The organism is Roseovarius sp. ZX-A-9, assembly GCF_028369135.1.
Lineage (GTDB): Bacteria > Pseudomonadota > Alphaproteobacteria > Rhodobacterales > Rhodobacteraceae > Roseovarius.
Genome location: NZ_JAPWHW010000008.1, coordinates 57672 through 171064, shown reverse-complemented (window position 1 = coordinate 171064; position 113393 = coordinate 57672). Strand labels below are relative to the sequence as shown.

The following is a 113393-nucleotide window of genomic DNA, read 5'->3' as shown; positions in this document are numbered from 1 at the left end:
TTTCGGCAAGGTGACTCTCAAGGCGCTCCCTGCGCTGTCGCTGCCCATCATCATCCTTGGCGGCATCTATGGCGGCGTCTTCACCCCGACCGAAGCGGCTGCCGTCGCAGCGGTCGCCGCCTTGATTGTCGGTGGGCTGATCTATCGCGAGTTCACATGGCGCAGCCTGGCACGCAGCGTGGTGCAGGCGACCGAGACGACCGGCACGATCATTCTGATCCTGCTCTTTTCCTTCATGATCTCGCGCATCATGGCCTTCGAGCGCGTACCGCAGGACCTGACCGAGGCGATCCAGTCTGTCGTAACCAGCCCCATCGGCGCGCTGTTGATCGTCAATCTGGTTCTGATCGTGGCTGGCGCGTTGATGGACGATATTTCCGTCACGGTCGTCATTGCTCCGTTGTTCCTGCCGCTGATGATCGCAAATGGCGTTGATCCAGTGCATTTTGCCGCGATTGTCGGGTGCTCGGTGGTCATCGGTGCGAATAGCCCGCCGGTGGCGCCAACGCTGTTCCTGTCCTGCAAGATCACGCGCGCACCCATCATGCAGGCCGTTATGCCCGCACTGGGCCTGATGACCTTCGTCGCATTTCCTGTGATGTTGATTACGACCTTCTGGCCTGCCTTGTCGCTGGCGATCCCGCGGGCGCTGGATCTGATGTAAGAGAGGCGCCGAAAGTTGCGTCTGGTGTCGTGTGAATTGCCAGCGCAGCGCGGCGAATATCTGCTTGAAACTTCTCTCGCCAAGCGGCGCTGCCTGACCGGATCGAAAGCGGCCTGTACCTGATATCGGGCCCAATCAGCCTTTTTGCGGGTCTCGGCTAGGCCGACCTAATATCCGTTTCCAGTAGACGGCCCTACAGTGGAAAGGACGAGGTCCAGCGGGCGTCGCCATCCGCGCACTTATGCAGTCACAGACCCTATCCAAAGCAATGTTTTCCAACAGGTGGGATTCGAGTTGGGCGACTCTAAATGCGTTCGATGCGCATTGAGGTTTCTCTCGCCATCTAGGGGCTCAAGTGGTGCTACCCGCATCAAAGTGATGTAATAAACAACAGATTTCTAAAGAAACTTTAAGGTCTGGGAGGCATCGTGATCAAATGGCACCAAGAAAATGCCTCCCAGAGAGAATATTTTCAGCCAGAAGATAGGCCGTGGGCCTTTCATCTTTCCCAAAATACCTGAATCCCCTGCTTAGAGGTCAATCGCCTCCATTACCTGTGGTTCGATGACATCGACGCCGGGCAACGCCTCTGCCAGTGCGGCGGCCGATTGTTCGAGGATCGGGAACGTTCTGTAGTGGCAGGGGATCACCGTTTTGAAATCAAAGAAGGTTCTGGCGGCATAGGCGGCGCGGCGCATGTCCATGGTGAAATGCCCACCGGCGCACAGAATGCCAATCTCGGGCGCGTGCAGATCGTTGAAAACCTTCATGTCCGCCATCACGTCGGTGTCGCCGCTGACATAGATCGTGCGCCCGGCATGCTCGATCATGTAGCCGCACTCGGTGCCCGGCACATTGGGGCCACCGGGGCTGCTGAAGCTGCTGGAATGCACCGCATGCACCATCGTGACGTTCACACCGCCAATATCGACGGTACCGCCCTTGTTGAAGCCCACCGTCGCGATCTTCTCGTGCTCTTCCCAATGGGCCATGAGGTCGTATTGGCCGACGACGGGAATCTCCAGCTTGCGTGCCAGGGCGAGCGTGTCGGCGACGTGATCGAAATGCGCATGGGTCTGCAGAATATGCGTGGCGCCCGCTACGGCCACGTCGTGCTGGTCCTCGGCCAACATCGGGTTGCCGTTGAGCCAGGGATCGATCAGCAGGATCTGCCCGCCGATTTCGATGCGGAACGAGCTATGTCCGAGCCAGGTGATTTTCATGTCGGTCTCCTTTTTTTTGGATTTTTCGTCAATGTAGCGGAACCGGGATGGGAGAACAGCATCCAAGCGTGCGGGCAGTCAATTTGCCCTTTGCCGGGCGCGTGCAGCGCCTTCGGCCGGGCAGGTGAGGGAATAGCGCACGCAGATGGTTGCGCGTCGCGGCGGCGAGGGATAAATGCAAAAGCCAGCAACGACCGGAGATTTGTCATGTCCATCGACCTGGAAACCGCGGCCAAGGTGGCCAAGCTCGCACGCATTCGCGTGGAACCGGACGCGCTGCCAGCGCTGGCGGATGAGTTCAACACGATCCTCGGCTTCATCGAGCAGCTGAACGAAGTGGACGTGGACGGCATCGAACCGATGGTGAGCGTCTCGCCGATGCGTCTTGCGCGCCGGGCCGATGTCGTGACGGATGGCGACCAGCAGGCCGCGATCCTGTCGAATGCGCCCGATGCGCGCGAAGGATTCTTTGCAGTTCCGAAAGTGGTGGAATGATGTCTGATCTGAATACGCTGACCATTTCTGAGGCGCGCGACAAGTTGCGTGCGGGGGAAATTACCAGCACCGAACTGACCGAAGCTTGCCTTGATCAGATCGAGGGCGCGGGGGCGCTGGGGGCGTTCGTGCACGACACACCCGATCTGGCGCGCGCACAGGCCGCCCGCGCCGATGAGCGCCTGCAAGGGGGCGAAGAAGCGCCTGCGATGTGCGGCATTCCATTGGGGATCAAGGATCTTTTCTGCACCAAAGGGGTCGCCAGCCAGGCGGGCAGCGCGATACTGAAAGGTTTCAAGCCGGAATACGAATCCACCGTCACGCAGAACCTCTTTGATGCGGGGTCCGTCATGCTGGGCAAGCTCAATATGGATGAGTTTGCCATGGGGTCGAGCAACGAAACCAGCACCTACGGCAATGCGGTGAACCCATGGCGGCGCGGCAATGACGATGCCGCACTGACGCCCGGCGGCTCTTCGGGGGGCTCGGCCAGTGCTGTCGCCGCCGATCTCTGCCTCGGGGCCACGGGCACCGATACAGGCGGGTCGATCCGGCAACCCGCGGCCTTCACCGGCATCACCGGGATCAAGCCTACCTACGGGCGGTGCTCGCGCTGGGGAATTGTCGCCTTTGCGTCGTCTCTGGATCAGGCGGGGCCGATGACCAAATCCGTACGCGATGCCGCCATCATGCTTGAGGCGATGAGCGGGTATGACCCCAAGGACAGCACCAGCGCCAATCTGCCGGTGCCGAATTTCGAGGCTATGCTGACCGGCGATATCAAGGGCAAGGTCATTGGTATTCCGCGTGAATACCGGATGGATGGCATGTCCGACGAAATCGAGAAGCTCTGGGCTGATGGCACGGAAATGCTGAAGGACGCAGGAGCGATTATCCGCGATATCAGCCTGCCACATACCAAATACGCATTGCCGACCTATTACGTGATCGCGCCCGCCGAGGCATCGAGCAACCTGGCGCGGTATGACGGCGTGCGCTACGGCTATCGGGCCAAACTGGCGCAGGGCGATGGCATCACCGAGATGTACGAGAAAACCCGCGCCGAAGGGTTCGGCCCGGAGGTGCAGCGCCGTGTGATGGTCGGCACCTATGTGCTGTCCGCAGGATTTTACGACGCCTATTACAACCGTGCCCGCAAGGTACGCGCGCTGATCAAGCGCGATTTCGACGAGGTCTTCGCCGACGGTGTCGATGCAATCCTGACCCCGGCAACGCCCTCGGCGGCGTTCGGACTGGGCGAGATGGCGCAGGCAGACCCGGTGGCGATGTATCTCAACGATGTGTTTACCGTCACGGTGAACCTGGCTGGGTTGCCGGGGATCTCGATACCGGCGGGGCTGGACCGTCAGGGCCTACCGCTGGGGCTGCAATTGATCGGTCGTCCGTGGGAAGAGGGTGACTTGCTAAATTGCGCCTACGCACTGGAAGCTGCCGCCGGATTTGTAGCCAAGCCCGGGAAATGGTGGTAGACCGCCGACAAACAGGATGTTGCAGGACAAATGATGCGTAAATTCATGACAGGCGTCGCTCTCTTGGCGCTGACGGCGTGCGGCACTTCCATTCCTGACAGCGCGCCGAACTCCGGCGCCGGCGTCGGCTTTGGCGATTACGCCGAATATCAGGCCCGGCGCGATGCTGAACTGGCGGGCAACCCCGTTCCACCACCGGCTGCGGTCAGCACCACCAGCCTGAACAACAACACGTCGGAAAGCGCGCAGATCGCGGCACAAACCCGCGCGGCTCTTGGTGGCGATGATCAGGCCGAGGAACGCGCGGCCAATTCAGGTGAGCGCGTCGTGCAGGCCAGCCCGGACAACCCGCCGCCTGCAGTGGTCAACAGCGCCGGAATCTCGAACGAGAACAATTTCGATGCGGTGGGCCATCAACGCTCGATCGAGGATGACGCGGCGCGGATTGCCGCCAACCGCCAGCAATACCAGGTTGCCGCCGTCGAGGCACTACCCAGCCGCACGGGCGCGGAGGGAGCCAATATCGTGGCCTACGCTCTGAGCACCCGTCACCCGATCGGCACCAAGGTCTATCGCCGCACGGGCATAAACAAGAGCGGGCGCTACGCCAAGAATTGCGCGAAATATACCGGACCTGATCTGGCGCAGATCGATTTCCTCGAGAAGGGCGGCCCCGAGAGGGATCGGCTCGGTCTCGATCCGGATGGTGATGGCTATGCATGCGGCTGGGACCCGCGCCCGTTCCGCAAGGCGCAGGGCGGCTGATCCGGCGTGCGCGCCGATTTCCCCGAGATCGTCGAGAGACGTTCGCCCAACATGAATGACCGGCGGGGGGGCGTGCGCCCAGACATCCTGCTGCTGCATTTCACCAACATGACGACGGCCGAGGCGGCGGTGGAGCGTCTTTGCGACCCCGCCGTGATTCCGCCGGTGTCGTGTCACTACGTGATCGCCGAGGATGGCCGCCTGTGGCAACTGGTGCCCGAGGACAAGCGCGCCTGGCACGCGGGCCTTGGACGTTGGGGGGCGGTGGACGAGGTCAACTCGCGCTCGATCGGTATCGAGCTGGCCAATCAGGGCGCACACCCGTTTCCCGAGCCGCAAATGCGGGTGCTGGAGCGCCTTGTGCGCGGTATCATGGACCGTTGGGCGATCCCGCCCGAGCGTGTCATCGGCCATTCCGACATGGCGCCGAACCGCAAGGATGATCCGGGTCCGCGCTTTGACTGGCGGCGTCTGGCGCGTCAGGGGCTGGCGATCTGGCCCATGCCGGGGGCACGGGCCTCGTTGTCGGATTTTCGCAAGTTGACCGCGCTTGTGGGCTATGGGCCGGAGTTCGACGACGCCGATGTCCTTAAGGCCGTGCGGCTGCGCTACCGGCCATGGGCACGTGGGCCGCTTGATGCGGCAGACATGGCGGTCCTGGCAGATATTGCGGCGCGCTTTCCCGTTGACCGGCAGGGCAAGCGCGCTTAACTGAACCCTGCGCGGAGGGCCGGATGGCCGCTTGGACAGGTTTCGGCCTGTCGGGGAGGAAAGTCCGGACTCCACAGGACAACGGTGCCGGGTAATGCCCGGCCGGGGTAACCCGAGGGAAAGCGCCACAGAAAACAGACCGCGCCAGAGCAATCCGGCGTAAGGGTGAAACGGTGGGGTAAGAGCCCACCGCGGGGCTGGCAACAGCACCGGCACGGCAAGCCCCACCGGGAGCAATGCCAAATAGGGACCGCGCGCAGGGCTGGTCGGGCAACCGAAACCGCTTGCAGGCATGTCTTGGCCCGGCGGTCCGGGTTGGCAGCTAGAGGGGCATCGGTAACGGTGCCTTCAGATGAATGGTCATCCATGGGGGCTCGCCCCCGGGACAGAATCCGGCTTACAGGCTCTCCGCGCATTTTATGGGCGTCTTACCGCTGGCGGTGTGCAGCAGAGCGGTGATCGGCCCATGAGTTTTTCTGCAAAGAAGAAAACCGGGAGATCCCCGGGCGTCATTTGTACAATCGCGGTTGACTCGGGCACGCTGGCAGGTAAAAGGCAGGCTTGTAACGAATTCACGGGGCGGCAAGGCCTCCCGGCGCAGGAGAAAACCAATGGCGAAGCCTACCACCATCAAGATCCGCTTGAACTCGACCGCGGGCACGGGCCATTTCTACGTGACCAAGAAAAATGCTCGTACCATGACCGAGAAAATGACGGTTCGTAAATACGACCCCGTTGTGCGCAAGCATGTCGAATACAAGGAAGGCAAGATCAAGTAACGATCTGCCTGACTGTAGAGTTTGAAAAAGCCGCGCTGGAATAGCGCGGCTTTTTGCGTTCCCGGATTTGCAGAAGATATTCAACTTCCGAAACGCGTGGGCCATCCTGTTCTACGAGGGCGGTGGTAAACGTCAAATTTTTCAGTTGCCAAAACGCCCGGCATCCGCGCCGCGAGAATCGAGAAATGCAGATCGAGGATCATGGTGGGGAAGGGGCTGAATGAGTGGTGAGGCTGCGATCCCCATCAAGTAGTGCGGGTATTGCGCATCTGGACCAACAAAAAAAGGCCGACCCGAAGGTCGGCCTTGTCTTGGTTTTCAGGTTCTCGCGAAGTTATTCGCGGTTGCCCAGCAGTTGCAGCAGGAACATGAACATGTTGATGAAATCGAGATAGAGACGCAGCGCGCCCATGATCGCCGATTTGCCCAGCCATTCACTGTCGCCGTGATGGGCGTGCGCGAGGTACTCGTTCTTGATCGACTGCGTGTCATAAGCCGTGAGACCGGCAAAGATCAGCACACCGATGATCGAGATCGCGAACATGACAGCCGGGCTGCCGATGAAGATGTTTATGATCGAGGCCACGATGATACCGATCAGGCCCATGATCAGGAAGCTGCCCCAACCAGAGATATCTTTTTTGGTGGTGTAGCCCCAAAGCGAAAGACCTGCGAAGGCGATCGAGGTGGTCAGGAAGATCTGCGCGATCGAGTAGTCGGTGAAGACCACGAAAATATAACTGATCGACACGCCCATAACGGTCGCGAAAGCGTAAAAGAACAGCTGCGCAGCGGCTGCCGACAGCTTGTTGATCACGGCGCCAAAGGCAAAAACCATGATCAGCGGCGCGAACATGACGACCCAACGCGTCATGCCGGTAAAGAGCGTCTGCATCATATACGCGTTGTTGCCAACGGCCCAAGCCGCCAGGAATGTGAGTAGCATGCCCACGGACATGGTCCCGTAGACCTTGTTCATATGGGTCCGCAGTCCCTGGTCAATCTGGGCCGCGCGGGTACCCGTCGCCGTCCGGATTGTATCAAATTCAGCCATCAGTGCCTCCGCCTAAAGTGTTGGTTGGCGTCCATCGTGGACGCATCGCTCTCAATATCGGTTGAGTGTGTGGGTAATTCAAGGGCTCATGTCACCGAAAAGTCCGGAGTTTTTCTGGGCGAGGGGGCAGCTTGGGCCGCCTCAGCGTGCCCAGCAGCGCGGCAGGTCCCAGACGGCGCGGCGCGCTTCGCGCAGGGCGGTTTTGCGGTCGATGCCGATGTCTCGCAGCGCGTATTCATCCAGCCCGGCGAGCGCACGGCGTGACCGGTAGAGAGAAGCGAGCGCGGAAATGGTCCATCCTTGCGCGTGTGCGGAATGATTAGGAGCGCGGGTACGGGATAGGTAGGTCATGATATAGTCCACTTCCAATCGTGATGCGTTGATGCGTTTTCATTTGCGATGTTGATATAAGTGCCTGAGTGTGATTGATATTGAAAATGAATGTTTATGGCCCACAGCATCAAGGAGCGTGATGAATGCGCAATTTGGACATGACGACGCTCCGATCTTTCGTGGCCGTTACGGATCACGGCGGTGTCACCCGCGCCGCGGCCGCCCTCAACCTGACGCAATCGGCGGTGTCGATGCAGCTCAAACGGCTGGAGGATTTGCTGGGGATCGAACTGCTGGACCGTTCGAACCGCAAGATCGCGCTGACCGGCGCGGGCGACCAGCTACTGACCTACGCGCGGCGGTTGGTGGCGCTGAATGACGAAGTTGTGGGCCGTCTGACCGATCAGGTCTGGGAGGGCGAAATCAGCCTCGGTGTCCCACATGACATCATCTACCCGGCGATCCCGCGGGTACTCAAACAGTTCAACGCCGCTTTTCCTCGGGTGCGCGTGCACCTGAACTCTTCATATTCCAGCAATCTGATCGAGCTGTATGAGCGCGGTGAAGTAGACCTGATCCTGACCACCGAAACCGTGGTCGGGCCGGGTGGCGAGACCCTGACCGAGATGCCGCTGAAATGGTTCGGCGCGCCGGGCGGCGAAGTGTGGAAGCAGCGCCCGCTGCCGATCGCGCATTGCCGCAATTGCCTGTTCCGCCCGGGGGTGATCCGGCAACTGGATGCCGCTGGAATAGACTGGGAGCAGGCGATCGATTCCGACTCGGATGGCGCGATCGAGGCGACGGTGAGTGCCGATCTGGCGGTAACGGCGGTGCTGGAAGGCAGTGCACCCCGGCATTTCGAACTGGTGCCGCATCAGGGCGCTCTGCCCGATCTCGGCAAACAGAAGATCAACCTTTATGGCGCGCGTGCGCCGAAGAACGCGCTGGTAGAGCAATTGGCCATCATGGTGCGGTCGGGCTTTGCCATCCCTGCGGTGCGGGCCGTGAGCAGCAGGTGACGGCTCAGGGAACCGTCACCACGACCTTGCCGGTGGATTTGCGCGCCCGCAACAGCGCCAACGCGTCAGCGGCCCGGTCGAGCGGAAAGCTGTGGCTGACATGGGGCGTGATACGGCCGTCGCGATGCCATTCCAGTATCTTTGCCAGAGAGTTGGTCACCAGCTCGGGCCGGAAGGCCAGATAGCCGCCCCAGTAGAACCCCAACACGCTGATATTCTTGACCAGCAGATGGTTGGCGGGGATTTGCGGCACCTCGCCACTGGCAAAGCCGATCGACAGGATACGTGCTTCGGGACGGCAGGCGCGGAAAGCGGCCTTGAACTGATCGCCACCCACCGGGTCATAGACCACATCGACGCCCCCAAGGGCGCGGCACGCGGCGCGGATATCGCCGGCCTCGGCGTCGATCAAATGATCTGCCCCGGCCGCCCGGGCGATTTCAAGCTTGTCCGCCCCCCGGGCGCAGGCGATCACCCGCGCGCCCATCATTTTGCCTAGTTCGACCGCCGTCAGGCCGACTCCGCCTGCCGCGCCGAGCACCAGCAGCGTTTCGCTCGGTTGCAGACGCGCCCTGTGCTCCAGCGCCACATGGCTGGTGCCATATGCGATCTGGAAGGCGGCGGCGGTGACATCGTCCATCGTATCAGGCAGCACGACCGCACGGGCCGCATCGAAGCAGCCATATTCGGCCAGCCCGCCCTGACCGCCGAACACCGCGACGCGCGTGCCGGGGGCGGGCGCGTCGGTGTCCGGGCCGATGGCGTCAACGGTGCCCGCGACCTCCATGCCCAACGTAAAGGGCAGGGCAGGGGTGTCCTGATAGGTGCCGGTCATCATCAACAGGTCGGCGAAGTTCAGACCGCAAGCATGAATGCGCAGACGTATCTGCCCCGGTCCGGGCTCTGGCAGCGGCAGTTCGGCGATCTGCGGCGCGCGATCGAAGGCTTGGATTTGAAAGGCACGCATGTGCGATCCTCCGGAATATTTGGTGTCGGCGTGGGGGCGGTTGATTCGGCGTAGTCGCGCCAGGCGGGACTGTCAAACCGGTGGCAATCGTGAAAGATGAATACGCTAACGTATGTTTTGCTCGCTAAAATTGTTAAGAACATGATCAAATAACTCGCCACTTGCGAAAATTCTTGTATATTTTGGCTAGGCTGATACGATCACACAACTGGTAAACAGGTCGTGCGGATTTGACATTTGAGTAATAGTACACCTGCCTCCTTTGAGGGCCGCACTAGGCAGGTTTCAGTAAGAAGGATATCGTAATGCCCCATCCCGTGGACGTACACGTAGGAAAACGCATTCGGCACCGCCGGTGGCTGGTCGGAATGACGCAACAGCAGCTGGCTGAAAGTGTTGGGATCAAATTTCAACAAATTCAGAAATACGAAACCGGCGCAAACCGTGTCAGCGCATCGCGCTTGTGGGATATTGCGGCATCCATGGATGTTGATGTGAGCTTTTTCTTCGAGGGGATCGAAGCTCAGCAGACCGGGGCTGATGCAGTCACAGCAGGGCCGTCGGATCTCTTGGGTGATAAGGAAGCACTGGATCTGGTGCGTTCTTACTACGCCATTCCCGAAAACCAGCGTCGGCGTCTTTTCGATCTGGCTCGGGTTCTGAGCGACGTCGCTTGATCTGACGTGGCGGGCAGTCTACGCGTGTCGCATTCTGCGGCACGGGAGGACTGGACATGGATATTTGCGCTATTTCTGAAACGGCGCATGCGCTGGCTGATGCTGCGCGAGGGGCAATTTTGCCCCATTTCCGTGTCGGCGGATTGGTTGCAGAAAACAAGGATGCCACTGGATTCGATCCGGTCACGGTGGCAGACCGCGCTGCCGAGGCCGTGATGCGCGACATTCTGGCGGTGCGCCGCCCGGATGATGCCATCCTGGGCGAGGAATACGGCGCGAAATCCGGCAGCAGCGGCCTGAAATGGGTGCTCGACCCGATTGATGGCACCCGTGCCTTTGTTTCGGGGGCGCCGACCTGGGGGGTGCTGATCGCCGTCTCGGATGATACCGGCCCGATCTACGGGCTGATTGATCAACCCTATATCGGCGAACGGTTCGAGGGCGGGTTCGGTCGCGCCCAACTGAACGGCCCGCAGGGAATGAGGCCGCTTGCGGTTTGCGGCAATCGCCCCCTGAGTCAGGCAACCCTGATGACCACCTTTCCCGAAGTCGGCACCGCAGAAGAAGGTGCAGCCTTTGCCGAAGTGGCCAAAGCCGTGCAATTGACCCGCTACGGCATGGATTGCTACGCCTACGCGCTGCTGGCAGCCGGACAGATCGATCTGGTGATCGAGGCGGGGTTGAACGCCTACGACATTCAGGCCCCCATCGCGGTGATCGAGGCGGCCGGGGGCATCGTCACCGACTGGCAGGGCGGTCCCGCCCATGAGGGCGGGCGTGCGCTGGCGGCGGCAGGGCGCGAACAACACGCGGCTGCGCTGGCGATCCTGAGAGAGTTTGCATGAATGACCTGTTGGTCAGGGGGGCCGCCCTGGCGGTGACGATGGACGATGCCCGTCGTGAAATCTCTAACGCGGATATTTTGATCAAAAAGGGCCGAATTGTCGAGATCGGTCAGAACCTTACCACGCCCGGCACGGTCATTGACGCGACGGGCTGCGTGGTGACGCCGGGGTTGGTCAACACCCATCACCACCTCTACCAGACCCTCACACGTGCAGTGCCGGGTGCGCAGGATGCGCTTCTCTTTGGCTGGCTTCGGACGCTCTACCCGATCTGGGCGAAGTTTGGACCGGACGAAATGTTTGCCTCGGCGCAGGCCGGGCTGGCGGAGCTGGCGCTGAGCGGCTGTAGCCTGAGTGCCGATCACCTCTATCTGTTTCCGAATGGCGCGCGACTGGAGGATACCATTCATGCCGCCGCCGAAATCGGCCTGCGATTTCATCCCACGCGCGGCGCGATGAGCATTGGCGAGAGCATGGGCGGCCTGCCGCCCGATGCGCTGGTCGAGGATGAGGCGGCCATCCTTGAGGATTGCATTCGCGTGGTGGACGCCTTTCACGATCCCGCCGAAGGTGCGATGTGTCGTGTCGGCATTGCACCCTGTTCGCCCTTTTCAGTCAGCCGCGATCTGATGCGCGAGGCGGCGTTGCTGGCGCGTGACAAGGGCGTGATGCTGCACACCCATCTGGCGGAGAATGCCGAAGATATCGCCTATTCCGAAGCGCAGTTCGGCTGCCGCCCCGGGCAATATGCCGAAGACCTCGGCTGGACCGGCCCTGACGTCTGGCATGCGCATTGCGTGAAACTGGATAAACCCGAGATCAACCTTTTTGCCCGTACGCGCACCGGTGTCGCGCATTGCCCGTGCTCCAACTGCCGTCTGGGCAGTGGCATCGCCCCGGTGCGTGCCATGCGCGATGCGGGCGTGCCGGTGGGGCTGGGCGTCGATGGATCGGCCAGCAACGATGCGGGCAATCTGGTGGCAGAAGCGCGACAAGCCATGTTGCTGCAACGTGTGGCCAATGGCGCCGACGCGATGAGTGCCCGCGAGGCGCTGGAAATCGCAACGCGCGGTGGCGCGGATGTGTTGGGGCGGCCCGATTGCGGGCGGCTAGCGCCGGGCAAATGTGCCGATATTGCGATCTGGGACATCTCGGGGATCGAAAGCGCGGGCAGCTGGGACCCGGCGGCGCTGTTACTGGCGGGCCCGATGCGCGTGCGCGATTTGCTTGTGAACGGGCGGGAGGTTGTACGCGGCGGGCGGCTGGTAACTGTCGACATGGAGCGGATAGTTGTCCGGCAAAGAGAGTTGGCGCTGGGGCTCATGCAGGGCTAGGGCCCGAATTTCGCCTTTACCAAGCTGACACCCATCGTCAGCTACGGGGCGATGTTGCGATACGTGAACCGTGCACCCAGACTTCGCGGATGGCGCGGTCATCGCCCATCATGATGGTCGGAAAGACCGCCTCCCAGATATCATCGGCACGGGCGTGGCGCTGTGCGATGGCCGGGGTCGAGGTCAGGTCCAGAACCACAAGATCGGCCTCCATCCCCGGGGCGAGGTTGCCGATCTTGTCACCCAGATACAGCGTTTCGGCTGATCCGGCGGTGGCCAGCCACAATAGCTGCGCCGGGTGCAGGGCCGTGCCGCTCAGCTGACCGATCTCGTAGGCGGCCGCCATGGTCCGCAGCATCGAGAAACTGGAGCCGCCGCCTGTATCGGTGGCCAACCCGACGCGCAGCCCGTCGGCCTTGCGCGCAGCCATGTCGAACAGGCCCGACCCGATGAAGGTATTTGATGTCGGGCAGTGCACCAGCGCGCCGCCTGCCTCGCGTAGCCGGTCAATTTCGCGCGGCTCCAGATGGATGGCGTGGCCATAGAGGCCGCGCGCACCCAACAGGCCGTGAGCTTCGTAGGTGTCGAGATAATCGCGCGCCTGCGGGTAGAGGCTGCGCACCCAGGCGATTTCGTCCAGCTGCTCGCTCAGATGGGTCTGCATCAGGCAATCGGGATGCTCGGCCCAGAGCGAGCCGAGCGCATCAAGCTGCTCGGGCGTTGAGGTGGGCGAGAAACGCGGCGTGATGATGTAGTCCAGCCGCCCGCGCCCGTGCCATGTCTGCAATAGCGCGCGGCTGTCGTCATAGGCTGATTGCGCCGTGTCCAGCAGCCCCTCGGGCGCGTTGCGGTCCATGCAGGTCTTGCCCGCCAGCGCGCGCATGCCGCGCGCCTCTGCCGCCTCGAAGAAGGCGGTGACGCTGGCGGGGTGGATGGTGCAGTAGCTGGCCATCGTGGTGGTGCCATTGGCCAGCGCCAGTTCCATGTATCGATCCGCGATTTCGGCTGCATAGGCCGGATCGGCAAAGCGCATTTCCTCGGGAAATGTATAGGTGTTCAGCCAGTCGATCAGGCGTTTTCCCCAACTGGCGATGATCGCGGTCTGCGGATAGTGCATATGCGCATCGACGAACCCGGCGGTGATGAGCGCGTCGGGGTGGTGGATCACCTTCGCTTGCGGCGCCGTTTTGCGAAGTGTGTCCAGCGTTCCCAACCCGGCGATATGACCGTCGCTGATATGCACCGCCTCGTGCAGTTGCGCGGCACCGGCTGGATCACCCGCGAACGGGCTGCGGGCAAAAGTCAGGACCTGACCTGTCAGAATTGTGCTGGAAGGCATCGGGCATTTCCGTGTTGTTGACCGGGCCGAGGATACGGGGGCGGGGGCGGCTGGTAAATCACCCTATTTTCGTTGTGATCCGTCAGAGGCTTCTTTACTCCTGCAGCAGCAACACCGCGCGAACGGGGGCAATATGGCACAAGAGACCGACCAGACCGACCGGGACGATCAAGACCACGAGCGCGTCGAAGACGATTTCTACGGGCTCGACCCGGTGGCGGTGGCGCGGATCATCTACGCGGTGGATATAGGCGACCGCGATCGCCTTGTGCAGGAGATGGAGCCGCTGCACGCGGCGGACATCGCCGACCTGCTTGAGCAGTCCACCTCGTTCGACCGGCGACGAATCATCGAGCTTTACGGGCGCGAGTTTGACGGTGAAATCCTGTCGGAACTGGATGACTCGATTCGTGAAGAGGTGATCGGCCTGCTGCATCCCGAGGTTCTGGCCGAGGCGGTGCGCGAGCTCGAAAGCGACGACGTGGTGGACCTCGTCGAGGATCTGGAAGGCCACCAGCAAGAAGCCATCCTGGAAGTGCTCGAGGACAGCGATCGTGTGGCGGTGCGCCAGTCGCTGACCTATCCGGAATATTCTGCCGGGCGACTGATGCAGCGCGAAGTGGTGATGGCGCCCGAGCACTGGAACGTCGGCGAGGCGATTGATTATCTGCGCAATCAAGAAGAACTGCCCGAGCAGTTCTACCACGTCATTCTGGTCGATCCGCGCCTGCATCCGGTGGGCAACGTCACCTTGGGCAAGCTGATGGGCTCTCGCCGTGAAGTCATGCTGAAATCGCTGGTCGAAGAGACGTTCCACACGATCCCGGTTACCCGCGACGAAGGCGACGTGGCCTACGTGTTTAACCAGTATCACCTGATCTCTGCCCCGGTTGTGGATGAAAATGATCGGCTTGTGGGCGTGATCACCATCGACGACGCGATGGCGGTGTTGGACGAAGAGCATGAAGAAGACATCATGCGCCTTGCCGGGGTCGGCGAGAGCGGCATTAACGACAGGGTCTACGAGACGACCAAGGCGCGGTTTCCCTGGCTGGCGGTCAACCTGGTGACGGCGATCCTGGCGTCATTGGTGATCGCGCAGTTCGAGGCGACGATTGCGCAGTTCGTCGCCTTGGCGGTGCTGATGCCCATCGTCGCGTCGATGGGCGGCAATGCCGGCACACAAAGCCTCACGGTGGCAGTGCGCGCGATCGCAACCAAGGACCTGACCAGCAGCAACGTCTGGCGGGTGATCCGGCGCGAAGTGCTGGTGGGCTTGATCAACGGTCTCATCTTCGCGGTGGTGATGGGCGTGGTGGGCACGCTGTGGTTTGGCGGGCCTGTGCTGGGATACGTCATCGCGGCGGCGATGGTGATCAATCTGGTGATCGCTGGCCTTGCCGGAACGGTCATCCCGGTGATGCTGGAGCGGTTCGGCGTTGACCCGGCGCTGGCGTCTGGCGCGTTCGTAACAACGGTGACGGATGTAGTCGGGTTCTTTGCCTTTCTCGGGCTGGCGGCGCTGGTGTTGCTGTGACCGATCTGGTGCAAATCAAGGCGGCGGCGCGCAGTGCAGCCTTTGCCCGGCGCCGCGTGGCGCATGGTACGGCCGGGCCTGGTTCTGCCGCTTTGCTGTCGGGCGTGTTGGCCGGGTACCGCGGTGTGCCGCTGGCCGGATACATGCCGATCCGAACCGAGATCGACCCGCTGCCCGCGATGGAAGAAGCCGCAGCCCATGGCCCTGTCGGCGTGCCGGTGATCGTAGGCGAGGGCCTGCCGCTGAAATTTTCTCGCTGGGAGCCGGGATGCGCGATGAAGGATGGCCCGTTCGGGGCCCGTATTCCAGAGGTGGATGATTTTTTCGAACCCGAGATCCTGATCGTGCCGCTGGTTGCGTTCGACCGCAGCGGCGGACGATTGGGCTATGGCGGTGGCTTCTATGACCGCACGCTGGAGCTGTTGCGCGCGCGGCGCGCGACGCTGGCCATCGGGTTTGCTTATGCCGGCCAAGAGGCCGACGGTTTGCCGTTGGAGCCAACGGATCAGCCGCTTGATATGCTGGTGACGGAAACCGAAGTGATCACGTTTTAGGCGGGGCTGCTCATTCGTCTTTGCGGGCGGCTTCGCGATATCCAGAGAGGAGGCAGCATGGCAGAGCATGACTATACCGCACGGGTGGTCTGGACCGGCAATCGTGGCGATGGCACCAGCACCTATGGAGGTTACGACCGCAGTTGGAGCGTCGAAACCGCGGGTAAGCCGGTTATCTATGGGTCGAATGATCCGCTTCTGGGCGGTGATCCTTCGCTGCACAATCCCGAGGAAATGCTGGTTGCGGCCCTCTCGGCCTGCCATATGCTGTGGTTCCTGCATCTGGCGAGCGATGCAAATATCACGGTGCTGAGCTATTCCGATGATCCGCTGGCGGTCGGTGAAACCGACGAGAACGGGGCGAGCCGGTTCCTGCGCGCCACGTTGCGCCCGTTTATCGTGCTGGCCGAGGATGGCGACGAGGCGCGTGCAGATGCGGTGCACCGGCAAATCCACAAGGTGTGCTTCATCGCCCGGTCAGTGAACTTCCCGGTAGAGATCGACGCACGCTACCGGATCGGCGAATGAGGCGCTGTGGCAGGCCGAAGGGGTGACTTTGGCGGGTATCCGTGGCGTTGCATCCATCTTTTGGGCGGAAATGACCGGCCTGTCACAGGGGTAATCTCCACGGGTTATGCGCGAAACGCGTCTTGCTCTTGCGCGCGCTGCGGCCTAACACCTGTGTATGAAACTCTTATTTCTGGGCGATGTTGTTGGCCGGTCCGGCCGTAAGGCGATCAGCGAAAACCTGCCGCGTTTGCGCGCGGACTGGGCGCTCGATTTTGTCGTGGTGAACGGTGAAAATGCAACGGGCGGCATGGGGCTCAGCCCTGATCATGCCAAGACGCTGCTGGAGGCGGGGGCCGATTGTCTGACGCTGGGCGACCATGCGTTCGACCAGAAAGGCATGCTGCAATTCATCGAGTCCGAGCCGCGTATCGTGCGGCCGCTGAATTTCGCCAAGAATGCGCCGGGGCGCGGGCACCGGGTCTTCTCGGATGCACGCGGGCGCAAGGTGCTGGTGACGCAGGCGCTGGGGCAGGTGTTCATGAAGCGCGCCTTTGATGATCCGTTTTCAGCGCTCGATTCAGTGCTGACCACACACGCACTGGGCGGTGCGGTGCAGGCAACGATTGTCGATTTCCATTGCGAGGCGACAAGCGAGAAAATGGCGGCAGGCCTGTTCTGCGACGGGCGCGCCAGCATGGTCGCGGGGACCCATACCCACGTGCCGACAGGTGACGCACAGATCCTGCCCGGTGGCACTGGCTATCTGAGCGATGCGGGCATGTGCGGCGACTATCTGAGCGTCATCGGCATGGATCGTGCCGAGCCGATGCGCCGCTTTGTTACCGGCATGTCCAAGGGCCGGTTCGAACCAGCGCAGGGCGAAGCGACACTGAGCGGTGTCTACGTGGAAACCGATGATCGCACCGGCAAGGCGCTGCGCATCGAGATGATCCGTCAGGGCGGGCGACTGGCGCAGGCCGGACCATGAGCGGCACGCCCTTTCTCTACGGTATCCTTTTCGTGATGGGGATCGGCTGGGGACTGACTGTGCCGCTGGCCAAGATCGCGGTCAGCACCGGGCACCAGCCGATGGGCCTGATTTTCTGGCAACTGGTGGTGGTTGTGGTGTTTCTGGGCGCAGTAACCTTGGTGCGCGGCAGGCGTCTGGTGTTGGGACGGCAATATCTGCGGTTGTTCCTGATGGTGGCGCTTTGTGGGGCGGTGTTGCCGGATATCTTCTTTTACCTTGCCGCGGCGCGGTTGCCGGGCGGCGTGATGTCCATCGTGGTATCGACGGTTGCGATGTTCTCGCTGCCGATTGCGCTCTTGCTGGGCAACGAGCGGTTCGAGCCGCGCCGCCTGGTCGGGGTTTTCGTCGGGCTGATGGGCATCGTTTTGCTGATCGGCCCGGAAGCAAGCCTGCCTGCGGGGACCTCGGCGGCGTTTGTGCTGGTCGCACTCTGCGCGCCGGCCCTTTATGCCACCGAAGGCAATCTGGTGATGAAATGGGGCACGCAAGGCCTTGATTCCACTCAGGTGATTTTCGGCGCATCACTGCTGGGCATGGCAATCTCTGCACCGATCGCGCTGGCCACCGGACAGTGGATCAATCCAATGCAGGGTCTTGGAATTGCCGAGGCGGCACTGGTGGCCGGCGCGGTCATTCACGCCGTTGTCTATGCCTGTTATGTCTGGCTGGTGGGGCGTGCGGGTTCGGTCTTTACCGCGCAGACCAGCTATGTTGTGACCGGCTGCGGCGTGCTGTGGTCGATGGCGCTGCTGAACGAGAGCTACTCGTTCTGGGTCTGGATGGCCCTGGGCGTGATGTTGCTGGGCATGTTCCTGGTGCAGCCGCGCGCTGCGCGCGTGCTCGTCCCTGCGCGTGTCGTGGAAACCACCGAAACGGCTACGACTCGCCGGTCAATCAAAGGAAAGCCGCCAAGGTGATCGCATATTTCGATCTGTCCCAGACAACGCAAGCGGTGATGACATTGGGGGTCGTGGCGCTGATGTTCGCGCTCTTTGTGCGCGAAACCTATCCGACCGAGGTCGTGGCGCTGGCGGGGGCCAGTTTGATGCTGATCCTCGGGCTGCTGCCCTATGATGCCGCGCTGGCCGTGCTGTCAAACCCGGCCCCCTGGACCATCGCCGTGATGTTCGTGATCATGGGGGCGCTGGTGCGCACCGGCGCGCTGGAGGCGTTCACCTCGCTCGCGGACCGGCAGGCCAGGACCAACCCGAAACTGGCCATCGCGATGCTGCTGGCTTTGGTCGTCTTCGGGTCGGCGGTGATGAACAACACGCCGGTGGTCGTGGTGATGATCCCGGTTTTCGTGCAACTGGCACGCACCATGCGCATACCGGCCTCTCGTTTGCTCATCCCGCTCAGCTACGCAGCGATCCTGGGCGGCACCCTGACGCTGATCGGGACATCGACAAACCTGCTGGTGGACGGTGTGGCGCGGGCGCAGGGCATGGAGGCTTTCTCGATTTTCGAGATCACGCCACTGGCGGCGGTGTTAGTGGCCTGGGGCATGATCTACCTGCGCTTTATCGGGCCGATGCTGTTGCCGGACCGCGACAGCATGGCTGACATGCTGTCTGATCGCAGCCGGATGAAGTTCTTTACCGAGGCCGTGATTCCACCAGATAGCAACCTGATCGGCCGCGAAGTTTCGGGTGTGCAGCTGTTCAAGCGCGAAGGCGTGCGGCTGATCGACGTGGTGCGCGGCGACCAGTCATTGCGTCGCAATCTGTCCGATGTGGTTCTGGAAGTAGGGGATCGCGTGGTGCTGCGCACGCAAATGACCGAGCTTTTGAGCCTGCAACGCAACAAGAGCCTAAGGCGTGTTGATCAGGTCTCGGCGGTCGAAACATCGACGGTTGAGGTGCTGATCACGCCGGGCTGCAAGATGGTGGGCCGGTCGCTGGGAGCGATGCGCCTGCGGCGGCGTTACGGGGTCTATCCGCTGGCGGTACATCGCCGGAATCAGAATATCGGCCGTCAACTGGACGATCTGATCGTTCGGGTGGGCGATACTCTGTTGCTGGAGGGCGCGCCTGCAGACATCCAGCGGCTGGCAAGTGATATGGACATGGTCGAGGTCTCGCACCCGTCGGCGCGGGGATTTCGGCGCGGCCATGCGCCGTTGGCGATCGTGGCGCTGATGTCGATCGTGGTGCTGGCCGGGTTTGGCGTCGCGCCGATCCTTCTTCTGGCCGTGGTAGCGATGGCTGCGGTCCTGCTCTTGCGCTGCATCGACGCGGACGAGGCATTTTCCTTCGTCGACGGGCGGCTGCTGGCTCTGATCTTTTCGATGCTGGCGGTGGGGGCGGCTCTGCAGGAAAGTGGCGCCATCTCACTGATCGTCGGCAGCGTGGCACCGATGCTGTCGTTGCTGCCGGGGATCGTTGTGATTTGGGCGGTCTATCTGCTGACATCCTTGCTGACCGAGCTTGTCAGCAACAACGCGGTGGCAGTGGTGGTCACGCCCATCGCCATCGGGCTGGCCGAGGCCATGGGCATCGACCCGCGCCCGCTGGTGGTGGCCGTGATGGTGGCTGCAAGTGCGAGTTTCGCCACGCCCATCGGCTACCAGACCAATACGCTGGTCTACGGGCCGGGGGGGTACCGGTTTACCGATTTTCTGCGGATCGGCGTGCCGCTGAACCTGAGCGTGGGGCTTCTGGCTTCGGTGCTCATCCCGTTTTTCTGGCCGCTTTGACCTGACGTCGCGCGCCGCTCAGAGCGGCCAGAAGACGAGGATGGCGGGGATCGAGACCGCGATGACAATGACCTCCAACGGCAGGCCCATGCGCCAGTAATCGCCGAACCGGTAGCCCCCAGGGCCGAGGATGAGCGTGTTGTTCTTGTGGCCAATGGGCGTGAGATAGGCCGAAGAGGCTGCGATGGCCACCGCCATCAGGAACGGATCTGGAGAGACGTTGAGCGACTGGGCCATCTGGATGCCGACCGGCGCGGCAACGATTGTAGTGGCGGTGTTGTTGAGCACGTCCGACAGGCTCATCGTGACCACCATCAGGACTGTCAGGATCGCCCAGGCGGGCATGCCCGCCGTCAGGTCGATGAGCGCGCCTGCGATCAACTCGGTCCCGCCCGCAGTCTGAAGTGCTGCGCCAAGCGGGATCATCGAACCCAGCAACACTACCACGGGCCATTCGATGTGATTGTAAAGCTCGCCCAGGGGTACGATTCGGGTCAGCACATAGGCCGTGACCACCAGGCCGAGTGCGACCGGCAGGTAGACCAGCCCAAAGCTGGCGGCGGCGACGGCGATCCCAAAAAGCCCGATGGCCAGCCATGTTTTGCTGTCCTGCGTGACATTGAGCCCGCGCGCCGCCAGCGGCAGCGCGCCCAGCCATTCGGCCACGTCATCGCCGCGGTCCTTGGGCACCAGCAGCAACAGGATATCGCCGGGCTGGATTTGGGTATTGCGCACCTGCTCGGTGATGCGTTTGCCGCGGCGCGACAGACCCATCAAAACCGCGCTCCGGCGCCAGTGCAGGCCGATGGATTGCGCTGATTTCCCTGCGATGCGCGCGCCTTGCGGCACAACCAGTTCGAGGATGTCGAGCCCTTCGCCGGCGGCCTCCAGCCGCTCGGTGCGTTCCGCATCCGAAAAGGCAAGAGAAAGTGCTGCGCGAAATTCGTCCAGCGCGTCGGGCTGTGCCTCCAGCACCAGGACATCGCCGGCTTGAAGGACGGTGTTGCGTGCCGTGCCATAGCGGCGTTTGCCGTCGCGGATGAGGCCGATAAGCGCCACGTCAGTCTTTTGCGCTGTTTCTTCCAGTTCGGCCAGACGTTTGCCTATCTGGTCCGACCCGTCGGGGACGGTCAGTTCTGCAATGTAGCTGCCGAAATCAGAAGCGACGAGCACATCGCCTTCGCGCTGAGGAATGAGCCGCCAGCCGATCAAAGCGACAAATGCCAGGCCTGCGATGGCCGCGACGCCGCCTACGGGGGCAAAATCGAACATCTTGAATGGCGCGCCAAGTTCCTCTTCGCGGATCGCGGCGATGATGATGTTGGGGGGCGTGCCGATCAGCGTAACCATGCCGCCCAGGATGGTGGCAAAGCTGAGCGGCATCAGGCTGAGCCCCGGCGCACGACCGGCCTTGCGCGCGGTCTGCACGTCCACCGGCATCAGCAGGGCCAGGGCTGCGACGTTGTTCATGAAGGCCGAGAGCACACCACCGATCCCGCCCATCAGCGCGATATGTGTCCCCAGCGAGCGGCTGCTGTCGACCATAGTGCGGGTGATCAGGAACACCGCGCCCGAGCGCACCAGCCCGGCCGAGACCACCAGCACCAGCGCCACCACCAGCGTGGCGGGGTGGCCAAAGCCCGAGAAGGCGTCCTTGGTCGGCACCACGCCCAGCACGACGCCGGTCATGAGGGCTGCAAAGGCGACAATGTCGTAACGCCAGCGGCCCCAGAGCAGCAGGGCAAAGACGGCACCGAAAAGCGCGAAGAGGATGATCTGGTCTTGGGTCATGGCGGTGAGACTAGACCGCGCCAGAGGGCGCGTCACCCGGACAATTTCGATTGTTTGTCGGGGGATCGGGGGCGCAAAGACGGATTGTGGTGCGCTCAGGCGTTGCCCCCCGCGAAAGGAGCGGATAAGAAAACGGGAAAATCGGACGACGGGAGCTTTTCATGGCCGGCCACTCCAAATGGGCGAATATTCAACACCGCAAGGGGCGCCAGGATGCTGTGCGCTCCAAACTCTTCTCGAAATTCTCCAAGGAGATCACGATCGCCGCAAAGATGGGCGACCCGGATCCTGACAAGAACCCGCGTTTGCGGCTGGCGATCAAATCGGCCAAGTCGCAATCCATGCCGAACGACAATATCGAGCGTGCGATCAAGAAATCGCAGGCCGGTGACGCCGAGGATTACGAGGAAATCCGGTACGAGGGCTACGGCCCGGGCGGTGTGGCGGTGATCGTCGAGGCGATGACCGACAATCGCAACCGCACTGCCAGTAACGTGCGGAGTACATTCACAAAATACGGTGGCAACCTGGGCGAGACCGGCAGTGTCGGCTTCATGTTCGAGCGCAAGGGCCAGGTCACCTATCCGGCGGATGTGGGTGATGCGGATACCGTGATGATGGCCGCGATCGAGGCTGGTGCGGAGGATGTGGAAAGCTCTGAGGACGGGCATGTGATCTGGTGTGCCGATACCGATCTGAACGAGGTTTCGGTGGCGCTGGAGGCCGAGCTGGGCGAGAGCGAGGAGACCCAGCTGGTCTGGCGTCCGACGACATCCACCGAGCTGGATCTGGAAGGCATGCAGAAGCTGATGAAGCTGATCGATGCGCTGGAAGATGACGATGACGTGCAGCGCGTCACTGCCAATTTCGAAGCCTCCGACGAGGTGATGGAGCAACTCTGAGAACGGTCCGAAACCGGCGTCGGCATCATGTCGGTATGACGTCGGTATTGCATCGGTGCCGGGCTGAGGCCCGGCCTGCCGGTCCAAGGGGCGCGTTCTTGATTCTGCGAACCTGATCCTCGCGGCTTCGCTGCGCCTTTTCTCATTCCGGAAATGGCCTGCGCTGTACCGTGGGGCGAGAAGACGCGGAGGCGTTCGGGCAGGGCACCGCGCCGCGCCGCAGGTCCAAATTCCGCGTGTCTACCGGACCTCTGTGCAGCCTGAACGTGCGAACGGCCCTTGTGGCCGTCGCTGCCGGGGGCAACACAGGCCCCGGATTACATCCCGAAATCACGGGGTTGTCAGAGAACGATCAGGATATATAGTAATTTCACGACAGGCCGTATCAGGCGGGAGCCGCAGCCGACGATGGAAGGTGATTTCAGAACCGAATTTGTCCGCACTCCGGGGGCGCTGAAGCAGAACCCGGCGCTGGTGCTCAATGCTGATTATCGCCCGCTGAGCTATTATCCACTATCGCTGTGGTCTTGGCAGGATGCGGTCAAGGCGGCCTATCTGAACCGGGTGGATATCGTTGCGGAATATGACCACTCCGTGCATAGTCCAAGCCTTCAGATCAGGGTGCCGTCGGTCATCGTTCTCAAGGATTTTGTCCAACCGCAAAGGCGCGTGGCCTTTACCCGGTTCAACCTGTTCTTGCGCGATGAATTCCGTTGCCAGTATTGCGGCGCGCGGGGCGATCTGACCTTTGACCATGTGGTGCCGCGCGCCAGTGGCGGGGTTACCAGCTGGGAAAACGTCGTGGCGGCGTGCAGCCGGTGCAACCTGAAAAAGGGGGCCAAGAGCCTGCACCGGGCGGGCATGGCGCTGCGCAAGCCGCCCAGAGCGCCGGGTGCTGAGCAGTTGCGCAATATGGGGCGCAAGTTTCCACCGGGGCATCTGCACGAGAGTTGGATGGATTTCCTCTATTGGGATGCCGAGCTGGAAGCCTGATTGTGGGCTGCCGGTGCGGCTGAATATTTCCGGAACTTTGAGTGCTGAGCCTTTGGGGGGCAGGCGTGCGTCGGCCCCGTGTTGGCGGTTGGTGAAACGAAAATCGCCCCGCGCGGAAGGTCCGGCGCGGGGCGTTTGTGGCATCAGCCATGTCATCTTTGTTGCCGGGGCGCCGCTTCGGGCGCGCGAGCCTTAGCTTTTGGACGAGGCGGGCGCCTGAGGGGCGGCCTGCGACGCGGCAGGTGCCGGGCTGGCACCGGGTGTCGCAGTTCTCGACTTGCCGTTCAGCGGGTCGTCCTGGCGTTGCACCGAGCCTTCGAAATGGGCGCCGCTCTCGATCGCGATCGTCTTGTGGATGATGTCACCCTCAACGCGCGCGGTCGATGTCAGGCGGACCTTGAGGCCGCGCACACGGCCGACGATCCGGCCGTTGATCACCACGTCGTCGGCGATGACTTCGCCCTTGATCGTGGCGGTCTCGCCGATGGTCAGCAGATGGGCGCGAATGTCGCCCTCCACAGTGCCTTCGACCTGGATATCGCCGGTGGTTTTCATGTTGCCGGTCACATGCAGGTCGGAAGACAGCACTGACGCAGGGGGCTTGGCCTTGGGGGCGGCAGCCTTGAACTCGCCGCTTCCGGGTGCGGCGGGTTTCGGCGCATCCAGCGATTTGTCCATGCCCGAGGGTTTCGACGCATCGCCTGTCCGGTGGCTCGGGTCGTTGATTTTGCTTTTAGAAAACATCTCTCGCAGCCTTGATATATATCATTGGGTTGATGGCTTTTCCGCCCACACGAACCTCGTAGTGTAGGTGGGTGCCGGTCGAACGTCCAGTGCTCCCCATATCACCTATACGTTCCCCGCGCGAGACCCTTTGGCCCTTCTGAACGCGGATTTTGGACAAATGGGCATAGCGGGTTTCAATCCCGAACGCATGCTGGATCTTGATCAGGCGTCCATAACCCGATTGCCAGCCCGCGTGAATCACGACTCCGTCAGCGGTGGAATAGATCGGCGTGCCGTGCGGCGCGGCCAGATCGGTGCCGCTGTGCATCCGGCCCCAGCGCGCGCCAAAACCCGAGGTGTGGCGGAATGCGCTTTTGACGGGCAGGGCGAAGGGCACCTTGTGGGCTGCGATACGGTAGAGGTTCAGCCGGTCCATCTGGTTGAGGATCTGGTTGGCGCGCAGCGTATCTGCTGACGGTTCCTCGCCCCGTGTCGAGAAGCTGAGCGGTGTCAGCGGGCCGCCCTGGCCGGAATAGCCGTCGCGTACCGTGTCCAGCAGGGTCTTGGTGTTGAGCCCGGCATTGCGGAACATCTTGTCGAGCGGTTCGACCGAGATGGTCATCGCGTCTTCGAGTTGCCGGAATATCTGGTCGTTCTGATCCTGCATCAGGCGGATCTGGTGGCTCATCTCCTCGGCGTAGAGGAGGGCATCCTGGGCGTCGGCGGTCACCTTGTCACGCTCCAGCGCGGTGTCGGCCAATGCGTCTGCGAGGAAATCGAGGGTCGATGCGCCCGCGGCGTCATCCGTGGCCAGGGCCGTGCTGCCCCCGCCGTTCCGGTTCATCTCGTCCGTGAGGCTTGCCAGTTGCTGGCGCGCGCTGTCGCGTTCCTTCATGGCGCGGCGCAGGGTATTCTGGATGACTTCGATCCCGGTTTCCATCTCGCGACGGCGGGTTTCGGAGGCCAGGAGCTCGGACTGCATGATCGAGATCTGCGCCAGAGCCGAGTTGAACCGTTCCTGTGCGTCAATCGCTTCTTGCGCGCGGATGTCGCGTTCGGATGACAGCGCGTTGAGCCGGTTTTCATAGGTGCGTTGATCGCGCTTGGCCTGATCGCGGAAATTGCCTGCTCCGATACTGTCCATCAGCAGGATGGCGGTGGCGATGATGGCCCAGGCGACGATGGCCGTGGCCCCGGTAAAGGCGATCAGTTGTGTGCCAGGGCGCAACCGGATGAAGCGCGTATCGGTATCCGAGCGCAGAAAAACCCGGCGTTCAGGAAAATACCGCTCGAGCAGCGAATGAATTTTGATTGCCGCGCGTGTCCGCAAATTGCCGTGTCCCTACTTGTCCCTTTGACCTGGCGCTCTGATTTCCGGAAACATGGTGTTGCCCCGAACCGTCGCCTTGGCCGACCCCTACCAAAGACCTTTACAATCGGGCAACTCTTTTGACCAGTCTTATGGAAAAATCGCGGCTTGATCCCGCCGAGCGGCAAAAAATCGCCGATATGCAACGGGTTAAATTGGGCTATTCACGTTTGAGCTGCGCCAGAATGTCGCAGGTGGCGGGGGTGTGCTTCGGCAGGTCCACGGCGCCGCGCCCGGCAGAGGGCGGACGCGGCGGCAATACTCAGAGTGCCTTGGCGGCTTCCAGCACGGCCTCGGCATGGCCGGGCACCTTGACCTTGCGCCAGATCTGGGCGATGCGCCCGTCGCGGCCGATCAGGAATGTGCTGCGCTCGATGCCGAGGAAGGTCTTGCCGTACATTTTCTTCTCTTTCCAGACACCATAGGCTTCGCAGGTGTCCGAGGCTTCGTCTGACAGCAGCGGCATGCCGAGCGCATGTTTGTCGCGGAACTTGTCATGTTTGGCGACGCTGTCCTTGGATATGCCCAGGACGGTCACGCCGGCTGCCTGGAACTCTGGCAGGAGGGCGGTGAATTCGCGCGCCTCGCGGGTGCAGCCGGAGGTGTCGTCGCGCGGATAGAAGAAGAGAACCACCGGGGCCGGGCGCAGCGCGCTAAGCTGAATTTCGCCACCTCCGTCGCGGGGCAGAGAAAAATCGGGTGCAATGTCAGAGATTTGTGGCATGTGCTGTCCTTGGTCCGGGAGATATGCGTGTTATATTAGACCAGAGCCACGAGGATTAAAGAGAGCATGTGCGACGGGCCCCGCCTTTCGCCCCGACAGGTCCAAAGATTGACCGCCCGTTAGGATGTGATGAGCACGCAAGAGACCAACAGCCCCGGCGCGGAGGACGCCCGGCATCTGCGCCGCCAGCGCCGCCGCAGACGCCGGCGCAAGGCGGGGTTGTGGTCGCTGATCAGCATGGCGGCCATGGCAGGGGCGGCGACGTTGCTGTTGCTGTCCTACTTAGGCACGCCGATCACGGTGCCGGACTGGCTGCGCACCCGGCTGACCGAGCGGATCAACCAGAACACCGGCGAGATCCGGGTCGATCTGGGCGAAATGGTCGTGGTGATCGAGGAGGGATGGATCCCGCGCTTGTCGCTGCGCGACGTGGTGCTGCGCGGCCCCGATGGCATGCGTCTGGCCAATTTGTCCGAACTGGGCGGCAGGCTTGCCATGCGGCCTCTGTTGCGCGGCGAAGTGCAGCCGGGAAGCATTCGTGTCTCGGGCGTGCAACTGATCCTGCGCCGCGATCGCAGCGGTGCGGTGGACGTGGCGCTGGTTGGTGCAGAGACGGCAGCGGATGATCCGCGCGGTGCCACAGGCATCACGGCGATCATCCAGCGGATTGACGACGCGCTGCAACGTCCGGAGCTTTCGGCGCTGGAACGGATCACGGCGGATAATCTGACATTGCGCTACGAAGATGCCCGCGCGGGCCGGGCGTGGAACGTCGATGGCGGGCAGCTTTCCCTCACGCGAGAGGACGATGATCTGCGCATTCGCGGCAATTTCGCGCTGTTGGGCGCGCGCGACTATGCGACCTCGCTGGAGATGAACTATGCCAGCCGTATCGGTGAGGTGGGCGCCGAATTCGGCGTCAATATCCAGGATGTGCCGGCGGATGACATATCCGGGCAATCCCCGGCGCTGGCATGGTTGGCGGCGCTCGATGCGCCGATTTCGGGTGCGCTGCGGGTGCAGATCGAGGATGACGGCACGCTTGGCCCGCTGAATGCGACGTTGCAGATCGGCGCAGGGGTGCTGCAACCGACCGAGGCGACCAAGCCAATCGCGTTCTCGTCGGTGCGCAGCTATTTCACCTACACGCCGAAGTCCCAGATGATCCGGTTCGAGAGCCTGTCGATCAGCAGTAGCTGGGTCACGGCGCGGGCCGAGGGCACGGCATTCCTCGTCGGGGTGCAGGATGGCTGGCCCAGCGAATTGCAGGCCCAGATGCGCGTGACCGGCATCACCGCCGATCCCGCCGATCTTTACCCCGAGCCGATACAGATCGATGTGGCGACGATGGATATGCGGCTGCAACTGGAGCCGTTCCACCTGAGCCTGGGGCAGATGAGCCTTTCGGATCAGGGCAGGCAGTTGATCCTCAGCGGTGATCTGAAGGCCGAGGAGACGGGCTGGGATCTGGCGCTGGATGGGCGGATGGACGGGCTGAGCCATGACCGCCTGCTGGCGTTGTGGCCCGAAGCGGCGGCGGTGAATACCCGCAAATGGATTGCCGAGAACGTTCAGGCCGCCAGCCTGAGCAACCTGCAGCTTGCGGTGCGGTCGCGGCCCAAGCACCGGCCCGATCTGTTCCTGGGGTTCGATTATGAAGACCTGAACACCCGCTTCATGAAGGAAATGCCGCATATCGAAGGCGCAGTGGGGCATGCATCGCTTTATGACGGGCGGTTCGTGATCCGTGCAGAAGAAGGCCGCATCAAATCCGCGCAGGGCGGGTATATCGACATCGCGGGCACCAGCTTTGTCGTGCCGGATGTCTGGCAGAAACATGCGGTGGCCACGGTCGATCTGGAAACCGAAAGCACGATCACCGCCGCGCTGGCGCTGCTGGACGAGAAACCCTTCGAGTTTCTCAGCAAGCAGGGCAGGCCGGTTACGCTGGCTGATGGGCGGGCGCGGTTGAGCGGGCATCTGGGGTTTCCGTTGGCCAAGAAGGTCGGTCCGGACGATGTCGTCTTTGACGTGACCGGCGATCTGAGCGAGGTCCGCAGTGCGGCACTGGTGCCGGGCCGGGTTCTGAGTGCCGCGGCAATGTCGGTGCGCGCGGACAATGAAACCCTTGAGGTGAGTGGGGACGGTCTGCTGGGGCAGGTGCCCTTCAAAGGGCGTTGGCAGTCACCGCTTGGACCGGAGGGCAACGGCAAGAGTCGCCTGACCGGCTGGATCGAGCTGTCGGCGCGTTTCGCGGACGAGTTCGGCATCGGGCTGCCGCCGGGCAGCATGAGCGGCAAGGGGCGCGGCGACATCACCGTCGATCTGAACCGCGATGGCACGGGCGAGTTTGCGCTCAGTTCGGATATGGCCGGTGTCGGGCTGCGTCTGGCGCAGCTTGACTGGGCGTTGGCGCAGGCGGCGCGCGGACAGTTGCAGGTGCGGGGGCGGCTGAGCACGCCGCCGCAGATTGATCTGGTGGAACTGGACGCCCCCGGCCTGCGGGCGCGCGGCAGCATCCAATTGCAGCCGGGCGGCGCGCTGGAACGGGCGCTGTTCAGCCGGGTCGAGGTGGGCAACTGGCTGGATGCGCCGGTCGAACTGGTGGGGCGCGGCGCAGAGTTGGCACCGGCGGTGGTGGTGAACGGCGGCACGGTCGATCTGCGTCATACCAATCTGAGCGGTGGCCGCGACGCCAGCCAGAAGAAGGGTGCGCCGATCACCCTGAAACTGGATCGGCTGGAGATTTCCGACGGCCTGGCGCTGACCGATTTCACCGCAAAGCTGGACACGACGCGGGGCACCGAGGGCACCTTTGCGGGCCGGGTGAATGGCAGCACCGCGATCACCGGAAGCATCGTGCCGCAGCGCGGGCGCAGCGCGTTTCGCATCCGGTCGGACAATGCGGGCGGGGTTCTGGGCGCGGCGGGGCTGCTGAAGAAGGCGAATGGCGGCGACCTGGACCTGATCCTTGCGCCCGCGGAAGAGGCGGGCACCTATGACGGGCAACTGGAGGCTGACAATGTCTGGCTGGCCGATGCGCCGGCGCTGGCGGCGCTGCTCAGCTCGCTGAGTGTCGTCGGCCTGCTGGAGCAGATGTCGGGCAACGGCATCCTGTTCAACAAGGTGAATGCGCGGTTCCAACTGTCGCCTGACCGGGTGACCTTGCTCAGCAGCAGTGCGGTCGGGGCCTCGATGGGGATTTCGATGGACGGGTACTACTTCATGAAAGACGGCCGGATGGATATGCAGGGCGTGGTGTCGCCGCTTTACCTGGTCAATCAGGTGGGCGGCATTTTCACCCGTCAGGGCGAGGGGCTGGTGGGGGTCAACTACAAGCTCAAGGGACCGGCGAAATCGCCCCGCGTGCAGGTCAATCCGCTGTCGATCTTGACGCCGGGCATGTTCCGCGAGATTTTCCGCCGTTCGCCACCGTCGGTGGCGCGCAACGCGACCGGGGACGTGACCGGGGCGCCCGCGCCGGAACCCGATACCCGCGAGGCACCAAACCCCATCAAGCGCCGCGACCGCTGAAGGCACAAGGCACGGACGTGCAAGGATACGGATTCTGATGAAACTGAGCGATTTCGATTTTGATCTGCCCGAGGCCCTGATCGCCACACGGCCCGCGCGCCCGCGCAGCGCGGCACGGATGCTGGTGGCGGCGGGCGACCAGATGACGGATGCCCATGTCCACGCTCTGCCGGACTGGCTGCGCCCGGGGGATCGGCTGGTGCTGAATGACACGCGGGTGATCCCCGCACGGCTGACCGGGACGCGCCGCCGCAGCGGGCCGCAGGGGGAGAGTGTTGCAAAGATCGAGGTGACCTTGCTGGAGCCGGGCGCGGATGGCGACTGGACGGCGCTTGTCAAACACCTCAAGAAGCTGCGCGAAGGCGAGCAGGTGGAGTTCGGCGCGGACCTGTCTGCCACGCTGACGGCCAAGACCGACGGGCAGGCGCGGCTGCGCTTCAACCTGACGGGCGATGATTTCGACGCGGCTCTGGCAAGCGCCGGGGCCATGCCGCTGCCGCCTTACATCGCCGCCAAGCGTCCTGCGGATGCGCAGGACAAAACCGATTACCAGACCGTCTGGGCGCGCCATGCGGGGGCGGTTGCCGCGCCGACCGCATCGCTGCATTTCGATGAAGCGCTCTTGGCGGAGTTGCGCGCCAAGGGGGTCGATTTCACCCATGTCACGCTGCATGTGGGCGCGGGCACTTTCCTTCCGGTCAAGGTGGAGGATGTGACGACGCACAAGATGCATGCCGAATGGGGCGAGGTGACCGAGACAGCCGCCGCCGAGATCGCCGCGACGCGGCGGGCAGGTGGGCGGGTGATCCCGGTGGGCACCACCGCGCTGCGCCTGATCGAAAGTGCCGCGCGCGAAACCGGGGAAATCGCGCCCTGGCGGGGCGAGACGGATATTTTCATCTATCCGGGTTTCCGCTTTTGCGTGACCGACGCGCTGATGACCAATTTCCACCTGCCGAAATCGACGCTGCTGATGCTGGTCTCGGCATTCATGGGGCAGGGGCGCATGAAGCGGGTTTACGCCCATGCGGTGGCCCAGGGGTACAGGTTTTTTTCCTATGGTGACGCTTCGCTGTTGATCCCCGAGCAAATCACTGCGACGGGGGCGCAATCGACACGCGTGAGTCGCAAAGGGGCCTGACAGGCCCGAGTCTGCCCACTAGGCCGGGTAGATGAAAGTGGGAGAACTGCGATGATCAAGGTCCTGTCCAGCGCATGGGCGCTACTGTTGGGGATGATGCTGTTGCAGGTCGGAAACGGCATGCAAGGCACATTGCTGGGCATACGTGGCCAGATCGAAGGCTTCAGCACGCTTGAGATATCGCTGGTGATGTCGGGGTATTTCGTGGGCTTCCTGTTCGGGTCGCGGATGGCGCCCGAGATGATCCGCCGGGTTGGCCATGTGCGGGTTTTCGCAGCACTTGCGTCGATGATTTCGGCAGTGATGATCCTTTACCCGACCTGGACCGATCCTTGGGTCTGGGGCGCGGGGCGTATCCTGATCGGGTTCTGTTTCTCGGGCGTTTACGTGACAGCCGAGTCGTGGCTGAACAACGCGGCCAGCAACGAGAACCGGGGCAAGGCGCTGTCGCTCTACATGATCGTGCAGATGATCGGAATCGTGTCAGCGCAGGGTCTGATGGTGGTGGCCGATCCCGGCGGCTTCGTTCTGTTCATCATCCCTTCGGTGCTGATTTCGCTGTCTTTCGCGCCGATCCTGCTGTCAATCAGCCCGGTACCTGCCTTTGATACGACCAAGCCGATGACGCTGCGCCAGATCATGAAGACCTCGCCGCTGGGCTGTGTGGGGATGTTCCTGCTGGGTGGCATCTTTTCGGCGCAGTTCGGCATGGCGGCGGTTTACGGCGCCGAGGCCGGGCTGCGGATCGGGCAGATCTCGATGTTCGTTTCGGCCTTCTATATAGGCGCGCTGATCATCCAGTATCCGCTGGGCTGGTTGTCGGACCGGATGGATCGCCGCCTGTTGATCGGCGTTGCCTCGGCCATGATGGGCGTGGGCGCCGTGTTCGGCATGCTGTTTGGCAGCTTTTTCCCGATGCTGCTGGTCTCGGCGTTCTTTGTCGGGGGGCTGTCCAATCCGCTTTATTCGCTGCTGATCGCCTACACCAATGACTTTCTGCAGCACGAGGACATGGCCGCCGCGTCGGGGGGGATGGTGTTCATCAACGGTCTGGGGGCTGTGGCCGGACCGGTGATCACCGGCTGGATGATGGGGGTTCTCGGCCCCAGGGGGTTCTTTGTCTATATCGCCTTTCTCGGGTTCGCCATGGCGATTTACGCGGCCTACCGGATGACCCAGCGGGCGTCGCCGTCGGTCGAAGATACCGACCGCTATGCGCTTGTCACGGCCTCGTCTTCGCCGGTGGCGGTCACATGGGCGCAGGAATACGCCATCGATATTGCGCAGGAAGATGCTGAAGAGGGCAAAAGCTGAATGATTGTGACGGCTGTGTAGCATTACGTTACTGTCAATGCGGCCGAAATTGTCATTAATCTGTACTGGTAAGGCATGGAATGGACCGGACAAACAAGGAGTGGACCAGTGGTAACGCCTGACGATGTATTGAGTTTCTGGTTGGATGAGGTCGGACCGAAAGACTGGTATGCAGTTTCCGATGAGTTGGATACGACGATCCGCGAGCGGTTCGCCGATACCTGGCAGGGTGCACGAGAAGGGGCGAACGGCCTGTGGCTGACCTACCCGAACGGCACGTTGGCCTATATCATCCTGGTGGATCAGTTTCCGCGCAACATGTTCCGCGGCAAGGCCGAGGCATTTGCCACCGACAAGCAAGCCGTGGCCGCCGCCAAGGTCGCGATCCATCGCAAATGGGATCTGCGCGTGGCAGAGCCTGCGCGCCAGTTCTTCTATTTGCCGCTGATGCATGCCGAGAACCTGTGCGATCAGGATCGCTGCGTGCGGATGATCTGCGAGCGTATGCCCGAGACCGGGGACAGCACGCTTTTGCATGCGCGCGCGCATCGCGAAGTGATCCGCATGTTTGGACGTTTCCCCTATCGCAACGAGGCGTTGGGCCGGGCCAGCACCCTGCCTGAACGCAGCTACCTGGAAGCGGGCGGCTATGCCAGCACGCTGCGCCAGTTGCAGCAAAAAGACGCGGCCTGAGAGAACTGACCCGGCGCTGATGCCTTGTTGCGCCGGGCTTTGCCGTGGCCGGATTGCACGGCGCGTGACCCTTTCTGTTCCTGTTTCCAGAAGTAGACCGTCCGCCGCCGTCTCCCACGGGCGCGGCAAGGCACGCTGTGCTTTGCGAACGAGACGCCAAAAGCGTTTCCCCTTGATCTCGGGGCAGGGTTAAGTGGCAACGCAGTGCTACAATTCAATGTTGTGGAGGTTTCGGGAAAAACTCGTGTTTCAAGTTTCTCTCGAAACGCTTTAGTATCAAACCAAATTTCCGAGGGAGAGACAGATGGCCGCGAAATCCTTTGACATGATCGTGATCGGCGCAGGCCCGGGTGGCTATGTAGCGGCCATTCGGGGGGCGCAGCTGGGCCTGAATGTGGCGGTGGTCGAGCGCGAACATATGGGCGGTATCTGCCTCAACTGGGGGTGCATTCCCACCAAGGCGCTGTTGCGCTCTTCCGAAGTATTTCACCTGATGCACCGGGCCAAGGAATTCGGGCTGAAGGCCGATGGCATCGGGTACGATCTGGACGCGGTGGTCAAGCGCAGCCGCGCGGTGGCCAAGCAACTGAATGGTGGTGTCGGGCATCTGCTGAAGAAGAACAAGGTCACGGCGATCATGGGCGAGGCCACATTGGCCGCCAAGGGCAAGGTTTCGGTCAAGACCGACAAGGGGACCGAAGAGCTGAGCGCGCCGCATATCGTGCTGGCCACCGGCGCACGGGCGCGCGAGTTGCCCGGGCTGGAAGCGGATGGCGATCTGGTCTGGACCTACAAGCATGCCCTTCAGCCGCCACGCATGCCCAAGCGGCTTCTGGTCATCGGGTCGGGCGCTATCGGGATAGAATTTGCGAGCTTCTACAACACGTTGGGGACCGACACGACCGTGGTTGAAGTGATGGACCGCATCCTGCCGGTAGAGGATGCCGAGATCAGCGGCATGGCGAAAAAAGCGTTTACCAAGCAGGGCATGACCATTCTGGAAAAGGCCGGGGTCAAGCAGCTTGACCGCGCCAAGGGAAAGGTCACCGCGCATATCGAGCAGGGCGGCAAGGTGACGAAACAGGAGTTCGACACTGTGATTTCAGCCGTCGGCATCGTCGGAAATACCGAAGGCCTGGGGCTGGAGGCGCTGGGGGTTACGGTGGACCGGACCCATATCGTCACGGATGAGTTCTGCCGCACCGGAGTCGAAGGGCTTTATGCCATCGGCGATATCGCGGGCGCGCCCTGGTTGGCGCACAAGGCCAGCCACGAGGGCGTGATGGTGGCCGAGCTGATCGCGGGGGGCAAGCCGCATCCAGTCAAGCCGGGCAGCATCGCGGGCTGCACCTATTGCCATCCGCAGATCGCCAGTGTCGGCCTGACCGAGGCAAAGGCCAAGGAGGCCGGGTACAAGATCCGCGTGGGCCGGTTTCCCTTCATCGGCAACGGCAAGGCCATCGCACTGGGTGAACCGGAGGGCATGATCAAGACCGTGTTCGATGCCAAGACCGGCGAATTGCTGGGCGCGCATATGATCGGTGCCGAAGTGACCGAGCTGATCCAGGGCTACGTGGTGGGCCGCCAGTTGGAAACCACTGAAGAAGACCTGATGAATACCGTGTTCCCGCATCCCACGCTGAGCGAGATGATGCATGAAAGCGTGCTGGATGCCTACGGGCGGGTGATCCACATCTGAAGATTGCCCCGAGCCGGGGCCTGACGCGGAAATTTGCTCGAATCGGTGCATGGTGTATGCTGGTCCCCGAAGCCCTCTGCTGACGGGAGCGATCAATGTTGCGACGAATGAGCCTTGCATGTGCCGTTGCGGCCTTGTTTGCCGCTGGTTCGGCTGCTGCGCAATCTGCCTCGCAGGACTGGAGCGGGCCCTATGCCGGGTTCCATTTGGGCGGGGCCTATGGCGGGTTCACCAACAACGTGCCGGCGCAGCCGGGCCCGACAGAGGATGCCGGGACATTCCTCGGCGGTGTGCAACTGGGCTATAACTGGCAACAGGGTAACACTGTTTATGGGGCTGAGATCGATTATTCCCTGATGGAGTTGCGCGGCAGTTCTGCCGGTGGAAGTTTCGAAGAGAACGGCATGGGATCATTACGTTTTCGCGCCGGGCAAATCTTGGGCGAGACGTTGTTTTATGGCTCTCTGGGGGTTGCCTGGACCCAAAAGAAGACCAGCCTGACCGGCATTGGTTCGTCCACCGATTTCGAACCGGGGCTGATGGTCGGCGGTGGCGCCGAACGCTGGCTCGGGGATAACCTGTCCGGGCGGATCGAGGCCTATTACGTCGATGTGCCCAAATCGCAGCAGAGTGTCGGCGGGGTTGCGACTTCGGGCGGCTCGCAGAACGGTGTCTTTCGGGCCGGGCTGAACCTGCATTTCTGATCCGCGTCCTGACGACGCACGGCAAGGAGAGAACGACCATGAGATTGATGCATATCTGGATCGCGCTGGCGGCGTTCATGACCCTGTCGGCCGGTAGCTGCGGCGGTGGTTTTTTCTGACCCGAGCGGCAATCGGCAGTTGCGACATCACCCGTATATGACATTCTGACGCGCGCACGGCCCGCTTGGGGCAGTGTCAGTAAAGGTGCCGCGTAGACTTATGAAAAGCCTCAATCGAATCGTGATGCAGCGCACCTCGCGGAAGTGGCTGGAAGAATTGCCATTGGCCGAAATGCAGGCAGCTGAAATCTCGGGCAAGTCGGGGCGGCGCTATAATTTTCAGACATACGAGCGTTTCCGCTATCCCAAACATGATATCTGCGAAGGCCCGTTCGAGGATCACGACGGGCTGGTCCGGAAATTCGACATCGTGCTGGCCAACCAGGTGTGGGAACATCTGGATCGCCCCTATGCCGCCACCCGCAACGTGCTGCGGATGCTGCGGGTGGGCGGGTATTTCTGGATCGCGGTGCCGTTTCTCGTCCGCTACCACAACGCGCCGGTGGATTGTTCGCGCTGGACGGCGCGGGGGCTGACCAACCTGCTGATCGAGGCCGGTTTCGAGGCGGACAAGATCCGCTCTGCGCAATGGGGCAACCGCCACGCGGCGCTGCGCAATCTGGAGCCGGACTGGCCCCCGGTCTATGACCCGGCGCGAGACGACCTGACCAACGATCCCGATTGCCCGATCTGCGCTTGGGCGCTGGCGCAGAAATGAGCGGGCGGGGCGCTATGCCTTGTCCTTGAGGTAGTCACGCAAGGCGACCGCATTGTTGTGTGCTTCGTCCTTGGCGCCATAGACAAGGGTGACGCGCCCGTCGCGGACCTGGCCCAGCAGATCGTAGAGCGCCTCTCCGCATCCTTCCAGTTCGGCAAAATAACGTTTGCGGAAGTCCTGCCACTTGTCGGGGTCGTGATCGAACCATTTGCGCAGGTCGTCGCTTGGGGCGAGTTCCTTGCACCATTGGTCAAGCTGCGCGGCCTCTTTCGAGACGCCGCGCGGCCAGAGCTTGTCGACCAGCACGCGGTAGCCGTCATTCGCGGCCGGATCGTCATAGGCGCGTTTCGTGCGAATATCCATGTTTCGGCCCTCCTGACGAGGGAACGCAGTGCCGTGCCGTTGCGTTCCCGCCTTGGTGTTCCATTTTCGTTCCCGATTCCACCTTGGAGACTCGGAGACGATACACTATCTGTTAACCTCGCAGGTCCGGAGGCATCATGGCTGAGCAGAAACACATCGAAGTGCGTGGCGCGCGCGAGCATAACCTGAAATCGATCGATGTGGATATTCCGCGCGATCAACTGGTGGTGATCACCGGCCTCAGCGGGTCGGGGAAATCCTCACTGGCGTTCGATACGATCTATGCCGAAGGGCAGCGGCGCTATGTCGAATCGCTGTCGGCCTATGCGCGGCAGTTCCTTGACATGATGCAAAAGCCCGATGTGGATCACATCAGCGGCCTCAGCCCGGCGATCAGCATCGAGCAGAAAACCACGTCGAAGAACCCGCGCTCGACCGTCGGCACCGTGACCGAAATCTACGATTATCTGCGTCTGCTCTTTGCCCGCGCGGGCACGCCCTATTCGCCCGCCACGGGCAAGCCGATCGAGGCGCAGCAGGTGCAGGACATGGTGGACCGGATCATGGGCATGGAGGAGGGCACGCGCGCCTATCTGCTGGCCCCCATCGTGCGTGACCGCAAGGGTGAGTACCGCAAGGAGTTCCTGGAGCTTCGCAAGACCGGCTTTCAACGGGTCAAGGTTGACGGGGCCTTTTACGAATTGGACGAACCTCCGACGCTGGACAAGAAGTTCCGCCACGATATCGATGTGGTCGTTGACCGGATCGTGGTGCGCGAAGGGCTGGAGACGCGGCTGGCCGACAGTTTGCGCACCGCGCTGGATCTGGCCGATGGCATCGCGATCCTGGAAACCGCGCCCAGCGAGGGAGAGCCGGAGCGGATCACCTTTTCCGAGAATTTCGCTTGCCCGGTCAGTGGTTTCACGATCCCCGAGATCGAACCGCGGCTGTTTTCCTTCAACGCGCCTTTCGGGGCGTGCCCGGTCTGTGACGGGCTGGGGATGGAGTTGTTCTTTGACGAGCGGCTGGTGGTGCCGGACCAAAGCCTGAAAATCTATGACGGCGCGCTGGCGCCTTGGCGCAAGGGCAAGAGCCCGTATTTCCTGCAAACCATCGAAGCCATCGCCAAGCATTACGAGTTTGACCAGAACACCCGCTGGAAGGATCTTGATCCGCATGTGCAGCAGGTCTTTCTGTATGGGTCCGGCGACGAGGAAATCCCGTTTCGCTATGATGAAGGGGGCCGGGTCTATCAGGTCACGCGTGTGTTCGAGGGGGTCATCCCGAACATGGAGCGCCGGTATCGCGAGACCGACAGCAACTGGGTGCGCGAAGAATTTGAACGCTACCAGAATAACCGCCCTTGCGGCGCCTGCGAGGGCTATCGCCTGCGTGAAGAGGCGCTGGCGGTCAAGATCGGGCCCGCTGATGGCGCGCCGGAGGAGCGGATGCATGTGGGGCAGGTGGTGCAACTGTCCATCCGCGAGGCGCTGGCCTGGATTGAGGCTGCGCCGAGCCACCTGAGCCCGCAAAAGAATGAGATCGCCCGCGCGATCCTGAAGGAAATTCGCGAACGGCTGGGATTTCTCAACAATGTCGGGCTGGAATATCTGACGCTGAGCCGCAATGCCGGTACGCTGTCGGGTGGGGAAAGCCAGCGCATCCGGCTGGCCAGCCAGATCGGCAGCGGTCTGACCGGGGTGCTTTATGTGTTGGACGAGCCGAGCATCGGCCTGCATCAGCGCGATAATGACCGGCTGCTGGATACGCTCAAGAACCTGCGCGATCAGGGCAATACCGTGATCGTGGTGGAGCATGACGAAGAGGCGATCCGCGAGGCTGATTACGTTTTCGATATCGGTCCCGGCGCGGGCGTGCATGGCGGCCGCGTGGTCAGTCACGGCGTGCCTGCGGTGGTGGCGGCCGATCCGGGGTCGATCACCGGGCAATACCTGTCCGGGACGCGCGAGATACCGGTGCCCGCAAAGCGGCGTACAGGGAACAAGAAAAAACTGAAGGTTGTCAAAGCGTCAGGCAACAATCTTAAAGACGTGACGGCGGAATTTCCCCTGGGCAAATTCGTGTGCGTCACGGGGGTGTCGGGGGGCGGGAAATCCACCCTGACGATCGAGACATTGTTCAAGACCGCCTCGATGCGGCTGAACGGTGCGCGCCAGACGCCAGCCCCCTGCGAGACGATCAAGGGGTTGGAGCATCTGGACAAGGTGATCGACATCGACCAGCGGCCCATCGGGCGTACTCCGCGGTCGAACCCGGCCACGTATACCGGGGCGTTCACGCCGATCCGCGACTGGTTTGCCGGACTGCCCGAGTCCAAGGCGCGCGGATACAAGCCGGGGCGGTTTTCCTTCAACGTCAAGGGCGGGCGCTGCGAGGCGTGTCAGGGTGATGGCGTGATCAAGATCGAGATGCATTTCCTGCCCGATGTCTACGTCACCTGCGAGACCTGCCAAGGCAAGAGATACAATCGTGAAACTCTGGAAATACGGTTTAAAGGCAGAAGCATAGCCGACGTTCTTGATATGACGGTTGAAGATGCGCAAAGCTTCTTTCAGGCGGTGCCGAGCATCCGTGAAAAGATGGATGCGCTGGTGCGCGTCGGGCTTGGCTATATCAAGGTGGGCCAGCAGGCCACGACCCTGTCGGGTGGCGAGGCGCAGCGGGTGAAGCTGAGCAAGGAACTGGCCAAGCGGTCGACGGGGCGCACGCTTTATATCCTCGACGAGCCGACCACGGGGCTGCATTTCGAGGATGTGAAGAAGCTGCTCGAAGTGCTGCACGAACTGGTGGATAGCGGCAATACGGTGATCGTGATCGAGCATAACCTCGACGTGATCAAGACCGCCGACTGGATCATCGATATCGGCCCCGAGGGGGGCGATGGTGGCGGCGAGATCGTGGCCGTGGGAACGCCGGAAAAGATCGCCGAGGAGGTGCGCAGCCACACGGGCCGCTACCTCAAGCCGCTGTTGAAAGCGCGGCGCACGGTTGCAGCGGCGGAGTAACCGCCACCGCGCGCCGCTGGCATGATCTGCGGCCAGCATCCGATCACTCACGTGGCTCGGATGCTGATTTGTCTCAGCGTTTCATCGGGCAGGTGGATATGCCCAACAGCGAATAGGCCGGGCAACTGCCCATCAATCCGGTGATCAGGGGCACGATTCCGATCAGCAGGACCCAGCGATATCCGGCTTCTGGCATCATGAAAAAGGCCACCAAAAGCGCTGCGCCAACGACAACCCGCACAAAGCGGTCGATACTTCCGACATTCTTGGACATTTGTCTGATCCTTTCAGCAAAAGACCGGGACAATGTAGCACATATAACGTTTGTTGAATATGATTTGAATCAAACCCGCGACCGCAGCAGTTTCGGCGGTCGCGGTGTTCTACCGGGCATACAGGCCCGTTCTGGTGCGTGCGGGCTGGCGTCTCACGTCAGAGGCGAAACGGTTTAGCCGCGCCCGCGCTTTTCGAACCGGGGGAGCATCGCGCTGAAGTCGCGACCCCGGCCATCCTCGTCTTCGACGAACTGGCGATAGAGGGCGAGAGCGGCGGCCCCCATCGGCGTGTCGGCATCCGATGCCTCGGCTGCGTTTTGGGCCAACCCGAGATCCTTCAACATCAGCTCGGCGGCAAAACCAGGTTTGTAGTCGTTATCGGCCGGGCTCTGCGGGCCGATGCCCGGTGCGGGGCAATAGGCGTTCATCGACCAGCTATACCCCGAGGACGTGCTGACCACATCGAACATCGCCTGCCGGTCCAGACCCAGCTTGTCTGCCAGCGCGAAGGCCTCGCAGGTGGCGATCATGGTGACGCCGAGGATCATGTTGTTGCAGATCTTGGCCGCCTGACCGTTGCCGGAGGGGCCGCAATGCACCGATTTGCCGCCCATGATGTCAAAGAGCGGCTGCGCCTTGGCCAGTCCCGCCTCGTCGCCGCCGATCATGAAGGTAAGCGTGCCGGCGGTGGCGCCACCGATGCCACCGGATACGGGCGCATCAAGAGCGGACAGGCCCGCGGCCTGCGCGTCGGCGGCCACGGCGCGGGCGCTTTCGACATCGACGGTCGAGCAATCGAGGAATACCGCGCCCGGCGTCATGGCGGGGATGATTTCGGCGGCCACACTGCGCAGGATCGCGCCATTGGGCAGCATGGTGATCACCACATCCGCGCCGGTTGCGGCCTCGGCGGCGGTGCTGGCGGTGCCGGCGCCTTCGACGGTGACACCAGCCACGTCAAAGCCCGTGACGCTGTGCCCGGCCTTGGCTAGGTTCGCGGCCATTGGCGCGCCCATGTTGCCCAGTCCGATAAATCCGATTTTCATGGCTTAGCCTTTCTTTTCAAACGAGAGTTTGTTCGCCCCGAGGGGCATCAGCATGTTGCTGACGGCGACGGCGGGCAGCGCGTCCAGTTCGTGCTGCCAGTTCGGGTTGCGGTCCTTGTCGATGATCGCGGCGCGAATACCCTCGACGAAATCGCTGTGCTCCAACGCGCGATAGGTAAAGCGATATTCCAGATCGAGCGCCTTGCGGATGGTGAGCGTTTCGCCGCGCAGCCGGTGCATCATCTCGACGGTGCAGGCCATCGACAGGGGCGAGTTGCGGCCGATTGCCTTGAGCGCGCTCGCGGCAAAATCCGCGTCGTCGGGGCCTGCGGCCTGCAGGGAGCGCAGGATATCGCCCAGCGTCTCGCCGCCAAAATGCCGGTCCACCGCATCCTGCAGAACGGGCAGGGTGGTTTCCGGGTTGTTGACGGCATTTCGTGCAAGGATCTCGACATCTCCGTCGGCAACGAGCTCTGTCTTTAGCCGATCCCACTGGTCCGCGGGGATCAGCATATCTGCAAAGCCCGCATAGATCGCATCCGCGCCTTTCATCCGCGCGGTGGTCAGGCCCAGATATTCGCCCATCCGCCCCGGTGCCAGCGCCAGCATCATGGAGCCGCCCACATCAGGCACCAGACCGATGCTGCATTCGGGCATCGAGATGGCCGAGTCGTGATCGACGATCCGGTGGGTGCCGTGGCAGCCCACGCCGACGCCGCCGCCCATGGTGAAGCCCTGAAGGAACGACACGATCGGTTTTGGATACTCGAAAATTCGGGCGTTCAGGCGGTATTCATCCGCCCAAAACCGTTGACCATATTCGTAATCCCCGGCCTTGCCGCGTGCGTAAAGCTCCTGAATGTCGCCGCCAGCACAGAATGCCTTGTCGCCGACCGCGTCAATCAGGATCAGTTTCACGGTGCTGTCATCTGCCCAGGCGTCGAGCGCGGCCTCGATGGCGAGGCACATGTCATAGGTCAGCGCATTCAGCGCTTTGGGGCGGTCAAGCGTGATGCGGCCGGCACAGCCTTCGGCGCGGATATAGATATCAGGCATGGTTGTTCATTCCCGTGCTCTAGCGTTCGTTCAGCATGTGGCGGGCAACGATCAGCCGCATGATCTCGTTGGTGCCTTCGAGGATTTCGTGCACCCGCAGGTCGCGCACCAGTTTTTCGATCCCGTAATCGGCAAGGTAGCCGTAGCCGCCATGCAGTTGCAGACACTGGTTGACGATCCGCGATCCGGCCTCGGTCACGAACTTCTTGGCCATGGCGCAATACTTGCTGGCATCAGGGGCGCCGGTGTCGAGCTTCCACGCGGCCTGACGCAGGAAGACGCGGGCGGCGGAGAGTTCTATCTCCATCTCGGCGAGGCGGAATTGCAGCGCCTGAAACTGGTCGATGGATTTGCCGAAAGCCTTGCGATCGGCCATGTAATCGCGGGTCAGGTTCATGGCGGTCTGGGCCGCGCCCAGCGAGCAGGCGGAAATGTTCAATCGGCCGCCATCAAGGCCGGACATCGCATATTTGAAACCTTTTCCTTCTTCACCCACCAGATTTTCCGCAGGAATATTGCAATTGTCGAACTGCACCTGGCGTGTTGGCTGGCTGCGCCAACCCATCTTGTCCTCCAATCCGCCAAAGCTGAGGCCCTCTGTGCCGTCATTGACCAGCACAGTCGAGATGCCCTTGGGCCCGTCCTCGCCGGTGCGGACCATCACCACGTAGGCGTCGGAATAGCCGCCGCCGGAAATGAACGCCTTCGTGCCGTTGAGGGTGTAACCCTCGTTTGAGCGTTCGGCGCGGGTCTTGAGTGCGGCGGCGTCGCTGCCCGATCCGGGTTCGGTCAGGCAATAGCTGAGGATGCATTTCATGCTGAGGATATCGGGCATCACCCGCGCCTTCATCTCGGCGCTGGCGTAGGTGTCGATCATCTTGGCGCACATGTTGTGGATCGAGAGAAATGCCGCCACCGACGGGCAGGCCATGCTGAGTGCTTCGAACACCAGCGTCGCATCCAGCCGGGTGAGGCCGGAGCCGCCGCTGTCCTCCGAGACGTAGAGCCCGCCGAATCCCAGTTCGGCAATCTGCGGCCACAGCGTCTTGGGGATGTCGCCGTCGGCCTCCCATTTGCGGGCATGGGGGGCGATATTGTCTTGCCCAAAGGCGTGGGCCATGTCGAAAATCGCCGATTGTTCTTCACTGAGCGCGAAATCCATCACTATGTCCTCGGATGCATGGAATTGAACGTATGTTTATTTTTCAAATCTAACAGGAGTATTGCAAGGCGGACAGGGGGGGGGCGGCCACCTGTTAGAGGTCGGCGTGAAATTCGTCGATGAGATGCTGCACGACGGCGCGCAGGGCGGTGTCCTTGTCATCGCCCTGATCCATTTTGTTCTTGTAGACGCGGCGCTGGCGGTCGGCGCTGGTACCGTTCTGGGCGATGTTGTGCGCGCGCGCCACTTCGTCGAGCGAGTTGAAATAGGCCAGATCCTCTCCGGTCAGCTCCATCAACTCGTCCATGAGTGTTGTCATCGGCACCACTTCGCCAAGGCCGAAATCCAGCAGACCCTCGCGCACGCCGTAGCGCTGCGCACGCCAGCGGTTTTCCGCGATCAGGAAGGTATCGTAGATGCGCCAGCGCTGGTTCTTGATCGCCAGCCGCCAGAGCATGCGCGCCCAGGCCTGGGTGATGGCAGCGAGGCAGAGCGTGTCTTCGAGCCGGGGCTGTACGTCGCAGATGCGCGATTCGATGGTCGGGAATTTTGACGAGGGACGCAGATCCCACCAGATTTTGGAGCTGTCCTCGATCACGCCGATGTCGACGAGGATCTGCACCGAGCGCTCGAATTCGCCAAAGCTGGTCATGCGGGGCGGCAGGCCGGTGCGGGGCAGGTTGTCAAAGACGGTCAACCGGTAGCTGTCCAAACCGGTATCCTGCCCCTGCCAGAACGGTGAAGAGCAACTGAGCGCCAACAGATGCGGCAGGAAATAGCTCATCTGGTTCATCAGATCGATGCGGCGGTCGGGGTCTTCGATTCCGACATGCACATGCATGCCGCAGATCAACATGCGCTGCACCACGCCGGCCAGATCGTTGGACAGGGTGTTGTAGCGCTGTTTGTCGGTGTGTTTCTGGTCGCGCCAGTCGGAAAACGGGTGGCAGGATGCGGCGATGGGGGCGAGGTTGAATTTAGCCGCCTCGCGCGACACGCAACTGCGCAGGCGTTTGAGGTCGGCGCGCGCTTCGTGCACGTCGCGGCAGACCTTGGTGCCGATCTCGATCTGGCAATTGAGAAATTCGGGGCTGACCTGATCCTGCAACTCGGCGCTGCAGGCGTCCATCATCGACTGGGGCGCCTCGGCCAGCGCCAGACTGTCGCGGTCCACCAACAGGTATTCTTCCTCGATTCCGATGGAAAAGGCGGGCTCGATCATGGCCATCGCATGTACCTTCCTGTTTGTGCGGTCCAGAAGAGCATGCATGCGCCCGTCGAGGCAAGCCTGTCAGCGTTTGGTCCGGGCCACAGGGCAGTGGCCCAAGAAACGAAAAAGGGCCGCGGTATGAACCGCGACCCCTGATTTCCGGCGTCTCTTTCGAGATCACTCCATCGGCTTGAAGTTGAACTCGCCGCCTTCCTTGATGCCCGACGGCCAGCGCGAAGTGACCGTTTTCGTGCGGGTGTAGAACTTGAACGCGTCCGGCCCGTGCTGGTTGAGGTCGCCGAAGACCGATTTCTTCCACCCGCCGAAGGTGTGATAGGCGAGCGGGACAGGGATCGGCACGTTGATGCCGATCATGCCCACGTTGACACGCGATGCGAAATCGCGCGCGGCGTCGCCGTCACGGGTGAAGATCGCGGTGCCGTTGCCCATCTCGTGGTCCATCGCCAGTTTCAGCGCCTCTTCGTAGCTTGCTGCGCGCACGGTGCTGAGAACGGGGCCGAAAATCTCTTTCTGGTAGATTTCCATGTCTGGTGTCACCCGGTCGAAAAGGTGCGGCCCGACGAAGAACCCGTCTTCGTAGCCCTGAAGCGAGAAGCCGCGCCCGTCAACGACAAGCTCTGCGCCCGCGTCAATGCCCGACTGCACCAACCGTTCGATGTTGGCTTTGGCAGCGGCGGTCACGACGGGGCCGTAATCAACGTCGTCGCCCGAGGTGTAGGGGCCGACCTTCAGTGCTTCGATGCGCGGGACCAGCTTTTCGATCAGCTTATCGGCGGTTTCTTCGCCCACCGGGACGGCCACGGAAATCGCCATGCAGCGTTCGCCAGCAGCGCCGTAGCCTGCGCCGATCAGCGCGTCGGCAGCCTGATCGAGATCGGCGTCGGGCATGATGATCATGTGGTTTTTCGCGCCGCCGAAGCATTGCACGCGTTTGCCCTGCGAACAGCCCGTGCCGTAGATATATTCGGCAATCGGTGTGGAGCCGACAAATCCGATCGACTGGATCACGTCATGGTAGAGGATCGCGTCGACCGCTTCCTTGTCGCCGTTGACCACTTGCAGGATGCCCTTGGGCAGGCCCGCTTCTTCCATCAGCTCGGCGAGCATCAGGGGTACGGACGGATCGCGCTCGGACGGTTTGAGGATGAAGGCGTTGCCACAGGCAATGGCGGGCGCGAACATCCACATCGGGATCATGGCGGGGAAGTTGAAGGGCGTGATGCCCGCTGTCACGCCAAGCGGCTGGCGCATCGAATACATGTCGATGCCAGGGCCGGCGCCGTCGGTGTATTCGCCCTTGAGCAGTTCGGGCGCGCCGATGCAGTACTCAACCACTTCGAGGCCGCGCTGCACGTCGCCCTTGGCGTCGGGGAAGGTCTTGCCGTGTTCGGCGCTCAGCGCCTCGGCCAGCTTGTCCATGTCGCGGTTCAGCAGGCCGACGAATTTCATCATCACCCGTGCGCGGCGTTGCGGGTTGGTGGCGGCCCATTTGGGCTGTGCGGCCTGTGCGGCCTGTACGGCGGCCTCCAGTTCCTCGGCGTTTGCCAGCGGGCACTTGGCCTGCACTTCGCCGGTGGCGGGATTGTAGACATCAGAAAAGCGGCCCGACGTGCCTTTGACATGGGCGCCGTTGATGTAATGGGTCAGTTCTTTCATGTGATCCTCCGTTCATGTTTGTGCGCAACCTACTCTTGCAAATTTCCGCACGAAAGGGACAATCTATCAAAGGGGATTTGCATAAATGCAAAGGGGGCAAAGATGGACGCACAATGGGACGATCTGAAAGTTTTCCTGGCTGTCGCCAGGAATGAGAGCCTGTCGGCTGCGGGCCGGGTTCTGAAGGTCGATCCGGCCACTGTCGGACGGCGCATCGCGCGGCTGGAGGAGACGCTGAAGGTGGCGCTGTTTGCCAAGTCACCTCAGGGCTATGCATTGACCAATGGCGGGCAGCGCCTGATGAGCCATGCGGTGCGCGCCGAGCAGGAAATGCTGATGGCCTTCGAGGATGTGGGCGAGCGGGGCCGCCAGTTGAGCGGGCAGATCAGGCTGGGCGCGCCAGACGGGTCGGCCAATTTCCTGCTGCCGCAGGTCTGTTCCGGGATTGTCGAGCAGAACCCGGACCTGGAAGTGCAGATCGTGGCGCTGCCGCGGGTCATCAACCTGTCGAAACGCGAGGCGGACATGGCGATCACCGTCAGTGCGCCTACCGCGGGGCGGCTGAGCGTGCAGAAAATCTCGGATTACAAGCTGCACCTCGTGGCGTCCCGGAAATACCTCAGGAATGCCGCCCCGATCCACAGCCGTGACGATCTGCGGCACCACCGCTTTATCGGCTACATTCAGGACATGATCTTTGACAAGGAGCTGGATTACCTGAGCGAGGCCGGGCTGGACAAGGTGCATCTGGCCAGCAATTCCTTTTCGGTTCAGTTCAACTGGATCCGGCAGGCGGCGGGGATCGGGTTCATGCATGATTTCGCAATTCCGTTCAGCCGGGGGTTGGAAAAGGTGCTGAAGGATGAAATCAGTCTGACGCGCAGTTTCTACCTTGTTCGGCACGCCGATGACCGGCGGTTGGAGCGGATGAACCGCTTTGCCGAGGCGCTGGCGGTGGGCATCAAGAAAGAGGTGGCACGGCTGGAAGGGCAGACCTGATTCAAGAGGGCCGGAGTGCCCGCGCCTCTGGTTGGCCGGGTAGCGCATTACCTTGACAGGTTTCCCCCGATCATGGACGCTGAAACTGATGGCGAGAAAAACCGCAGGAGAAACAAAATGCTGGTGCAACAAATCCTGAAAGCCAAGGGCGACAGCCCGGTGGTCACGATCAAACCCGGCACGCTTGTCTCGGATGCGGCGCGTATCCTGGCGGAACGGCGCATCGGTGGTCTCATCGTCTCGCGCGATGGGGTCGAGGTGAACGGGATCCTGTCGGAGCGCGACATCGTGCGCTCGCTCGCGGTGCGCGGCGCCGGGTGCCTGTCCGAGAAGATCGACGACATGATGACGCGCAATCCGGTCTGCGCCTCGAAAAATGACAGCGCCGACACGATTCTGGCGCGGATGACCGACGGGCGTTTCCGCCACATGCCGGTTGTTGAAGATGGCAAGCTGGTGGGAATCGTGACCATCGGCGACGTGGTTTCAGCGAAACTTACCGAACTTTCGATGGAAAAGGACGCGCTGCAAGGCATGATCATGGGGCATTGAGCGCGCTGAGGCGGCTATAAAACCCTTGCAATGAGGCGGAAGTTTCTGCTTTCTGACCGCGAAACCAAGAAGTTTTCACGATAGGCGGCAACCCTCATGCGCATTGGCCTTTATCCCGGCACGTTCGACCCGATCACTTTGGGTCATATTGATATCATCCGCCGGGCTTGCCTGCTGGTGGATCGGCTGGTGATTGGGGTGGCAATCAACCGCGACAAGGGGCCGCTGTTTTCGCTCGAAGAGCGGGTGGCCATGGTCGAGGCGGAAGCTGACCGGCTGGCCCGCGAGACGGGCACCGAGATCGTCGTGCACCCCTTTGACAATCTGCTGATCGATTGCGCCCGCGACGTGAACGCGCAGGTGATCGTGCGCGGCCTGCGCGCCATTGCCGATTTCGAATATGAATACCAGATGGTCGGCATGAACCGTGTGCTTGATGCATCGGTCGAGACGGTTTTCCTGATGGCGGATGCGCATTATCAGGCGATCGCGTCGAAACTGGTCAAGGAGATCGCGAGGCTGGGTGGCGACGTGCGCAATTTCGTCACCGCGCCCGTCAACGAGGCCCTGTTGGAAAGATACAGCTGAGGCGAGTGATCGCGCGGCAGTGGCAGGGTATGTGCCTGGCCGTGTTTGACCGGAACCGTGGTGACGGTGCCGCGGGTCAACGCCAGAAGGCCAGCCATTCGATCAGATCTGCGAATTTCCGACCCAGGAAAACCGTGCCGCTCCAATCCTGCAAAGCGTAGTCCAGCGACAGCCCAAGCACGATCAGAAGGCCGATGCCGATGGCGATCTTGTTGGTCATCTGCGTCATCCCGAAACGATTGCGGCCCCGCCGGGTATGCCTGACGGGGCCGCATCGTGCAAGATCGGGCAGGATGGTTCAGCCGAGACGGCCCATCAGCGCGGCGAGGTCCGCCATGCGGCACGAAAAGCCCCATTCGTTGTCATACCATGCCAGCACCCGCACCAGACGCCCGCCGGTCACTTTGGTCTGGGCCGGGGCGAAGATGCTGCTTTCCTCGGTGTGGTTGAAGTCGATGCTGACTTTTGGCTCGGGGTCATAGGCGAGGATGCCTTTCATCGCGCCATTGGCCGCCGCTTCGACAACCGCGTTCACTTCGGCCTCGGTCACGTCGCGGGACGCGATGAAGGTCAGGTCAACGGCAGAAACATTCGGGGTGGGCACGCGGATGGCCGAACCGTCCAGCTTGCCCTTGAGCGCGGGCAGCACTTCACCCAGCGCCTTGGCGGCCCCGGTGGAGGTGGGGATCATCGACATGGCGGCGGCGCGGGCGCGGTAGAGATCCTTGTGACGGCGGTCCAGCGTCGGCTGGTCGCCGGTATAGGCGTGGATCGTGGTCATGATGCCGCTCTCGATGCCGATGCCTTCGTGCAGCACTTTGGCCAGCGGGGCGAGGCAGTTGGTGGTGCAGGAGCCGTTCGAGATCATCCGTTCGCCGGCTTGCAGGTCTTCGTGGTTGACGCCCATGACCACGGTGCGATCGACGTTCTTGCCCGGTGCTGACAGCAGGACCTTGCCCGCGCCGCGCTCCAGATGCTTGTTGGCCTTCGTGCCGTCGTTGAACTTGCCGGTGCATTCCAGCAGGACATCGACGCCGTCCCAGTCCAACTCGTCCAGATCATAGGTCGAGTACATCTGCATCGGGCCGCGGCCCAGGTCCATGGTACCGTCGCCGAGCGTGATCTCGTTGGCGAAACGGCCATGCACGCTGTCGTACTTGATCAGATGCGCGGCGGTTTCCAGCGGGCCGGTGGCGTTGACCTTGACCACTTCGATATCGTCGCGTCCGCTCTGGGCGATATGCGCGAGGGTGGCGCGGCCGATGCGTCCAAACCCGTTGATGCCAACTTTGACGGTCATGTGAATTCTCCTCTCGCGGATGATGTTGACCGGCATATAGTCTTGCGGGCACCGCACCGAAAGCCAAAAAGCACGAGGTTTCAGTGTGGTAGCGATAACTGTGGCGGGAAAGCGCGTGCCGGTCTGGGTGGTTGCGCTAACGGATTGATTGCGGCGGGAGGCCAATCGCCTGTAACGTCTATGGAACGGGCCAAAGCGTTCCCGCGTTTGATCCTTGGCACGGGGTCAGATGCGAAACGCCGCGACGTTGAAACGGCTTTGAGGGAGTCAGCATGAGCGGATTACTGGCGCTACTGGACGATGTGGCGGCGATTGCCAAGGTCGCAGCGGCCTCTGTCGATGATGTTGTGGCGCAGGCGACCAAGGCTGGCGCCAAGGCGGCGGGGGCGGTGATCGACGATGCGGCGGTGACGCCGAAATATGTTCAGGGGTTCGAGCCGAGCCGCGAGCTGCCCATCGTCTGGCGCATCGCGCGTGGCTCGATCATCAACAAGTTGGTGTTCCTGCTGCCCGTGGGGCTGGCGCTCAGCGCGTTCGCGCCTGGGGGAATCGCGCCGTTGCTGATGCTGGGCGGGGCGTATTTATGTTTCGAGGGGGCCGAGAAGATCGCGCATGTGCTGGGGTTCGGGCATGATCACGGCGGCCCGGATGGTAGCCACGCGCCGATGGACCCGGCGCATCTGGAAGAGCAAAAGGTGGCTGGGGCGATCAAGACCGACTTCATCCTGTCGGCCGAGATCATGACCATCGCGCTGGCGGCCATTCCGGATCTTGGATTCTGGATGGAGGCCGCAACGCTGGCACTGGTTGCGGTGATGATCACCGTTGCGGTTTACGGTGCGGTGGCGCTGATCGTGAAAGCGGACGACCTGGGGCTGCTGATGGCGGCCGAAGGGCGGGTGCGGCTGGTACGCAGGTTGGGGCGGGGGATCGTGACGGCGATGCCGCAGGTTCTGAAGCTGCTGATGATCATCGGCACGGCGGCGATGCTCTGGGTCGGGGGCAGCATCATCGTGCATGGTCTGAAAGAGCTGGGTTGGCCGCAGCCCTATGCCTATATCCACCACCTGGCCGAAGCGGCGGCGCATGGTGCCGGGCAATTCACCAGTTCTGCCGAGTGGCTGATCGTGGCCGGGATCGACGGGCTGCTGGGGCTGGCGCTGGGGACCATCCTGATCCCGGTGGGGACAAAGGTGATAACGCCTGTGTGGCAGGCGTTGCGCAAGCTTAACCCAGTGGTCTGAAACCCGGGCGCGCGCGCCCGGAACAAGCGGTCGGAGCTCCTTGGCGCCTTATGTCTCGTCCGGGTACTGGGCGATACATTGCCGTGTGCCCGCTTCCGCCTGCGCCTTGAATTTCGGCAGCAATTTCTGATACCCGGACAGCTTTTTTCTTTCCTGGGCCACGTCAATGGCCACTGGCGTTTCCTGCGTTCGATACGCGGTTTTCGGGCAGGAATAGGGGATCATGTCATTGGTGTAGGGATCAGTGCGATAGCAGGTATCGGGGACGGTATAGGGCACCGATTGCCTGTGCACCGCATAGCCGCGGGCGATGTTCATCTGGGCCTCGGAAATCGAGGACTGAAGCGCCCGGTAATCCGCAGTTGCACCCGCGATGCAATCCTCGCGCGGCGTGCTGCAGGCGGCGACACCGGCGACAAGCAATGCAGAGAGCGGAAATTTAATTGAATATCTCATACCGGATACCCCGAGTTTTACACAAAGACACGCCTTATCAGTGACCACGCCGATGGCGTAAGTCAACTGTGGAGATATTTGTGCTACAGGTGTCTTTCAGGGGCTTGGCGAGAGTATCGGGAAGACCATCCGAAAATGGTCTTCCCGGATTTCGCTCAGAGCAGCGCCTTGACCTTTTCGGCCGCCGCTTCTGCGGTGATGCCGAATTTCTCAAAGAGCGTGCCCGCTGGTGCGGATGCGCCGAAGCTGTCCATGCCGACGAAATCGGCCTTGTTCGCGCGGCCACGTTCACCGCAGAGCCATTTGTCCCAGCCTTGGCGCACGGAGGCTTCGATAGCGACGCGCACGGGGCCACCGGGCAGCACGCGACGGCGTACCGCCTCGTCCTGGGCCTCGAACAGCTCCCAGCAGGGCATGGATACGACGCGTGTGCCGATGCCTTCGGCCTGCAGCAGATCACGTGCCTTCATGGCGATTTCGACCTCTGATCCGGTGGCCATCAGGATGGCCCGACGCTTGCCCTCGGCTTCCGCCAGAACATAGGCGCCTTGGGCTGTCATGTTCTTTGTCTTGTGCTCGGTCCGCAGGGTCGGCAGGCCCTGACGGGTCAGCGACAGAACCGAAGGCGTCTGTTTGCTGGTCAGCGCCAATTCCCATGCTTCTGCCGTTTCCACCGTGTCGCAGGGGCGGAAAACCCAAGTGTTCGGCGTCGCACGCGAAATTGCCAGATGCTCTACCGGCTGGTGAGTCGGGCCGTCTTCGCCCAGACCGATGCTGTCATGGGTCATGACGAAGACCGTCGGGACCTTCATCAATGCCGCCAGACGCATGGCAGGGCGGGCGTAGTCGGTGAAGCACATGAAGGTGCCGCCATAGGGGCGGATGCCGCCATGCAGGACCATGCCGTTCATCGCAGCCGCCATGCCATGTTCGCGGATGCCCCAATAGACGTAACGCCCCTTGCGGTTGTCGATGTCAAAGACACCCTGATCGCCGGTTTTGGTGTTGTTCGAGCCGGTCAGATCGGCAGAGCCGCCAACGGTCTCGGGCATGATCGGGTTGACCACTTCAAGCACCATCTCGCTGGATTTGCGGGTGGCGACCTTGGGTGCTTCGGCGCTGATCTGCTTTTTCAGTGCCTTGATGCGGGCCGACAGTGTTTTCGGCACATCAAGAGCAAAGACGCGGGCGAATTCGGCCTGACGGCGTTCGGAGGCCTGTGCCAGACGTGCCTCCCATGCCGCGCGCTCGGGCGCGCCACGTTTGCCGATCTCTTCCCAGGCCGATTTGATCTCGGCGGGCACTTCGAACGGGCCGGTGGTCCAGCCATAGGCGGCCTTGGCGGCGGCGTTCTGCGCGTCGTCGGTCAGTGCGCCGTGGCCCTTCGAGGTGTCCTGCGCGGCATGGCCGAGGGCGATATGCGTCTTGCAGGCGATCATCGAGGGCAGGGGCGATGCCTTGGCCTGGGTGATGGCGGCGTCGATGGCTTCGGGGTCGTGCCCGTCGATTTCGATCACGTCCCAGCCCGCAGCCTCGAAGCGTTTCACCTGGTCGGTGCGGTCGCTCAGCTCGACCGTGCCGTCGATGGTGATGTTGTTGTTGTCCCAGAACACGACCAGCTTGCCGAGCTTGTGCCGCCCGGCCAGCGTGATGGCCTCCTGGCTCACACCCTCCATCAGGCAGCCGTCGCCGGCGATCACATATGTATGGTGATCCATCAGGTTGGCGCCGTAGCGCGCGCGCAGCATTTCCTCGGCCATGGCAAAGCCGACGGCGTTAGAGATACCCTGACCCAGCGGGCCGGTGGTGGTTTCGATCCCCGGAGCATGGCCGTATTCGGGATGGCCCGCGGTGATGGCGCCCCACTGGCGGAAATTCTTGATCTGCTCGAGCGTCATGTCCGCGTAGCCCGTGAGGTGCAGCAGCGAATAGAGCAGCATGGAGCCGTGGCCGGCCGACAGGATGAAGCGGTCGCGATCGGGCCAGTTGGGCGCGGAGGCGTCGAACTTCAGGTGCTTTTGATAGAGGACGGTCGCCACGTCGGCCATGCCCATCGGCATGCCGGAGTGGCCGGAATTGGCCGCGTTCACCGCATCCAGCGTCAGTGCGCGGATGGCGGTCGCCTTGGACCAGTGATCGGGATGGGTGGTGCGCAGGGCGGCAATATCCACGAGGCAGCTTCCTTTGAATGGCAACATCTGTGGGCTGAATAGCACCTGAAGACCAAAGATCAAGCGCGCGAATCGCCGCCCGGGGCGCGTTGACCCGCGGGGGGGAGTATTTTTCTCTGTCCTTGGTTAGACTTGTCGGCAATGAGGCCTTAAAGGCGATTCGCCGGTGCCGAAAATGAAGTGAGGATTTGAGGAGATGAGCGACATAGACGCCGTGCAGGGCCGTATCATGGCTGCCCTGGATCGTATCGGGAAGGGGCTGGATGCGCTGAGCGCGGATGGCGGAAAGGCCGACAGCACCGAAGCCGAGAAACTGCGCCGCGAGTTGGAAGATGAAAAGCTGGCCAATGCGCAGCTTGAAGAACGGGTGAAGGCGCTGAAGCAGCGGCTGGAAGAGACTGAGGCCGCCAGCAAGGACGCCGCGCGCGCCGATGCCGAAGCTGAGGCTGCCCATACCGAGGCGCTGCGCCGGTTGGATAACGACCTGCAGGCGCTGCGCCATGCCAACCAGCAGCTGCGCGAGAACAATGCCGCGCTGCGAGAGGCCAATACCACCGGCGTCGTGGAGCCGCATCTGATCAACAAGGCGATGATGGCCGAGTTGGAGGGACTGCGCGCCGCGCGTGCCTCGGACCGGAGCGAAGTGGATTTGGTACTGGCCGAACTGGACAGGCTCGTGCGCGCCGGGGGGCAGGACGCGGCCCCGGAAGACGATGGCGAAGCGACCGGCGAGCCGATGGCTAAGGAGGATACATGATGCCCGATGTTGATATCGAGATCGGCGGCCGAACTTTTCAGGTTTCCTGCCAGGAGGGCGAGGAACATTACCTGCAGGCCGCGGCCAAGATGCTGGACGATGAAGCCTCTGTGCTGACCGCTCAGGTCGGCCGTATCCCCGAGACGCGGATGTTGCTGATGGCCGGGCTGATGCTGGCGGACAAGACCGCAGGCATGCAGGACAAGCTGCGCGAGGCCGAAGACGCGATGGCCGAGAAAGAGGCCGAGCTGGCGCAACTGCGAAACGCGCCCATGCCAGAGCCCGAGCGCATCGAAGTGCCGGTGGTGCCCACCGCGGTCACCGACACACTGGCCGAGATTGCCGCCCGCGCCGAGGCGTTGGCAGAAACGGTGGATGGCAAGGCGGCGGGGTGATCCGGCGCCTGCGGGCCGTTCGGGTAGAATGGCCAAACACGAAAAAAGGGCCGGCGGTGGGGCCGACCCTTTCTTCGTTCTAGTACCGTCGGATCTTATTGACCAAACTGGCCGGGATTCTCGATCCGCTCGATTTCCGCCATTTCGTCGGCGGTCATGCCGATCATGTAGCGCGGGCCGTCCACGTCATCGACGATGGTGATCTTCTCGGCGGGGAAGAACATGTAGCTGGTGTCACCTTCGTCGGCCGGATCGACCACGACGCCCTGGATTGAGCCGGCATTGGTCAGCCAGACGTCTTCGACATCGCCGATCTTGACCAAAGTGTTCCGATCAAGGCCGTCAAGCGACAGGTTGCCTGCGCCCTGATTGGTGGTGAAGACGTCGCTTCCGATCAGCGTCGCGACACCGTAGGTCGCCGCTTCGGGGCTCAGCGGGCCTTCCTGGCCAACTTCCGAGCTGGGATCCTCGAGCTGCGTCGTTGTCTGGTTGTCTGCGAGTACCGGAGTGGCCACGAGTGCCAGTGCGGCGATAGATGTTGCAAAGCGTTTCATCAGAGTTCCTCCTTGGGTTTCTGAGTTCGTTTCGTTGATGCTTGACCAACGCCCACGCCCTGGTGGTTTGTTCCCGAAAAATTCGCGACGCCTTCGATAAATTTTCCGCAACCGGCAGGAGTGATGCCGCAGATGCGATGGGAGGAACCAAGGAAATAGTAATTGATATCAGGTGTTTGCACATCTTCACGAGCGCCGTCGCGATGCCTGCCGGTTTGTCGCAGAAATTTCCAAGGTAACCCGACGGAAGCCCGGATAGGGTTGCACTTCCAAGTGCCGCGATGCCGACGCGAGGCGCGCGATATCGCGGTGAAAGGCCCGCAGAATGGCCGGAATTGGCAGGCGAAAAAACGTCAGGAACATAGGTCGAACATCCCTTTATTTCAGGAGGCCGGCAGTTTAGGGTTCGCGCCATGAGCAGTTATGACGAATCCGACGCCTTTGAAGGCGCATCGCTGGCGGCGAGGGCGATGGCCGCCCGGGGCACGCCTTATCTGGAAGGCCTCAATCCGGCGCAGCGCGCGGCGGTCGAGGCGCTGGACGGCCCGGTCTTGATGCTGGCCGGGGCAGGGACGGGCAAGACCAAGGCGCTGACCGCGCGCATCGTGCACCTGTTGAAAACCGGGCGGGCCCGTCCGAACGAGATCCTTGCCGTCACCTTTACCAACAAGGCGGCGCGCGAGATGAAGAACCGGGTCGGCAACATGTTGGGCCAGAGCATCGAGGGCATGCCGTGGCTGGGCACGTTTCATTCGATCTGCGTCAAGCTGCTGCGGCGGCATGCCGAACTGGTAGGGCTGAAATCGAATTTCACCATTCTGGACACTGACGATCAGATCCGGCTGATGAAACAGCTGATCTCGGCGGCGGGCATCGACGACAAGCGTTGGCCGGCGCGGATGCTGGCGGGGATCATCGACAACTGGAAGAACCGGGCATGGACGCCCGCGAACCTGCCCGCGGCAGAGGCCGGGGCCTATGACGGCAAGGGGCCACAGCTTTATGCGCTCTATCAGGCGCGACTGAAGGAACTGAACGCCGTGGATTTCGGCGATCTGCTGTTGCATGTGGTCACGATCTTTCAGACCCATGAGGATGTGCTGGCGCAGTATCAGCGCTGGTTCCGCTATATATTGGTGGACGAGTATCAGGATACCAACGTGGCGCAGTATTTGTGGCTGCGGCTGCTGGCGAGCGCGCACAAGAACATCTGCTGCGTCGGCGATGATGACCAGTCGATCTATGGCTGGCGTGGTGCCGAAGTGGGCAATATCCTGCGGTTCGAGAAGGATTTTCCGGGCGCCCACGTGGTGCGGCTGGAGCAGAATTATCGCTCGACCCCGCATATCCTGGCCGCTGCAAGCGGTGTCATCGCGGGCAACTCGGGGCGTCTGGGCAAGGAGCTGTGGACCGAGGCGCAGGACGGCGAGAAGGTCCGCCTGATCGGCCATTGGGATGGCGAAGAAGAGGCGCGCTGGATCGGCGAGGAAATCGAGGCGATGCAGCGCGGGACGCGGGGCATGCGCCCCATCGGATTGGACGAGATGGCCATTCTGGTGCGCGCCAGCCACCAGATGCGCGCGTTTGAAGATCGGTTCATGACCATCGGGTTGCCCTACCGGGTGATCGGCGGCCCGCGCTTTTACGAGCGGTTGGAGATCCGCGACGCGATGGCCTATTTTCGGGTCGTGACCAGCCCCAGTGATGATCTGGCATTCGAGCGGATCGTCAACACGCCCAAACGCGGGCTGGGCGACAAGGCGCAGCAGAAGATACAGATGACCGCCCGAGAGAACGGTGTGCCGCTGGTCGAGGGCGCGCGCATCCTGCTGGAGCAGGGCGGGCTTGGTGGCAAGGGTGGCGCCGAGTTGGGCAAGCTGATCGACGGCCTGACCCGCTGGGGGCGGCTGACGGGTGATGCGGATGTCAGCCATGTCGAACTGGCCGAGATGATCCTCGACGAGAGCGGCTATACCGGCATGTGGCAGAACGACAAGACGCCCGAAGCGCCGGGGCGGCTGGAGAACCTCAAGGAACTGGTCAAGGCGCTGGAGCAATTCGAGAACCTGCAGGGGTTTTTGGAGCATGTCAGCCTGATCATGGACAACGAATCCTCCGAGGCGGGCGAGAAGGTCAGCATCATGACGCTGCACGCCGCCAAGGGGCTGGAATTTCCCGCCGTGTTTCTGCCGGGCTGGGAGGATGGGTTGTTTCCATCGCAACGCTCGATGGATGAAAGCGGCACCAAAGGCTTGGAAGAAGAGCGGCGGCTGGCCTATGTCGGAATCACCCGCGCCGAAGAGGTTTGCACCATTTCCTTTGCGGGCAACCGGCGGGTGTTCGGGCAGTGGCAATCGGCGTTGCCGTCGCGGTTCATTGACGAGCTGCCCGAGGCGCATGTCGAGATTCTGACGCCGCCGGGTCTGTATGGTGGCGGGTACGGCGCGGCGGGCATGACAGGTGGCGGCGGTCAGGGCGGCGGCATCGAGAGCCGCGCGGCCGAGGCGAATGTCTACAATTCTCCGGGCTGGAAACGCCTGCAGGCGCGTGCCGGACAGCGGCCCGTCGCCCAGCCATCAGAGGCCCGCAACACCGTGATCGACATGAAGGCGGTCAGCAGCCACAGCGTCGGCGAGCGGGTCTTTCACCAGAAATTCGGCTATGGCGCGATCATCGGCATAGAAGGCGACAAGCTGGAGATCGACTTTGAAAAGGCGGGCACGAAGAAGGTCGTTGCGCGGTTTATCTCGGCAGCCGACGACATTCCGTTCTGAGGCGAAGGGCGATCAATGCATGATGCGCCGCGCGATCGCCGGACCGCAGTTTGGCAATCGCGCAGCACGTTGTAGCAGCGGGGAGTCAAGCCAAATGGAGGTAGCCTTCGCGCAAGTCACAAACCGCTATTGATTTGCCGCAAACGAACCTTGTGCAAATTCGCGCCACTGTTACTCTGACATTTCCAAGGTGCCGCCCCAGAGGGGTGGAGAATTGGGAAGCCGGTGCAATTCCGGCGCTGCCCCCGCAACGGTAAGGGAGGGTGGTCGGGCGATATGCCACTGGGCCAGACGCGGCCTGGGAAGGTGCCACGATCACATGGGTCTGCCACAGGTCCACCGCCTAAGCCCGGAAACCAGCCTGGGACGTGACGTCGAATCGCGAGGGGCGGTTTGGGCGGTGGCCTGTTCCGGTGCGCAATGCCCGGCCCATGTCGTGCCCGATCCGCTGCTTGCCCCAATCGGCCCGGGGCGGGGCCGGGGAGAAGTGAACATGACCGTGGGACAAATCATCGAAGGGCTGGAGCAAAGTGCCGCCACCGGAGAGGCGGCGCAGGTTGCCGCGCGGCTGGTGTTTCTAAAATGGGCGCTGGCAGGCAGCGGGCCCGCGACGGCGCAGGCGGCCCGCGACGCGCTGCGCGAGCGGGCGGCTCAATGTCCGTCCAGTGCGGCGGCGCAGGCCTTTGTGGGGTATCTGCAGCAGGCGACGCGCCCGATCTGCCGCCCGGCGGGCCGGCGCACGCGCGGCGCACGGCCGCAATGATCGCTGCGCTGTCAGGGCGCAACAAGATGCAGACAGGGACCGGGCAGGCCGTCATGTGCCATCCGCCGCCGAGGTGAAGGGCAACCTGGCGCGTGCGGCTGCGGCCTTTGGGACTCACCGGGCCGCAAATTCGCCAAGGGTGGTTTCGCAGCGCTGCGTAGGCATCTAATCTGCCGCAAAGCGAACAGAGGCAGGAACATAAATGAAATTTCGCAGAACGCGCGTGGCTGGCGTCATGTTGATGGCGGCGCTATGGGCAGGGTTGCCCGCGAATGCGCAGGACCGGGTATCGATCCTGCTGGGCTCGCATCATGTCAACGCCCCCTCCAGCTATGAGGAGTTCAACCCGGGCGCGTTCCTGACATGGGAGCAGGAGCGGTTCGATTGGACCGTGGGCGGCTTTCGCAACAGCTATGGCAAAGGGGCGGTGGCGGCGATGGTCGGCATGCCGATCTATGAGCGCGGCGTAGCACAGATCGCGCTGACCGGCGGCCTGGCGCTTTATCCGGGCGACGGGAGCCGGTTCGATGTCCATGCGGGCGACGTGATTCCGCTGGCAGGAGTCCGGGCGCGCTATGGCAACGCCTTCATGCAGGTGTTTCCCGGCGACGGATCATCCATGGATGCGATCCTCAGCTTCGGGCTGAGTTTCGGGCTGAAGGATGCAGATCCCTGAAAATAAGCGGTAAATGGTAGGCCCGGAGGGACTTGAACCCCCAACCAAAGCGTTATGAGCGCTCTGCTCTAACCAGTTGAGCTACAGGCCCGCCTGGGCGGGTTGGTACGCAGGGGCGCGGGCGGCGTCAAGCCTTTCGAGATTGCACGGCGCGCGGCGATGGTCTAACCCGTCGCCAACCTTGGGAGTGCAGCCAATGACCGACAAGAAAAACGGGATCACCTACGCCGATGCGGGCGTGGATATCGATGCGGGCAACGCGTTGGTGGACCGGATCAAACCCGCCGCCAAGCGCACTGACCGGTCCGGCGTGATGTCGGGGTTGGGTGGCTTTGGCGCGCTGTTTGACCTGAAAGCGGCGGGTTACAATGACCCGGTGCTGGTGGCAGCGACGGACGGGGTGGGCACCAAGCTGCGCATCGCAATCGACACCGGCCATGTCGAAGGTGTGGGCATTGATCTGGTGGCGATGTGCGTCAACGACCTGGTGTGCCAGGGGGCCGAGCCGCTTTTCTTTCTGGACTATTTCGCGACCGGCAAGCTGGAGATGGAGCAGGCGGCTCAGGTGATCGAAGGGATCGCCGAGGGCTGTGTGCGCTCTGGCGCGGCGCTGATCGGCGGCGAGACGGCGGAAATGCCGGGCATGTATGACGGCAAGGATTTCGATCTGGCGGGCTTTGCCGTGGGCGCGATGGAGCGCGGCGGCGCGTTGCCGGATGGCGTGGTGGCGGGCGATGTTCTGCTCGGGCTGGCCAGCGACGGGGTGCATTCCAACGGCTACAGTCTGGTGCGCAAGCTGGTCGCTGTGTCGGGCCTGGGCTGGCAGGCGGAGTGTCCGTGGGGCGCTGCGGGCACGCTGGGCGCCGAGCTGCTGACGCCCACGCGGCTTTATGTGCGCGCCGCGCTGGCGGCCATTCGCGCGGGCGGTGTGCATGGGCTGGCCCATATTACCGGCGGTGGCCTGACCGAGAACCTGCCACGCGTTCTGCCCGAGGGGCTGGGCGCGCGGGCTGATCTGGACAGCTGGGCGCTGCCGGGCGTGTTCCGTTGGTTGGGTGAGACGGGGGGCATGGCCGAGGCCGAAATGCTCAAGACCTTCAACTGCGGCATCGGCATGATTTTGGTGGTCGATGCAGGCGCGGCCGAGGGTCTGATCACCCTGCTGGAAGCGGGCGGCGAGACGGTCACGCGGCTGGGCGAGGTCACCGAGGGGACCGGCGTGGCATACACCGGCACGCTTGCGTGACCAAACGGGTTGCCATCCTGATCTCGGGCGGCGGGTCCAACATGGTCAGCCTCGTGCGCAGCATGACGGGCGATCACCCAGCACGGCCCTGTCTGGTGCTGGCCAATAGCGCCGACGCTGGCGGTCTGGCGCGCGCCGCAGAGATGGGCGTGCCCACCGAAGTGGTGGATCACCGGCCGCATAAGGGCGATCGCGCCAGTTTTGAAGACGCGCTGCACGACGTGATTGCAAGCCACGCGCCCGACATCATCTGCCTTGCAGGGTTCATGCGGGTGCTGACCGAAGGGTTCGTCAGTCGCTGGCAGGGGCGGATGATCAATATTCACCCCTCGCTCTTGCCGAAATATCGTGGCCTCCACACCCATGCACGGGCGCTGGAAGCGGGAGAGACCGAGGCCGGCTGCACGGTGCACGAGGTGACGGCGGCGCTGGATGACGGACCGATTCTGGGACAGGCGCGGGTGCCCGTGCGGGAAGGTGACACGCCCGAGACTCTGGCGGCGCGGGTGCTTGAGAGTGAGCATCGGCTCTATCCGGCGGTGCTGCGGCGGTTTGCGGCGGGCGACCGGACACCGATCTGGCTGGAATGATGCCAATCGATGCCAACGTCGCCGTGCGCTGGCAAAAACGCGATGCGGGCGAATATGGGCACCGCTGCGCCGCGCCTTTCTAGCCATTTTCATTCGCGGCATGCTGCCCTATACGGAACACTTCTGAGGGCCAAAACGCCGATAAGGCGTTTCGCGCAACGCGCACGATATAAAAAAGGTTGCGTGCGTTTCGCCTTTGACTGATGGCTCAGGTTAAGGGTGAAACGCGTTAGCCACGCCGATAACAACAAAGAAACGATCCGCCGTATGCAAACAATCACGACCACCGACGCGCTCGCCACTTTCTGCAAAGAGGCCGCGGGGCACCCTTATGTGACCGTCGACACGGAATTCCTGCGCGAGCGGACCTATTATTCGCGGCTCTGCCTTGTGCAACTGGCGATGCCGGGCGAGGGGGACGAGAACGCGGTTCTGGTCGACCCGCTGGCGGATGGTTTGTCGCTGGAACCGCTTTACGATCTGTTTCGCAACGAGTCTGTGGTCAAGGTGTTCCACGCGGCCCGGCAGGATCTGGAAATTTTCTTTGTCGACCAAGGGGTGATTCCCACGCCGCTCTTTGATACGCAGGTGGCCGCGATGGTCTGCGGCTTTGGCGAGCAGGCGGGGTACGAGACGCTGGTGAAGCGGATTGCCAAGCAGCCGCTGGACAAATCCTCGCGCTTTACCGACTGGTCGCGACGGCCTCTGTCGGATGCGCAGAAGGCCTATGCGCTGGGGGATGTCACGCATCTGCGCAAGATCTACGAATTTCTCGCCAGCCAACTGGAAAAGAGCGGCCGCGACAAGTGGGTGGCCGAGGAGATGGCCGTGCTTAACGATCCGGCCACCTATGTGACCGAGCCGCAGGACGCTTGGCAGCGGATCAAGACACGTAACAATTCAGGCAAGTTCCTTGCCATCGTGCGCGAATTGGCGCGATTCCGCGAAGAATATGCCCAGACCCGCGATATCCCGCGTAACCGGGTGTTCAAGGACGATGCGCTGGTTGAACTGGCGGCGACCAAACCCACCAGCCTTCAGGACCTCGGCCGGTCGCGGTTGTTGCTGCGCGAGGCGCGCAAGGGCGACATCGCGGCAGGCATCCTGGAGGCCGTGGCCGTCGGGCAGGCGGTCGGGCCGGAAGATCAGCCCAAGCCGGACACCAGCCGCGACAAGTTGCAGGTCAATCCGGCGATTGCCGATCTCTTGCGAGTCTTGCTCAAGGGGATTTCCGACCGTGAAGGCGTGGCGTCCAAGCTGATCGCGACGGCGTCCGATCTCGACGCGATCGCGGCGGGGGAGCGCGACGTGGCGGCCCTCAAGGGGTGGCGGCGTGAGGTTTTCGGTGACGAGGCGTTGCGCCTGTGTTCCGGCGAAATCGCCCTGCGCGTCAAGGGCAGCGAGATCGAGACAGTCAAGGTCTGACGGTAAAGGCGCGCGCGCAGATGGTCTGCCGGGGTATGCCCGGGCGGGCCATTGCTGCGCCGAGTGCCTAGTGCGTCAGCGACGCTTGCTGCTAAGTGCGCCTGTCAGGCCAACGACGCGCACGGTGCTTACATCGCGCAATTTCTGATCTGAAACGAAGACGGCGGCATTGACGGCGCGGCTGCGTGTCGTGCCTTGCGGCAAGTTGGTGGGCTGGACTGCCTCCAGCTCGTAGGTCAGAACGCCGTCTTGCGGTTCGCCCTTGTTCTGCGCCTTGAGTCGCACGTCATACGCCCCCTGCCGCAGGGGGATGCCCGTGACGCGCACGATTGCCCCGCCCGCGGTACGCTCGATGACGAGATCGGAAACCGTGTGGACCGGCGTGCCCTCATATTGTTCTTCGTCGGATTTGCGGCGGAAGATGCTGTCGCGTTGTTCCGGAATCAGCGGGTTCACCTCTTCGGGGGTGGCCGTGCTGCGTGCGCGCCGCTCGACCTTGCTCTTGCCGAACCAGTTGCCGGGATTCCAGTTGGTATCTCGGATCCCGCCACATGCGCCGAGAGCGAGGCAGGAGGCCACCAGTAGAAGTGTTGCGCGCTGCATGTATTCCGGACCCTCAGCCACCGTGATTTCGGCCCGACCCTATCCCGAGAGGGCAGGGGCGCGCAAGGCGCGGGTGCAGGTCGGACTGGACCTTTTGCATCATGGGGCCTACCTGTGTGGTCAAAGCGTTTCAGTATGTGCCCGGTGTGGCGCCTTGCGCGAAGCGCGGCGCGACAGGTTCGGGTTGCGCGCGCTTCGCCAATGGCGGTGCCCCGGGGGCAATCCGAAACATATCCGGCGATGTCAAAAGAGGATGCCTGATGGCCCAACCTGCCTATGAAGAGATTGTGGAAGATTTCGAATTCCTGGAGGATTGGGAGGAGCGTTATCGTCATGTGATCGAGCAGGGCCGCGCGATGGAGCCGCTGGCCGACGCTCTGAAGGTGCCTGCGACCAAGGTCGATGGCTGTGCCAGCCAGGTCTGGCTGCACCCGCGTGTCGAGGCCGGCGTGTTTTCCTTTGACGGGGACAGCGATGCGCTGATCGTGCGCGGCCTCATCGCGGTGCTGCGCATGCTCTACAATGGTTTGCCGGTGGAGGAAGTGCCCAAGGTCGATGCGGGCGGAGAGCTGGCGCGGCTGGGGCTGCACGAGCACCTGTCGGCGCAACGCTCGAACGGGGTGCGGGCGATGATCGAGCGGATCAGGCAAGTGGCGAACGAACATGTCTGACGCGCCGCGGTGATGCGCAAGGCATGACCGTGCGTTAAGGCCAAAGGCCCTAGTGCGCCTGTTTTTCCAGCGCTTTTGCCAGGTCGCCGTAGCCGGTAAACCGGTATTCATAGTCCAGTTTCAGCCGCCGGGCGCACTCTTCGGCCTTGGCGCGCAGGGCGGGATCGTCGGTTTGCGCCTGGTAGATCAGCTTGGTGTAGTTGCCGAAAACCATTTCCAGAAGTTGCGGATAGCGGTCGAGCCCCATGGGTTTCCACACGAAGGCGTCGAACTGCTTGACCAGGAAATCGGTGAGATAGAAGGCGGTGATTTCATTGTCATGTTCGGCGAAGGCGTCATTGCCTTCGAAGAAGGAATAGCAATGCGGCCCCGCGACCATCTCGACCCCGAGTTCGGCGCATTTCGCGGCCAGTAGCCCGCCGGTGCCGCAATCGGCGTAGACCACGAAGACCTTGTCGAACTGGCCCTGATGTTCGAGTACGGTGGCTTCGACGGCCTCGGTGATCCGGTCAGGATAGAGATGCAGCTTGGCCGGCAGGCAGGTGAGCGTCATGTGGTCCCAGCCGTTGAGGCGGATGAGCGCGAGGATTTCGCGGGCGAGCGCGCCACAGGCAATCAGCAGGATGCGCCCGCGCGCTGCGGTGGGGGCAAGCCCGTCCTCGGTGAGTGTCACATCGTCAATCGGTTGCATCTAGGCGTACTCCTGTCCCGTAGGCGACGATCTCGGAGGCGCCGCTGGCAATTGCCGATGTTTCCATGCGCATCGCCACAATGGCGTCCGCACCCATGCGGCGGGCGTCCTCGGCCATGCGGTCGATTGCCTGTTCGCGGGCGCCCGCCATCAGCGAGGAATAGCCGCGCACCTCGCCGCCGACGAGGTTCTTGAGGGATGCGACGATATCGGTGCCCAGATGTTTGGCGCGCACGGTGGAGCCGCGAACGAGCCCGAGAGTCTCTGTGATGCGGCGCCCTGCGATGTCGGGGGTGGTGACGATAAGCATGTTCAGTGATCCATCTTGTCGTAATGGTCTTCTTCGGCGTTGCCGACCCGTTCGGAAATCACCCGAAAGACCACATAGGCCACCAGCGCGGCCGGAATGAGCCCCAGCCAGCCGAAGGGAATCTCGATGGCAGCTGTCAGCAGTACCGCGATCCAGACGGTGGCAGATGCGGCGGCAATGACGCAGACGAGGATCAACACGAACTTGTCGAGTGGCATGGGCGGTTCCTCCTTCTGTTCGAGATAGGCTGGCTGACCCATAAAAAAAGCCCCGCCGGAAGGACGGGGCCTTTGGAATCGTGCACGTCGGAGCGCCTTAGGCGGTCGCACCCTGATTGTGCTTGCGCAAGACGAACTCCTTGGCAGTCTCGACCGCCACGGCGGCGTCGCGGCAATAGGCGTCGGCGCCGATCGCCTTGCCGAATTCCTCGTTCAGCGGCGCGCCACCGACCAGGACGATGTAATCGTCGCGGATGCCCTTTTCGACCAGCGTGTCGATCACGACCTTCATGTAGGGCATGGTGGTGGTCAGCAGGGCCGACATGCCGAGGATGTCGGGGCCTTCGGCTTCGAGCGCCTCAAGGTAGTTTTCGACCGGGTTGTTGATGCCCAGATCGACCACTTCGAATCCGGCGCCTTCCATCATCATGCTGACGAGGTTCTTGCCGATGTCGTGGATGTCGCCCTTGACCGTGCCGATCACCATCTTGCCCACACGCGGTGCGCCGGTTTCGGCCAGAAGCGGCTTGAGGATGAACATCCCGCCCTTCATGGCGTTCGCTGCCAGAAGCACCTCGGGGACAAAGAGGATACCGTCGCGGAAGTCCTTGCCGACGATGGTCATGCCACCGACAAGCGCCTTGGTCAGCACGTCGTAAGGTGCCCAGCCACGGCCAAGAAGGATATTCACACCCTCTTCAATCTCTTCCTTGAGACCGTCATAGAGGTCATCGAACATCTGCTGGACCAGTTCTTCGTCGTCCAGTTCCGACAGGATGATGTCGTCTTCTTCTTCCGACATGGATGCATTCCCCGAATTCTATAGGCCATTAGCGACCTGCTTCTACGTGGTTCACCATTGAGCCGTTTAGCTCGCGCGCACTTTGCGAATTGCGACACTGGCCGCGTCTGTTCCGACTTATAACGGCCATTTGTCAGGGCGATAATGGCGAATCTGACCGCTGGGGCGGAGAAAACCTCAAGATGATTATGGTGTTATTGCATATGTTCCATGTTTGTTCTAATGTGGAGCCATGCCGCACAATTCCACCATCCCCTTTGATCAGCATTCTCCGGGCCGCGGGGCGCTGAGCAATGCCGCCGGGCGGTTCGAGCGGCATAGCCGCCGTTACGAGGGAGATGGATGGGATGAGCCGGGGCCCGAGGCGGGCGCGCAGCGGGTGTTGCGGACGCAGACGACGCTGGAAGTGCCGCGCCGGGTGATCACCTACAACCGGTCGCCGGATCTGCCATTTGACCGGTCGATCAATCCTTACCGGGGCTGCGAGCATGGCTGCGTCTATTGTTTCGCGCGGCCCAGCCATGCGTGGCTGGGGCTGTCTGCGGGGCTGGATTTCGAGACGCGGTTGGTGGCGCGGCCCGAAGCGCCCGCGCGTCTGCGTGACGAATTGCGCCACCGCGCCTACACGCCGCAAACCATCGCCATTGGCACCAATACCGATCCCTACCAGCCGATCGAGAAAACCCACGAGGTGACGCGCGAGGTGCTGAAGGTGCTGCGTGATTTCCGCCATCCGGTCGGCATCGTGACCAAAGGCGCGCTGATCGAGCGCGACATCGACATATTGCAGGAACTGGCGCGTGACGGGCTGGTGCGGGTGGGGATCTCGGTGACGACTCTGGATGCGGGGCTGGCGCGCAGGCTGGAGCCGCGCGCGCCCAGCCCCAAGCGCCGACTAGCCACCATCCGTGCCCTGAGCGAGGCAGGCATTCCGGTGCGGATTATGACCTCGCCGCTGATTCCGGGGCTGACCGATCACGAGCTGGAGGCGTTGCTGGCAGCCGGGCGTGACGCGGGGGCTGTTGCCGCGAGCTGGATCATGCTGCGGCTGCCGATGGAAGTGGCGCCGCTGTTCAAGGAATGGCTGGCCGAGCATTACCCGCATCGCGCAGGCCGGGTGATGGGGCATATACGCGACATGCATGGCGGCAAGGATTACGACGACCGCTGGGGCCAGCGCATGCGCGGCACCGGCCCCTATGCCGAAATCATCGCGCGCCGTTTCGATACCGCCGTGCGGCGGCTGGGGTTGGACCGGACGCTGCCTGCATTGCGGACCGATCTGTTTCGCGCGCCGGGGCAGATGGGTGATCAGTTGTCGCTGTTCTAGGTGCATGATTCTTGGGGGAGGTTCAGTGATTCTGGATTTTGTGCTAAGGGTGCGGGGGTAGAGTACCCAAATCCCGAGGTGTTTCCTGATGTCACGTATCCCATCATCAATCATCATCGCGAGCGTCTGCTTCCTGAACGCAATCCCCGTCGCGGCGCAGGACGAGATCATCGTGCCACGGGCCGGTATTTATAATCACAGCGCACCGGCGACCAACAAGATGTATGAAACAAGGGATGCGGGCCCCTCGTTGTTCAAGCTCGACGTCGAGGAATGCGGCGCCGTGCTGAGAGTGTCGTTTCCCGACGGGCAGTTCACGGCGGTATATGACGAGAACCGGAACCTCTGGGCGGGTCAGGTCGCACCGAACGCGCCCATGGTCACAATAGAGCCGGAAAGCGAAACGGAATTTACCGTATGGTTTACCTTTGGCACCATGACCGAGCCGGCCTATAACAGTTTCAACGAGGAGCTGAGCGCGGCCGAGCAGCACAGCTCGGATGCCTATGGCGGGATCACGTTACAAGATACCAAGTTTCGGACCGAAGGCATTTACCAGGTCGAAACCCGTACCTATGCGGTCCGGTTGCTGAATTTCAAACGCTACAGCAGCAAGTTGCGCGCCGAACATGTCGCGATCCTAGAGGAAGCGCTCGGGCTATTCGAAGAGCGGGACAATCCGGATGCGATGTGTTTCAAGCGCGAAGTGCGGCTGGGCGAAGCGCCGGTGGAAGGCTATGCCGAGGACCGGTTCGAACGGCGCAGGACGCATCTGGCAGGGGATCGCGCGAGAACCGTTGCTGACTATCTGGCCGAAAAGACGGGCAGCAGGCGCGTGGACGCGGTGGCGGGCGGCGAAAACTTTGCGCCCTATCGCGCGCAGTTTTGCGGGCGCGCGGCCATTGCGACAATCGAGGTCGAACAGGAATATCTGCTCCCCTATACGCGCGATCAGGCGGATGAGTGGCTGAAAACCGATTTTCAGGCGATCGCGGCGAAATTTGGGGACAGTAATGAGGGCGAGGTGGAGCGGTTGCGCGCGAAAAGCCAGTATTGTCTGAGCAATTCCCTGCTCGACATGGTGGAGGACGGGCATTGCCCCGCGCCGGAATTCCTCGGCGGGGCAGGGAACCAGTCCGTGGCGGTGGAGCAGCCACTGGAATTGCTCGCCCTGCGTGGTATCCCGCTGGGTCGCCGTGAAAACGTGACCTACCAGTCGGATTCGTTGCGCAACATGATCCGGTCGACATGGTACAAACTGGATCGTCTGACCTACGCGGAAAGCAGCACGGCGGCGGGATACGTGACCGAGGGGGGCGGTGAACATGCTGCGCGGGAGTTTGAACAGACTGCCAAACGCTTTGGGCATCCCTATCTGCTGAGCTGCGGTCGTGATACGCAGGCGGCGAGGAATAACCGCGCTGCGGCCGATCGGATCGAAGCCGATATGTTTGACGGGGTTGCGGTACCTTGGGCGCCGCTGGCCGGTGATCCGACCAAATCGGACTATTTTGACGATTGAACCCGCCGCGTAACGTGCGCGGCAGGCTGCAAGACCGGGTTCAGCCGCGGCGGCGGCGCGATTTGCGCGAAGGTGCGGGATTGTCGTCGCCGGTGCCGTCCACGGCAGATGAGAACGCGCCGAGGGCTGCGGTGATCTGCTCCAGCGTCGGGCGCGGGCCGACAGGGCGGGTTTCCAGCGCCTCGCGCATCCGGGACAGATGGTCGGCCATGGTGCCACAGCAGCCGCCGATGATCGTGGCACCGGCGTCGCGGGCCAGGCACGCGTAGTCTGCCATCAGATCGGGGGTGCCGTCGTAATGGATGTGTCCATCGACATATTTCGGGATGCCGGCGTTGCCCTTGGCGATGATGGGCCGTTCGGTGCCCTGCGCGACAAAGCCCAGAACCGTGCGTAGCAGATCCGAGGCACCGGTGCCGCAATTGGCGCCGTAGGCCAGCGGCGTATTGTCCAGCGTCTCGACCATGTCGGCCATCGCGGAGGAGGTCATCCCCATCATCGTGCGCCCGGCGGTATCGAAACTCATCGTGCCGCACCAGGGCATTCCGGCCAGTTTGAACGCTTCGGCGGCGGCCTTGTATTCCTCTGGGGCCGAGATGGTTTCGAGCCAGCAGACATCTGCGCCGCCCTCTTTCAGACCTTCGGCCTGCTCGTGGAAGATCTCTACTGCCAGTTCGTGGGTGAGCGCGCCCATCGGCGCCATGATTTCGCCCGTCGGGCCAACTGAACCGGCGACGATGATGTCACGATCAGTCTTGTCGGCCACTTCGCGGCCCAGTTCGGCCGAAATGCGCGACAACTCGCGGGCGCGTTTCTGCGCGCCGTGCAGTTTCAGCCGCGCGGCGTTGCCGCCAAAGGAATTGGTCAGAAAGAGATCGCTGCCAGCATCCACCGCCATCTGGTAGAGCTTGAGGATCCGGTCCGGATGCTTGTCGTTCCACATCTCTGGCGGATCGCCGGATTCGAGCCCCATATTGAAGAGGTTCGTGCCCGTCGCCCCGTCGGCCAGAACCCAGTCGCGGGTGGCAAGCATGCGGGAAAGCGCGTTGGTCATGGGACACTCCTGATCCAGTATGGGGGCCTTGTGCCATGTCGCGAAAGGCCGTGCAAATGCATATTCCGCGCCAGTCTGACCAGGGCACCCCGTGTGCCGGCGCGCCATCTCGGGCGCGCCCAGGCCATTCAGAATTTGCTGATCCGCTTGATCAGACTTCGGTCATGAGCTGTGCCTTGGCCTCGCCCATCAGCTCTTCCATCTTGGCCCGGATGGTGTCGGGATCGGCCTTGTCGCCCAGATCGGCGGCAACCTTGCGCACCACGTCTTCCGAGCCGGCCTCTTCGAAATCGGCCTTGATGACTTCTTTCGCGTAGGCCAGTGCATCGTCGCCGGTTTTGCCCATCAGATCGGCAGCCCAAAGGCCCAGCAGCTTGTTGCGGCGGGCTTCGGCCTTGAACTTCATTTCTTCGTCATGGGCATACTTGTTCTCGAATGCATCTTTACGCTCGTCGAAAGTGGTCATGGATCAGGTCCCCCGGTTGCAGGCATTTCTCTCAGGGTCCGATATGCCCATCGCCGCGTCTGATCGCAAGTCCCACGAACATACACAGGTGCGAGAACACGCATAAAACTGTCGATATGCAGGGTGATTTTGCGCGAATGCAGGGGGGAATCTACCGGTTTGCGAAAAATCGCGTCGGTCTTGTTGTTCGTCCCCGCAACATTCGTGTGCAATGTCGCGGGGACGGGCGGGCAGGGATGCTGCCAGCCCGTTCTATTGGCCTTATTCGCCCGTGGCGGCCTTGATCCGGGCGAGCGCCATGCCTTCAAGGTCTTCAACCCCCGGCTGGATGCGTGCGGCCCATTTGATGTTGGCGATTTCTTCTTCGCCGAAAGCGAGCTCCACCGCTGCGCGCTTGTCATCGGGCAAGAGCTGGACGCCGTTCTTCACGGCAGCAACCGCGCCGCTGCTGTCGGACATCAGCGTGACGATCTCGGGCTGGAGCACGAAGTTTATCCACTTGTAGGCCGCGTCGTCTGCCTTGCCGAGACGCGGGATCGAGAATCCGTCGATCCAGCCCAACGCACCGGTTTCCGGCGGGATGAAGTGGATATTCGGGTTCTTTTCGTAAAGTTTGTAAGCGGTCGAATCCCATGTTTCGGACGCCACGACCTCTCCCGAGAGCATGAGCGCTGCGAGATCGTCGCCGCCGGTCCAGTAGGTTTTGACGACGCTTTTGCACTCGATCAACCTGCCGGAAACCTTGTCCAGCATGTCTTCGTAGGCTTCAAGGTCACCGTAGAGCGAGAACGGATCGAACCCCATCGAGAACGCCGTGCCGATCAGGATCGTCCGGCGCAACCGCATGGAAGTGGCTCCGGCGTAGTCGCTACTGCACAGATCGTCCCAGCCGTCGATATCCGGCGCTTTGCTGACATCGGCCATGATGCCGGACGTGCCCCATTGATGCGGGACCGAATAGGTTTCGCCGTCGATTGTGGTGTCGGCCTTGACCCGGTCGAGCATTGTCTGGTCCATCACGTCGGTGTCGATCTGCGACAGGTCCAGAGGCTTGTAGATGTTGAATTCTTCCTGGGCGGCGGCAACCCTGTTGAAGCCCGGCTGCGCCAGATCGAACCCGGCGCCGCTGGTGGCGCGCAGCTTGGCGATCATTTCCTCGTTGTTGGAAAAGGTCACTTCGACGTCGATATCGGGATACTTTTCCTTGAATTTTTGGATCACTTCTTCGGGGGCGTAAGAGCCCCAAGTGAGCAGGCGCAATGTTTCGGCTGAGGCTGAGCCGGAAACGAACGCAACCGTCGTCCCGATCAAAAGGGCACGAACTGCGGGTAACATAATGTCATCTCCTATGGGTATTATATATCAGGGGCAGTTTTACGCGCCCGAGACCTAGATGAGCAGCGATTGGTCTCCTGAGAAAGGTCCATTCCACCCGGAATCGCATACCAATTGCGCCGCAAATCCGCTGAGCGGGCATCAGGCAGGCCGGATTTTTGGCCCGTCACACGCGCTTGCGACAATCCCCCCCATAGACTAAGAGAGCGCCATGCACCTATGGGGTCGCAGCTGCGCCCCGTGCAGCTGCCTGCGGATGGAGAAAACATGGCACGTCGCAAGAAGATTTACGAAGGCAAGGCCAAAACCCTCTTTGAAGGCCCCGAGCCGGGCACGATTGTTCAGTATTTCAAGGATGACGCCACTGCATTCAACGCCGAGAAGAAGGCGGTGATCGAAGGCAAGGGAGTGCTTAACAACATCCTCAGCGAATATTTCATGACCGGGCTGAACAATATCGGGGTGCCCACGCATTTCCTGAAGCGGCTCAACATGCGCGAGCAACTGGTGCGCGCGGTCGAGATCATTCCGCTGGAAGTGATCGTGCGCAATTATGCCGCGGGCTCGATGGCTAAGCGTCTGGGCATGGACGAGGGCACGCAACTGCCGCGTCCCATCGTTGAATATTGCCTGAAGGACGACAAGCTGGGCGATCCGCTGGTCACCGAAGAGCATATCGCCGCCTTCGGCTGGGCCAGCCAGCAGGACATGGATGACATGCTGAGCCTGGCGCTGCGGGTGAACGATTTCCTCGCTGGTGTGATGTACGGTGTCGGCATCAAGCTGATTGATTTCAAGATCGAGATCGGCCGCGTCTATGACGGTGATTTCCAGCGCCTGATCGTCGCCGACGAGATCAGCCCCGACAGCTGCCGGCTGTGGGATATCGAGACCGGCCAGAAGCTGGACAAGGATGTGTTCCGCCGCGATCTGGGCAGCCTGACGGATGCTTACACCGAAGTGGCAAAAAGGCTCGGTGTGCTGCCAAAGGGGGCGACACCGATGGCGCGCCCGACATTGATTAACTGAGGTCCAATTACCGGGCGCCAAAGGTGCCCGTGCGAGCAGGAGTAGTGCAATGAAAGCACGCGTGCATGTGATGTTGAAAAACGGTGTTCTGGACCCGCAGGGCGAGGCTGTGCGCCACGCTTTGGGCAGTCTGGGTTTTGACGGCGTGAACGGCGTTCGTCAGGGCAAGGTAATCGAACTGGATCTGGCCGAGACCGATGAGGCCAAAGCCCGCGAGACGGTGACCGCGATGTGCGAAAAGCTGCTCGCGAATACGGTCATCGAAAGTTATTCGGTGGAGATCGCCTGATGCACGCTGCCGTCATCGTCTTTCCCGGATCGAACTGTGACCGCGATCTGGCTGTCGCGCTGGAGCGGGCCGGGGCGCGCGTTTCGATGGTGTGGCACAAGGATACCAGCCTGCCCGACGGTGTCGATCTGATCGGCGTGCCCGGCGGGTTTTCCTTTGGTGATTACCTGCGCTGCGGCGCGATCGCTGCCAACTCACCGATCTGCCGGTCGGTGGTGGCGCATGCGGACAAGGGCGGCTTTGTGCTGGGCATCTGCAACGGGTTCCAGATCCTGACCGAAACCGGGCTGCTGCCCGGCGTCCTGCTGCGCAATGCCGCGCTGAAATACGTGTGCAAACCGGTGGAATTGCGGGTCGAGACAGCTGACACGGCCTTTACCGCCGGATATGGCAAGGGCGATGTGATCACGGTGCCGATCGCGCATCACGATGGCAACTATCACGCCGATGCCGAGACGCTGCGCATGCTCAATGCCGAGGACCGCGTGGCGTTCCGGTATCTGGACAATCCCAACGGGTCTGTCGAGGACATTGCCGGTATCGTATCGGCGAACCGCCGCGTGCTGGGCATGATGCCACACCCCGAGCGGATGGCCGAGTCGGCCCACGGTGGCACCGACGGTGCGGCGATGTTCGCGGGGCTGGTCGATCAGTTGGCGAAGGCCTGAGCCGCGATCCGCTCCCTATGTGCGCGGGATGCATGGCCAGAGCGCAGGCTGATGATCCGGCTTTTGGCTGACGGATTTCCCATGATTCTCCAGTTTCGGGGCGGCACGGCTGCGGTCTGCCTGCCACCAAATCGCTTGAGGCGGCCCGTGCCCGGCCTTACGCTGTGAACATGACCGACAAAAGCGTTCCCGCAGTCACCAATGGCACGCGCACCACCGGCTGGCGGGTGCGTCTGGCGCTGTTCGTGATGACTGCGATGGCGATTGTCACGGTCTCTGTCACCAACCGTCTGCTGACCGATCGCTTTACCGAGAACACCCGCAACCGGGCCGAATTGCGGCTGGTGCTTTATTCCGGCAACCTGCTGAGCGAGCTGCGCCAGAACGCCATCGTGCCGCAACTTCTGGCGCGCGATCCGGCGTTGATTTCTGCGCTTAATTCAGGCGATTACCAGCTTTCCACCCAGCGGCTGATCTCGTTTGTCGACGAAATCAGCGCGGCCTCGCTCACGCTGCTGGACAAGGACGGGCGCACGGTGGCCTCGACCGACCGCAATTCGCTGGGGAAAAACCATCGGCAGGGGTCGTACTATATTGATGCGATTCGGTCGAAAGACACCGTTTTCAAGCTGATTCAGCGCGAAACCGGCAAATACGATTTCTTCTACTCGCGCCGGATCGAGAGCCAGGGCCTGCTGGTTGGGGTGATCCTGGTCGAGGTCGATCTGGCCAAATACGAACGCGCTTGGGCGGGCATTTCCGATGCTGTGGTCGTGACCGACAGCGAGGGTCGCATCATCCTGTCGACCGAGCCGCGCTGGCGCGGCGTGACCGAGGCCGAGGCGCTGCGCCGCGAACCTGTTACCAGCGCCATCGAGCGCGCTATTCAGGCCACTGCCGATTGGACCCAACTGCCTGCTGACGCCTATGTGCAGGGCGAGGCGGTGATGCGGGTCGAGGGGCGCGTGGCGTTTCGGGGCTGGCGCATCGCCAGTTTTACCACCTACGCCAGCGTGCGCGAGAAGGTGAACGGGGTTCTGGCCCTCGAAATCATGGGATTCGCGATTCTGCTGGCGCTGGCCTTCTATTTCATGAACCGAAAGACGACCGTGCGCATGGCGCTCTTTCAGCGCGAATCGGCAGAGCTTCGCGCATTGAACCGCCGGTTGCAGCGGGAAATTGCCGAGCGTGAGCGCGTGCAGGAGAACCTTGCGGTGGCCGAGCAGACGCTTGCCCAGAGTTCCAAACTGGCCGCGCTCGGAGAGATGTCCGCCGCCGTCAGTCACGAGCTGAACCAGCCGCTGGCGGCGATGAAGACCTACCTTGCGGGCGCGCGCCTGTTGCTCACACGGCACCGGGCGGACGAGGCGCTTTCGTCGTTCCAGCGGATCGATGATCTGATCGAGCGGATGGGGGCGATCACCCGGCAGCTGAAATCCTATGCGCGGCGGTCCGGTGACACGTTCGGGCCTGTGAATATGGGCGATTCCCTGGCCTCGGCGCTGGCAATGATGGAGCCGCAACTGCGCCAGCGGCGGGTCACGATCGAACGGGCATTGCCCGATGCTCCGGTGATGGTCATGGGCGACCGGGTGCGGATCGAACAGGTGATGGTCAACCTGCTGCGCAACGCGCTCGATGCGACCGAGAGCGTGGAGAACGCCCAGATCGATATCGTGCTGGCGGCGGGTGACACTGCGACGCTGTCACTGCGCGACAACGGGCACGGGATCGACGATATCGATAGCCTGTTCGAGCCGTTCTACACCACCAAGCAACCCGGCGACGGGGTGGGGCTGGGGCTTGCCATTTCATCGGGGATCGTGAACGACCTTGGTGGACGCCTGACGGCACGCAACGCCGTGGCGGGGGGGGCTGTATTCGAGATGCAGTTACCTATCTTGAACGAAGAGACATCGGAAGAAACCCGGGCCGCCGAATGACGGCGCGCCACAGCAGCGGAGGGACGCCCATGGCCAATGCCATGAAGATCGCCATCGTGGATGATGAAAAAGACATGCGTCAGTCGATCAGCCAATGGCTGGCCCTGTCGGGATATGACACCGAAACCTTCTCTTCGGCCGAGGATGCGCTGAAGAAGCTCGGCCCGGATTATCCGGGCATCGTGGTGTCAGATATCAAGATGCCCGGCATGGACGGCATGCAGTTTCTGAAAAAGCTGATGGGCGCGGACAGTTCATTGCCGGTGATCATGATCACCGGGCATGGCGATGTGCCGATGGCGGTCGAGGCCATGCGCGTCGGTGCCTATGATTTCCTGGAAAAGCCGTTCAACCCGGACCGCATGACCGAACTGGCCAAGAAAGCCACCAATGCCCGCCGCCTGACGCTGGACAACCGGGCGCTGCGGCGCGAGTTGAGCGACGGCACCCAGTTGATGAAAAAGCTGATCGGCTCCAGCCCGGTGATGGAGCGTCTCAAGGAGGATATCCTTGATCTGGGGCAGGCCGACGGGCATGTGCTGATCGACGGCGAGACCGGCACCGGCAAGACTTTGGTGGCGCATGCTCTGCATGCGGTCGGGGCACGCGCGGGGAAGAAATTCGTTCTGGTATCCTGCGCGGCCCACGAGGAAGACGCACTTCTCAAGCGGTTGTTTGGCCCGATGAACCCCGAGGACAGCCGTTTGCCCGCGGTCGAAGAGGCGCGCGGCGGGACGCTGGTGATCGAGGATATCGAGGCGCTGAGCGATAGCGCGCAGGCGCGGCTGCTGACCTATCTGAACGAGGAAGGTACACCGCCTGAGACCCGCATCGTCGCGATTTCGAACCTGCAGGACGAGGGTAAGACATCCGAGGATGCGCTGCGTTCGGATCTGTTCTACCGATTGGCGAGCCTGCGCATCACGGTGCCACCTTTGCGGCAGCGCGGCGAGGATATCCTGACGCTGTTTACCCGCTTCGCTGACCAGTTCGCGGATGACTATGGCTGCGAGCCGCCACAGGTGAGCGCGCAGGAGGCGGCACAGCTGTTGCAGGCGCCCTGGCCGGGCAATGTGCGACAACTCTTCAACGTGGCCGAACGCGCGGTGCTGCAATCGCGGCGCGGGTCGGGCACGATCGTTTCGCTGCTGATGAGCGATCATCAGGACATGCAGCCGGTGATGACCACCGAAGGCAAGCCGTTGAAGGAATATGTCGAGGCGTTCGAGCGGATGCTGATCGACAACACGATGCGCCGCCACAAGGGCAGCATCGCCGCCGTCATGGATGAATTATGCTTGCCGCGACGGACATTGAACGAGAAGATGGCGAAATACGGGCTACAACGGTCCGACTACCTGTAGGCAATTGCGCCAGTCGGATCAGGCCCCAGTCGGGGACACTAGGTGATGACGGGTCATTTTAGGCGGTTTGGGATTTTTCTGTTCGCGCTCCATCTCTGGGGCGGCGCTGCTGTCGCGCAGGGGTGCGGCTGTAATCCGCTGCCCAGTGAGGGCACATATGGCAAGACTGACCCGTTCACACTGACCCATCTGGACGGCGACGAGTCGACCTGCCCGACGCAAATTCGCCTTCAGGCCAAACGCCGCGGCGCACCGGATATTGATGTACCCCTTTTTTGCCAGCCGGAAAAAGCTGCATGGATCGGGGTGGAGCCGTCACCCTTTGGGGGGCCGTTCATCTACGAGTTGAGTGCCGGAGAGCCACCCCTGGATATGGCAAGCGGCGAGTATGTGGCGCAATTGGCTGCCAGCCGCGCGATGTCAGAGGCAGCTACGCTAAAGATGTTCCTGCCTCCGATGCTTGTCGCGATGGGCAAGTCGGACCTTAATATTTCACTGGAGCTGACGGGGAAGGGCAGGGCGGCGCCCTGTATTTGCGGCGAGGTGCGGCTGGAGCTGGATCACGTGAGCAAACAAAAAGCGGCCTACGAGGACAAGGACCTGATTGCCCACGCGCGCGCCCTCGGGTTGCGCGGCAGCGACTCGGGCCAGAATTTCTGGATGGATTCCAACCGGCAGCTCCACCAACTGCCGCCGCGTGAGCACAGGTATAGCTACGACGATCTGGTGTCGTCGGAAACAACACCCAGTTCTGTTGCGCTGGACTCGCCGGATCAGATTGCAGCGCAAGGGGCAAAGATCGCGGCCAAGTTCAAGCCCAGTGAGTTGCAACCCGGCGCCTTTGCCCAGACCCACCCGATTAGCTGTGCCATCAAGATGATGCACCCCAAGGAGGCGGCACAAAGCTGCGTGCCTGCCATCGTGATGAAGGCGGCCTTCGAACATGAGGCAAGGCACCGCGCGCTCTGCCGGAAATTCAATAGCCCGCCGACATATGTGGCGCCTGACGGAACGACGGTGAACTGGAAGGAACGAAGTGGTGCGACGGGCCTGTATATTGACGGGATTTCGGCACCGGCATCTGGCTACTACGCTTGGGCACAAATGCCTGAAAACCATGCCGCCGACGAGGCCGCAGCCTACGGCGTAGAGGTGAAAATCCTGCAAGACTGGCTGTCTGCGAATTGCGACTGAGCCAAGCTCGGCGTGCAGTTTTCTTTTTTTGCCGCTATTTTCATCGTTTAAGGTCATTCCGCCATGGTTGCCGGGCCAATGTTGCGATTTTCTGCATTGTCATTCACGCATCGCACCCATTAGTATGGTTTCAGGATAATTCACCCATTGGTGTAGTCCATTGAGTTTCGCTGTTTCAGACCTTCCCAGGAAATTTCCGGTAGTTTTGAGCAGGCCGATCGGATCCCGGAGTACGGGATCACATATATGCCAGGCACCCGGAATGCGGGAATGCCCGGCCCTGAATGGGTATCTCGTCGAGGTGCCGGAGAAAAACCGCGATGACGCGCGTGAATGAGGCAAGGACACTGAGCGGGGCCATTCTTGGCACCCGCGTTTTTGCATGTCTGCGCTCGGTCGCCTTTATCAGACACCCCTTGCGATCCTATGCCCCACCGGGGCAGGTAGGCTTGCCCGGGTGCACACGGAAAACATGGCTAAGAAAATGCTTATCGACGCCACCCACGCGGAAGAGACTCGCGTCGTGGTGGTTGACGGAAACAAGGTTGAGGAATTCGATTTCGAATCCGAAAACAAGCGCCAGATTGCTGGCAATATCTACCTTGCAAAAGTAACGCGGGTTGAGCCGTCGCTTCAGGCGGCCTTCATCGATTATGGCGGAAATCGCCACGGGTTCCTCGCGTTCTCGGAAATCCATCCCGATTATTACCAGATCCCCATCGCCGACCGCGAGGCGCTGATGGAAGAAGAGCGCGCCTATGCCGAGGCCCAAAAGGCCGAAGACGACGAGGGCAAGCCCAAGCGCCGTTCGCGCGGCGGGCGAGGCCGGTCCAAGGCCGAAAAGGCGCATTCCGATGACGCCACCCAGACGGCCGAAGTGGCCGATGGCGAAATCTCGGGCATGGAGACGATCGACCTCAGCGAGAGCGAAGAGGGCAGCTCGCCCATGGAGCGTGTCGCCGAAACCCCGGTGGAAGAGCCGGGTAACGACGATCAGGCGGATACGGATCATAACGACGAAGATCAGGTCGATGCCGGTCAGGCTGACGCCGACACTGATGATGACAACGGCGACCATGACGACGACAACAATGACAGCGACTCGACGCCCCGCGCCGCCCGCAAGGACGCCAGCATCGAGGTGGTCGCCGACGAGGACGATCACGACGACATCCGGCCGCCGCGCAAACCGCGCCCCAAGCGGTACAAGATTCAGGAAGTCATCAAGGTTCGCCAGATCCTGCTGGTGCAGGTCGTCAAGGAAGAGCGCGGCAACAAAGGCGCGGCGCTGACCACCTACCTTTCGCTCGCGGGCCGCTATTGCGTTCTGATGCCCAACACCGCGCGCGGTGGTGGAATCAGCCGCAAGATCACCAATGCACCGGATCGCAAGAAACTGAAGGAAATCGCCAACGAGATCGACGTGCCCAAGGGCGCGGGCCTCATTGTGCGCACCGCCGGTGCCAAACGGACGAAATCCGAGATCAAGCGCGACTATGAATATCTTCAGCGTCTGTGGGAGCAGATTCGCGAACTGACGCTGAAATCCATCGCGCCCGCGAAAATCTACGAAGAGGGCGACCTGATCAAACGCTCGATCCGCGACCTCTATAACCGCGAGATCGACGAAGTTCTGGTAGAGGGCGAGCGCGGCTACCGCATCGCCAAGGACTTCATGAAAATGATCATGCCGTCCCACGCCAAGAACGTGCGCCACTATACCGATACGATGCCGCTCTTTGCGCGGTTCCAAGTGGAATCGTATCTCAATTCGATGTTCAACCCGACGGTTCAGCTGAAATCGGGTGGTTATATCGTGATCGGCGTGACCGAGGCGCTGGTCGCCATCGACGTCAACTCTGGCCGCGCCACCAAGGAAGGCTCGATCGAGGAGACCGCAACCAAGACCAACCTGGAAGCCGCCGAAGAGGTGGCCCGCCAGTTGCGTCTGCGTGACCTTGCCGGTCTGATCGTGATCGACTTCATCGACATGGACGAGCGCAAGAACAACGCCGCCGTCGAAAAGCGGATGAAGGACAAGCTCAAGACCGATCGCGCGCGCATTCAGGTAAGCCGCATCTCGGGCTTTGGCCTGATGGAGATGAGCCGCCAGCGTCTGCGCCCCGGCATGATCGAGGCGACGACGCAGCCATGCCCATCCTGCCACGGCACCGGCCTGATTCGGTCGGACGACAATCTTGCGCTCAACATCCTGCGCCAGATCGAGGAAGAGGGCGTACGCCGCCGCTCGCGCGAAGTTCTGGTGCGCGCGCCTGTGGGCATCGCCAACTTCCTGATGAACCAGAAACGCGAGCATGTGGCGCAGATCGAGGCACGCTATGGCCTGTCGGTGCGGATCGAGGGCGATCCCAGCCTGATCAGCCCCGATTTCACGCTCGAGAAGTTCAAGACCGCAACTCGTGCCGTTCCCGAAGTGACGACCCCTGTGGTGTCGGTGGACAGCTCATTGATGGATGATATCGACGAGCGCGCGAAAGAGGTCGAAGACGATGACGACGACGATCAGACCGACGCATCCAACGGCAATGACAACGGCAATGGTAACGGCGACGGTGACGGGGATGACAAGCCCAAGAAGCGCCGCCGTCGGCGTCGCAGCCGCAGCCGCGGTGGCAAGAACCGCAACGATGGCGAGAACAACGGCACAAACGGTGACGGCAACGGCGACGATGCTGCGGATGACGCCAAGGTGACAGCGGACGGCCCGGATGCCGGTGCCGATGCGCAGGTGACGAAGGCCGATGGCCCCGCCGCCGAAGAGCCCGTGAGCGAAGCTGCTACGACCGAAGAGGCCGCGACCGAGGCACCGGCCAAGCCGAAGCCCACGCGCACCCGTAAACCGCGGGCCAAGAAGGCCGTCGTGGAGGCCGAGGCGACCACCGAGGCAGTTGCCGATGGCTCTGCGCCGGATGCCGCCACGCCGGTTGAAGCGGCTGAAGAGGCGCCCAAGCCCAAACGGACCCGCAAGCCGCGCGCCAAGAAAGCCGATGTTGCAGCCGAGCCTGTCGCGGCCGTGCCGGATGTCGCGCCCGCGCCGGAGCCTGCACCAGAGCCCGCACCCGAACCTGCGCCGGCAGCAGAGCCTGCGCCGCAACTGGCCGCTGTGCCTGCGCCCGAGCCGGAACCTGCGCCCGAGCCGGAAGTGGTACCGCAAGCCGTTGTCGAGGAAGCACCTGCGACACCGCCCGCCCCGGAACCCGAGGCGGAAGTCCAGGAAGACAAACCCAAGCGCAAGGGCTGGTGGTCTCTGGGCCGCTGATGCGAGAGCTTTTTCCCGGATCGGGAAAAAGCGCTCAACGCTTCAGGGCACTGATGCCCCTACTTTCTTCTTTGTGAAAAGCTCATTCTGACCGGCGCGCGGCCTACGATCCGCCCGCCGGTCAGTTTTCTTTCCGGATCCGGTAAATGCTGTGGCCCTCGGTCTCTGTCACTGACAAGAGGGTATGCCCCGCCTGCGCACAGAAATGCGGCACGTCGATGACGGCTGCCGGGTCGTCAGCCCACAACTCTATCTCGCCGCCTTGTGGCAGCGCCTTGAGCCGCTTGCGCAGCTTGAGGACGGGCAGGGGGCAAAGCAGCCCGATGGCATCGAGTGTCTCCATATCGGCGCAGATAATCGCGCACCCAGCCGCTGTCCACAACCTTGTGACATTGCGCGCGGTGACGCCGCCGGTTTAATGCGCTAAGCCGAGGCATGTTCGGAATCGAAATCATAGATGCGGGCCTGATTCCCGCGATGGTCGTTGCGCTGATCGCGGGCGTTCTGTCATTTCTCAGCCCCTGTGTGCTGCCCATCGTGCCACCCTATCTGGCCTATATGGGGGGCGTGACGGTGAGCGATCTCAGCACGGATCGCGGCGCGCGCAATCGGGCTCTGGTTCCGGCGCTGTTCTTTGTTCTGGGCTTGTCGACCATCTTTCTACTGCTGGGATTCACCGCGTCGGTCGTCGGCACGATGTTCCTGCAATACCAGAGTGTTTTCAACACCGTGGCCGGTATCATGGTGATGGTATTCGGGGCACATTTCGTCGGTGTCTACCGGATCGGCTTCCTTGACCGCGAGGCACGGATGGATGCGGGCGACCGGGGCGGCACGGCCTTTGGCGCCTATGTGCTGGGGCTGGCCTTTGCCTTTGGCTGGACGCCCTGCATCGGCCCGCAACTGGGCGCGATTCTCAGCCTTGCGGCGTCAGAGGCATCTGTGGCGCGCGGGACCTTGCTGCTGGCGGTCTATGCCATCGGCCTTGGTGTGCCCTTTCTGCTGGTCGCGGCTTTCCTGCCACGCCTCACCGGCACGATGGGCTGGATGAAGCGGCATATGGAGCAGATCGAGCGGGTCATGGGCCTGTTGCTCTGGACCATCGGTCTGTTGATGCTGACCGGCGGGTTCTCGGCCTTTGCCTTCTGGCTGCTCGAGGTGTTCCCGGCGCTGGCGGTGTTGGGCTAAAGCCCATCTTCTGAAGGGGGCGCCGCGCAGAGGCAGTGGCCGGACCGCGAGCCTTACTCTTGCCCAACTGATGCGCTAGCATTGCCGAAAGGCAAAGCCCTCGGGGCCAAGGCATGAGCAGCATGACGAACAAGACCGTGACCTCGCGCCGGGTGTTTTACATCCCCGGCTATGATCCGATTCATCCGCGCCGCTACCGCGAGCTGTACCGCAGCGAAAGCGCGGCGCAGGCGGCGATTTCGGGCTACGAGATCACCCTGAAGCCCAAGACCGGCACGGCGCGCTATGGCTGGCGGGTGGAGAGTGCCATTGACGGGACCGAGGTGCGCGCCGAATTCGATGTGCTTGTCTGGTCGGACATCGTGCGCTCCTCGATGGAGCAGGGGATCGTCGCCACCTACCTGCAACTGATCCGCACCGCCTGGACCTATATCGCGAGCGGGGCGCTGGGGCGGCTGATGCGGCTGCGCAAGGGGCCGGTGATCGCGGCGCTTTATCCGGTGGCGTTCCTGCTGGTGCAACTGGTGCTGGCGTTGGCGCTGGCCTGGGGGCTGGGGCAGTTGCTGGCACTGATCCACCCGTGGCTGGTCTGGGCGGGGCTGATCGCCGTGCCATTCGTGCTGGAATGGTTTCGCAAGAAGGATGGCAAGTTTTTTGCCTACTACCTGATGCATGACTACGCTTATTCCGCGCGCTACCGCGGCGCCAATCCGCCCGAACTGGAGGCGCGGATGGCCGAATTCACCGATGAGATCGCCACGGCACTGACCACCGATGTGCAGGAGGTTCTGGTCGTGGGGCATTCGTCAGGCGCGCATCTGGCGGTGTCGATCCTGGCCGATCTGATCCGCGCCCGCCGGGTGCCTGCCAATGGCCCGACTTTGTCGTTCCTGTCACTGGGGCAGGTGGTGCCGATGGTGTCCTTCCTGCCCGATGCGCAACGGCTGCGCGCCGATCTGCAATATCTCAGCGAGCGCGACGAGCTGACCTGGGTGGATGTGACCGCGCCGGGCGATGGCTGCGCCTTCGCGCTGTGCGATCCTGTCGCGGTTTCCGGAGTGGCCACGGACGCGAAGCGCTGGCCGCTGGTCTTGTCGGCGGCCTTTACCCAGACGTTGAGTGCCGCGCGCTGGAAGGAATTGCGGTGGAAGTTCTTCCGGCTGCATTTCCAGTATATGTGCGCCTTTGACCGGCCCGGCGACTACGATTACTTCCAGATCACCGCAGGGCCGCAGACGCTGGCCACTCGCTATGCCGGGCGCGCCCCGTCCAAGAGCCGGATCGAGAAGCCGGTGAACAAGTTCCGGGACATCGCCGCATGACCATCCTGCCGCCGAAACCCCCGGCGCGCGAGGGGCGCGTTTCGCTCTGGCGCTATCTGCGGCTCTTTCGGCAGGATATTCTCTCGGCGCAGCCCGCGCGGCTTTATCGCGCGTGGATGGCCGAGTTTCGCACGCCGTTCTTCCGCTCCTACATGTGCAATCAGCCCGAACTGGTCGATCTGGTGCTGAAACAGCGGCCGGATGATTTTCCCAAATCGAACCGAATCCGCGAGGGGCTGACGCCACTCTTGGGCAATTCGGTCTTTGTCACCAATGGCGAGGTGTGGAAACGGCAGCGCCGGATCATCGACCCGGCGTTCGAGGGCGGGCGGTTGCGCGACGTGTTCCCGGCAATGGCGGCTGCCGGAGAAAGCGCCGTGGCCCGATTGGCGGTGCTGGCCGATGGCCGCGCGCAAGAGATCGAGGCCGAGACCAGCCATGTGGCGGCGGATGTGATCTTTCGCACGCTGTTCTCGATCCCAATCGAGAACGAGATCGCCGCGCGGGTTTTTGCCGAGTTTCGCGAGCATCAGCGCGCGCAGCCGGTGGTCAATCTGGGCGCGCTGCTGCCGCTGCCGCGATGGGTGCCCCGTTTTCACGCGCGCAAGACCAAGGCGACGGCGGCGGTCATTCGTGGGTTGATCACGCAGTTGACCGCCACGCGGATGGCCGAGATCGAAGCCGGGACAGCCCCGGACGATCTGGCGACCAAGATCATGACCACACCCGATCCGGTTGATGGCAAGACCTTTGCCACGGATGAAATGGTAGATCAGGTGGCCATCTTCTTTCTGGCCGGTCACGAAACCAGCGCCTCGGCGCTGGCCTGGGCGCTCTATTTGTTGGCACTTTTCCCAGATTGGCAAGAGCAGGTCGCGGCAGAGGCTCAGGCCACATTTGGCGATGGCACGCCGGAGTTCGGCCATGTGTCGAAACTGCGGATCACCCGCGACGTGTTCCGCGAGACGCTGCGCCTGTATCCGCCGGTGCCGATGATGGTGCGCGAGGCGTCCAAGCCTGAAGTGTTCCGTGGGCGCGACGTGCCGGCGGGGGCTCAGATCGTGCTCAGCCCCTGGCACCTGCACCGGCACGAACGCCTGTGGGATGCGCCCGATGCGTTCGATCCGGGCCGCTACGCAACCGAGAACGGAAAGGCCTGTATGCGCAGCGCCTATATGCCGTTTTCGGCCGGGCAGAGGGTCTGCACCGGGGCAGGGTTCGCCATGATCGAGGGGGCGCTGCTGCTGGCGATGCTGCTGCGCAGTTACCGGTTCGATCTGGCGCCCGAGCGCCCCGCCATGCCGGTGGCGCATCTGACCGTGCGCGGCAAGGACGGGATCTGGCTACGGATCACGCCGCGAAAGACCTAGACGCGCGGGCCGCGCGGGTGAGCTTCACCCGCGCATGCGTGCGCCATCGGCGTCGAAAAGCGGCGTGGTGATCAGCGTGGCGGGCCGCATCTCGCCCAAGATCTCGATCTCCACCTCCAGCCCGTCCTGTGCCTTGTCCTTGGGGATTAGCGCCATGGCGATCGACTTGCCCGCATGGTGCGAATAGCCGCCCGAGGTGCAAAAGCCTATCACGGCGCCCTCGTGCCACACGGGCTCGTATCCAGCAACATCGGCATACAGTGCGTCCACCTCGAAGGCGCAGAGCTTGCGCGCTGCGCCCTTGTCACGCTCGGCCTCGGCGGCGGCACGGCCGATGAAATCGGTGTTTTTCGACCATTGAATGAACCGGTCTATGCCGGTTTCGGCAGGCGTGTAGTCTGGCGAAAACTCATTGAGCCAGGAGCCAAAGAACTTGTCCAGCCGCAGGCTCATCATGGCGCGCATGCCAAAGGGGCGCATGCCGTGTTCCTGCCCGGCCTGCCACAGGGTATCCCACAGTGCGCGCTGCACCATCGGATCACAGTAGATCTCGAACCCCAGATCGCCAGTATAGCTGACCCGTTGCACCAGACATTCGGCCATGCCGATATTGGCGTGGCGCAGGTCCATGAACGCCATGTCGCCGATGGGTGCGCGCGTGCAGGCCATCAGAACCTCTCGCGCCTTCGGGCCGGCGATCTGGAACCCGTTCAGCCGGTCGCTGACATTCTCGACCTTTACGTCCTCGGCCTCGTTGCGCTGGAACCAGCGCATATGCACGGCCTGCGCGCCGTAGGATGCGGTCAGTTGAAACGCCTGATCCGAAAGACACGAAACGGTGAAATCGCCCAGCAGTCGCCCCTTGGGCGACAGCATCGGCGTCAGGCTGAGCCGTCCGGGTTTCGGGATACGTCCTGCCATGATCCGGTCCAGCCAGGCGCGCGCGCCCGTGCCTGTGACCAAATACTTGCCGAAATTATGCACTTCGTTGATGCCGACCGCCTCGCGCACTGCACGGACCTCGCGGGCGGTGGCGTCAAAAGCGTTGGAGCGGCGGAAGGAGGGCGTCTCGTAACGCGGCTCGTCGCCCTCGGCAAAGTAGTTGGCCACCTCCAGCCCGAATTGCTGGCCCCAGACCGCGCCCATGCCATCAAAAATGTCGTACATCGGTGTGGTGCGGAACGGACGGGCCGCGGGCAGTTCCTCGTTGGGGTAGGAGACCGAGAACCGTTTTTGATAGTTTTCGATCACCTTGGGCAGGGTGTAGCCCGGCGTGATGATGTCGCCAAAGCGCGCCACGTCCATCGCGGTCACGTCGCGCTCGCATTCGCCTTCTATCATCCATTGCGCCAGCATCAGCCCGACACCGCCGCCCTGGCTGAACCCCGCCATGACGCCGCAGGCGGACCAGTAGTTGCGCATCCCCGGCACCGGCCCCACCAGAGGGTTGCCATCGGGGGCAAAGGTGAAGGGGCCGTGAATGACAGATTTCACACCGGCCCGTTCCAGTGCCGGAAAGCGGCGATAGGCGAATTCGATGCTGGTCTCGATCTTGTCCAGATCGTCGGGCAGCAGTTCATGGCCGAAATTCCAAGGCGTGCCATCCACTGCCCAAGGTTTGCAGGGTTGTTCATAGAACCCGATACACAGGCCGCGCCCTTCCTGCCGCAGATAGGATTCGCCCGCCGGGTCCATCACATGCGGATGCTCGCCACCGCCCTCGATGATCTCGACGATTTCGGGCACGTCGTCGGTGACGACATATTGATGCTCCATCGGGTGCAGCGGCAGGTAGAGGCCGGCCATCTGAGCGATCTCGCGCGCCCAAAGGCCGCCCGCGTTGACCACGTGCTCGGCATGCACATTTCCCTTGTCGGTGATCACGTCCCAGGTGCCATCGGGGCGCTGCCTGGTTTCGTGAACCTTGCAGTGGGTCTGGATCGTGGCGCCACCCAAACGCGCTGCCCTGGCGTAGGCGTGGGTTGTGCCCGACGGATCGAGATGCCCGTCTAGCGGATCATAGAGCGCGCCCAGAATGCCATCGGTGTTGGTCACGGGGGCGATCTTGGCAATCTCTTCGGGACCGACAATCTCGGTCTCAAGGCCCATGTAGCGGTGCTTGGCGCGTTCGGCGAGCAGCATGTCGAAGCGGTCTTGATTGTCGGCCAGCGTGATGCCGCCGACATGGTGCAGCCCACAGGACATGCCGGTAATTTCCTCAAGTTCCTTGTAGAGCTTGATGGTGTATCCCTGCAGCGCCGCCATGTTGGTGTCGCCGTTGAGGGTATGAAACCCGCCCGCTGCATGCCATGTGCTGCCGCTGGTCAGCTCGGAGCGCTCGATCAGCATCACGTCGGGCCAACCCAGCTTGGTCAGGTGATAAAGCACGCTGCAGCCGACGACACCGCCGCCGATGACGCAGACACGGGTGGATCTCTGCATGATGGGTCTCCTTGTAGATTCCCGGCAAGGTGAGGGTATGTTCAGAAGCATGCAAGTGGGATTGCGACAGAGCTTGTCGCGATTGCATGTCGCCGGGTGTTGGGCTGCCAGAAAGTTACCTGCTCGGACATGCTGACCCGGTTCATCTGGCAGCAGGCACCTTCAAAATTCTTCTTGGTTGAAACTTTTGAGCGTCTGGGGAGTTATTACCTGATGGACGATATTCGCCTGCTTCCCGCGACCCTGCTGCGCATGACGCGCGGCTATCTGCGCAAGCTATGGGTGCGGGTCGTGGCGATGGGTCTGCTGGCCTTTGTGTCGCTGGGGCTGGCCCAGTTGGGCGATATCTGGCTGCCCGAGGAGGTCCGGGGCCGCGTTACCGGCGTCTCTGTCGACCGGCTGCTGGATATCATCGCCAATGCCATGTTGGCGGTCACGATCTTCAGCATGACGGTGATGGTCACGGTCTATCGCAGTTCGTCCACCCAGTGGACGCCGCGCGTGCATCAACTGATCATGCAGGACAAGACCACACAGAAGACGCTGGCCGCGTTCATCGGGGCCTATGTCTATGCGCTGGTCGCGATCGTGCTGCGCGAAGTGGGGATTTTCGGCGACGAACACGCCTTTGTCCTGTTCTGGATCACGGTGCTGGTGCTGGCCTTCGTGGTCGTCAACCTGGTGCGCTGGGTGCTGCACCTTCAGACCTTTGGCAGCCTGCTGGACACGACACGCCAGGTCGAGGAGATCACCACACGCCGGTTCCGTGAGCGGCTGGAGACGCCCTGCCTGGGGGCCAATCCGCTGATCGGGGATTTGCCGGATGGGTTGACGGCGATCCGCGCCAGGCAAAGCGGCTATGTCCAGCATATCTATCCCGAGGGGCTGAACGCTGCGGCAGAGCGCTTTGACGTGGCGCTTTACCTGACGCGGCCGGTGGGCAGTTTCGTTTTCCTGAACGAGCCGCTGGTCTGGGTCCGGGGGAACTGGGACGACCCGGATGAGGGCGAAGCGGACGAAGACGGTGCTTCGCTGGCGTCGCTCGTCCGCGACCACATCATTCTGGGCGATCTGCGGACCTATGATCAGGATCCGCGCTTTGGCCTGATCGTGATGGGGGAAATGGCGTCCAAGGCACTATCGCCGGGGATCAATGACCCGGGCACCGCGATTGATGTGATCACCCGGATCGGTCGCATCCTGTCGAGCTACTGGACCGAAGAGGATGCCGACGCGTCGCCCAAGCTGGACCGGCTTTATGCCCCGCCCTTGTCGCCCTCGGATCTTATCGAGGATGGATTCAGTTCTCTGGCGCGCGACGGTGCGGCGATGGTCGAAGTGCAGCAACATCTTCAGGCGACACTGGGCGCGCTGATGCAGCATCCAGATGCCGGGCTGGCAAAGGCCGCTGGCGACGCAGCGCGCCGCTATCTGTTCCGCGCACTGCGGTCGCTGCCGTTCGAGGACGACCGGGAAGAATTGCGCGGCTCGGCCCACGCGAATGTACGCCGCAATGTCCCCAAAGCCACGAGCCCGGCGGATTTGTCCTAGGGCGCGCGTTGCTGGCGCTGGATGTGTCGGAGGGGTGTAAACTTGCCCGATGGCCGAATTAGGCTTACGCTACGTCATCTTTTGGAGGTAAATCATGATCCGGGGTTGCTTGATCCTTGTCGTCGCGGTTGCTCTGGTTTTGTTTTTTCCGGGCGGCGCGCCATTGCCGGGCGCTTTCGGCCCGTTTATCGGTTCGGCCGCTCAGGCCGGCGGCGGGGGGGCTGACATCGGGTACAAGCCTTCCAAGAAAGGCAGCAAGAAAGCCACCAAGAAGAAGAGACCCGCCAAGCCGGTATTAAAGAAAAATCCCAAGAAGAAGGCCGCCGCGAAAAAGCCCGAGGGGCCTTTTGTGCCTGATACCAGCGCCTTGCGTGCGAAACGCAATGGACCGGCACAGCGCGCGCAGGACAAGCTGGAAGACTATGCGCGCGAGGACAACCTCAAGGGGCTGGCAACCTCGGGCAAGCGCATGAGAGCCTTCAAGTCCAATGTGGACGGGCTGGTGGATCGGGCCAGGACGAGCCAGGAAAAGGTCGATGCCAACAATGTCCTGGTGCAGTTGCAACGCTACAAGGGCGCTCGCAAGCAGAACCCGGCGCTCGCCTACTATGCGCATGGTATCCTGCGCGGGTTGGCTGCGATGACGGCCTATGAGCGCTATCTGGATGCGGACGGAAAAGCAGCGGTTGCAGAGCGGTTTGGCGATTTCAATCAGAAGACCGATGCCCGACTCGCCTTGGAAGATGCGCGCAAAGCCTATGCCGAAGCGCGCCAACGGGTGCCCAAGGCTCTGCGCCCACTGCACCCCAAGCCGTAAGCGCGACACCGACTTTTGAATCCGCTTGGCGTCTTGCGGGATTGTTTCTGTAAAATTGGAACGGACCCGGAATCCTGCGGGATTGTTTCCGCAAAATGGCCATAATTTCTCGTTATCGAATCGGTGAGGCAGAAAAAAGGCAGGAAAATATGGATATGACAGTCACTGCGGACAAAGCTCTTCTTGCGGCTCCGCCTGCACCCAAGGCACCCGCGGCACCTTTGCTTGTCGAGGTTGCTCGAAAGTACAGCGTGTCGCCGATCCGTCAATTTCGCGAGATGGTATCGCTGAACTGGGGGCCGGGCAAACTCGCCATGCACGAATACTATAGCAGCGGCGCTTTCGATCCCAAACTCTCTGCGGCTCAGAAGCGTGAGTTTGTTGGGGAAACGGCTAGCCGCAAGCTGAACCGCAGGCTGTCACCCATTCGGAAAACACCCTCGCGGTCATTTATTCGCGATAAAGTCATGTACTCTGCGTTGTTGGAGCAACTGGGTTTGCGCACCACGAAAACTCAGGCCGTTGTTTTGCGTGACCGCTCATATGGCAACATTCCCGCGCTGCGAGACATTGAAGATATCAAGGAATTCCTCGTCAACACTGCGGTTTACCCGATCTTTGGCAAACCTGTTGAAGGTTCCAAAAGCGTGGGGTCCGCATTGATCGAGGATATCGATCGCAGCGCAGGCGTGTTGCTGCTCGCGAATGGCAAGAAGGTCGACGTGGCCACATTCGCCAACGAAACCTACAACGACTTTGATAAAGGCTTTATCTTTCAATCCGCCGTCCAGCAGCATCCTGACATGCGCAAGATGACGGGAAAGGCTGTTGGCACTCTGCGCGTTGTGACCATTCGCGACGAAACGGGCGTGGAGCCACTTTACTCGGCTTGGAAAATCCCTGCACCAACGGCCATGTCGGACAATTTCTGGCAGCCGGGATCAATGGTCGCAGAAGTGGATATTTCGACCGGTAAACTCGTAAGGTGCAAACGCGGGTCTGGCGTAAAGGCAGAGTGGATTGACGCCCACCCAGTGAATGGCGAGGTTTTCGCAGGATACCAGATACCGCATTGGGAAGCTGTGAAAAAACTGGTTGCGCAGGCTCATGACTTGTTTCCCGAGTTTGGCGTCTTCGGCTGGGATATCGCCGTGACTCCTGATGGGCCGCTGATTATCGAGTGCAACGCAAATCCGTTTCACACTCTCTATCAGCTCGCGACAGGGCGCGGGATATTGAATGAGGATTTCAAACCGCGCTTTGATGCGGTCGCCATCCTTTCCGCCACAAGGCTCAAGACCACGTTCAGGGAAGCAAGGGCCGCCAGGATTGCCGCAGCCAGGGCTGCCAAGGGCTGCAACTAAGCGTCTGAGCGAAGGTTCCCGTTTCCGGCCCCATAGCGGATGCGGTGACCTCTCGCAGAGCGACCGTTTGATCCCAAGAGTAAGAAGCCGCACGCCTGAAGCCGGTTTGGCGGCCGATGGCCTTGTGAGTTTGCGCCTTAGGTATGAAGATAAAAATATCACCAATAAATAATGTTGAGGGTTTCAAATGTGGCAAGGCAGACTGTTACATATTCATACAACACCCGCCGTGCGGAAACCCATGATCGCCCAACAATCTGCGCAACTACTTCAGGGCGTAGGTGTCGAAGGGGATCGCTATGCTCTTGGTACAGGGAAATACTCACCTTTCCCTGACATTCGAGAGGTGACTTTGATCGAAATCGAAACGATTGCAGCGTTAAAGCGCGATCACGACATAGACCTTGCTCCAGAAGAGCACCGTAGGAACCTCACCACAGAGAATGTACCGCTTAACCACCTTGTCGGTAAGAGGTTTTGGGTTGGCCAAGTCTTGTTGGAAGGTGGTCGCCTGAACACGCCATGTCGATATTTGGATTTGGTTACGGGAAAATCAGTTAACGATATTCTTATACATCGTTCAGGTTTGAACTGCTCGATAATCCAAGGTGGAAAAATTAGCGTTGGCGACAGCATCAGACCAGATCGGGCCGACATCTGATTGGAAATTAAAAGGTAGCTTTGTCCGCAGAGCAGATTTCTGTCCGACTCCAGACTGAAAGTGCTTGGCACGTTGCGGGCAGGCGCTTCGCGTTGCGCGCGGCGCGGGTTTGATCCTGGTCAAGGCGCTGGTGCGCAAAGCGTGCTAGGGTCACTCTTGGATCGCGGGGGGCATGACGCCGCCCCGGTGGATCCATTTTCAGGAGGTGCCGGAATGGAAAACTCGACCAGCAAGGATGGGGCAACCGAGGCCGGTGGGGCTGCGTTTGCGGGTATGCCGGGAGTGGCGGAATGGCTGAACATCATGACGCAGAGTGCGCAGTTCGTGGCCGACCGCCTGCAACAGGACATGGAAACGCAGCGTGCGTTTCTGCAATGCCGGACGCCACAGGATGTCATGCGGTTACATACCGAATTCTACAAGACCGCCATGGCGCAATATACTGCCGAGGCAACCCGGATGATGAAGGCGATGTCAGAGGCCACGGCGGAAACAACGAAGCAGGCCACGAAGTTGACTTCGCGCGCCTATGACGACATTCCGCTCTAGAGCTTGCGGATCTTCAGCTTGGTGATCCGGTTGTCCTTGCGGGCGATCACCTCGAACCGGAAGCCGTGGAAGTTGAACACCTGATTGACCTTGGGGATCATCTGCGCTTCGTGGATCACCAGGCCGGCAATGGTGTTGGCCGCGTCGTCGGGCAGCGCCCAATCGGTGGCGCGGTTGAGGTCGCGAATGGTCATCGCGCCATCGACGATCAGCTGGTTGTCGTCGCTGCGCCGCAGTGAATGCTCGGCCTCGGGGTCGAATTCGTCGGTGATCTCGCCGACGATCTCCTCGAGGATATCCTCCAGCGTGATCAGCCCCTGCAACGTGCCATATTCATCCACCACCAGCGCGAAATGGGTGCGCATGCGCAGGAACTGCCGCATCTGGTCGTCAAGGGTCGTGGTTTCGGGCACGAAATAGGGTTTCATCGCCACGCTGACGACGTCGAAATTGCGCAGCGCGGACGGTGTTCCGCCGCGGCCCAGCACCAGCTTGTGCATCGCGCGCAAAAGGTCCTTGGCATGCACCACGCCGATGATGTTGTCGGGATCGTCCTTGAAGACCGGCAGGCGGGTGTGACGGCTCTGCAGGCATTGATCGAGAATCGCCTGCGGCTCGGAACTGGAATCGATCATCTCGATCTGGCTGCGATGCAGCATGATTTCCTCGACCGCGCGTTCGCCCAGATCAAGCGCGCCCAAAATCCTGTCGCGATCTTCCTTCTCGACCACGCCTTCGGACTGGCCCAGGTAGAGCGCACCGGCGATCTCCTCGCGCACGGCAAGGATATGGCTGTCCGGGTCGGTCTTGACGCCAAAGAGGCTGAGGATTCCGCGCACAAGGAAACGCACTGCGGCGACAAGTGGCGAGAAAGCGCGAATGACCAGCGTGATCACCGGTGCCACGCGGCTGGCGGCGATCTCGGCATTGGTGATGGCGTAGGTTTTGGGCAGAACCTCGGCAAAGATCAGGACCAGCAGCGTCATCACCAGCGTCGCCAGTGCCACGCCGTTTTGACCGAAGAGCCGGGTAAAGAGCGCGGTGGCGAGCGAGGCGGCTAGGATGTTCACCAGGTTGTTGCCGAGCAGAACTGAGCCAATCAAGCGTTCATTATCTTCGGTGATCGCCAGCGCCCGCTCGGCGCCCTTGTCTCCCTTTTCGGCGCGCGCGCGCAACTTGCCGCGCGAGGCCGCTGTCAGGGCGGTTTCGCTGCCGGAGAAGAAGCCGGAGAGGATCAGGAGCGCCAGAATTGCGCCGGTGGTAAGCCAAAATGCCGCGTCGAGCGTCGCGCCGGTGGGGTCCATTGGGTCCTTCAGGGTTCTTTTGTCAGGAATAAGTTATGGAGGCAGGCGGCGGGGGGTTCAAGGGTGTGGAGCCCCGGTGCGGTCTATTCGGTCTCTTTTGCCAGCGGGTGGTGCTCCATCACCAGTGCTTTCAGACGTTCCTCCAGCACATGCGTGTAGATTTCGGTGGTGGCGATATCGGCATGGCCCAGAAGCGTCTGGATCGACCGCAGGTCGGCCCCGTTGGCCAGCAAGTGGGTGGCAAAGGCATGGCGCAGCGTGTGCGGCGTCACTTTGGCGGGGCTGACGCCGCCCGCAATGGCCAGTTCCTTGATCAGTGCGTAGAACCTATGGCGCGTCAGGTGCCCCAGCTTGCCCCCCGAGGCAAAGAGGTAGGGCGAGGGGGTTGCGCCCTTTGCTCGCGCGGCTTCGGCGCGGCGATCGCAATCAGCCAGCCAATCCGCCAGCGCGACACGGGCGGGCGATGACAGCGGCACGATGCGTTCCTTGTCGCCCTTGCCGCGAATGAGCAGCATGCGCGGATCGCCGCGCGCCGCTGAGATCGGCAGCGACACCAATTCCGTGACCCGCATGCCGGTGGCATAGAGCAGTTCCATCAGGCAGGTGTTCCGCAGCCGGTCATGCGCGGTGCGTCCGTGATGGCGCGCGGCGTCCAGCAGGCGGTCCACCTCGGCTTCGGACAGGGTTTTCGGCAGGCGCTGCTCGCGGCCCGGCCCTTTGATCCGGATCGCCGGGTTGTCGGCACGCAGCCGGTCCTCGAAGGCAAAACGGTAGAGTTGCTTGATCGCCGACAGGCGGCGCGCGCGGGTGGATTTGGCCAACCCCTGTGCCTCGCAGTGGATCAGGTAGTTTTCGACATCATGCTGGCTGGCTTCCGCGATGTTGCGGCCCGCGCGCTCCAGCCAGTCGCGAAAATCGCCAAGGTCGCGGGCATAGGCCATCAGCGTGTTTTCGGACGCGCCCTGTTCGGCGGCCTGTGCCTCGAGAAAGGCCGAGAGCCATGTGGCGCCGGGAGTCATTCCAGCCGGTCCAGAATCAGAATCTGCAACGCGGTGCGCCGGGCGGTGTCTTCCAGTCCGACGGCGCGCAGGGTGGCAAGGGCGGCCGCGATATCGACCAGATCGCCCGAGGCCTGATCGGCCTGGTTGGCAGCCGACAGGATTGTCTCGCCCAGCTTGCCCGCTGTTAGTAGTGCCGCATGTTCGGGGGCGGGCGCTATGGGGTTGGCAAAGGCTTCGGCAATGGCACGTTCGCGCCCCGAGATGGCGAGTTCGGCATCCGGCGCGCCGCGCGCGACCGAGGCCAGGAACCGCGCCGCGCGTGTTGGTCCGGCGCGTTCGGCCGCCGCTTCGTAATCGCCGGTCAGCAGGGCGATCCGAAAGGCCAAGGCGGCGCTACGAGGCGGCAGGTCGAGCTGCGACAGTTGCGCAGAGAAAAGCCGGGCAAAGGGGATTTCCAAATGCTCGGTGCGCATCAGGCGCCAGACCGGGGGCAGGGTGCTGGCGACCTGCTGCACGTCGCCGGCATTCAGCGCGGATTCGAATTTCTGCACGGCCGCGACGCGGTCCCAGATCCCGCCAGACGCGGCCGGGCGCTGATCGGTGTAAAGGCCGAGCAGCCGGTTTTCAGACAGCGCCCCGGTGCGCACAAGGCGCTCTGCTGCCTCCAGTTCGGCCTTCCACCCCGAGATGTTGCGCAAATCGGCGGTGGCGAAAGCCAGCGGCAGGTTGCGAGTGGGCAGCGGCATGCCCACCGCCTCGTAGAGCCGAAAGAGCAATGGTGAAGGATTCGAAACCGGCGCTAGCGCCAGCGAGTTTTCGGCAAGTTCGGGATCAAGAAACTGGCCGAGAAGCTGCGCTTCGGTCGGGGCCAGCACATCAAGCGCCTGCGCGGTGTCATAGAGCAGCGCCGCTGTCTGCCAGTCGCCGGTCAGCGCGGTGCAGTAGATTTGCGCAGCATATCCCGGGTGCAGCCCCGGGGTGTCGCGCAGCGCGGTGCAGGCGGTCACTTCGTCGCCACTGAGCAGCGTAAGATCGAACCATGCAGGAAAGAGCTGCGGCGTGGTTGGACCTGCGCGTTCGAGCAGAGCCTGTGCGGGTTCCACGGCGCCCAGCCGGACCAGCACATCCACACGCGCCCTGAGAAAGGCACCATTCGCGCCTTGTGGCGGCTCGGCCTCGGCCAGAAGCAGCGTGTAGTAGAGCGCCTGGATGGCCGGCAATGGCTCGGCCGAAATTTTCCGCCAGAGCGGCAGGATGTCGGCGGCCCGGCTCGCCGACCAGAGCGTGCCCGGCAGGCCGGTGACGGAGGCCGGCAACAGGCCCACAGCCTCGTGTCCGGGCTCTTCGAGGGGCATCACCGAGACATCGGGGATGGTTACGCCGGTGGTGACGGGCGGTTCGTCAGGCATGGGCTGCCGGGGCGCGGCCAATGGCGGCGCGCCCGGTTCATTCAGCCAGTCGATGGCTGACAGCGGTTGCTGAGCGTGGGCCGCACCACCAAGGCAAAAGGCGAGCCACCCGACGAAGAGAAATGCGTCAGCCTGTCTCAAGAATGATTTCCTGCCGAATCTCGTTCACGGGCGGCGAAAAGTCCGCACCGAAGAACGGCCCGATATAGGCATACCCCACCAGCCCGGCAAAAGCCAGGATAGCCAAATAGAACAACCACTTGACGATTTTTAGCACGATGAATCTGCCCGTTTTGTAACTGCTTTTCCCCAAACTATAACTGGCCTTTTGAACAAGATCACGTCATTGGTTCACTTCAGATGCGATTTGGGCGGGGGAGTGCCGAGGCGTGAGCGAAGCCAAGGCCTGGAAACTGAAGAAAACCGTTGTGCTGGTCGGTATGATGGGCGCCGGAAAGACCGCCGTCGGCAAGGCGCTGGCGGCGCGACTCGGGGCGCCCTTCCTTGATTCCGATGCCGAGATCGAAGCCGCCGCCAACATGAGCATCGCCGAGATTTTCGAACGGGACGGCGAGGCCTTCTTTCGCGACCGGGAGACCGAGGTGATCGACCGTCTGCTGGAGACGCAATGCGGTATCCTGTCGACCGGGGGCGGCGCATTCCTGTCGGACCGCAACCGCGAACTGATCTCGCTCAAGGGGGTTTCGGTCTGGCTGAATGCCGAGTTGAAGCTGCTTTGGGGGCGGGTCCGGCACAAGGACACCCGGCCGTTGCTACGCACCGATAACCCCTATCAGACCTTGCGGGCGCTCTATGACGCGCGGGTGCCTGTCTATGCGCAGGCCGATCTTGTCGTGGCGGCGCGCCCGGAATACAGCATTGAACAAATGACGGATCAGGTGGTGGATGCGCTCGCGCGGCGCCCTGACGTTCTGGAGGCAGGAACATGACCGAAATCGTACATGTCGCATTGGGAGAGCGCGCCTATGACGTGCATGTGGGGCCGGGTCTGCTGGAGCGGTCTGGTGCGCTGATTGCGCCACTGCTTCGGCGGCCGCGCGTGGTGGTGGTGAGCGATGACAAGGTCGGTCCGCTGCATCTCGAAACGCTGCGCAAGGGCTTGGACAAGAACGATATTTCGATGGAGGCGCTGACATTGCCCGCCGGAGAGGCGACCAAGTCATGGCCGCATCTGGAACGCACGGTGGACTGGCTGCTGGATCAGAAAGTGGAGCGCAACGATATCGTGATCGCACTGGGGGGCGGTGTGATCGGCGATCTGGTCGGTTTTGCCGCCGCTGTCCTGCGGCGCGGGGTGCGGTTCGTGCAATTGCCTACCAGCCTGCTGGCGCAGGTCGACAGCTCGGTGGGCGGCAAGACGGGGATCAATGCCCGCCACGGCAAGAACCTGATCGGCGCCTTTCATCAGCCCAGCCTCGTTCTGGCGGATACTGATGTTTTGGGCACGCTCAGTCGCCGCGATTTCTTGACCGGCTATGGCGAGGTTGTGAAGTATGGGCTTTTGGGAGATTCGGATTTTTTTCAATGGCTTGAGGTCAATGGTTCACGTGCTGCCGCAGGCGATATGGCCGCGCGCATCGCAGTCGTCAAACGCTCGGTCGAGATGAAAGCCGAGATCGTGGTACGCGACGAGACAGAACAGGGCGACCGCGCGTTGCTCAACCTCGGGCACACGTTCTGCCATGCGCTGGAGACGGCCACGGGATATTCGGACCGCCTGCTGCATGGCGAAGGCGTCGCGATCGGTTGCGCGTTGGCGTTCGAACTGTCGGCCCGGCTGGGGCTGTGCAGCCAGGAAGATCCGAGCCGCGTGCGCGCCCATCTTCGCGACATGAATATGAAGGTCGATCTGGCTGATATCGAAGGAGATTTTCCGGATGCTGACGCTTTGGTCGATCTGATGGGCCAAGACAAGAAGGTACTGGACGGGCAGTTGCGCTTTGTGCTGGCGCGCGGGATTGGCGATGCGTTCGTTACATCCGATGTGCCGCGCGAGGTGGTGCATGGGGTCCTGCAGGACGCGCTGAACGCCCGCTGAAGTGGCGTGACACTTGATCTGCAGTTGATGTGACTCTCAGGCCGGGGCGGCTTGGATCTTGCCAATCTCGTCCAGCTTTTCGCGCAGGGCCACTTTGTCGAGCTGATCCATCGGCAGGTTCACGAAGACCGAAATGCGGTTGCGCAGCATCCGGTATGTTTCGGCAAAGGCAAGTGCCTGTTCGGCTTCGGTGCCGGTGACGGCGGCGGGATCGGGCAGGCCCCAATGGCCGTTGGTTGGCTGGCCGGGCCAGATCGGGCAGACCTCGTTCGCGGCATTGTCACAGACGGTGAATACGAAATCCATCTGTGGCGCGCCCGGCGCGGCAAATTCGTCCCAGCTCTTGGCGCGCAGATCGCCGGTGGGGTGGCCCATGCTGTCCAGCAGGTACAGGGCGCGGGAATGTGGCGCGCCCTTGGGATCACTGCCAGCCGAGAAGGCGCGGAACCTGCCGCTGCCTTCGCGGTTCAGGATCGCTTCGGCCATGATCGAACGGGCAGAGTTACCGGTGCAGAGGAAAAGAACGTTCTTGATCGTGTCGGGCATGGTGGGCTCCTGCGCAAGAAGGACATTAGCCCCTCTTACCCACCAAGTTTGACAATCGCGTGACGTTTCTTGCCGGCGCTCAGCTTGATCGGGTTTGCCAACGCGGCTGCGTCGATCATCATGCCCGCATCGGTCAGCGGCGCATCGTCAATCCGGGCGCCGTTCTCGGCGATCAGCCGCTTGGCCTCCTTGCCCGAACCAGCCAGCCCTGCGCGCACGATGAGTTGCACGATCGAAATACCGTCGCCGACGTCGTCCGCAGACAATGCGAGCGTGGGAAGATCGTCGCCGACGCCGCCCTTCTCGAACACTTCGCGTGCGGTTGCCTCGGCGGTCTGCGCGGCCTCGGTGCCGTGCAGCAGCGTTGTCACCTCGTTGGCGAGGATGATCTTGGCGGCGTTGATTTCGGAGCCTTCCAGCGCGCCGAGCCGATCACATTCATCCACGGGCAGCTCTGTATAGAGCTTGAGGAACCGGCCGGTATCGGCGTCGGTAGTGTTGCGCCAGAACTGCCAGAACTCGTAGGGGCTGAGCATGTCGGCATTCAGCCACACCGCGCCGCCCTGGGATTTGCCCATTTTGCGGCCGTCGGAGGTGGTCAGCAGCGGTGAGGTCAGCCCGTAAATCTCGTGATCCAGCACCCGGCGGGTGAGGTCGATCCCGTTGATGATATTGCCCCACTGATCCGAGCCACCCATCTGCAACAGGCAGCCATAGCGGCGGTTCAGCTCGAGGAAATCATAGGCTTGCAGGATCATGTAGTTGAATTCGAGGAAAGACAGCGATTGCTCGCGGTCGAGCCGCGATTTCACGGATTCGAATGACAGCATCCGGTTGACCGAGAAATGCCGCCCGATGTCGCGAAGGAATTCGAGGTAGTTCAACCCGTCCAGCCATTCGGCGTTGTTGATCATGATCGCGTCTTGCGGGCCATCCCCATAATTCAGGTAATTGGCAAAGACGCGCTGCATACCCGCAATGTTGGCGTCGATTTGTTCGGGGCCGAGGAGGGGGCGTTCGTCCGAGCGAAAGCTGGGATCGCCCACCTTGGTCGTGCCGCCGCCCATCAGGGTTATCGGCTTGTGCCCGGTCTTTTGCAGCCAGCGCAGCATCATGATGTTCAGCAAGTGGCCCACATGCAGCGACTGTGCCGTGGCGTCGTAGCCGATATAGGTGGGTACGATGCCGCGCGTAAGCGCGTCGTCCAGCCCCTGATAATCGGTGCAATCGGCAAGAAAGCCGCGCTCCATCATCGTTGCCATGAATTCGGATTTGGGGTGGTAGGTCATATCGCTTGTCCCGGATCGGTTTGAGCGGCATGTATATGGGGGGATAGGGCAAAGGAAAAGGCCATGTTGAAGGCCGGACGCCTATGGGCGCTGGGGACGATGTCGGGCACCTCTCTGGACGGTGTCGATGCGGCACTGATCGAGACTGACGGGCATGAGATATTTGCCTTTGGAGAAACTGCATATCGAGCCTATTCGGATGCCGAACGCGGCGTGCTGACAGCCGCGTTGGGGCGCTGGCCGGGGCAGGACGTGGCGCAGGCAGAGGCCGTTGTCATGGCCGCGCATCGCGAGGTTCTGCAGGGATTCGAGCGTGGTGCGCTGATCGGGTTTCACGGCCAGACACTGGCACATGAGCCGCGCGGTCGCGGCACACACCAGATCGGCGACGGCGCGGCGCTGGCAGAGGCTCTGGGGCGCGCGGTGGTCTGGGATTTTCGCAGTGCCGATATCGAACTGGGCGGGCAGGGTGCGCCGCTGGCGCCGTTCTACCATTTTGCCTGCGCGCGGTACATCGGGGCGGATGCGCCGCTGGCGTTTCTCAATCTGGGCGGCGTGGGCAACATCACCTGGGTCGACCCGCGCAAGGCCCGGCCCGAGGACGAAGGCGCGTTGCTTGCATTTGATACCGGCCCGGCCAACGCGCCGATCAACGATGTGATGATGGCTCGCCGGGGGGAGCCTTTTGACCGGGATGGCCGGCTGGCGAAGGTGGGCAATGTGGTGGATGGCGCGCTGGAGCTGTTTCTGGACGAGCCGTATTTCATGCAGATGCCGCCGAAATCACTGGACCGGGACGCGTTTGCCGACATGATCGGGCTGGTGGGCGAATTGAGCGATGCCGACGCGGTGGCAACCCTGACCGGCATGGTCGCGGCGGCGGTGCTGCGCGGGATGGAGCATTGCCCGACGCCGCCCGAGCGCATGTTGGTCACCGGCGGCGGGCGGCACAATCCGGTGATGATGGAGATGCTGAGCGTTGCGCTCGATTGTCCGGTGGAGCCGGTTGAGGCGGTCGGACTGGATGGCGACATGCTCGAGGCTCAGGCTTTTGGCTATCTGGCGGTGCGCGTGGCGCGCGGCCTGCCCACATCCGCGCGTGGTACCACGGGGGTGCGTGCGGCCGTGTCGGGCGGGATATTGAGCAAGCCGGAGGTGTAGCGCATGGACTTCACGCTGAACGAGGGTGCCGGGGGCGGCGCGCGGCTGGGTCTGATCGTGCTGCAAACCGACGAGACGCTGGAATATGAGGCCCGCCAGGTGCTGGCGGGGCGCGATTCGCAGTTGTTGCATGCCCGAATCCCCAACCAGCACGAGGTAACGCCCGAAACGCTTGCCGAGATGGAATTGACCCTGCCCGCGACGGCGCGGTTACTGCCGGCGGGGCTTGAAGCGATCGGCTATGGCTGCACCTCGGCGGCGACGGTGATCGGAGAAGAGGCGGTGGCGTGCGCGGTGCAGGCGGTGCAGCCGGGCGTCCCGGTCACAAATCCGATAAGCGCGGTGAAAGCAGCGCTTGCGGCACTGGGGGCGCGGCGGATCGCGATGGTCACGCCCTACCTGCCGAGCGTTACGGGGCCGATGATCGCACTGCTGGCGCGCGGGGGTGTCGAGGTGCTGCGCGAAATCAGCTTTGGCGAGGGCGACGACCGGCAGGTTGCGCGAATCGCGCCCGCTTCGACCCGGGCCGCGATGCTGGAGGCCGGGCGCGCGGAAGGGGTCGAGGCGGTCTTTGCCAGTTGCACCAATTTGCAGAGCTTCGCGATCATTGATGAGGTGGAGACAGTATTGGATCTGCCGGTGGTCACGTCCAACCAGGCGCTCTTGTGGCATATGCTGCGGCTCGCCGGAGCGGACGCGCGAGGCTGGGGGCCGGGGCGGCTCTTTCAGTTATAGCAAGGCTTTTTCTATCGCCGTTGCGACGGGTTTTTGCCGGGCAAAGGTATTTGTGGAAAGATGAAAGCGGGGCGGCGCGTACCTGTCGATGTTGTGGTGCCCGGACGCGGAGTTTTGCCAAATTGCAAATTGCCCCCATATAGTAGGGGATTCCAGTAGATAGGGTTTGGCATATGGATGAGGACATTTCGCGCGGTGCGCGCGGCGATGCAGAGGGCATCCGCTATGCCAGCGAGTTGACGGGGCATGTGCGCTGGCTGGACGGGATTACCGGTGCGGCACTGGGGGTTCTGGCGACGGCTTCTGGGATTTACACCTACCTTGGAGTGTCGTCGCTGCTGGATGATACAGGTGTGCTGAGCTTTGCGGCGGCCGCGTCCTATTCCATCGCGGTGTCGGTAGGCATCTTTGTTTTCTGGTCATACCTGATGCGACTGCTGCCGGCGGTGCGCACGATGGGTGCGCGGATCGGGCTGATGGTGTCGATGCTAATCGGGTCGCTGGCGATCATCGCCATGTCGTCCTGGCTGAATGCTGCCGCACTGGCCGGGTCCGCCGCGGTCGAGCAGCACCTGGCGAAAACTGTACAGGAATACCAGGCCTCACTGGAGCGGGCCAATCTGATCGCTGTTTCGGCGCAAGGGCTGGAGCGTGACGTGGCACGGGTGCGGCAATCGTTCGAGGATCTGAGCGAGCAGGAGGCCAATGGCGATCTGTCGGGACTGGCGGGGCGCGGCGCGGTGTTCCGGGTCTTGCGGCAGAAATCGGATGAATTGCGCGGGCTGGAGGCGCAGATCGCCACCCAGGCGCCGCTGGTTGCGGCGGGCTTTGCCGAGGGCAACGCGATTCTCAGCCGGATGCGGGCGCTGACGGTGGAGCCGGGACCGGTCGAGCCGCGATCGGTTCAGTTTTCCGAAGAGGCGGTGCGACTGGCCGGTATCATCACCCAGCTGCGGCAATTGTCGGTCGCCCCACTGGTGACGCGCGCGGCGCAGGATCTCGCGGCCTCGGTGGTGCTGCCCGAGCTTGACGGGCGCACGGGGGCTGCGCGCGGCGATCAGCAGAGCACGATCACGTCGGTTCTGAAGGTGCTGGGGCAGCGGGCAGACACGCTGCGCAGCGCGGCAGAAGCGGTGATTGCCATGCCTCCGCCGTCTGACACCACCTATACGCCGATCTCTGCTGCGGATGCGGTGATCCTTTACGCGGGCAATTTCGCGCCGTCCTGGGCGGGGGCGATCGCCATTGATCTGCTGCCTGCCGTGTTGGTGCTGATCCTCATGGTGGCGCAGGCCGCGATCCGCTCGGGCCGTGACGGCGTGCGGGTGGAAGAGACGCTGACCCTGTCGGAGTTGCGTGGTGCGATGCTGGCGCTGCGCGAGATGGAGGCGATGCACGCGGCACCTGCACCCGAGGCCGAGCGCCCGACGCGCCAGCCCAGGGCGGCGACGGGACTGAAGCCGGTGGATGACGCCGGAAAAACCGGATGAGCCCGAGCGAGGCGTCCCCGCCGCGGCGCGGCTGGAACACGCGCCGGGTATTGCTGGCGGTGCTGGGGCTGCAACTGGGCATGGCCGTTTTTCTTGCCGGGTGGGATGTCATCAACGCCCTGCCGCAGATGGCCTGGCCGTCCCACCAGCCGCAGTTGACCACGCCCGTGACCCCGGGCGATCAGCAGCGACGCTACACGCCGCGCGACATGCCGTTGCCTGACACGCGGCCCGGCACGCCCGAACGCCCGTATCGCAATACCGCCGACATGCCGCAGCGGCTGGAATTTCGGCGCGAAGGCGATGTGCTGCTCGCGACGGGGGCAATCGAGTCGGGTGATGCGCTCCGGTTTCAGGAGGCTCTGGCGCGTGAACCGGACCTGAGCCGCGTGCGGCTGAACAGCCCTGGCGGATCAGTGCGCGATGCGCTGGAAATCGGCCGCAGCCTGCGCGCGGCGGGGCTGGAGACGGTGATGGACGCGCAGGATGTGTGTTTCTCGGCCTGCCCCTATATGCTGGCGGCCGGTACCGCGCGCCGGGTGCATGCGGACGCACAGGTGGGGGTGCACCAACACTATTTTGGCAAAAGCACGGTATTGCCTGCGTTTCTGGCGGTGGAGGATATCCAGCGCGGGCAGGGCGAGGTGATGAGCTATCTCGATGCGATGGGCGTGGACACGCTTGTGATGCGGCATGCGCTGGCGACGCCGCCGGACGAGATCTATGTGCTGTTGCAAAGCGAGTTGCTGGAATACCGGCTGGTGACGGACGTGGTGGAGTAGGGGCTCGCGAAACGCTTTAGCGGGTGAGCATCTTCATGCCGCGTGAGAGACCTTCGAGGGTCATCGGAACCATGCGCGCATCGAAGATTTCCTGGATCATCAGCGTCGACTGAGTATGATTCCAGCGATTTTCCGGCACCGGGTTTATCCAAACGTGATCGGGCCACTGTTCGCGGGCTCGGGTCAGCCAGACCTGCCCGGATTCGGGATTCCAGTGCTCATTCGCCCCGCCGGGATAGGCGATCTCGTAGGGGGACATGGCGGCGTCGCCCACAAAGATGCATTTGTAGTCGGGGCCATAGGTGTTGAGCACTTCGTGCGTGGGGGTCTGCGCATCCCAGCGGCGGCGGTTGTCGCGCCAGACGCCCTCGTAGAGGCAGTTGTGGAAATAGTAATATTCGAGATGCTTGAATTCGGCACGAGCGGCCGAGAAAAGTTCCTCCACGACGCGGATATGGCTGTCCATCGAGCCGCCGACATCGAGAAAGAGCAATATCTTGACCGCGTTGCGCCGCTCGGGGCGGGTCTGCACATCAAGATAGCCGTGCTCGGCGGTGGCGCGGATCGTGCCATCGAGGTCCAGTTCTTCGGCGGCGCCGTCGCGGACCCATTGGCGCAGGCGTTTCAGGGCCACCTTGATGTTGCGCGTGCCCAGTTCCACGTCGCCATCGAGGTTGCGGAACTCGCGTTTGTCCCAGACCTTGACCGCGCGCTGGTGACGCGATTTGTCCTGGCCGATACGAACGCCTTCGGGGTTGTAACCATAGGCGCCGAAAGGCGAGGTGCCTGCGGTGCCTATCCATTTATTGCCGCCCTGGTGACGGCCCCGCTGTTCCTTGAGCCGCTCCTTCAGGGTTTCCATCAGCTTGTCAAAACCGCCGAGCGCCTCGATTTCGGCCTTTTCGGCATCGCTCAGGTGCTTTTCAGCCAGTTTTTCCAGCCATTCGGCGGGCAGGTCCACGGCATCGAGCACGTCCTCGGCGGTGAGACTGTCGAGCCCCTCGAAGCTGGCGGCGAAGGCCCGGTCGAAGCGGTCGATGTGGCGTTCGTCCTTCACCATCGACGCGCGGGCAAGGTAATAGAACGCCTCGACATCATAGGTGGCGAGCCCGGCGCTAATCCCGTCGAGAAATGTCAGGTACTCGCGCAGGCTGACCGGAACGCCGGCCTTTCTGAGGGTCTCGAAGAATGGCAGGAACATCGCGGCGCTCAGCGCATGATGCGGTCAAGCGCGATGGTGGCGAAAAGCCCGGCCAAAGCGAAGGCCAAGGCGTAGACGACGGCATATTGCAGGATATCCGCGATGCGGCCCTTGCGGCGGCGGGCCTGATAGGCCCCAAGCGCGGCGCCGATGAGGGCCGCTAGCACGATGATCATGGCTTACCCGTTTATTCCCTTTAGCGGGTTCAGGGCCGCTACCTCGCGCAGTTTCGCACGCACGGCCCAATCCGCGCCGTATCCGTAACGTGCCCAGCCGAGGCTGTCCAGACGCACGATGCGGGCTTCCGCGATGCGGCCGGTCAGTTCCAGCGCTTCGGCGCGCAGCATCATCAACGAGGCTAGAAGGGCGGCGTTTTCGTGCTGCTCGGCCACGGCCAGTTGCGGTGTGACAAGGTTCAGGGCGACATCACCGCGGCCATGCGCGATGGCATAGGCGGCCAGTTGTGCCGCGGTGTGGGCGCGGTGCAATGCGGTGCCGGGGCTGCGCCGGAAATAGGCATCGGCGGCGGCGAACTGGTTCTGCGCATAGTCCGGGTCGCTGTTCTGCGTCAGGCGGCCAAGCGCGTAATGGCTGAAGCCCCGGCGCTGATCGGTCCAGCCTGAGGTTTCGGCGATGCGCAATGCGGCCTGTGCGGCGCTGCGCCGCTGTCCCGGGCCGGCACCGGGGCCAAGCGCGGTCTGGATCGCGCGGATCCACGCGCGGGGCGTGGCGCTGACAGGGCGCGGCGCGATATGTTCGCCGTGCGGGTTGAGACGGGCCAGGATGCCGGGCAGGCGGGCGGCTACGTCCGCGCGCGACATGCCGGAATGCAGCTCCGGGGCGTAATAGGCGCGCAGGATCAGCATGTCGAACCCGGTGAGCACCGTGTGCACGTTATCGTCGTTGAAGACCGAGTCGGGCAGCCGGTAGAGATCGTTGAGCGGTCCGATCGCCTGGGCCAGTTCCTCGTGCAGGCAATCGCGCACCTCTTGCGGGGCGGCATCGCTGGGCACGAAAATCGCGATCTTGGTCCGTCTGGTCAATGTGCTCCAGTTCGTCTGGCGCGAGCGCTTGGCCGAGCGGTATTGCGACAGGCGCGAGATGTTGGGCACGACGAAACACGCGGCCTGCGGCAGGTGGCGCCGGATCTCGGCGCGCGGCACCGCCTCGATCGTGATATTTGCATTGGCGTTGGTGACCTGGCTGATATTGATGCCCGCCTCGGAGCGCAGACGATGCAGCAAGCGGCCCAGATCGGGCTGAAGCGTGGGGGGCGGGGTGCCGATCACGCGGACCGAGATCGGGCCTTCGAAGCGCGACAGCACTTTCAGTTCGCGCCCGGATTCGAGCTGTAGGCTGAGATCGAGGAAGTCGCGGGCGATGTCCCGATTGGAGCGCGCGGGCGGTGTCGGGCGCGCCACGGCAAAGACCTTGATCGGGGGCATCGAGGTTTGGGCAAGTGTCGCGGCGCGCGTGGTCACGTCGCTCGAGGCACCCGGCATGCAAGCCCCGAGCAAGAGGCAGATTGGCAAAATCAGTCGGCGCATAAGGTCCCCGAAAAAAGAATTGTCACCCGAAACCTTGCGACCAACGCAGCAGAGAGCCCCGGTCGCGATCACAGCGAAAAAGAACGCGAACCACGGCCGGCGCAGGCCATGATATCGCCCCGGCCTACGCCAGAGCCGGGTCGCGGGCAATGTTGTAACTCATCCTGACGTCTGTAAGGAGCATTTGGGGCGAAAATGCGGCTTGATCTCTCTGCGCGATCCCGGAAGATATTTTGTCATTTCTACAGTATCTTAACGTTCAAGTCTGCGCCTGCCAAGGTCATCAGGCAAGGCGTCGGGCGCATCCTGCAAAAGCGCGGCGCATCTAGCGTTGTCGGCGCGCCATGAAGGCCAGACGCTCGAACAGATGCACGTCCTGTTCGTTCTTCAGCAGCGCGCCATGCAGGCGGGGCAGGGCGTCGGCACCGCTCTTTTTCAGGTCTTCGGCGGTCAGATCCTCGGCCAGCAACAGTTTGAGCCAGTCAAGAACCTCGGAGGTTGAAGGTTTCTTCTTGAGGCCCTGTTGGTCGCGAATTTCGTAGAATTGCGTGAGCGCGACGCTGAGCAGCGAGTCCTTGATGTTCGGATGGTGTACCGCGACGATCTTCTTCATCGTCTCCATGTCGGGAAAGCGGATGTAGTGGAAAAAGCATCGCCGCAGAAAGGCATCCGGCAGTTCTTTTTCGTTGTTGGAGGTGATGATCATGATCGGACGATGGCGCGCCGAGATCGTTTCGCCGGTTTCGTAGACGTGAAACTCCATCTTGTCGAGTTCCTGCAGCAGATCGTTGGGGAATTCGATATCGGCTTTGTCGATCTCGTCGATCAGCAGCACCACCTTTTCATCCGCGTCAAAGGCCTGCCACAGCTTGCCGGGGCGGATGTAGTTGGCCACGTCATGCACCTTCTCTTCGCCCAACTGACTGTCGCGAAGGCGGCTGACGGCGTCGTATTCATACAGGCCCTGATGCGCCCGAGTCGTCGATTTGATGTTCCATTCGATCATCCGTAACCCGAGGCCCCGGGCGACCTGGCGGGCCAGTTCGGTCTTGCCAGTACCGGGCTCGCCCTTGACCAGCAGCGGGCGTTCCAGAGTGACGGCGGCATTCACCGCGATGGTCAGGTCATGGGTGGCGACGTAATCGTCCGTGCCTTCGAATTTCATCACGTTTTCAATCCTTTTCGTGCCGTTACTCATCGGCGTCGCGCGGTACAGTAACGAGAGGGGCAAAACACATCAATGCATCGTGATTGTCTAGTGACATTCGACCTTTCATGCAGTAGACGCTGGCACAAAAGGGGACACAAGGTGTCGAAACCGGATATCAAAAACAGCCTTGATGTTGATGAGGGTAAGCATATGAAAACAGAAGTTTTCTTGCCGGAGGACTATCGACCGGTCGATGACGAACCGTTTATGAATGAGCGGCAGCTGGAATATTTCCGGCGTAAACTGCTGGATTGGCGCGATGATCTGCTGGCAGGCAGCCGCGACACGATCGAGGGTTTGCAGGACGGCACCCGCGCAATCCCCGATGTGGCCGACCGGGCGAGTGAAGAAACCGACCGCGCGCTAGAGTTGCGCACCCGCGATCGCCAGCGCAAATTGGTGGCCAAGATAGACCAGGCGCTGCGCCGGATCGAAGATGGCGAATACGGATATTGCGAAATGTCCGGCGAGCCGATCAGCCTCAAGCGGCTGGATGCGCGCCCGATCGCGACCATGACCCTGGAAGCGCAGGAGCGCCACGAGCGCCGCGAAAAGGTCCACCGCGACGACTGACCGCGCCGAAATCGAAGAATTTGCTGACGCCGGGGCTTTCGCTCCGGCGTTTTTCGTTTCATCACCGGTCGCATGGATATGCATGCATTGAAGATTGCCGTGATTGGCGGTGGGATCGGCGGGTTGGCCGTGGCCCGTGCCTGTGCGCTGCGCGGTGCGCGCGTCACGCTCTATGAACAAGCACCCGCCATCACCGAGGTCGGCGCGGGATTGCAGATCAGCCCGAACGGTTTCGCGGTGCTGCGGGCGCTTGGTCTGGGCGATGCGTTGCGCGGCGCGGGGCAGCAGGCCCGCGGGATCGCACTGCATGACTATCGCGGCGCGCGGGTGGTGCGGCTGGATCTGGGGGCCTTGCAAGAGCGTGACTACTGGTTCGTTCACCGGGCCGACCTGATCGACATCCTGCATCGCGGCGCACTGGATGCAGGGGTAACGATCCGACTGGGTGCCAAGGTGCATGACGCCGGGCCGGGGCCGGCCCTGCGGACGGATGCGGGTACGCAGAGCGCCGATCTGGTGATTGGCGCGGATGGGCTGCATTCGGTGCTGCGCCCGGCGCTGAATGGCGCCACTGCGCCGTTTTTCACCGGTCAGGTCGCGTGGCGCGCCACTGTGCCCGCTCCCGGTTCAGCCACGGCCGAGGCACGGGTGGACATGGGGCCGCGCCGGCATCTGGTCAGTTATCCGCTGCGCGACGGGCAGTTGATGAACCTTGTGGCGGTCGAGGAGCGCGCCGCGTGGACCGCAGAAAGCTGGAGCCACGAAGGCAATCCCGATCAGCTGCGCGCGCAGTTTTCCGGGTTCGGCCCCGCGGCGCAGGCGCTTTTGGCGCGGGTGGACATGGTGCATCAATGGGGCCTCTTCCGGCATCCGGTCGCGGCGGTCTGGGGCCGGGACGGTGTGGCGCTTCTGGGCGATGCGGCGCATCCGACGCTGCCATTCATGGCGCAGGGGGCGTGCATGGCGCTGGAAGATGCGTGGGTTCTGGCCGCGATGGTGGCGGCCAAGCCGGACATGGGCACAGCCCTGGCCGCCTATCAGGCCAAGCGCGAAGGGCGGGTGCGGCGCGTCGTGAGTGCAGCGAACGGCAATGCGTGGAAATATCACCTGTCCTTTGCGCCGCTGCGCTTTGCGGCCCATTCCGTGATGCGGCTGGGGGGGCTGGTCGCACCGGTACGGATGATGCGGCAGTTCGACTGGATCTACGGGCATGACGTGACGGCCGAGAGGTAGCCCGCGCTACCGTTTCTTCAACGGCACACCGTAGAGTTCCATCTTGTGGCCGGTCAGGCGGTAGCCCAGCTTGGCCGCGATCTTTTCCTGCAGGGCCTCGATCTCGGGGTCGACGAATTCGATCACATCGCCGGTCTTGAGGTCGATCAGGTGGTCGTGATGTTCGCGCTCGGCATCCTCGTAGCGGGCCCGCCCGTCGCCGAAATCGACCTTTTCCAGAATGCCGCTTTCCTCGAACAGTTTGACCGTCCGGTAGACCGTGGCGAGCGATATCCGCGGATCACGGGCGCTGGCACGGGCAAAGAGCTCGTCGACATCAGGATGATCATCGGACTCTTCCAGCGCAGCGGCAATGGTTCGTCTTTGGTCAGTCATGCGCAGACCCTTGGCCGCGCAACGGTCGATAATGGTTTCGATCATGGTCAGTCTCACGCCCGGTGTTCCCTACGAATACGGGGTTTGGCAGGCGGATTCCACCGCTATTCGGCGTTTGTTTTTGACGATACGGTTGACTTTGCTGCGTTGCAGTATCATATGCCTCTCAACCGACATTTCCTGCCGCGTGAGCAGCGGGCAGCCAAGATGGCCTGCCACTACATATGAAATGTCGCGGAATGATCCCAAAATCACGCGTGGGGCCAGCCGTCTGAACGGCGTTATGGCATCTCCGCCGTTGCGTCAGGACCCGGGCGGAACCACGACCATCGCAGGGCGCGCCGCGTTTCTGTGTAGAAATTGCGGCGTCCTGTATTGGGCGTCCGAAAGGATATAAATTTGAATTTGTTTGAAGAAATGGGGCTGCCCAGCAGCCTGGTCAAGAAACTCGCCGCACAGGGCATCACCGATCCGACACCAATCCAGAGCCATGCGATCCCGCATGCGCTGAATGGTTTCGACGTGATGGGCCTGGCCCAGACCGGCACCGGCAAGACCGCAGCATTCGGTCTGCCGTTGATTGCGCGAATGATGGAGCAAAACACACGGCCGGGGCCCAAAGCGGTTTCCAGCCTGATCCTTGCCCCAACGCGCGAACTGGCCGGCCAGATCCGCGATACACTGTTGCCGCTGGTTCGTGACACGCCGATGAAAATCGGTGTTGTTGTGGGCGGGCAGTCAATCAACGTCCAGATCAACCGTCTGGACAAAGGCACGCATATCCTGGTGGCGACACCGGGTCGCCTGTTGGATCTGTTGGATCGCCGCGCGGTGCGTCTGGACGAGGCAAAGTTCCTCGTGCTGGATGAAGCTGACCAAATGCTTGACCTTGGTTTCATCCACGCGTTGCGCAAGATTGCCGGCATGATCCCCGCCGATCGTCAAACCATGCTTTTCTCGGCAACGATGCCAAAGCAGATGGAAGAGATCGCAGGAAGCTACCTCAAGAACCCCAAGCGGGTGCAGGTTGCGCCCCCGGGCAAGGCCGCTGACAAAGTGACGCAAGAGGTGCATTTCATCGCGAAAGCGGAGAAGCCGGGCCTGCTGATCGAGTTGCTGGACAAGCACCGCGACGAACGTGCGCTGGTCTTTGGCCGCACGAAACACGGGTCTGACAAGCTGGCCAAGAAGCTGGAAACAGCTGGTTATGCCGTGGCCACCATCCACGGCAACAAAAGCCAAGGCCAGCGTGATCGTGCGCTCAGGGCGTTCCGTGATGGCGACGTCAGGGTTCTGGTCGCGACCGATGTGGCCGCACGGGGTCTGGATATTCCAGACGTCAAGCACGTCTATAACTACGAGTTACCGAACGTGCCGGAAAACTATGTGCACCGGATCGGACGCACGGCGCGGGCGGGCAAGGATGGCGCGGCGATCGCGTTCTGTGCACCCGACGAAATGGGCGAACTGAAGGATATCCAGAAGACGATGGGCATCGCGATTCCCGTCGCTTCGGGGCGCGCATGGGCAGACCTGCCTGATCCGACGGCCAAGCCCAAAGGGCGCGGTGGCCCCGGTGGTGGACGCGGTGGCCGACGCGGGACCGGTGGACCGAAAGGTGGTGCCGGAGCGCATGGCGCGCCGGGTGGTGCGGGCAAACCGCAACAGCGGCGTCGTCGGCGCAGTGGTGGTGGGAGCGGGCCGCAGGCTGCGGCCTGAGCCCATTTCCCTGTCGTTTTTGCTCGGTGCAGTCGGAGTGACCCGCGCCGGGTAAATGCCAGATCACCGATTTGATCCTGCCAGAGGCGTGCCGTTGATGTTCGGCACGCCTCTGGCGCGTTTGGCGCGGGTGAATAGGGCACGCAGGTATCACCGCCGCGTTTCCACCAGTTGCGTCACCGCGCCGGCCGGCTCAAACCAGATCTGGCTCGCGCCCCATACGGTTTGCCAGCCGCGCCACCGTCAACCCCTGCACGATGATCGAGAATATCACGATCATGTAGGTCGCGGTCAGGATCAGCGGCTTCCATTCGCCTTCAGGCAGGCTGAGCGCCAGCGCGACCGAAATCCCGCCCTTCAGCCCACCCCATGTCATGATCGGGATCACCCCGCGTGAAAAGTCGCGGAACGGGCGCAGCATGAGAACCGGGATCGCCACCGCCGCAAGCCGCCCGATCAGCGCCAGTGCGATCGCCATTGCCCCGGTCGTCAAAATATCGGCCCCGAAGGCGATAGCGAACACCTCGAACCCGATCATCAGGAACAGCACGGCGTTCAGGATCTCGTCGATCAGTTTCCAGAACCCGTCGACATATTGCCGGGTTTCCGCGCTCATCCCATATTTTGCGCCGACATCGCCAATCAGCAGCCCGGCGCAGACCGCCATGATCGGCGCCGAGATATGCAGCCACACCGCCAGTTCGTAGCCGCCGAACGCAAGGCCCAGCGTCAGCAGCACTTCGAGCGAGTAGTCGTCGATCAGGCGCATCACCCGGAATGTCAGCCAGCCGAGCACCAGCCCGAGCATCGCACCGCCCAACGCCTCGCGCAGAAACAGGGTGCCGGCCCCCAGAAGCCCGCTATCGCCGTGATGTTCCCCCGACGGGAAGGCGATGCCGACCAATACCAGGAACACCACATAGCCAACGCCGTCGTTAAAGAGCGACTCACCCGCAATCTGCGTCTCCAGCGATTTCGGCAGATTCGCCTCGCGCAGCACGCCCAGCACGGCCACCGGATCGGTGGGCGAGAC

The 113393-nt window shown here is 62.4% G+C and carries 108 protein-coding genes, 1 tRNA gene, 1 other RNA gene and 1 riboswitch (2 of these 111 cut by a window edge); of the genes, 66 read left to right on the top strand and 44 right to left on the bottom strand.

The annotated features are described in order from the left end of the window. Positions 1 to 664: the 3' portion of a TRAP transporter large permease gene (locus O3306_RS10105; protein WP_272006501.1), read on the top strand. 626 nt of this gene lie to the left of the window's left edge; the window shows 664 of its 1290 coding nt (coding positions 627–1290); the start codon falls outside the window, past its left edge; it ends in the stop codon at positions 662 to 664. 530 nt (positions 665 to 1194) lie between these two features. Here the strand turns inward: O3306_RS10105 and O3306_RS10100 are convergent. Then, on the bottom strand, positions 1195 to 1887 hold the full coding sequence (locus O3306_RS10100; protein WP_272006498.1) for a metal-dependent hydrolase: 693 nt from the start codon (positions 1885 to 1887) through the stop codon (positions 1195 to 1197). 207 nt (positions 1888 to 2094) lie between these two features. Between O3306_RS10100 and gatC the strand changes: the two genes are divergently transcribed. The 6 genes from gatC to rpmG all read left to right on the top strand — a co-directional run bounded on the left by gatC (position 2095) and on the right by rpmG (position 6127). Next, entirely contained in the window at positions 2095 to 2382 is a 288-nt protein-coding gene (gene gatC, locus O3306_RS10095; RefSeq protein WP_272006494.1) for an Asp-tRNA(Asn)/Glu-tRNA(Gln) amidotransferase subunit GatC, read from the top strand. Beyond that, complete coding sequence (gene gatA, locus O3306_RS10090; protein ID WP_272006491.1) at positions 2382 to 3872, top strand: Asp-tRNA(Asn)/Glu-tRNA(Gln) amidotransferase subunit GatA; 1491 nt, start codon at positions 2382 to 2384, stop codon at positions 3870 to 3872. Before gatC ends, gatA begins: the two co-directional genes overlap by 1 nt. A gap of 33 nt (positions 3873 to 3905) precedes the next feature. Next, positions 3906 to 4637, top strand: a complete 732-nt coding sequence (locus O3306_RS10085) for a hypothetical protein (protein ID WP_272006488.1) — start codon at positions 3906 to 3908, stop codon at positions 4635 to 4637. 51 nt (positions 4638 to 4688) lie between these two features. After that, complete coding sequence (locus O3306_RS10080) at positions 4689 to 5348, top strand: N-acetylmuramoyl-L-alanine amidase (protein ID WP_272006597.1); 660 nt, start codon at positions 4689 to 4691, stop codon at positions 5346 to 5348. Between the two features lie 11 nt (positions 5349 to 5359). Further along, positions 5360 to 5764: RNase P RNA component class A (gene rnpB, locus O3306_RS10075), an RNA gene on the top strand. 195 nt (positions 5765 to 5959) lie between these two features. Then, positions 5960 to 6127 (top strand): 50S ribosomal protein L33, encoded by a 168-nt coding sequence (gene rpmG / locus O3306_RS10070; protein ID WP_007799108.1) that lies wholly within the window; start codon positions 5960 to 5962, stop codon positions 6125 to 6127. 334 nt (positions 6128 to 6461) lie between these two features. Here rpmG and O3306_RS10065 read toward each other — a convergent pair whose 3' ends face one another. Beyond that, positions 6462 to 7181, bottom strand: coding sequence for a Bax inhibitor-1/YccA family protein (locus O3306_RS10065; protein ID WP_272006485.1), 720 nt, complete (start codon positions 7179 to 7181; stop codon positions 6462 to 6464). 141 nt (positions 7182 to 7322) lie between these two features. Continuing rightward, on the bottom strand, positions 7323 to 7532 hold the full coding sequence (locus O3306_RS10060; RefSeq protein WP_272006482.1) for a DUF1127 domain-containing protein: 210 nt from the start codon (positions 7530 to 7532) through the stop codon (positions 7323 to 7325). Between the two features lie 125 nt (positions 7533 to 7657). Between O3306_RS10060 and O3306_RS10055 the strand changes: the two genes are divergently transcribed. Then, complete coding sequence (locus O3306_RS10055) at positions 7658 to 8533, top strand: LysR family transcriptional regulator (protein ID WP_272006480.1); 876 nt, start codon at positions 7658 to 7660, stop codon at positions 8531 to 8533. Positions 8534 to 8537: 4 nt separating this feature from the next. Here O3306_RS10055 and O3306_RS10050 read toward each other — a convergent pair whose 3' ends face one another. Next, entirely contained in the window at positions 8538 to 9500 is a 963-nt protein-coding gene (locus O3306_RS10050) for an NADPH:quinone oxidoreductase family protein (protein ID WP_272006477.1), read from the bottom strand. 305 nt (positions 9501 to 9805) lie between these two features. Here O3306_RS10050 and O3306_RS10045 point away from each other — a divergent pair, with 305 nt between their 5' ends. The 3 genes from O3306_RS10045 to O3306_RS10035 are packed head-to-tail and all read left to right on the top strand — an operon-like array spanning position 9806 to position 12356. Beyond that, complete coding sequence (locus tag O3306_RS10045; RefSeq protein WP_272006475.1) at positions 9806 to 10177, top strand: helix-turn-helix domain-containing protein; 372 nt, start codon at positions 9806 to 9808, stop codon at positions 10175 to 10177. Positions 10178 to 10233: 56 nt separating this feature from the next. Continuing rightward, positions 10234 to 11022 carry an inositol monophosphatase family protein gene (locus O3306_RS10040; protein WP_272006472.1) on the top strand — a complete coding sequence of 263 codons (789 nt, stop codon included), beginning with the start codon at positions 10234 to 10236 and terminating at the stop codon, positions 11020 to 11022. Beyond that, positions 11019 to 12356: an 8-oxoguanine deaminase gene (locus O3306_RS10035; RefSeq protein WP_272006470.1), complete on the top strand. Its 1338-nt coding sequence runs from the start codon at positions 11019 to 11021 to the stop codon at positions 12354 to 12356. The genes O3306_RS10040 and O3306_RS10035 overlap by 4 nt, the downstream gene beginning before the upstream one ends. Positions 12357 to 12393: 37 nt before the next feature. On the opposite strand, the gene guaD is transcribed toward O3306_RS10035, so the two are convergent. Then, the gene (gene guaD / locus O3306_RS10030; RefSeq protein ID WP_272006468.1) at positions 12394 to 13695 is read right to left on the bottom strand and encodes a guanine deaminase; all 1302 of its coding nucleotides are present in this window, start codon (positions 13693 to 13695) and stop codon (positions 12394 to 12396) included. A 133-nt stretch (positions 13696 to 13828) separates the two neighbouring features. Here guaD and mgtE point away from each other — a divergent pair, with 133 nt between their 5' ends. The 6 genes from mgtE (at position 13829) to O3306_RS10000 (ending at position 20021) form a co-directional block, all read left to right on the top strand. Next, positions 13829 to 15232 carry a magnesium transporter gene (mgtE, locus tag O3306_RS10025; protein ID WP_272006466.1) on the top strand — a complete coding sequence of 468 codons (1404 nt, stop codon included), beginning with the start codon at positions 13829 to 13831 and terminating at the stop codon, positions 15230 to 15232. Then, on the top strand, positions 15229 to 15786 hold the full coding sequence (locus O3306_RS10020) for a 5-formyltetrahydrofolate cyclo-ligase (protein ID WP_272006464.1): 558 nt from the start codon (positions 15229 to 15231) through the stop codon (positions 15784 to 15786). The genes mgtE and O3306_RS10020 overlap by 4 nt, the downstream gene beginning before the upstream one ends. Positions 15787 to 15843: 57 nt before the next feature. Continuing rightward, entirely contained in the window at positions 15844 to 16314 is a 471-nt protein-coding gene (locus O3306_RS10015) for an OsmC family protein (protein ID WP_272006462.1), read from the top strand. Positions 16315 to 16471: 157 nt separating this feature from the next. After that, positions 16472 to 17284: a TIGR00282 family metallophosphoesterase gene (locus O3306_RS10010; RefSeq protein ID WP_272006459.1), complete on the top strand. Its 813-nt coding sequence runs from the start codon at positions 16472 to 16474 to the stop codon at positions 17282 to 17284. Further along, the gene (locus tag O3306_RS10005; protein ID WP_272006456.1) at positions 17281 to 18243 is read left to right on the top strand and encodes a DMT family transporter; all 963 of its coding nucleotides are present in this window, start codon (positions 17281 to 17283) and stop codon (positions 18241 to 18243) included. The genes O3306_RS10010 and O3306_RS10005 overlap by 4 nt, the downstream gene beginning before the upstream one ends. Positions 18244 to 18281: 38 nt before the next feature. After that, positions 18282 to 20021, top strand: coding sequence for an SLC13 family permease (locus tag O3306_RS10000; protein ID WP_272006594.1), 1740 nt, complete (start codon positions 18282 to 18284; stop codon positions 20019 to 20021). Between the two features lie 18 nt (positions 20022 to 20039). On the opposite strand, the gene O3306_RS09995 is transcribed toward O3306_RS10000, so the two are convergent. Next, positions 20040 to 21812: an SLC13 family permease gene (locus O3306_RS09995; RefSeq protein WP_272006453.1), complete on the bottom strand. Its 1773-nt coding sequence runs from the start codon at positions 21810 to 21812 to the stop codon at positions 20040 to 20042. Between the two features lie 161 nt (positions 21813 to 21973). Between O3306_RS09995 and O3306_RS09990 the strand changes: the two genes are divergently transcribed. Both O3306_RS09990 and O3306_RS09985 read left to right on the top strand, forming a co-directional pair. Continuing rightward, entirely contained in the window at positions 21974 to 22714 is a 741-nt protein-coding gene (locus O3306_RS09990) for a YebC/PmpR family DNA-binding transcriptional regulator (protein ID WP_272006450.1), read from the top strand. 408 nt (positions 22715 to 23122) lie between these two features. Further along, positions 23123 to 23707 carry an HNH endonuclease gene (locus O3306_RS09985; RefSeq protein WP_272006447.1) on the top strand — a complete coding sequence of 195 codons (585 nt, stop codon included), beginning with the start codon at positions 23123 to 23125 and terminating at the stop codon, positions 23705 to 23707. A 192-nt stretch (positions 23708 to 23899) separates the two neighbouring features. Here O3306_RS09985 and O3306_RS09980 read toward each other — a convergent pair whose 3' ends face one another. The 3 genes from O3306_RS09980 to O3306_RS09970 form a co-directional block, all read right to left on the bottom strand. Continuing rightward, complete coding sequence (locus O3306_RS09980; protein ID WP_272006444.1) at positions 23900 to 24451, bottom strand: bactofilin family protein; 552 nt, start codon at positions 24449 to 24451, stop codon at positions 23900 to 23902. Then, complete coding sequence (locus O3306_RS09975; protein WP_272006441.1) at positions 24441 to 25763, bottom strand: M23 family metallopeptidase; 1323 nt, start codon at positions 25761 to 25763, stop codon at positions 24441 to 24443. Before O3306_RS09975 ends, O3306_RS09980 begins: the two co-directional genes overlap by 11 nt. 301 nt (positions 25764 to 26064) lie before the next feature. Then, positions 26065 to 26526, bottom strand: a complete 462-nt coding sequence (locus tag O3306_RS09970) for a peroxiredoxin (RefSeq protein ID WP_272006438.1) — start codon at positions 26524 to 26526, stop codon at positions 26065 to 26067. Between the two features lie 129 nt (positions 26527 to 26655). On the opposite strand from O3306_RS09970, the gene O3306_RS09965 reads away from it, so the two are divergent. From O3306_RS09965 to O3306_RS09935, 7 genes are all read left to right on the top strand, one after another. Continuing rightward, positions 26656 to 30060 carry an AsmA-like C-terminal region-containing protein gene (locus O3306_RS09965; protein WP_272006435.1) on the top strand — a complete coding sequence of 1135 codons (3405 nt, stop codon included), beginning with the start codon at positions 26656 to 26658 and terminating at the stop codon, positions 30058 to 30060. Between the two features lie 37 nt (positions 30061 to 30097). Continuing rightward, positions 30098 to 31201 (top strand): tRNA preQ1(34) S-adenosylmethionine ribosyltransferase-isomerase QueA, encoded by a 1104-nt coding sequence (gene queA / locus O3306_RS09960; protein WP_272006433.1) that lies wholly within the window; start codon positions 30098 to 30100, stop codon positions 31199 to 31201. A 51-nt stretch (positions 31202 to 31252) separates the two neighbouring features. Next, entirely contained in the window at positions 31253 to 32515 is a 1263-nt protein-coding gene (locus tag O3306_RS09955) for an MFS transporter (protein ID WP_272006430.1), read from the top strand. A gap of 108 nt (positions 32516 to 32623) precedes the next feature. Continuing rightward, entirely contained in the window at positions 32624 to 33208 is a 585-nt protein-coding gene (locus O3306_RS09950; RefSeq protein WP_272006427.1) for a DUF924 family protein, read from the top strand. A 304-nt stretch (positions 33209 to 33512) separates the two neighbouring features. Further along, positions 33513 to 34907 (top strand): dihydrolipoyl dehydrogenase, encoded by a 1395-nt coding sequence (lpdA, locus tag O3306_RS09945; RefSeq protein ID WP_272006424.1) that lies wholly within the window; start codon positions 33513 to 33515, stop codon positions 34905 to 34907. 107 nt (positions 34908 to 35014) lie between these two features. Next, positions 35015 to 35611 carry an outer membrane protein gene (locus O3306_RS09940; protein ID WP_272006422.1) on the top strand — a complete coding sequence of 199 codons (597 nt, stop codon included), beginning with the start codon at positions 35015 to 35017 and terminating at the stop codon, positions 35609 to 35611. Between the two features lie 243 nt (positions 35612 to 35854). Beyond that, on the top strand, positions 35855 to 36388 hold the full coding sequence (locus O3306_RS09935) for a methyltransferase domain-containing protein (protein WP_272006420.1): 534 nt from the start codon (positions 35855 to 35857) through the stop codon (positions 36386 to 36388). Between the two features lie 12 nt (positions 36389 to 36400). On the opposite strand, the gene O3306_RS09930 is transcribed toward O3306_RS09935, so the two are convergent. After that, the gene (locus O3306_RS09930; RefSeq protein WP_272006417.1) at positions 36401 to 36751 is read right to left on the bottom strand and encodes a DUF488 domain-containing protein; all 351 of its coding nucleotides are present in this window, start codon (positions 36749 to 36751) and stop codon (positions 36401 to 36403) included. A 137-nt stretch (positions 36752 to 36888) separates the two neighbouring features. Between O3306_RS09930 and uvrA the strand changes: the two genes are divergently transcribed. Then, positions 36889 to 39777 (top strand): excinuclease ABC subunit UvrA, encoded by a 2889-nt coding sequence (gene uvrA, locus O3306_RS09925; RefSeq protein ID WP_272006414.1) that lies wholly within the window; start codon positions 36889 to 36891, stop codon positions 39775 to 39777. Positions 39778 to 39850: 73 nt separating this feature from the next. Here the strand turns inward: uvrA and O3306_RS09920 are convergent, their stop codons facing one another. From O3306_RS09920 to O3306_RS09895, 6 genes are all read right to left on the bottom strand, one after another. Further along, complete coding sequence (locus O3306_RS09920) at positions 39851 to 40051, bottom strand: YgaP family membrane protein (RefSeq protein ID WP_272006412.1); 201 nt, start codon at positions 40049 to 40051, stop codon at positions 39851 to 39853. Positions 40052 to 40225: 174 nt separating this feature from the next. After that, positions 40226 to 41098: a 3-hydroxyisobutyrate dehydrogenase gene (mmsB, locus tag O3306_RS09915; protein WP_272006409.1), complete on the bottom strand. Its 873-nt coding sequence runs from the start codon at positions 41096 to 41098 to the stop codon at positions 40226 to 40228. Positions 41099 to 41101: 3 nt separating this feature from the next. Beyond that, the gene (locus O3306_RS09910; RefSeq protein ID WP_272006406.1) at positions 41102 to 42154 is read right to left on the bottom strand and encodes an enoyl-CoA hydratase/isomerase family protein; all 1053 of its coding nucleotides are present in this window, start codon (positions 42152 to 42154) and stop codon (positions 41102 to 41104) included. 19 nt (positions 42155 to 42173) lie between these two features. Further along, positions 42174 to 43316: an acyl-CoA dehydrogenase family protein gene (locus O3306_RS09905; protein ID WP_272006403.1), complete on the bottom strand. Its 1143-nt coding sequence runs from the start codon at positions 43314 to 43316 to the stop codon at positions 42174 to 42176. A gap of 94 nt (positions 43317 to 43410) precedes the next feature. Further along, the gene (locus tag O3306_RS09900) at positions 43411 to 44538 is read right to left on the bottom strand and encodes a carboxylate-amine ligase (protein WP_272006592.1); all 1128 of its coding nucleotides are present in this window, start codon (positions 44536 to 44538) and stop codon (positions 43411 to 43413) included. A gap of 165 nt (positions 44539 to 44703) precedes the next feature. Then, on the bottom strand, positions 44704 to 46203 hold the full coding sequence (locus tag O3306_RS09895) for a CoA-acylating methylmalonate-semialdehyde dehydrogenase (protein ID WP_272006400.1): 1500 nt from the start codon (positions 46201 to 46203) through the stop codon (positions 44704 to 44706). Positions 46204 to 46305: 102 nt separating this feature from the next. Here O3306_RS09895 and O3306_RS09890 point away from each other — a divergent pair, with 102 nt between their 5' ends. The 3 genes from O3306_RS09890 to coaD all read left to right on the top strand — a co-directional run bounded on the left by O3306_RS09890 (position 46306) and on the right by coaD (position 48342). Beyond that, a complete protein-coding gene (locus O3306_RS09890; protein ID WP_272006397.1) occupies positions 46306 to 47202 on the top strand; it encodes a LysR family transcriptional regulator in 897 nt (298 codons plus the stop codon). A gap of 117 nt (positions 47203 to 47319) precedes the next feature. Next, complete coding sequence (locus O3306_RS09885) at positions 47320 to 47754, top strand: CBS domain-containing protein (protein ID WP_272006394.1); 435 nt, start codon at positions 47320 to 47322, stop codon at positions 47752 to 47754. 96 nt (positions 47755 to 47850) lie between these two features. Beyond that, positions 47851 to 48342, top strand: a complete 492-nt coding sequence (coaD, locus tag O3306_RS09880; RefSeq protein ID WP_272006390.1) for a pantetheine-phosphate adenylyltransferase — start codon at positions 47851 to 47853, stop codon at positions 48340 to 48342. A gap of 76 nt (positions 48343 to 48418) precedes the next feature. Here coaD and O3306_RS09875 read toward each other — a convergent pair whose 3' ends face one another. Both O3306_RS09875 and gap read right to left on the bottom strand, forming a co-directional pair. Continuing rightward, positions 48419 to 48562, bottom strand: a complete 144-nt coding sequence (locus tag O3306_RS09875) for a glyceraldehyde-3-phosphate dehydrogenase (RefSeq protein WP_272006387.1) — start codon at positions 48560 to 48562, stop codon at positions 48419 to 48421. 78 nt (positions 48563 to 48640) lie between these two features. Continuing rightward, positions 48641 to 49642, bottom strand: coding sequence for a type I glyceraldehyde-3-phosphate dehydrogenase (gene gap, locus O3306_RS09870; protein WP_272006384.1), 1002 nt, complete (start codon positions 49640 to 49642; stop codon positions 48641 to 48643). A 272-nt stretch (positions 49643 to 49914) separates the two neighbouring features. Here gap and O3306_RS09865 point away from each other — a divergent pair, with 272 nt between their 5' ends. Next, positions 49915 to 50886: a DUF808 domain-containing protein gene (locus O3306_RS09865; protein ID WP_272006379.1), complete on the top strand. Its 972-nt coding sequence runs from the start codon at positions 49915 to 49917 to the stop codon at positions 50884 to 50886. 48 nt (positions 50887 to 50934) lie between these two features. Here O3306_RS09865 and O3306_RS09860 read toward each other — a convergent pair whose 3' ends face one another. Further along, entirely contained in the window at positions 50935 to 51408 is a 474-nt protein-coding gene (locus O3306_RS09860) for a hypothetical protein (RefSeq protein WP_272006376.1), read from the bottom strand. A gap of 89 nt (positions 51409 to 51497) precedes the next feature. Next, on the bottom strand, positions 51498 to 53513 hold the full coding sequence (gene tkt, locus O3306_RS09855) for a transketolase (protein WP_272006374.1): 2016 nt from the start codon (positions 53511 to 53513) through the stop codon (positions 51498 to 51500). 196 nt (positions 53514 to 53709) lie between these two features. Here tkt and O3306_RS09850 point away from each other — a divergent pair, with 196 nt between their 5' ends. Beyond that, a complete protein-coding gene (locus tag O3306_RS09850; RefSeq protein ID WP_272006372.1) occupies positions 53710 to 54270 on the top strand; it encodes a hypothetical protein in 561 nt (186 codons plus the stop codon). Then, positions 54270 to 54665: a cell division protein ZapA gene (locus tag O3306_RS09845; RefSeq protein WP_272006369.1), complete on the top strand. Its 396-nt coding sequence runs from the start codon at positions 54270 to 54272 to the stop codon at positions 54663 to 54665. The genes O3306_RS09850 and O3306_RS09845 overlap by 1 nt, the downstream gene beginning before the upstream one ends. A gap of 95 nt (positions 54666 to 54760) precedes the next feature. Here O3306_RS09845 and O3306_RS09840 read toward each other — a convergent pair whose 3' ends face one another. Continuing rightward, positions 54761 to 55219 (bottom strand): hypothetical protein, encoded by a 459-nt coding sequence (locus O3306_RS09840; RefSeq protein ID WP_272006367.1) that lies wholly within the window; start codon positions 55217 to 55219, stop codon positions 54761 to 54763. A gap of 413 nt (positions 55220 to 55632) precedes the next feature. Here O3306_RS09840 and O3306_RS09835 point away from each other — a divergent pair, with 413 nt between their 5' ends. The 3 genes from O3306_RS09835 to O3306_RS09825 all read left to right on the top strand — a co-directional run bounded on the left by O3306_RS09835 (position 55633) and on the right by O3306_RS09825 (position 59432). Further along, a complete protein-coding gene (locus O3306_RS09835) occupies positions 55633 to 57993 on the top strand; it encodes an ATP-dependent helicase (protein ID WP_272006364.1) in 2361 nt (786 codons plus the stop codon). 171 nt (positions 57994 to 58164) lie between these two features. Beyond that, positions 58165 to 58372, top strand: a riboswitch (cobalamin riboswitch). Positions 58373 to 58486: 114 nt separating this feature from the next. Then, a complete protein-coding gene (locus O3306_RS09830; protein ID WP_272006361.1) occupies positions 58487 to 58756 on the top strand; it encodes a hypothetical protein in 270 nt (89 codons plus the stop codon). Positions 58757 to 58958: 202 nt separating this feature from the next. Continuing rightward, positions 58959 to 59432, top strand: coding sequence for a hypothetical protein (locus O3306_RS09825; protein ID WP_272006358.1), 474 nt, complete (start codon positions 58959 to 58961; stop codon positions 59430 to 59432). 14 nt (positions 59433 to 59446) lie between these two features. On the opposite strand, the gene O3306_RS09820 is transcribed toward O3306_RS09825, so the two are convergent. Next, positions 59447 to 59523: transfer RNA gene (locus tag O3306_RS09820), tRNA-Ile, on the bottom strand. A 105-nt stretch (positions 59524 to 59628) separates the two neighbouring features. Between O3306_RS09820 and purM the strand changes: the two genes are divergently transcribed. From purM to rnd, 3 genes are all read left to right on the top strand, one after another. Beyond that, positions 59629 to 60678, top strand: coding sequence for a phosphoribosylformylglycinamidine cyclo-ligase (gene purM, locus O3306_RS09815; protein ID WP_272006356.1), 1050 nt, complete (start codon positions 59629 to 59631; stop codon positions 60676 to 60678). Beyond that, entirely contained in the window at positions 60675 to 61268 is a 594-nt protein-coding gene (gene purN, locus O3306_RS09810; RefSeq protein ID WP_272006352.1) for a phosphoribosylglycinamide formyltransferase, read from the top strand. Before purM ends, purN begins: the two co-directional genes overlap by 4 nt. Before the next feature lie 267 nt (positions 61269 to 61535). Continuing rightward, complete coding sequence (gene rnd / locus O3306_RS09805) at positions 61536 to 62693, top strand: ribonuclease D (protein ID WP_272006349.1); 1158 nt, start codon at positions 61536 to 61538, stop codon at positions 62691 to 62693. A gap of 75 nt (positions 62694 to 62768) precedes the next feature. Here rnd and O3306_RS09800 read toward each other — a convergent pair whose 3' ends face one another. Next, positions 62769 to 63296, bottom strand: a complete 528-nt coding sequence (locus tag O3306_RS09800) for a hypothetical protein (RefSeq protein WP_272006346.1) — start codon at positions 63294 to 63296, stop codon at positions 62769 to 62771. A gap of 260 nt (positions 63297 to 63556) precedes the next feature. Here O3306_RS09800 and O3306_RS09795 point away from each other — a divergent pair, with 260 nt between their 5' ends. Beyond that, positions 63557 to 63967, top strand: coding sequence for a SufE family protein (locus tag O3306_RS09795; protein ID WP_272006343.1), 411 nt, complete (start codon positions 63557 to 63559; stop codon positions 63965 to 63967). A 49-nt stretch (positions 63968 to 64016) separates the two neighbouring features. On the opposite strand, the gene O3306_RS09790 is transcribed toward O3306_RS09795, so the two are convergent. From O3306_RS09790 to O3306_RS09775, 4 genes are all read right to left on the bottom strand, one after another. Beyond that, complete coding sequence (locus O3306_RS09790) at positions 64017 to 64658, bottom strand: DUF1638 domain-containing protein (protein WP_272006340.1); 642 nt, start codon at positions 64656 to 64658, stop codon at positions 64017 to 64019. Then, a complete protein-coding gene (locus O3306_RS09785; RefSeq protein WP_272006338.1) occupies positions 64645 to 64968 on the bottom strand; it encodes a YbjQ family protein in 324 nt (107 codons plus the stop codon). Before O3306_RS09785 ends, O3306_RS09790 begins: the two co-directional genes overlap by 14 nt. 2 nt (positions 64969 to 64970) lie before the next feature. Then, the gene (locus tag O3306_RS09780; RefSeq protein ID WP_272006335.1) at positions 64971 to 65186 is read right to left on the bottom strand and encodes a hypothetical protein; all 216 of its coding nucleotides are present in this window, start codon (positions 65184 to 65186) and stop codon (positions 64971 to 64973) included. A gap of 97 nt (positions 65187 to 65283) precedes the next feature. Beyond that, entirely contained in the window at positions 65284 to 65988 is a 705-nt protein-coding gene (locus tag O3306_RS09775; protein WP_272006332.1) for a corrinoid protein, read from the bottom strand. Between the two features lie 232 nt (positions 65989 to 66220). On the opposite strand from O3306_RS09775, the gene O3306_RS09770 reads away from it, so the two are divergent. Both O3306_RS09770 and O3306_RS09765 read left to right on the top strand, forming a co-directional pair. Beyond that, complete coding sequence (locus O3306_RS09770) at positions 66221 to 67318, top strand: PA0069 family radical SAM protein (protein WP_272006329.1); 1098 nt, start codon at positions 66221 to 66223, stop codon at positions 67316 to 67318. Positions 67319 to 67406: 88 nt separating this feature from the next. Continuing rightward, positions 67407 to 68840 carry a hypothetical protein gene (locus tag O3306_RS09765; RefSeq protein WP_272006326.1) on the top strand — a complete coding sequence of 478 codons (1434 nt, stop codon included), beginning with the start codon at positions 67407 to 67409 and terminating at the stop codon, positions 68838 to 68840. A gap of 40 nt (positions 68841 to 68880) precedes the next feature. Here the strand turns inward: O3306_RS09765 and bmt are convergent, their stop codons facing one another. From bmt to O3306_RS09750, 3 genes are all read right to left on the bottom strand, one after another. Beyond that, complete coding sequence (bmt, locus tag O3306_RS09760; protein WP_272006324.1) at positions 68881 to 69894, bottom strand: betaine--homocysteine S-methyltransferase; 1014 nt, start codon at positions 69892 to 69894, stop codon at positions 68881 to 68883. 151 nt (positions 69895 to 70045) lie between these two features. Next, positions 70046 to 70360: a DUF1476 domain-containing protein gene (locus O3306_RS09755; protein ID WP_272006322.1), complete on the bottom strand. Its 315-nt coding sequence runs from the start codon at positions 70358 to 70360 to the stop codon at positions 70046 to 70048. 261 nt (positions 70361 to 70621) lie between these two features. Continuing rightward, positions 70622 to 71695, bottom strand: coding sequence for an extracellular solute-binding protein (locus O3306_RS09750; protein WP_272006319.1), 1074 nt, complete (start codon positions 71693 to 71695; stop codon positions 70622 to 70624). 267 nt (positions 71696 to 71962) lie between these two features. On the opposite strand from O3306_RS09750, the gene purC reads away from it, so the two are divergent. The 7 genes from purC to O3306_RS09715 all read left to right on the top strand — a co-directional run bounded on the left by purC (position 71963) and on the right by O3306_RS09715 (position 81462). Further along, positions 71963 to 72724, top strand: a complete 762-nt coding sequence (purC, locus tag O3306_RS09745; RefSeq protein WP_272006317.1) for a phosphoribosylaminoimidazolesuccinocarboxamide synthase — start codon at positions 71963 to 71965, stop codon at positions 72722 to 72724. Positions 72725 to 72773: 49 nt separating this feature from the next. Next, a complete protein-coding gene (gene purS / locus O3306_RS09740) occupies positions 72774 to 73013 on the top strand; it encodes a phosphoribosylformylglycinamidine synthase subunit PurS (protein WP_272006314.1) in 240 nt (79 codons plus the stop codon). Next, a complete protein-coding gene (gene purQ, locus O3306_RS09735) occupies positions 73013 to 73681 on the top strand; it encodes a phosphoribosylformylglycinamidine synthase subunit PurQ (protein WP_272006311.1) in 669 nt (222 codons plus the stop codon). The genes purS and purQ overlap by 1 nt, the downstream gene beginning before the upstream one ends. 170 nt (positions 73682 to 73851) lie before the next feature. Beyond that, a complete protein-coding gene (locus O3306_RS09730) occupies positions 73852 to 75624 on the top strand; it encodes a sensor histidine kinase (RefSeq protein WP_272006308.1) in 1773 nt (590 codons plus the stop codon). A 29-nt stretch (positions 75625 to 75653) separates the two neighbouring features. Continuing rightward, a complete protein-coding gene (locus O3306_RS09725) occupies positions 75654 to 76988 on the top strand; it encodes a sigma-54-dependent transcriptional regulator (RefSeq protein ID WP_272006306.1) in 1335 nt (444 codons plus the stop codon). 45 nt (positions 76989 to 77033) lie between these two features. After that, complete coding sequence (locus tag O3306_RS09720; protein ID WP_272006304.1) at positions 77034 to 78182, top strand: hypothetical protein; 1149 nt, start codon at positions 77034 to 77036, stop codon at positions 78180 to 78182. Positions 78183 to 78654: 472 nt separating this feature from the next. After that, a complete protein-coding gene (locus O3306_RS09715) occupies positions 78655 to 81462 on the top strand; it encodes an Rne/Rng family ribonuclease (protein ID WP_272006301.1) in 2808 nt (935 codons plus the stop codon). A gap of 121 nt (positions 81463 to 81583) precedes the next feature. Here O3306_RS09715 and O3306_RS09710 read toward each other — a convergent pair whose 3' ends face one another. Beyond that, the gene (locus O3306_RS09710) at positions 81584 to 81805 is read right to left on the bottom strand and encodes a sulfurtransferase TusA family protein (protein ID WP_272006299.1); all 222 of its coding nucleotides are present in this window, start codon (positions 81803 to 81805) and stop codon (positions 81584 to 81586) included. A 92-nt stretch (positions 81806 to 81897) separates the two neighbouring features. On the opposite strand from O3306_RS09710, the gene O3306_RS09705 reads away from it, so the two are divergent. From O3306_RS09705 to O3306_RS09695, 3 genes are all read left to right on the top strand, one after another. Then, positions 81898 to 82650, top strand: a complete 753-nt coding sequence (locus tag O3306_RS09705) for a cytochrome c biogenesis CcdA family protein (RefSeq protein ID WP_272006296.1) — start codon at positions 81898 to 81900, stop codon at positions 82648 to 82650. 122 nt (positions 82651 to 82772) lie between these two features. Further along, positions 82773 to 83972: a hypothetical protein gene (locus tag O3306_RS09700; protein WP_272006294.1), complete on the top strand. Its 1200-nt coding sequence runs from the start codon at positions 82773 to 82775 to the stop codon at positions 83970 to 83972. Next, entirely contained in the window at positions 83969 to 85342 is a 1374-nt protein-coding gene (locus O3306_RS09695; RefSeq protein WP_272006292.1) for a cytochrome P450, read from the top strand. The genes O3306_RS09700 and O3306_RS09695 overlap by 4 nt, the downstream gene beginning before the upstream one ends. A 24-nt stretch (positions 85343 to 85366) precedes the next feature. On the opposite strand, the gene O3306_RS09690 is transcribed toward O3306_RS09695, so the two are convergent. Beyond that, positions 85367 to 87784, bottom strand: a complete 2418-nt coding sequence (locus O3306_RS09690) for a GcvT family protein (protein ID WP_272006289.1) — start codon at positions 87782 to 87784, stop codon at positions 85367 to 85369. Between the two features lie 174 nt (positions 87785 to 87958). Here O3306_RS09690 and O3306_RS09685 point away from each other — a divergent pair, with 174 nt between their 5' ends. The 5 genes from O3306_RS09685 (at position 87959) to O3306_RS09665 (ending at position 92726) form a co-directional block, all read left to right on the top strand. Next, a complete protein-coding gene (locus O3306_RS09685) occupies positions 87959 to 89335 on the top strand; it encodes a DUF2254 domain-containing protein (RefSeq protein ID WP_334312348.1) in 1377 nt (458 codons plus the stop codon). A 94-nt stretch (positions 89336 to 89429) separates the two neighbouring features. Next, positions 89430 to 90152 carry a hypothetical protein gene (locus O3306_RS09680; RefSeq protein WP_272006286.1) on the top strand — a complete coding sequence of 241 codons (723 nt, stop codon included), beginning with the start codon at positions 89430 to 89432 and terminating at the stop codon, positions 90150 to 90152. 95 nt (positions 90153 to 90247) lie between these two features. Next, entirely contained in the window at positions 90248 to 91516 is a 1269-nt protein-coding gene (locus O3306_RS09675) for a sugar-transfer associated ATP-grasp domain-containing protein (RefSeq protein ID WP_272006283.1), read from the top strand. Between the two features lie 241 nt (positions 91517 to 91757). After that, positions 91758 to 92177 carry an MOSC domain-containing protein gene (locus O3306_RS09670; protein ID WP_272006281.1) on the top strand — a complete coding sequence of 140 codons (420 nt, stop codon included), beginning with the start codon at positions 91758 to 91760 and terminating at the stop codon, positions 92175 to 92177. Positions 92178 to 92390: 213 nt separating this feature from the next. Next, positions 92391 to 92726 (top strand): phasin family protein, encoded by a 336-nt coding sequence (locus O3306_RS09665; RefSeq protein ID WP_272006279.1) that lies wholly within the window; start codon positions 92391 to 92393, stop codon positions 92724 to 92726. Here the strand turns inward: O3306_RS09665 and O3306_RS09660 are convergent. The 4 genes from O3306_RS09660 to O3306_RS09645 form a co-directional block, all read right to left on the bottom strand. After that, positions 92723 to 94030, bottom strand: a complete 1308-nt coding sequence (locus tag O3306_RS09660; protein ID WP_272006277.1) for an HlyC/CorC family transporter — start codon at positions 94028 to 94030, stop codon at positions 92723 to 92725. The two genes, O3306_RS09665 and O3306_RS09660, sit on opposite strands and share 4 nt — an antisense overlap. 83 nt (positions 94031 to 94113) lie before the next feature. Then, complete coding sequence (locus tag O3306_RS09655) at positions 94114 to 95049, bottom strand: site-specific tyrosine recombinase XerD (RefSeq protein WP_272006275.1); 936 nt, start codon at positions 95047 to 95049, stop codon at positions 94114 to 94116. Further along, entirely contained in the window at positions 95046 to 96581 is a 1536-nt protein-coding gene (locus O3306_RS09650; RefSeq protein WP_272006273.1) for a hypothetical protein, read from the bottom strand. The genes O3306_RS09655 and O3306_RS09650 overlap by 4 nt, the downstream gene beginning before the upstream one ends. Next, positions 96568 to 96717 (bottom strand): hypothetical protein, encoded by a 150-nt coding sequence (locus O3306_RS09645; protein ID WP_272006271.1) that lies wholly within the window; start codon positions 96715 to 96717, stop codon positions 96568 to 96570. Before O3306_RS09645 ends, O3306_RS09650 begins: the two co-directional genes overlap by 14 nt. A gap of 163 nt (positions 96718 to 96880) precedes the next feature. Between O3306_RS09645 and O3306_RS09640 the strand changes: the two genes are divergently transcribed. Both O3306_RS09640 and aroB read left to right on the top strand, forming a co-directional pair. Continuing rightward, positions 96881 to 97390, top strand: a complete 510-nt coding sequence (locus O3306_RS09640) for a shikimate kinase (protein ID WP_272006588.1) — start codon at positions 96881 to 96883, stop codon at positions 97388 to 97390. Continuing rightward, positions 97387 to 98499, top strand: a complete 1113-nt coding sequence (gene aroB / locus O3306_RS09635) for a 3-dehydroquinate synthase (protein WP_272006269.1) — start codon at positions 97387 to 97389, stop codon at positions 98497 to 98499. The genes O3306_RS09640 and aroB overlap by 4 nt, the downstream gene beginning before the upstream one ends. Positions 98500 to 98535: 36 nt before the next feature. On the opposite strand, the gene O3306_RS09630 is transcribed toward aroB, so the two are convergent. Continuing rightward, positions 98536 to 99045: an arsenate reductase ArsC gene (locus tag O3306_RS09630; protein WP_272006268.1), complete on the bottom strand. Its 510-nt coding sequence runs from the start codon at positions 99043 to 99045 to the stop codon at positions 98536 to 98538. Positions 99046 to 99080: 35 nt separating this feature from the next. After that, the gene (gene tyrS / locus O3306_RS09625; protein WP_272006266.1) at positions 99081 to 100334 is read right to left on the bottom strand and encodes a tyrosine--tRNA ligase; all 1254 of its coding nucleotides are present in this window, start codon (positions 100332 to 100334) and stop codon (positions 99081 to 99083) included. A gap of 63 nt (positions 100335 to 100397) precedes the next feature. On the opposite strand from tyrS, the gene O3306_RS09620 reads away from it, so the two are divergent. From O3306_RS09620 to O3306_RS09605, 4 genes are all read left to right on the top strand, one after another. Continuing rightward, positions 100398 to 101495 (top strand): anhydro-N-acetylmuramic acid kinase, encoded by a 1098-nt coding sequence (locus tag O3306_RS09620; RefSeq protein WP_272006263.1) that lies wholly within the window; start codon positions 100398 to 100400, stop codon positions 101493 to 101495. Positions 101496 to 101498: 3 nt separating this feature from the next. Continuing rightward, positions 101499 to 102230: a maleate cis-trans isomerase family protein gene (locus O3306_RS09615; RefSeq protein ID WP_272006261.1), complete on the top strand. Its 732-nt coding sequence runs from the start codon at positions 101499 to 101501 to the stop codon at positions 102228 to 102230. 173 nt (positions 102231 to 102403) lie between these two features. Continuing rightward, positions 102404 to 103720 (top strand): hypothetical protein, encoded by a 1317-nt coding sequence (locus O3306_RS09610; RefSeq protein ID WP_272006259.1) that lies wholly within the window; start codon positions 102404 to 102406, stop codon positions 103718 to 103720. Continuing rightward, positions 103717 to 104502 carry a hypothetical protein gene (locus O3306_RS09605; RefSeq protein WP_272006256.1) on the top strand — a complete coding sequence of 262 codons (786 nt, stop codon included), beginning with the start codon at positions 103717 to 103719 and terminating at the stop codon, positions 104500 to 104502. The genes O3306_RS09610 and O3306_RS09605 overlap by 4 nt, the downstream gene beginning before the upstream one ends. Before the next feature lie 16 nt (positions 104503 to 104518). On the opposite strand, the gene O3306_RS09600 is transcribed toward O3306_RS09605, so the two are convergent. From O3306_RS09600 to O3306_RS09585, 4 genes are all read right to left on the bottom strand, one after another. Continuing rightward, positions 104519 to 105703, bottom strand: a complete 1185-nt coding sequence (locus O3306_RS09600) for a vWA domain-containing protein (protein WP_272006253.1) — start codon at positions 105701 to 105703, stop codon at positions 104519 to 104521. Between the two features lie 8 nt (positions 105704 to 105711). Further along, positions 105712 to 105879: a hypothetical protein gene (locus tag O3306_RS09595; RefSeq protein ID WP_272006250.1), complete on the bottom strand. Its 168-nt coding sequence runs from the start codon at positions 105877 to 105879 to the stop codon at positions 105712 to 105714. 3 nt (positions 105880 to 105882) lie between these two features. Beyond that, entirely contained in the window at positions 105883 to 107250 is a 1368-nt protein-coding gene (locus O3306_RS09590; protein WP_272006248.1) for a DUF2927 domain-containing protein, read from the bottom strand. A 325-nt stretch (positions 107251 to 107575) separates the two neighbouring features. Then, complete coding sequence (locus O3306_RS09585; protein ID WP_272006585.1) at positions 107576 to 108415, bottom strand: AAA family ATPase; 840 nt, start codon at positions 108413 to 108415, stop codon at positions 107576 to 107578. A 195-nt stretch (positions 108416 to 108610) separates the two neighbouring features. On the opposite strand from O3306_RS09585, the gene dksA reads away from it, so the two are divergent. Next, a complete protein-coding gene (gene dksA, locus O3306_RS09580) occupies positions 108611 to 109033 on the top strand; it encodes an RNA polymerase-binding protein DksA (RefSeq protein WP_272006246.1) in 423 nt (140 codons plus the stop codon). A 72-nt stretch (positions 109034 to 109105) separates the two neighbouring features. Then, positions 109106 to 110266, top strand: a complete 1161-nt coding sequence (locus O3306_RS09575; protein WP_272006243.1) for an FAD-dependent monooxygenase — start codon at positions 109106 to 109108, stop codon at positions 110264 to 110266. A gap of 6 nt (positions 110267 to 110272) precedes the next feature. On the opposite strand, the gene O3306_RS09570 is transcribed toward O3306_RS09575, so the two are convergent. Beyond that, positions 110273 to 110686 carry a Fur family transcriptional regulator gene (locus O3306_RS09570; RefSeq protein ID WP_272006582.1) on the bottom strand — a complete coding sequence of 138 codons (414 nt, stop codon included), beginning with the start codon at positions 110684 to 110686 and terminating at the stop codon, positions 110273 to 110275. 354 nt (positions 110687 to 111040) lie between these two features. Here O3306_RS09570 and O3306_RS09565 point away from each other — a divergent pair, with 354 nt between their 5' ends. Next, positions 111041 to 112360 carry a DEAD/DEAH box helicase gene (locus O3306_RS09565; RefSeq protein ID WP_272006240.1) on the top strand — a complete coding sequence of 440 codons (1320 nt, stop codon included), beginning with the start codon at positions 111041 to 111043 and terminating at the stop codon, positions 112358 to 112360. Positions 112361 to 112553: 193 nt separating this feature from the next. Here the strand turns inward: O3306_RS09565 and O3306_RS09560 are convergent, their stop codons facing one another. Beyond that, positions 112554 to 113393, bottom strand: the 3' portion of a protein-coding gene (locus O3306_RS09560) for a cation:proton antiporter (RefSeq protein ID WP_272006237.1). Its footprint extends 411 nt past the window's final position; the window shows 840 of its 1251 coding nt (coding positions 412–1251); the start codon falls outside the window, past its right edge; its stop codon occupies positions 112554 to 112556.

Bases quoted from the DNA above. Each gene is read 5' to 3' on its own strand.
- O3306_RS10100 (WP_272006498.1), bottom strand. From the start codon at position 1,887: ATGAAAATCACCTGGCTCGGACATAGCTCGTTCCGCATCGAAATCGGC.
- gatC (WP_272006494.1), top strand. From the start codon at position 2,095: ATGTCCATCGACCTGGAAACCGCGGCCAAGGTGGCCAAGCTCGCACGC.
- gatA (WP_272006491.1), top strand. From the start codon at position 2,382: ATGTCTGATCTGAATACGCTGACCATTTCTGAGGCGCGCGACAAGTTG.
- O3306_RS10085 (WP_272006488.1), top strand. From the start codon at position 3,906: ATGCGTAAATTCATGACAGGCGTCGCTCTCTTGGCGCTGACGGCGTGC.
- O3306_RS10080 (WP_272006597.1), top strand. From the start codon at position 4,689: ATGAATGACCGGCGGGGGGGCGTGCGCCCAGACATCCTGCTGCTGCAT.
- rpmG (WP_007799108.1), top strand. From the start codon at position 5,960: ATGGCGAAGCCTACCACCATCAAGATCCGCTTGAACTCGACCGCGGGC.
- O3306_RS10065 (WP_272006485.1), bottom strand. From the start codon at position 7,181: ATGGCTGAATTTGATACAATCCGGACGGCGACGGGTACCCGCGCGGCC.
- O3306_RS10060 (WP_272006482.1), bottom strand. From the start codon at position 7,532: ATGACCTACCTATCCCGTACCCGCGCTCCTAATCATTCCGCACACGCG.
- O3306_RS10055 (WP_272006480.1), top strand. From the start codon at position 7,658: ATGCGCAATTTGGACATGACGACGCTCCGATCTTTCGTGGCCGTTACG.
- O3306_RS10050 (WP_272006477.1), bottom strand. From the start codon at position 9,500: ATGCGTGCCTTTCAAATCCAAGCCTTCGATCGCGCGCCGCAGATCGCC.
- O3306_RS10045 (WP_272006475.1), top strand. From the start codon at position 9,806: ATGCCCCATCCCGTGGACGTACACGTAGGAAAACGCATTCGGCACCGC.
- O3306_RS10040 (WP_272006472.1), top strand. From the start codon at position 10,234: ATGGATATTTGCGCTATTTCTGAAACGGCGCATGCGCTGGCTGATGCT.
- O3306_RS10035 (WP_272006470.1), top strand. From the start codon at position 11,019: ATGAATGACCTGTTGGTCAGGGGGGCCGCCCTGGCGGTGACGATGGAC.
- guaD (WP_272006468.1), bottom strand. From the start codon at position 13,695: ATGCCTTCCAGCACAATTCTGACAGGTCAGGTCCTGACTTTTGCCCGC.
- mgtE (WP_272006466.1), top strand. From the start codon at position 13,829: ATGGCACAAGAGACCGACCAGACCGACCGGGACGATCAAGACCACGAG.
- O3306_RS10015 (WP_272006462.1), top strand. From the start codon at position 15,844: ATGGCAGAGCATGACTATACCGCACGGGTGGTCTGGACCGGCAATCGT.
- O3306_RS10010 (WP_272006459.1), top strand. From the start codon at position 16,472: ATGAAACTCTTATTTCTGGGCGATGTTGTTGGCCGGTCCGGCCGTAAG.
- O3306_RS10005 (WP_272006456.1), top strand. From the start codon at position 17,281: ATGAGCGGCACGCCCTTTCTCTACGGTATCCTTTTCGTGATGGGGATC.
- O3306_RS10000 (WP_272006594.1), top strand. From the start codon at position 18,282: ATGACATTGGGGGTCGTGGCGCTGATGTTCGCGCTCTTTGTGCGCGAA.
- O3306_RS09995 (WP_272006453.1), bottom strand. From the start codon at position 21,812: ATGACCCAAGACCAGATCATCCTCTTCGCGCTTTTCGGTGCCGTCTTT.
- O3306_RS09990 (WP_272006450.1), top strand. From the start codon at position 21,974: ATGGCCGGCCACTCCAAATGGGCGAATATTCAACACCGCAAGGGGCGC.
- O3306_RS09985 (WP_272006447.1), top strand. From the start codon at position 23,123: ATGGAAGGTGATTTCAGAACCGAATTTGTCCGCACTCCGGGGGCGCTG.
- O3306_RS09980 (WP_272006444.1), bottom strand. From the start codon at position 24,451: ATGTTTTCTAAAAGCAAAATCAACGACCCGAGCCACCGGACAGGCGAT.
- O3306_RS09970 (WP_272006438.1), bottom strand. From the start codon at position 26,526: ATGCCACAAATCTCTGACATTGCACCCGATTTTTCTCTGCCCCGCGAC.
- O3306_RS09965 (WP_272006435.1), top strand. From the start codon at position 26,656: ATGAGCACGCAAGAGACCAACAGCCCCGGCGCGGAGGACGCCCGGCAT.
- queA (WP_272006433.1), top strand. From the start codon at position 30,098: ATGAAACTGAGCGATTTCGATTTTGATCTGCCCGAGGCCCTGATCGCC.
- O3306_RS09955 (WP_272006430.1), top strand. From the start codon at position 31,253: ATGATCAAGGTCCTGTCCAGCGCATGGGCGCTACTGTTGGGGATGATG.
- lpdA (WP_272006424.1), top strand. From the start codon at position 33,513: ATGGCCGCGAAATCCTTTGACATGATCGTGATCGGCGCAGGCCCGGGT.
- O3306_RS09940 (WP_272006422.1), top strand. From the start codon at position 35,015: ATGAGCCTTGCATGTGCCGTTGCGGCCTTGTTTGCCGCTGGTTCGGCT.
- O3306_RS09935 (WP_272006420.1), top strand. From the start codon at position 35,855: ATGCAGCGCACCTCGCGGAAGTGGCTGGAAGAATTGCCATTGGCCGAA.
- O3306_RS09930 (WP_272006417.1), bottom strand. From the start codon at position 36,751: ATGGATATTCGCACGAAACGCGCCTATGACGATCCGGCCGCGAATGAC.
- uvrA (WP_272006414.1), top strand. From the start codon at position 36,889: ATGGCTGAGCAGAAACACATCGAAGTGCGTGGCGCGCGCGAGCATAAC.
- O3306_RS09920 (WP_272006412.1), bottom strand. From the start codon at position 40,051: ATGTCCAAGAATGTCGGAAGTATCGACCGCTTTGTGCGGGTTGTCGTT.
- mmsB (WP_272006409.1), bottom strand. From the start codon at position 41,098: ATGAAAATCGGATTTATCGGACTGGGCAACATGGGCGCGCCAATGGCC.
- O3306_RS09910 (WP_272006406.1), bottom strand. From the start codon at position 42,154: ATGCCTGATATCTATATCCGCGCCGAAGGCTGTGCCGGCCGCATCACG.
- O3306_RS09905 (WP_272006403.1), bottom strand. From the start codon at position 43,316: ATGGATTTCGCGCTCAGTGAAGAACAATCGGCGATTTTCGACATGGCC.
- O3306_RS09900 (WP_272006592.1), bottom strand. From the start codon at position 44,538: ATGATCGAGCCCGCCTTTTCCATCGGAATCGAGGAAGAATACCTGTTG.
- O3306_RS09895 (WP_272006400.1), bottom strand. From the start codon at position 46,203: ATGAAAGAACTGACCCATTACATCAACGGCGCCCATGTCAAAGGCACG.
- O3306_RS09890 (WP_272006397.1), top strand. From the start codon at position 46,306: ATGGACGCACAATGGGACGATCTGAAAGTTTTCCTGGCTGTCGCCAGG.
- O3306_RS09885 (WP_272006394.1), top strand. From the start codon at position 47,320: ATGCTGGTGCAACAAATCCTGAAAGCCAAGGGCGACAGCCCGGTGGTC.
- coaD (WP_272006390.1), top strand. From the start codon at position 47,851: ATGCGCATTGGCCTTTATCCCGGCACGTTCGACCCGATCACTTTGGGT.
- O3306_RS09875 (WP_272006387.1), bottom strand. From the start codon at position 48,562: ATGACCAACAAGATCGCCATCGGCATCGGCCTTCTGATCGTGCTTGGG.
- gap (WP_272006384.1), bottom strand. From the start codon at position 49,642: ATGACCGTCAAAGTTGGCATCAACGGGTTTGGACGCATCGGCCGCGCC.
- O3306_RS09865 (WP_272006379.1), top strand. From the start codon at position 49,915: ATGAGCGGATTACTGGCGCTACTGGACGATGTGGCGGCGATTGCCAAG.
- O3306_RS09850 (WP_272006372.1), top strand. From the start codon at position 53,710: ATGAGCGACATAGACGCCGTGCAGGGCCGTATCATGGCTGCCCTGGAT.
- O3306_RS09845 (WP_272006369.1), top strand. From the start codon at position 54,270: ATGCCCGATGTTGATATCGAGATCGGCGGCCGAACTTTTCAGGTTTCC.
- O3306_RS09840 (WP_272006367.1), bottom strand. From the start codon at position 55,219: ATGAAACGCTTTGCAACATCTATCGCCGCACTGGCACTCGTGGCCACT.
- O3306_RS09835 (WP_272006364.1), top strand. From the start codon at position 55,633: ATGAGCAGTTATGACGAATCCGACGCCTTTGAAGGCGCATCGCTGGCG.
- O3306_RS09830 (WP_272006361.1), top strand. From the start codon at position 58,487: ATGACCGTGGGACAAATCATCGAAGGGCTGGAGCAAAGTGCCGCCACC.
- O3306_RS09825 (WP_272006358.1), top strand. From the start codon at position 58,959: ATGAAATTTCGCAGAACGCGCGTGGCTGGCGTCATGTTGATGGCGGCG.
- purM (WP_272006356.1), top strand. From the start codon at position 59,629: ATGACCGACAAGAAAAACGGGATCACCTACGCCGATGCGGGCGTGGAT.
- rnd (WP_272006349.1), top strand. From the start codon at position 61,536: ATGCAAACAATCACGACCACCGACGCGCTCGCCACTTTCTGCAAAGAG.
- O3306_RS09800 (WP_272006346.1), bottom strand. From the start codon at position 63,296: ATGCAGCGCGCAACACTTCTACTGGTGGCCTCCTGCCTCGCTCTCGGC.
- O3306_RS09795 (WP_272006343.1), top strand. From the start codon at position 63,557: ATGGCCCAACCTGCCTATGAAGAGATTGTGGAAGATTTCGAATTCCTG.
- O3306_RS09790 (WP_272006340.1), bottom strand. From the start codon at position 64,658: ATGCAACCGATTGACGATGTGACACTCACCGAGGACGGGCTTGCCCCC.
- O3306_RS09785 (WP_272006338.1), bottom strand. From the start codon at position 64,968: ATGCTTATCGTCACCACCCCCGACATCGCAGGGCGCCGCATCACAGAG.
- O3306_RS09780 (WP_272006335.1), bottom strand. From the start codon at position 65,186: ATGCCACTCGACAAGTTCGTGTTGATCCTCGTCTGCGTCATTGCCGCC.
- O3306_RS09775 (WP_272006332.1), bottom strand. From the start codon at position 65,988: ATGTCGGAAGAAGAAGACGACATCATCCTGTCGGAACTGGACGACGAA.
- O3306_RS09770 (WP_272006329.1), top strand. From the start codon at position 66,221: ATGCCGCACAATTCCACCATCCCCTTTGATCAGCATTCTCCGGGCCGC.
- O3306_RS09765 (WP_272006326.1), top strand. From the start codon at position 67,407: ATGTCACGTATCCCATCATCAATCATCATCGCGAGCGTCTGCTTCCTG.
- bmt (WP_272006324.1), bottom strand. From the start codon at position 69,894: ATGACCAACGCGCTTTCCCGCATGCTTGCCACCCGCGACTGGGTTCTG.
- O3306_RS09755 (WP_272006322.1), bottom strand. From the start codon at position 70,360: ATGACCACTTTCGACGAGCGTAAAGATGCATTCGAGAACAAGTATGCC.
- O3306_RS09750 (WP_272006319.1), bottom strand. From the start codon at position 71,695: ATGTTACCCGCAGTTCGTGCCCTTTTGATCGGGACGACGGTTGCGTTC.
- purC (WP_272006317.1), top strand. From the start codon at position 71,963: ATGGCACGTCGCAAGAAGATTTACGAAGGCAAGGCCAAAACCCTCTTT.
- purS (WP_272006314.1), top strand. From the start codon at position 72,774: ATGAAAGCACGCGTGCATGTGATGTTGAAAAACGGTGTTCTGGACCCG.
- purQ (WP_272006311.1), top strand. From the start codon at position 73,013: ATGCACGCTGCCGTCATCGTCTTTCCCGGATCGAACTGTGACCGCGAT.
- O3306_RS09730 (WP_272006308.1), top strand. From the start codon at position 73,852: ATGACCGACAAAAGCGTTCCCGCAGTCACCAATGGCACGCGCACCACC.
- O3306_RS09725 (WP_272006306.1), top strand. From the start codon at position 75,654: ATGGCCAATGCCATGAAGATCGCCATCGTGGATGATGAAAAAGACATG.
- O3306_RS09720 (WP_272006304.1), top strand. From the start codon at position 77,034: ATGACGGGTCATTTTAGGCGGTTTGGGATTTTTCTGTTCGCGCTCCAT.
- O3306_RS09715 (WP_272006301.1), top strand. From the start codon at position 78,655: ATGGCTAAGAAAATGCTTATCGACGCCACCCACGCGGAAGAGACTCGC.
- O3306_RS09710 (WP_272006299.1), bottom strand. From the start codon at position 81,805: ATGGAGACACTCGATGCCATCGGGCTGCTTTGCCCCCTGCCCGTCCTC.
- O3306_RS09705 (WP_272006296.1), top strand. From the start codon at position 81,898: ATGTTCGGAATCGAAATCATAGATGCGGGCCTGATTCCCGCGATGGTC.
- O3306_RS09700 (WP_272006294.1), top strand. From the start codon at position 82,773: ATGACGAACAAGACCGTGACCTCGCGCCGGGTGTTTTACATCCCCGGC.
- O3306_RS09695 (WP_272006292.1), top strand. From the start codon at position 83,969: ATGACCATCCTGCCGCCGAAACCCCCGGCGCGCGAGGGGCGCGTTTCG.
- O3306_RS09690 (WP_272006289.1), bottom strand. From the start codon at position 87,784: ATGCAGAGATCCACCCGTGTCTGCGTCATCGGCGGCGGTGTCGTCGGC.
- O3306_RS09680 (WP_272006286.1), top strand. From the start codon at position 89,430: ATGATCCGGGGTTGCTTGATCCTTGTCGTCGCGGTTGCTCTGGTTTTG.
- O3306_RS09675 (WP_272006283.1), top strand. From the start codon at position 90,248: ATGGCCATAATTTCTCGTTATCGAATCGGTGAGGCAGAAAAAAGGCAG.
- O3306_RS09670 (WP_272006281.1), top strand. From the start codon at position 91,758: ATGATCGCCCAACAATCTGCGCAACTACTTCAGGGCGTAGGTGTCGAA.
- O3306_RS09665 (WP_272006279.1), top strand. From the start codon at position 92,391: ATGGAAAACTCGACCAGCAAGGATGGGGCAACCGAGGCCGGTGGGGCT.
- O3306_RS09660 (WP_272006277.1), bottom strand. From the start codon at position 94,030: ATGGACCCCACCGGCGCGACGCTCGACGCGGCATTTTGGCTTACCACC.
- O3306_RS09655 (WP_272006275.1), bottom strand. From the start codon at position 95,049: ATGACTCCCGGCGCCACATGGCTCTCGGCCTTTCTCGAGGCACAGGCC.
- O3306_RS09640 (WP_272006588.1), top strand. From the start codon at position 96,881: ATGATGGGCGCCGGAAAGACCGCCGTCGGCAAGGCGCTGGCGGCGCGA.
- aroB (WP_272006269.1), top strand. From the start codon at position 97,387: ATGACCGAAATCGTACATGTCGCATTGGGAGAGCGCGCCTATGACGTG.
- O3306_RS09630 (WP_272006268.1), bottom strand. From the start codon at position 99,045: ATGCCCGACACGATCAAGAACGTTCTTTTCCTCTGCACCGGTAACTCT.
- tyrS (WP_272006266.1), bottom strand. From the start codon at position 100,334: ATGACCTACCACCCCAAATCCGAATTCATGGCAACGATGATGGAGCGC.
- O3306_RS09620 (WP_272006263.1), top strand. From the start codon at position 100,398: ATGTTGAAGGCCGGACGCCTATGGGCGCTGGGGACGATGTCGGGCACC.
- O3306_RS09615 (WP_272006261.1), top strand. From the start codon at position 101,499: ATGGACTTCACGCTGAACGAGGGTGCCGGGGGCGGCGCGCGGCTGGGT.
- O3306_RS09610 (WP_272006259.1), top strand. From the start codon at position 102,404: ATGGATGAGGACATTTCGCGCGGTGCGCGCGGCGATGCAGAGGGCATC.
- O3306_RS09605 (WP_272006256.1), top strand. From the start codon at position 103,717: ATGAGCCCGAGCGAGGCGTCCCCGCCGCGGCGCGGCTGGAACACGCGC.
- O3306_RS09600 (WP_272006253.1), bottom strand. From the start codon at position 105,703: ATGTTCCTGCCATTCTTCGAGACCCTCAGAAAGGCCGGCGTTCCGGTC.
- O3306_RS09595 (WP_272006250.1), bottom strand. From the start codon at position 105,879: ATGATCATCGTGCTAGCGGCCCTCATCGGCGCCGCGCTTGGGGCCTAT.
- O3306_RS09590 (WP_272006248.1), bottom strand. From the start codon at position 107,250: ATGCGCCGACTGATTTTGCCAATCTGCCTCTTGCTCGGGGCTTGCATG.
- O3306_RS09585 (WP_272006585.1), bottom strand. From the start codon at position 108,415: ATGAAATTCGAAGGCACGGACGATTACGTCGCCACCCATGACCTGACC.
- dksA (WP_272006246.1), top strand. From the start codon at position 108,611: ATGAAAACAGAAGTTTTCTTGCCGGAGGACTATCGACCGGTCGATGAC.
- O3306_RS09575 (WP_272006243.1), top strand. From the start codon at position 109,106: ATGGATATGCATGCATTGAAGATTGCCGTGATTGGCGGTGGGATCGGC.
- O3306_RS09570 (WP_272006582.1), bottom strand. From the start codon at position 110,686: ATGATCGAAACCATTATCGACCGTTGCGCGGCCAAGGGTCTGCGCATG.